Genomic DNA, 93,997 nt, shown 5'->3' on the forward strand with positions numbered 1-93,997 from the left:
CGTCACGGTTGAAGTCGAGCTGATCGTTCCGATCGCGATGGAAGAAAAGCTGCGCTTCGCGATCCGCGAAGGCGGCCGCACCGTCGGCGCCGGTATCGTGGCTTCCATCATCGAGTAATCGATTGACGGGTGGCCGGGGACAGTGTATGTCGCCGGCCACGAACACATGCGGACGGTGATTTGTTATCGTCCGCAGTTTGCGCTGCGTTGAGTCGATCTTTCGGGATCGAGACCTGGCAGGGCTCTCAGAATAGCAGGTGACAGCGACCCCGCACTGGTGTCGCTGTGATTTTTGATAATTCGGGGCCGGCCAGTAATTGGTAATTCACTGTCTCTGCGTATGCGGGACGCGAAAAAGAACAAGGACATGTCGAATGAACGGCCAGAATATCCGCATCCGCCTCAAGGCGTTTGATCACCGGGTTCTCGATGCCTCCACGCGGGAGATCGTTTCGACCGCAAAGCGTACAGGCGCGAGCGTTCGCGGCCCGGTACCGCTTCCTACCCGCATTGAAAAGTTCACGGTTAACCGGTCGCCACACGTCGACAAGAAGAGCCGCGAACAGTTCGAGATGCGTACACACAAGCGTCTTCTCGACATTGTTGATCCGACACCGCAGACCGTTGACGCGCTGATGAAGCTCGACCTGGCTGCCGGCGTAGACGTCGAGATCAAGCTTTAAAAAATGGAATTCCGGCGAGAGCCGAAATAACAAGGAAGGTACGTGGCAAGACCTGCCAACGACTTCTCGAAACGGGAAACCCGATAGTTCGGAAGGACTGGAGCGGAATCCTTAAACAAAGAGGCAAGACGGGATCGCCTGATCTCGTTAGCGACTCTCAAGAGGAATGAACCAATGCGTTCAGGTGTTATTGCACAGAAAGTGGGCATGACCCGGGTCTACAACGACGCCGGCGAGCATGTTCCTGTAACTGTATTGCGGATGGACGGCTGCCAGGTCGTGGCTCAGCGTACGCAGGAGAAGAACGGCTATACGGCTGTTCAGCTCGGCGTCGGTGTTGCCAAGGTCAAGAACACGTCGAAGGCGATGCGCGGTAATTTTGCCGCCGCCAACGTCGAGCCTAAGGCCAAGCTTGCCGAGTTCCGCGTATCCGAAGACAATCTGATGGAAATCGGTGCTCAGATCATGGCTAGCCACTTTGCGGCCGGTCAGTTGGTTGACGTAACCGGTACCACAATCGGTAAGGGCTTTGCCGGCGCGATGAAGCGCCACAACTTCGGCGGTCTTCGCGCGACCCACGGTGTGTCGGTTTCGCACCGTTCGCACGGTTCGACCGGTTCCAACCAGGATCCCGGTAAGGTCTGGAAGGGCAAGCGTATGGCTGGTCACATGGGCCAGACCCGCGTCACCACCCAGAATCTGGAAGTTGTGTCGACCGATGAAGATCGTGGTCTGATCCTGATCAAGGGCGCCGTACCCGGCTCCAAGGGTTCCTGGATCATCGTTCGCGACGCCATCAAGTCGGCCGCGAAGTAAGGGAGCCAAGAACATGGAATTGAACGTCAAGACCCTCGAGGGCAAAGACGCCGGCAAGGTCTCCCTGTCGGACCTGATTTTCGGCCTCGATCCACGCGAAGATATTCTCGCACGTATGGTTCGTTGGCAGCTCGCGCAGAAGCAGCAGGGCAGCCACAAGACCAAGAGCCGTTCGGAAGTAGCCCGCACCGGCGCCAAGATGTACAAGCAGAAGGGTACGGGCCGCGCTCGTCACCATTCGGCTCGCGCTCCGCAGTTCCGCGGTGGTGGACGTGCACATGGTCCGGTTGTTCGCAGCCATGCATTCGACCTTCCCAAGAAGGTTCGCGCGCTTGCTCTGCGTCACGCTCTCTCCGCCAAGTTCAAGTCTGAAGACCTGATCATCGTCGATGACCTGGTTGCTTCGGAAGCCAAGACAAAGGCGCTGATCGGCACGCTTGCTTCGCTCGGCCTCACCAACGCCCTGGTTATCGGCGGTGCTGAGATCGACAACAACTTCAAGCTCGCTGCTCAGAACATCCCGCATATCGATGTTCTGCCAGTTCAGGGCATCAATGTTTACGACATCCTGCGTCGTGGCAAGCTCGTGCTTTCCAAGGCTGCTGTAGAGGCTCTGGAGGAGCGGTTCAAATGACGGATCTTCGCCACTATGACGTGATCGTCTCTCCGTCGATCACTGAAAAGTCGACCCTGGTATCCGAACACAACCAGGTCGTCTTCAACGTTGCCAAGGGCGCCTCCAAGCCAGAAATCAAGGCTGCTGTGGAAGCTCTCTTTGGTGTCAAGGTCACCGCCGTGAACACGCTCGTCCGCAAGGGCAAGGTAAAGCGGTTCCGCGGCTTCATCGGCAAGCAAAAAGACGTCAAGAAGGCTGTCGTGACGCTCGCCGAAGGTCAGTCCATCGACGTGTCGACGGGCATCTGAGGTAGGGATCTAGAAAATGGCATTGAAAAGCTTTAACCCGATCACTCCGAGCCAGCGTCAGCTCGTCATCGTCGACCGCTCAGCCCTCTACAAGGGCAAGCCGGTCAAGTCGCTGACGGAAGGTCTTGGCAAGAGCGGTGGTCGTAACAACACCGGTCGTATCACGGCTCGCTTTATCGGTGGTGGTCACAAGCGCACCTATCGTCTGGTTGACTTCAAGCGTCGCAAGTTCGACGTCGAAGGCACCGTCGTGCGTCTGGAATACGACCCTAACCGTACCGCGTTCATCGCACTGGTAGCATATGCTGACGGCGATCAGGCTTATATCCTGGCTCCGCAGCGCCTGACAGCCGGCGACAAGGTGATCGCATCGCAAAGCGCAGTAGACGTGAAGCCTGGCAACACCATGCCGCTTCAGGCTATTCCGGTTGGTTCGATCATCCACAACGTTGAGATGAAGCCGGGCAAGGGCGGTCAGATCGCTCGTTCGGCAGGCACCTATGTACAGCTGGTCGGCCGTGATGCCGGCATGGCAATCCTCCGCCTGAATTCGGGTGAACAGCGTCTGGTTCCTGGCTCTTGCCTTGCAACCATCGGCGCGGTCTCCAACCCGGACCACGGCAACACTAACGATGGTAAGGCCGGTCGTACCCGCTGGCGTGGCAAGACCCCGCATAACCGCGGTGTCGTCATGAACCCGGTCGACCACCCACACGGTGGTGGTGAAGGCCGCACCTCTGGTGGCCGTCACCCGGTTTCTCCATGGGGTAAGCCGACCAAGGGCAAGCGTACTCGTTCGAACAAGTCGACAGACAAGTTCATCATGCGCTCGCGCCACCTGAAAAAGAAGTAAGAGAGGTTAGTCAGAAATGGCTCGTTCAGTATGGAAAGGCCCGTTTGTCGATGGCTATCTTCTCAAGAAAGCTGAGAAGGTGCGCGAAGGCGGCCGAAATGAAGTTATCAAGATGTGGAGCCGTCGCTCCACGATCCTGCCGCAGTTCGTAGGCCTGACATTCGGCGTCTACAACGGCAGCAAGCACATTCCGGTGTCCGTCAATGAGGACATGGTCGGACACAAGTTCGGTGAATTCGCTCCGACCCGGACCTATTACGGTCACGGTGCGGACAAGAAAGCGAAGAGGAAGTAAAGATGGGCAAGGCAAAAGCCGAACGTCGGCTTAAGGATAACGAGGCGCAGGCCGTTGCGCGCACGCTCCGCGTCAGCCCTCAGAAGCTGAACCTCGTTGCTGCGATGATCCGTGGCAAGAAGGTCGATCGTGCACTCGCTGACCTGGAATTTTCGCGCAAGCGCATTTCCGGCACTGTGAAGAAGACACTGGAATCGGCGATCGCGAACGCCGAGAACAACCATGATCTCGATGTCGACCAGCTGGTCGTCGCCGAGGCATATGTTGGCAAGTCGATCACCATGAAGCGTTTCCATGCCCGTGGCCGTGGCCGCGCATCGCGCATCGAGAAGCCTTTCGCACACCTGACGATCGTTGTCCGCGAAGTTGAAGCCAACGGGGAGGCCGCATAATGGGTCAGAAGATCAATCCAATCGGTTTCCGTCTTGGTATCAATCGTACCTGGGATAGCCGTTGGTTCGCCGACAATGCTGAATACGGTCAGCTGCTTCACGAAGATCTGAAGATCCGCAAGTATCTTCAGAACGAATTGAAGCAGGCCGGTATCGCCAAGGTGGTTATCGAGCGTCCGCACAAGAAGTGCCGCGTCACGATCCACTCGGCTCGTCCGGGTCTGATCATCGGCAAGAAGGGTGCGGACATCGAGAAGCTTCGCAAGAAGATCTCCGAGATGACCAATTCCGAAACGCACCTCAACATTGTTGAAGTGCGCAAGCCGGAAGTCGACGCAACTCTCGTTGCTCAGTCGATCGCTCAGCAGCTTGAGCGTCGTATCGCATTCCGTCGTGCCATGAAGCGCGCCGTTCAGTCTGCGATGCGTCTGGGTGCCGAAGGCATCAGGATCACCTGCGCAGGCCGTCTGGGCGGTGCAGAAATTGCCCGTACAGAATGGTATCGCGAAGGTCGCGTTCCGCTTCACACGCTGCGTGCGGACATCGACTACGGCACAGCCGAAGCCGTAACCGCATACGGCATCTGCGGCATCAAGGTCTGGATCTTCAAGGGCGAAATCCTGGAGCATGATCCGATGGCCTCCGAGCGCCGTGCACTCGAAGGCGATTCGCAGGGTCCAGCAAGCCGTGACCGTGGTGGCGATCGTCGCCGCGAACACGCTTGATTTGCGCTGGCGAAAGATAATCGGAGAATTAGAAAATGTTGCAGCCAAAGCGTACTAAATACCGCAAGCAATTTAAGGGCCGCATCAAGGGTGTCGCCAAGGGCGGTGTTGAACTGGCGTTCGGTGAATTCGGCCTCAAGGCCCAGGAACCGAACCGCGTCAACGCCCGCGAGATCGAAGCTGCCCGTCGTGCCATTACGCGTTACATGAAGCGTGCTGGCCGCGTGTGGATCCGTATCTTCCCAGACACTCCGGTAACGGCTAAGCCAACCGAAGTTCGTATGGGTAAGGGTAAGGGCTCGGTAGATTACTGGGCAGCACGCGTCCATCCCGGTCGTATGATGTTCGAGATCGACGGCGTTTCGGAAGAAATCGCCCGCGAGGCTCTGCGCCTCGGTGCAGCCAAGCTCTCGGTCAAGACGCGCTTCGTACAGCGCATTGCAGAGTAAGGATCAAGCCGATGAAACCCGCAGACGTCCGCGCGATGAGCGCCGATCAGTTGAAAGACGAGCTTGCCAAGCTGAAGAAAGAGCAGTTCAACCTGCGCTTCCAGAAGGCTACCGGCCAGCTTGAAAAGTCCTCGCGTGTCACCGAAGTCCGTAAGGATATCGCTCGCGTGAAAACCATTGCCCGCCAGAAGGCGGCTGAAGCCAAGGCCTAAAGGACCAGAAAAAGATGCCTAAACGCATTCTGCAGGGCACCGTCGTTTCGGACAAGAACGAGAAGACGGTTGTAGTTCGGGTCGAGCGCCGATTCGCTCACCCCCTTCTTCAGAAGACTGTTCGTCGTTCCAAGAAGTACAAGGCACACGACGAGTCGAACCAGTACAAGACCGGCGACACCGTATTCATCGAAGAATGCGCGCCGATCTCGAAGGACAAGCGCTGGACGGTAGTTTCCGCCCAGGCTTGATGTGGAATTTTGCGGCAGGCCCTTGCGCCCGCCGCAGAAATCTGTATGAAGCACACAGTGCAGGAACGCTCGGGCGACGGGCGTTCTTTTGCTTTGAGCGCACGGAAGGTCCCTATCAGGGAAACCACCTTGGCAATTATCCTCCCGCGCGACGATTAGAATTTTCATAAGCCGGAATAGGGGGCCCATGTGCCCAACCGTTTCGGTCACAACTAGAAGGCGACCTGACATGATTCAGATGCAGACTAACCTCGACGTGGCGGATAATTCCGGCGCACGTCGTGTCATGTGCATCAAGGTGCTGGGCGGTTCCAAGCGTAAGTATGCTTCCATCGGCGACATCATTGTCGTTTCGGTTAAGGAAGCCATTCCGCGGGGCCGCGTGAAGAAGGGCGACGTAATGAAGGCGGTTGTCGTGCGTACCGCTAAGGACATTCGTCGCGCCGACGGCAGCGTCATTCGTTTCGACAACAATGCAGCCGTTTTGATCGACAACAAAAAAGAGCCGATCGGCACACGTATCTTCGGACCGGTTCCGCGCGAGCTTCGCGCCAAGAGCCACATGAAGATTATCTCGCTGGCTCCGGAAGTTCTGTAAGGGAGCGATTGAGATGCAAAAAATTCGTAAAGGCGACAAGGTCGTCGTTCTCACTGGCAAGGACAAAGGCCGCTCTGGCGAAGTCCTCCGCGTGATTCCCAAGGAAGAGCGTGCCGTCGTAGCTGGCATCAACGTCGTCAAGCGCCATCAGCGCCAGACGCAGACCCAGGAAGTCGGCATTATCAACAAAGAGGCCTCTGTGCATCTTTCCAACCTTGCTGTCGCCGATAAGGATGGCAAGCCAACCCGCGTTGGTTTCAAGGTTGTCGAAGGCAAGAAAGTGCGCGTGGCCAAGCGTTCGGGAGAAGTGATCGATGGCTGAGGCAAAGTACGAGCCACGGCTCAAGACAGAATACGTGTCCCGGATCCGCAAGGCGCTTCAGGAGCAGTTCTCCTACGCTAACGAAATGCAGATCCCGAAGCTGGACAAGATCGTGATCAACATGGGTGTTGGTGAAGCAACGGCTGACTCGAAGAAGCCAGCAGTTGCAGCAGCTGACCTGGCGGCTATTGCCGGTCAGAAGGCAATTGTCACCCATGCTCGCAACTCGATTGCTGGCTTCAAGGTTCGTGAAGGCATGCCGATTGGTGCGAAGGTTACCCTTCGTGGCGCGCGCATGTATGAATTCATGGACCGCCTGGTCAATATCGCGCTCCCGCGCGTTCGCGACTTCCGGGGATTGAACCCGAAGAGCTTTGACGGCCGTGGCAACTTCGCCATGGGCATCAAGGAACACATTGTGTTCCCTGAGATCAACTACGACAAGGTTGATCAGATGTGGGGCATGGATATCATCGTTTGCACGACGGCACCAACGGACGACGAAGCACGGGCTCTTCTGAAAGAGTTCAACTTCCCGTTCCGCACGTAACCGTAACGACGAGCGTAGAAGAGGATCTTAATATGGCGAAAGTCAGCGCAGTTGAAAAGAACAAGCGCCGCCGCAAGACCGTCGCGAATGATGCCGCAAAGCGTGCGGCCCTGAAGGCGACTATCATGAACCAGTCTCTTTCGATCGAAGAGCGTTTCAAGGCAACCTTGAAGTTGGCGGAACTGCCGCGCGATGGCTCCAAGACCCGTATTCGCAACCGTTGCGAAGTGACAGGTCGTCCGCGCGCGTTCTATCGCAAGCTCAGGATGTCGCGTATCGCGCTTCGCGAGCTGGGCAATACCGGCAAGGTGCCGGGCATTGTTAAGTCGAGCTGGTAAGGAGACGGGCAAATGACGATGACAGATCCGTTGGGCGATATGCTCACCCGTATCCGTAATGGCGCCGCACGCCGCAAGTCTTCGGTATCGACGCCAGCTTCCAAGCTGCGCGCTCGCGTTCTCGATGTACTGCTGTCGGAAGGCTACATTCGCGGTTACTCCGAAGTTCAGTTCGACAATGGCAAGGCCGAGTTCGAAATTGAACTGAAGTACTATGAAGGCGCATCGGTGATCCGTGAGATCGGCCGTGTGTCTAAGCCGGGCCGCCGAGTTTATGTCTCGGTTAAGTCCATTCCGCAGGTCGCGAACGGCCTCGGCATTACGATCCTTTCGACTCCGAAGGGTGTGATGGCCGATCACCAGGCTCGCGAACAGAACGTTGGTGGCGAGGTTCTTTGCTCGGTCTTCTAAGGCTGAAGCATAGGCACTCCATAGCGAACAGACAGGATTGAACTATGTCTCGTATCGGTAAAAAGCCCGTTCAGGTTCCGGCAGGCGTGACGGCTTCCGTCGATGGCCAGAAGGTCACTGCCAAGGGTCCTAAGGGTGAACTCTTCTTCGTCGCGAATGACGAAGTCTCCGTGAAGCTGGAAGACAATGCTATTGTCGTTCAGCCGATCAACCAGTCCAAGGACGCCCGCTCCAAGTGGGGCATGTCCCGCACCATGATCGAAAACATCTTCACAGGCGTGAAAGATGGCTACGAGCGCAAGCTCGAGATCAACGGTGTTGGTTATCGTGCCACGATGCAGGGCCAGAACCTGCAGCTGGCTCTCGGCTTCAGCCATGACGTTGTCTATCAGCCGCCGCAGGGCGTGACCCTTGCTTGCCCCAAGCCGACGGAAATCGTCGTCTCGGGCATCAACAAGCAGGTCGTAGGCCAGGTTGCTGCTGAGATCCGCGAATATCGTGGTCCCGAGCCTTACAAGGGCAAGGGCGTCAAGTATTCCGAAGAGCGGATCATCCGCAAAGAAGGCAAGAAGAAGTAAGGATCGCGCGAAATGGCAAGCAGAAAAGAAGCACTTGTTCGTCGTGCGAACCGCGTACGACGTCAGATCAAGGCGGTGGCCAATGGCCGTCCGCGTCTGTCGGTACATCGCTCTTCGAAGAACATCTACGCTCAGATCATCGACGATGTCGCTGGCAAGACCCTCGCGGCTGCCTCGACTCTCGACGGCGGTCTGAAGAAGGACTTGAAGACCGGCGCCGACGTTGCAGCAGCAGCGGCAGTGGGCAAGCTCGTAGCCGAGCGCGCCTCCAAGGCCGGTGTCACCGAAGTTGTCTTCGATCGTGGCGCATTCATCTATCATGGTCGCATCAAGGCTCTCGCCGAAGCGGCTCGTGAAGGTGGTCTGACCTTCTGACGAAATTACCGCCCGGGCCAACCGGGCGGTATTCCAGCTTAGGCTGGTATCCTTATTCGCAGGCCCAGAGGGCAGGGCGAATTTTTTTGTGATCTGCCGATTGCACCCGTAAAAGAAAAAGGAAAAGGACAATGGCACAGGAAAAGCGTGGTTCGCGCGACGATCGCCAGAACCGTGATGAGCGCGATAGCGAGTTTGTCGACAAGCTGGTCGCCATCAACCGCGTCGCTAAAGTTGTTAAGGGCGGCCGTCGCTTCGGCTTCGCAGCCCTCGTCGTCGTCGGCGACCAGAAGGGCCGTGTAGGCTTTGGTCACGGCAAGGCACGTGAAGTGCCTGAAGCTATCCGCAAGGCAACCGAAGCTGCAAAGCGTGGCTTGATCTTCGTGCCTCTGCGCGACGGTCGTACGCTGCATCATGATGTTCACGGTCGCCACGGCGCCGGCAAGGTTCTGCTGCGTTCCGCCAAGGCTGGTACCGGTATCATTGCAGGTGGCCCGATGCGTGCCGTCTTCGAAACGCTTGGCATGAGCGACGTTGTTGCAAAGTCGACCGGTTCGTCGAACCCCTACAACATGATCCGCGCTACTTTCGACGCCCTGAAGCATCAGGTGCACCCGAAGGACGTTGCGGCTCAGCGCGGCCTGAAATATGCCACGCTGCAGGCTCGCCGGACCGCCGCTGGCGTGTCCTCCGAAGAGTAAGGAGAGCTTGAGTCATGGCTAAGAAGCCCGTAGAAAACAAGACGATCACGGTCGAACAGATCGGTTCGCCCATTCGCCGTCCGGCCGTACAGCGTGCAACGCTCGTAGGCCTGGGCCTCAACAAGATGCATCGTGTCCGTACCCTGGAAGACACTCCGTCCGTTCGCGGCATGATCCGGTCTGTCCAGCATCTCGTACGCGTCGTCGACGAGAAGTAAGACGAGGATATGCAAATGAAACTGAATGAGATCAAGGACAACGAAGGCGCTACCAAGGATCGTATCCGCGTAGGTCGCGGTATCGGTTCGGGTAAGGGCAAGACCGGTGGTCGCGGCGTGAAGGGTCAGAAGGCCCGTTCAGGCGTCGCCATCAACGGCTTCGAAGGCGGTCAGATGCCAATCTACCGTCGTCTGCCTAAGCGCGGCTTCAAGAACATCTTCTCGACTGATTACACAACCGTTTCGCTCGGTCGTATTCAGGCCGCGATCGATGCCAAGAAGCTCGATGGCAAGAAGACGATCGATTCGGCTGCTCTGAAGGCAGCTGGCGTCATCCGTCGCGAAAAGGATGGCGTTCGCGTCCTCTCTGACGGCGAACTGACGGCTAAGGTCACGATCGAAGTTGCTGGTGCATCCAAGGCTGCGGTCGAAAAGATCGAAAAGGCCGGCAGCACAATCAAGCTGCTTGTGGTTGCTGCTGAGGCGTCCGAGTAAACTTTGTCAAGATTTCGCCCGGGGTGCTTCACACCGGGCGATTTTTCTCCCATATGTGAGCCTCACATTCCAACAGACGGAATGACGCGTTTCGTCTTCCGGGAGATTCTGGAAAACAAGGGTGAGGCAACATGCCGCTTTATTGCGGCTTTCCCGCGCCCGGTTTTTCGAAGAAAATTTGAATACGATGTCCGGCCTGCCGAATACAGGCGCTACCGGAATTGGTTACGCGGAGAATTGCATGGCGTCTGCAGCGGAACAACTGGCCTCGAACCTGAACTTCTCGACCTTCGCGAAAGCGACAGATCTGAAGAAGCGTTTGTGGTTCACCCTGGCTGCCCTTCTTGTCTACCGGCTTGGTACTCACATTCCGCTTCCGGGTCTCAACCCTGAAGCCTATGCTGCCGCGTTCCGCGGCCAGTCCGGCGGTATCCTCGGTCTCTTCAACATGTTTGCGGGCGGCGCTGTAGCGCGCATGGCGATCTTCGCGCTCGGCATCATGCCTTATATTTCGGCCTCGATTATCGTCCAGCTGATGACCTCCGTGGTTCCATCGCTGGAAAACCTCAAGAAAGAGGGCGAGCAGGGCCGCAAGATCATCAACCAGTATACACGGTATGGCACCGTGCTGCTCGGCACCCTGCAGGCCTATGGCATTGCAGTCGGCCTCGAAAGCGGCAACGGCATTGTCAACGATCCAGGCTGGTTCTTCCGCATCTCGACGGTTGTGACGCTCGTCGGCGGCACCATGTTCCTGATGTGGCTCGGTGAGCAGATCACCTCGCGCGGCATCGGTAACGGTATCTCGCTGATCATCTTCTCCGGTATCGCCGCCGGTCTGCCAACCGCACTGGCCGGTACGCTGGAACTCGGTCGCACGGGTGCCTTGTCGACGCCACTGATTCTGACCGTCCTCATCGTTGCCATTGGTGTTATTGCGCTGATCGTCTTCGTCGAGCGTGCTCAGCGACGGCTGTTGATCCAGTATCCGAAGCGACAAGTGGGCAACCGCATGTTCCAGGGCGATACGTCGCACCTGCCGCTGAAGCTGAACACCTCGGGCGTTATCCCTGCGATTTTCGCATCCTCGCTTCTGCTGTTGCCGGCAACGGCTGCGGGCTTCACAGGCAGCACCACACTGCCATCCTGGGCGACAACCATCATTGCAGCGCTTGGCCACGGCCAGCCGCTCTACATGGTGCTCTATGGCGCGTTGATTGCCTTCTTTGCCTTCTTCTACACGGCGATCGTCTTCAATCCGAAGGACACTGCTGACAATTTGAAGAAGCATGGCGGCTTCATTCCGGGCATCCGTCCGGGCGAACGCACCGCTGAATATATCGACTACGTGCTGACGCGCATCACCCTTGTTGGTGCCATCTATCTCGTATTCGTCTGCATTCTGCCTGAAATTCTCGTGGCGCGTACGGGAGTGCCATTAGCCCTTGGTGGTACTTCTCTTTTGATTGTTGTCAGCGTAACCCTTGATACGGTTGCACAGATCCAGGGTCACCTCATTGCTCAACAGTATGAGGGGCTGATCAAGAAGTCGAAATTGCGTGGAGGAAAGAGGGGACGATGAGACTGATTCTTTTGGGGCCGCCGGGCGCGGGTAAGGGAACCCAGGCCCAGCGGATTGTCGAGAAGCACGGTATTCCGCAGCTCTCGACAGGGGATATGTTGCGCGCTGCTGTGGCCGCCGAGACCGATGTTGGCAAGCGGGCCAAGGCTGTCATGGATGCCGGCAAGCTCGTCTCTGATGACATTGTCATCGCCATCGTTTCCGAGCGTATTGACCAACCCGATTGCGCCAATGGTTTCATTCTGGATGGTTTCCCGCGCACGCTGGTACAGGCCGATGCGACGGAAAAGATGCTCTCCGACAAGGGCCTCGATCTGTCTGTCGTCATCGAGCTTCGTGTGGACGACAAGGAACTGATTCGCCGTGTGTCGGGTCGTTATTCCTGCGCCAAGTGTGGCAGTGTCTACCACGACTCAGACCACAAACCGTCGAAAGAGGGTGTGTGCGACAAGTGCGGCTCGACGGAATTCAAGCGTCGTCCCGATGACAATGCCGAAACCATGGCGCACCGTCTGGAGGTTTACTACAAGGAAACCTCTCCGCTGATTGGCTATTACTGGGCCAAGGGTAAGTTGAAGACGGTTGACGGTATGGCTGAAATGGATGCGGTAACAACGTCCGTCGAGGCAATCTTAGCGAAGGTTTGAGCCCGGTCGGGCTCAAAAGATTCTTTCCGGGACCGGTTGCCTTTGGCTGCTGATTCCGCTAAATAGCGCGCCAACTCGCGACATTTGAGCGATCGGCGCGTTCTTCCCACCAGGGGAGACCGGGTTCGATCGTTTTGACCTGTTGAGAACCCGATTTGTAATTGCGGCCCGTCGGGCCGTGTAACGAGACACCACTTGCCGGATGGCAACTGGAACGTAAGGAGAATAGGCGTGGCACGTATCGCTGGCGTCAACATCCCGACTGCGAAGCGCGTTGTTATCGCGCTGACCTATATTCACGGGATCGGATCGAAATTCGCGCAGGAAATCATGGAGAAGACTGGTCTCCCTGCTGACAAGCGCGTTCATCAGCTGACGGACTCTGAAGTCCTGGCAATCCGCGAAACCATCGACCGCGATTACCGCGTCGAGGGTGATCTTCGTCGCGAAACCGCGATGAACATCAAGCGTCTGATGGACCTGGGCTGCTACCGCGGTCTGCGTCACCGTCGCGGCCTTCCGGTTCGCGGCCAGCGCACGCACACCAATGCCCGCACCCGCAAGGGTCCGGCAAAGGCGATTGCTGGTAAGAAGAAGTAATTTCCGGACATTCCGGGGTGAGGGCTGGCGCAGCAGTGCCGGCCTTCTTGAGTTTGGCAAAGGGCTGTGTTTTAGGTCTTTTCCAGGTGTAGCCGCTGGAACTACGGCGGTGCTAAGATCAATGAAAGGGAAGTTATGGCCAAGGAAGCCACACGCGTACGCCGTCGCGAACGCAAAAATATCTCGTCGGGCGTTGCTCACGTAAACTCGACATTCAACAACACGATGATCACCATCACCGACGCACAGGGCAATGCTATTGCCTGGTCGTCTGCCGGTGCCAAGGGTTTCAAGGGCTCGCGTAAGTCGACGCCTTTTGCCGCTCAGATCGCTGCTGAAGACTGCGCCAAGAAGGCTCAGGAACATGGCATGAAGTCGCTTGAAGTGGAAGTTTGCGGTCCGGGTTCTGGCCGTGAATCTGCACTTCGCGCTCTGCAGGCTGCCGGTTTCATGATCACTTCGATCCGCGACGTTACGCCGATCCCGCACAATGGTTGCCGTCCGCGCAAGAAGCGCCGCGTCTGATCATCACCCATCCTGCCGGTGAGGGCGCGCGTCGCCCTTCCGGTGCTTTTCATGCTCGGTCACCACGAGTGGATGGTGGTGACGAACGGAAGGTTAAAACATGATTCAGAAGAATTGGCAGGAACTGATCAAGCCGAACAAGGTCGAGTTCAGCTCGTCCAGCCGCACGAAGGCCACATTGGTCGCCGAGCCGCTGGAACGGGGATTCGGTCTGACGCTTGGTAATGCGCTTCGTCGCGTTCTCTTGTCGTCGCTGCGCGGTGCTGCTGTAACGGCTGTTCAGATCGACGGTGTTCTGCACGAGTTCTCGTCCATCCCGGGTGTCCGGGAAGACGTGACCGATATCGTGCTCAACATCAAGGAAATCGCCATCAAGATGGATGGTGACGATGCAAAGCGCATGGTCGTGCGTAAGCAGGGTCCAGGTGTTGTCACCGCTGGAGATATCCAGACGGTTGGCGATATTGAAATCCTGAACCCCGATCACGTGATCTGCACGCTCGATGAGGGCGCCGAGATCCGTATGGAGTTCACCGTCAACAACGGTAAGGGCTACGTGCCTGCAGACCGTAACCGTGCAGAAGATGCTCCAATCGGTCTTATTCCGGTCGACAGCCTCTACTCGCCGGTCAAGAAGGTGTCCTACAAGGTCGAAAACACCCGTGAGGGCCAGGTTCTCGACTATGACAAGCTGCTGATGACCATCGAAACCGATGGCTCCATCACCGGTGAGGACGCGGTCGCATTTGCTGCCCGCATCCTGCAGGACCAGCTCGGTGTATTCGTCAACTTCGACGAGCCGCAGAAGGAAGTCGAAGAAGAGTCCGTTACCGAACTCGCCTTCAACCCGGCTCTGCTCAAGAAGGTCGACGAACTCGAACTTTCGGTTCGCTCTGCAAACTGCCTGAAGAACGATAACATCGTCTACATCGGTGATCTGATCCAGAAAACCGAGGCAGAAATGCTGCGCACACCGAACTTCGGTCGCAAGTCGCTCAACGAGATCAAGGAAGTTCTGGCATCTATGGGCCTGCATCTCGGCATGGAAGTGCCGGCATGGCCGCCAGAAAACATCGAAGATCTGGCCAAGCGTTACGAAGACCAGTACTAAGCGTCAAAAAAGGCAGGTTTACCTCTGCCTTTTCCAGTCAAACTGCAGGCTGATGCCTGTATGTGTCAGGAAACGGCAGGGCCGCTCGAAGTGCGAAGCGGCAGACCTGCACTAAAGGAGAATAGCAATGCGCCACCAGAATTCCGGCCGCAAGCTGAACCGTACCGCCAGCCACCGTAAGGCGATGTTCGCCAACATGGCCGCTTCGCTCATCACCCATGAGCAGATCGTCACGACGCTTCCAAAGGCGAAGGAAATTCGCCCGATCGTCGAGAAGCTGGTGACCCTCGGTAAGCGCGGCGACCTTCACGCTCGCCGTCAGGCCGTTTCGCAGATCAAGGATCAGGACGCAGTCCGTAAGCTCTTTGATGCGATCGCGACCCGTTATGCAAACCGCAATGGCGGCTACCTTCGCATCATGAAGGCCGGCTTCCGTCAGGGCGACAATGCACCGCTCGCAGTCATCGAATTCGTTGAACGCGACGTCGATGCCAAGGGCGCAGCCGACAAGGCTCGCGTTGCTGCAGAAGCTGACGCTGAAGCAGAAGCTGCATAATCCACTTTTCGTTTCCCTCGGGAGCGAAATGAGAAAGGCCGGACGAGCGATCGTCCGGCCTTTTCTGTGTGTGTTGCAATCGACCCCGAGAGTGCCTGTGCGCGGAGATATCGGAGCGTCCGGCAAGGAGCGGGGGCGCTCACTTCGGGATGTGGATGGTTGCCCTGATATGCTTCAACGAAGCGACGATGGTGAAGGTCATGATCACCAGGAGCGTCCAAGAACTCCATTTGCCCAGGTGTACGGTCGACCAGGCGCCGAGTTGGTTTGGATAGTGCCAGATGGCGAAGAAAGTCGATATGTTTTCGGCGAGCCAGATGAAGAAGCCGATCAGCACGAAGGACAAGAGCATCGGCATCTGCCGGTCCCGGTCGAAGGGGCGGAAGATCACGGTGGTGCGCGCGTAAAGCCCGATGGCCAGCGCTGCCACATACCAGCGATAGTCGCCGATATAGTGATGGGTGAAGAAATTCAGGTAGATCGCAAGCGCCACACCCGTCGCCATCCAGTAGGAAGGGTGATGGCGGATGCGGACATCCAGCAATCGCCAGGCCTGAATGATGTAGCTGCCGACAGCGGCATACATGAAGCCGGAAAACAAAGGCACGCCGAGGAGTTTTGTATAGGCGAAGTCCGGATAGGACCACGACTGGATGCTGCCGGATGTCTTGAATACTTCCAGAGCGAAGCCGACGAGGTGGAACAGGCAGATCGCCTTCAACTCGTCCATTGTCTCGAGCTTGGTCCAGACCATCCAGATCTGGATCGACAAGGCTATAATCAGCAGCACGTCATAGCGTGGAATGCCGAACACCCCCTGGCGCGGGACGATGAAGATGGACACAAAGAACAGGCCGGCAAACAGGCAGGCGCGTGCCTCCTTGATCCCGAAAAACAGGAACTCGACAACGAACCGTTGGAGACCGCGCAGCGCCGGAGCAGGGGGATTGTCGATCAACCGCCGATCGAAGCTCTGCAACAGGTTGTCGCGCCCCTCAGTCACCGTCGTCATCGTCTCTCCACTTCCGCGCGGTTGTCTTTTCACGAGAGCTAACTACTAAGGCGTCATGGACAAAATCAAGGCAACACTTCCGGGAAACCTTCCGCTTCGCATCCGTCGCTTCGCGATTTCGCTGACAATCATCGCATGCGGGCTGGTGTTGCGCTTGACCGGATATGAGATCGGCCTGCCGTATTTCTTCGTGAAGTATGGCGGTTCACTGCTCTGGGGAATGATGGTGTTCTGGCTTCTGGCAATGCTGTTGCCAAGCCGGTCGATCCGGCGTGTCGCGGCGCTGGCGCTCGTCGTTGCCGCGCTGACAGAATTCAGTCGCCTCTATCACACGCCGTGGCTCGATTCTTTCCGATTGACGTTTGCCGGCGCCCTGCTGCTTGGACGGATCTTTTCGTGGGGCAACATACTGGCTTACAGCCTTGGCATCATCATCGCAGCCGTCGTCGAAACTCGGCTGCTGGCATCGCGTCTGGGGACCAGGCCTTAATGGGCAACGGCCATCCGCCGGGCACGTCGCCATTCCACGATCTTTGTCCTGAAGAGACGATAGGCCAGCAACACGATCACGATGCCGATATAGGTGGCGGGCTCCAGCGTCACGGATTTCAGCGACAGGGCGTAGTGTAATGCCGCACCGGCTGCGATGGGATAGATCAGCTTGTGCAGCTTCGCCCAGCGGGTACCCAGTCTGCGGATCGACCAGCGGTTGGAGGTGATCGCCAGCGGAATAAGCAGGATCAGGCAGGCCATACCGATGATGATATAGGGCCGCTTGGTCATGTCGCCCAGGATGGACGAGAAGATCAAACCGCGATCAAGCGTCAGGTAGACGGTGAAATGGGCCAGGACATACCAGAAGGCCAAAAGGCCCAATGCACGCCTGTATGGCAACAGGTTGATCTTGAACAGGTCCCGAACAGGCGTGACCACCAGCGTCAGACAGATGAACCGCAACGCCCAAAGCCCAAGCGAATGCTCGAAGGTGCGCACGGGATCGGCGCCGAGCTGCGCCGTGACGCCCAGGTAGAACGTCCATAACCCCGGCAGCAGGCCGAACGCATAGAGCGCCCAGATTGCCGCCGAACGCTGTCTGGTGGAAAGGGAAAAGCCCATCTCAGAAGTTCTTTCTGAGGTCCATGCCGGCATAAAGGCTTGCAACCTCGTCACCATAGCCGTTGAACATCAGTGTATTCATGCGGGCGCCGCCAAACAGACCCTGCGCCTCGCCGATGCGCCGTTCGGTCGCCTGGCTCCAGCGGGGATGGTCGACCTCGGGGTTCACATTGGCATAGAATCCGTATTCGTTGGGTGCCAACTGGTTCCACGAGTTTGGTGGCTGCTTGTCGGTGAGGGTGATCTTGACGATCGACTTGATGCCCTTGAAACCATATTTCCACGGCACCACCAGGCGGATCGGCGCGCCGGACTGGTTGGGCAGCGTCTCGCCGTAAAGGCCGGTCGCCAAAATGGCCAGCGGATGGCGGGCCTCATCGAGGCGCAGTCCCTCGACATAGGGCCAGTTCATGGGCTGGAAGAGTCCGCGTTGGCCCGGCATCTGTTCCGGCCGGACGACGGTCTCGAAGGCCACATATTTGGCGCTGCCGAGCGGTTCGACCTTGTCCAGCAGCGCTGAAATCGGAAAGCCGATCCACGGGATCACCATCGACCAGGCTTCCACGCAGCGCATGCGGTAGATGCGTTCTTCCTGCGGAATGGCGGAGATCAGATCGTCGATACCGAAAATGGTCGGTTTGTTGACCAGCCCACCCACTTCCAGCCGCCAGGGCTGTGGCTTGAAGTCGCCGGAATTCTGCGACGGATCGGACTTGCCGGTCCCGAATTCATAAAAGTTGTTGTAGGAGAGCGCGTCTTCCTTGAGGGTGATCTTCTCGTTCACCTTGTAATCTGTCTCTTTCGCCGCAAGCGCCGCGGCAAGCGCGCTCGGTGCAGCGGCCAGAGCCATGCCGCCTGCAGCAGCTGCCATGAAGCTGCGCCGGTTGATATAGGCGGAATGCGACGTGATCTCGGATGATGGAATTCTCGGCGGACGATAGCTGGGCATGGAAGCCTCCGATCAATAGCGGTGTAGTTCCGTTCTCATAGTAGTTACGTAAGTCAAACCCATATGGTTTCACACTGTCTCGTAAAAAAATGCCGGGAACGTTTTCGTGAGCATCAGGTGGCGGCGCAAGGCGTGCTCATCCGCACCAGCTGCGGCGCGATCCCTCCCATGGTCGTGCAAGCCCCTTGGCGATCAACGCCTTGCCAATAGACTGGCCGTTACGCGTCACAGTGCGCAGCTTGCGACCATAACGGTCACGGTCAGACGAGCCCCAGCCTGCAAGCTCGAAGCTGCCGGCATTCAAAAGGTTTTGTAGTTCCTTCTTGGCCTGAAGGCCGAGGGCCTTTTCACGCGCACAGCGCGGCGGCGACAGTTCGGGTGTGTCGATATCGGCAATGCGGATCTTTTCGCCATTCATCCAGAAGGTGTCGCCATCCACCACGCAATTGATGCGCTTGGCACTATCGCATAGGCTGAAGGATGCCCGGTGCATGTCAGGAGCGGTGTCCTCCTTGGTGAGGGCGGAAGGTTGAACGAAGAGAGCCGTCCGATCAAACAGATCGGCAGCATAGGTGCCGATCGCGACGGCAATAATCGCGATCAGGATCGGCAGCGTGTTCGCATGAAGCCTGTTGCCAACGATTGCAAAAGGCCGAGAGCCTTTGCCGCTGCGCCTGCATCCCGCCATCGCCGTCTCCCGCCTTCCATCACGCGCGAGAAACTAGGGCAGGGGCCTTAACGCAAGCTTACGAGTGAGGCCGTGCCGGTCGGGCAACCGTACCGTTTTGCAGCCACCTGACGGTGACAGTTGCAGGTGATTGCTTTAAATACGGGGTTAATGCGGGAGTTTCGCAGGCCGTTTAGCTTCATTCGAGGTGATGCGCCGCCTCCGCCAATGAGAACACGAATATCGAGGTAACACCTATGCCAGCTTATCGTTCGAGAACCACGACCCACGGCCGTAACATGGCCGGCGCCCGCGGCCTCTGGCGCGCGACGGGCATGAAGGATGGCGATTTTGGCAAGCCTATCATTGCCGTGGTCAACTCTTTCACGCAGTTCGTTCCAGGCCATGTGCATCTGAAGGATCTGGGCCAGCTCGTCGCCCGCGAAATCGAAGCTGCCGGCGGCGTTGCTAAGGAATTCAACACGATTGCGGTCGATGACGGCATCGCCATGGGTCATGACGGCATGCTCTACTCGCTGCCGTCGCGCGAAATCATCGCCGACTCGGTCGAATACATGGTCAACGCCCACTGCGCCGATGCCATGGTCTGCATTTCAAACTGCGACAAGATCACGCCCGGCATGCTGAACGCTGCCATGCGTCTGAACATTCCGGCCGTATTTGTCTCGGGTGGCCCGATGGAAGCCGGCAAGGCTACGCTTCAGGGGCGCACCGTCGCCCTCGACCTCGTGGATGCAATGGTGGCGGCCGCCGACGACAAGATGTCGGATGAGGATGTCGCGACCATCGAGCGTTCGGCATGCCCCACCTGCGGCTCGTGCTCGGGCATGTTCACCGCCAACTCGATGAACTGTTTGACGGAAGCGCTCGGCCTGTCGTTGCCCGGCAACGGCTCGACATTGGCGACCCATTCGGACCGCAAGCGCCTCTTCGTCGAGGCCGGCCATCTGATCGTTGATATTGCCCGTCGTTACTATGAGCAGGATGACGAAAGCGTTCTGCCGCGCTCCGTGGCCTCCAAGCAGGCCTTCGAAAATGCCATGTCGCTCGACATCGCCATGGGCGGATCGACAAACACAGTGCTGCACATTCTGGCAGCGGCCCATGAGGGCGGCGTCGACTTCACCATGGAAGACATCGACAAGCTGTCGCGTCGGGTTCCGTGCCTTTCCAAGGTCGCGCCTGCCAAGCAGGATGTGCACATGGAAGACGTTCACCGCGCCGGCGGTATCATGCGTATCCTGGGCGAACTCGAACGTGGTGGCCTGATCCACCGCGATTGCCCGACTGTCCATGCCGCCACACTCGGCGATGCGATCGACCGTTGGGACATCACGCGTACCAATTCCGAAACGGTCCGCGAATTCTTCAAGGCCGCACCCGGCGGTGTTCCGACCCAGGTCGCGTTCTCGCAGTCTTCGCGCTGGGACGAACTCGATACCGATACCGACAAGGGCGTTATCCGCTCGGTAGAGAAGCCCTTCTCCAAGGATGGTGGGCTGGCCGTGCTCTACGGCAACATCGCGCTGGATGGCTGTATCGTGAAGACGGCGGGCGTCGATGAATCGATCCTGAAATTCACCGGTTCTGCCGTCGTTTATGAAAGCCAGGACGCAGCCGTAAAGGGTATCCTGTCCAATGAGGTCGCCGCCGGCGATGTCGTCGTCATTCGCTACGAAGGGCCAAAGGGTGGTCCGGGCATGCAGGAAATGCTCTATCCGACCAGCTATCTGAAGTCGAAGGGTCTCGGCAAAGCCTGCGCCCTGATCACCGATGGTCGCTTTTCCGGCGGCACTTCGGGTCTGTCCATCGGCCATGCCTCTCCGGAAGCAGCCCAGGGCGGCGCAATCGGTCTGGTCAAGAACGGTGACACGATCGAGATCGACATTCCCAACCGCACGATCCATCTGGCCATCGATGACGCCGAAATGGCTGCACGCCGCCATGAACAGGATGCGCTCGGCTGGAAGCCGTCTGCACCCCGCAAGCGCAATGTCACGACGGCGCTCAAGGCCTATGCCGCCTTTGCATCGTCCGCCGACAAGGGCGCTGTGCGCATCCTTCCGGAATAAACGGTTTGGCCCATAGCCAAGTCACAAAGGACCCCGCCGACCATGATCGGCCGGCGGGGTCTTTTTCGTTCAATCACCCGTGTGGAGGGTGCCGACTGCACTCAGTCTCGCCAACTCGGGTCGTCGCGGTCGAGCGTCGTTTTCAGGTGGTCGAAGTGCTTCTGCGCCATGCCGCGATAGGGTGTCCACCCGTCCGCTGTCGCTTGAGCGATCTCGTCGGATAACACGGCGAGTGGCTTTCCGGTTGAAAGCGCAAGGACCATGGTTTGCGCGGCCTTTTCGAAGAAGTAGAGATCCTCAAAGGCATCAGCCACGGTGTCGCTGGCAATCGATACGCCATGATTGCCCATCACAAGAGCTGACTTGCCCTTGATCATCTCGGCAAGGCGAATGCCTTCCTCTTCCGCGTCGGCAATTCCGCCAAACGAGAGGTCGTAACCGATCCGCCCGAAGAACCGCGCGGTATTGTTGTCGAGCGGCAAAAGAGTAGGGTCTTTAAGGCAGGAGAGCGCCACAGCATAAGGCGAGTGGCAGTGCAGGATCACCCGCGCTTCCGGCAGCATCCGGTGCATGGTGCCGTGGATGGCCCAGGCCGAGGCGTCCGGCGCGTTGGGACCCGACATCACGTCCGGATCGTCTGCATCAAGCAGCAAGAGATCGGACGCGCAGATGGTTGAAAAGTGCTGCCAGCGCGGATTGAGCAGAAACTGACGACCATTCGCAGAGACGGCAGCACTGAAGTGGTTCCCCACCGACTCGCTCCAGCCAAACCGGTGACAGAGCCGGAAAGCAGCTGCCAGATCCTGACGCAAGGCGAGGCTTGCCTCGGCTTCCAACTGTTCGTGTCTCAAAGCGGTGACAGTCATGCCTTGAACCGCCCCTGGCTGGTGAGCGCCCGATAGGTCGACCGCATTTCCGAACGATCGGTATAGGTCCCACGCAAGAAGCGCTCGCCGCTGGTGGCCGAATAGGCGAGACGGCCATGCACGATACGGTGATTGTCGAATACCATGCATTCGCCGGCCTTCATCAGGAAGCGCATCATGTATTTGTCATCCTGCAGCATTTTGCCGAAGCGGCAGAATGCCGGGTAATAGTCGTCAAGCACGTGCTGAGGCAGGTCGAAAATATCGAGCATGTGCTGGCTGATGGTCAGGCCCGATACTTCGCCATGCTGGTCGAGTTCGATCACCCGTTGGCGCGAGCGCATGTCGTAGTTGTCATGTTCGCAGAAGAACGGCACATCGATTTCGGACAGAAGACGGAAGCCTTCAGGGTCGAGCTTGCGAAAATCATTGGCGACTGCGACGCCGTCTGAATAGATGCTCAAGCCGCCATCCACGCTATTGGCCGTGCAATGCAGGAACTGAATGCCCGGTGCAAATTCTTCAGCCGGTGTGTCCGTATGCAGTTCCAGTGCCTTGGCTGTGTAGGCGGTATTGGTCGGATTGATATGCGTGTAGACCTCGAAATAATCGCCAAAGAAGGTGGGGCGAACATGCCCCATCAGCTCGACGGTTTCGGTCAAGCCTTCCTTGCTGTTTGGCATATCTGTGACGATCGTCAGTCCATCCACAATCATCGCCTTGATCCACTCTGCCACCTTGGCGGGATCCTCTTTCAGCTCGGCTTGAGAGAAACGCGGGATAGACGCGTAATTGTCGCTGAACCAGGCACGGCGTGGCAGGTCGGCTGGGTCAGCCCGGCGTTTGCCATCGGCATATTGTGTCAGCATCGACATTGGGTAGTGCGAGGTGTGATCTTCATGTTCCCATGAGACCACCAGCCTGTCACCGTCGACAAATGCGAGTTGCGGGCGTGGCGCCTCGCTAAGATGGAAGATATCGAACTGGCGTTCACGGGTCGTACTGTCGAAAGATGTCGGGCAATTGTCCCGCAGCCAATAATAATTAAAATAGCAGTTCCGGCCATTGGGCAGATCAACATGCAGGCCTTTTTCGCCGATCGTGACAGTGTCGGTCGCGACGTGGATATTCATGGAAATTCCTTGAGTTGTGCGGGAGTGTCTTGGGGTGCTGTCTGCAACAATCGTCGAATTTCCGTATTTGGAAAATATGGATTATGCTTATTTTAGTATAAGTTGGAGATTAACTTGGACCGTCTGCCGCGACTGCGACTGCTCACCACCTTTGAAGCCGTTGCCCGGTTGGGTTCCATGAGCCAGGCGGCCGGTCGCCTGAATGTCAGTCAGCCGGCCGTCACTCAGGCGCTGAAGGCGCTGGAAGATCATGTCGGTACGCCGCTGATGGATCGCAACACGCGGCCGGCGCGCCTGACGGAAGCCGGGCTGCTTCTGGCACGTGCCACGCGTGAGGGGCTGGACATGATCACCGCCGCGATCGAGGAGATCCGGGCTCACTCCGGCCTCGAAGCCCAGCGGCTGACAGTTGCCTGCACGCTCGGCATGGCGACCTACTGGCTGATGCCGAGGCTCAACGACTTCTATACGCATCATCCGGAACTGCTGGTCAATGTGCAGGCGCCGCCGACCGATATGCTCAGAATGTCACCCGACATCGATCTTGTGCTTCGCTACGGCACCGGAAACTGGGACGACGGCGACACAATCAAGATGTTCGACGAACAGATGTGTCCGGTTGGTCGCCCGGCGCTGGTCGAGCGGCTGATGAATAGAGGGGAGAGCCTGGACAATGCCCCACTGATCCACGTGCGCAAGGTCGAAAGCCGGCAATGGGAGGGATGGAGCGATTATCTGTCCAGACGCGGCCTCGGAAAACCGCGTGCTACAGGCCAGGTGTTCGACAACTATGTGCAGGCAGTACAGGCGGCGCTCGATGGGCGTGGCCTGATGCTGGGCTGGCGCTCCATCACCGATGGGCATGTGGCCGATGGATCGCTGGTGTCATGGCCGAATGCCGCGCTGAGCGTCGGCACGGCCTATTATGCGACAGTGTCCCGCACCGCTGCATCAAAGCCGTCCGTTGGGGCATTCGTGACATGGCTCGCAGACCAGTCGACTGCCCAGCCTCGCTAGCCCATTGAAGCTGTGGTACGAATTGTCCGGTGTCAGACTGGATCGCGCACGGTCAGTCGGAGATAGCCGGGTTGTATTGACTGTCGTCACTACACTAGAGTTTGACATTAGCAACATCTAAAGCCTATCAATAGTTGCGGGACCGGGCGTAGGCGTGGCTGCGGAGACATGAGATTCTCGATGTCCCGTTTCTCCAGGCCGAAACGACACCTGCTTTGGGAGAAGGTGGGGAGACGCCGGTGGGGGTTGTAACAGGATCGCACGCGCCAAGCTTTTTCCGATCCCTGCGCGCCAAACTGGTCGCTGTCACATGTCTGCTGGCCCTGACAATAAGTGCAGCAATCGGCTCCATCAGCTATATCCGCATGCAGTCCGTTGTCCTGTCCAACGCCGCCGACGGCCTTGCTGGTGAGGCGCGTCTGGTTGCGGCGAAATTTGCCGAATCCTACAGCGTCATGCGCCGGGACGTAACGCTCCTTGCCATTTCTCCCGAGGTTGAAGGCCTGGTACGTGGGCTGGTCGCCGGCGGTATCGACCCTCAAACCGGCACAACCGCCGCTCAGTGGCGCGACGCTCTCGAAGGCGAGATGATTTCGTTTCTCAAACAACGTCCCGCCTATACGCAGATGCGCTTCATCGGCGTGGCAGATGGAGGGCGGGAACTTGTGCGGGTTAATCGAACGGCGACCGGCTTTGAACGCGTTCCGGCCAGTGGTTATCAGCGCAAGGGAGAGGAACCCTATGTGAAGGCAAGCGTCGCCAGCGGAGGGGTCTATTTTTCCGAGGTGACCTATAACAGGGAATATGGAAAGGTTGTTCTACCTCTTCAGCCTACACTCCGCATCGTCATGCCAGTGCGAGACGCCGCCGGCCAGATCTTCGGACTGGTGGTTTCCAATGCCGACTATGAGCAGTTGCTGACCCTGACTTTTGCCGCCGTGCCCTCAGCGCACGAGGCGACAGTCATCAATTCTGCCGGTGACTATATGAGAAGGCAGCCGGGCAAAAAGCCTGACGCACTGCAGTTTCATGAGAATTATACGCAGCCGCCACCTGCCATACTCGGTCAGTTCCATCCGGAAGAAAATAGTGAGCAGGTCTACCGGACAGACAGCGACCTCTACTATTTTGTCAGATTGGGCATTGCGCCGGCGCAGACTGCGGCCAGCATCGGTGTCGCCCTACGTGTGCCCCTATCGCAGCTGCTGGCGCCTGCCTACGCGTTCCTGCGCGACACGATCCTTGTGTCACTGCTGGTTGTCGCCGTCTCTCTGATCATCGCCTATGTGATCGGGCTGGCAATCACCCGTCGCCTCAGGACGCTCACGGAGACAATCAAGGGCGCGGAGGGCGACGACGATAGGCTGGTTCTCCCGGAAGATGGTGTAGACGAGGTGGCAGAGCTCTCACGCGCGTTCAACGGGCTGCTGTCCGAGCGTGAACATCTGATCGGGAAACTTTTGATCTCCAATGCCGAACTTGAGGAATTTGCCTTTGCTGCTGCGCATGATCTGAAAGCCCCGCTGCGCGTGATCGACAATGCCTCGAAATGGCTTGAAGAGGAAATGAGCGATAGACTGACTGAGGACAACATCGAAGATATGCATCTCCTGCGCAGCCGTGTGACGCGCATGGAGGACTATCTCGACAAACTGCTGGAATTCGCCCGCATCGGTCGTCGCGAAAACGAATTGTTCCGGCAAAAGGTCACCGGGTCGCAGCTGCTGCACGAGGTTCTGGAACTGCTGACTGTTCCAGGTGGTTTCCAGATCACGGCCAGCACGGCATTCAATGAACTGACAGTCTACCTCATGCCGCTGCATCAGGTTTTCGTCAATCTCATCGGCAATTCCATCAAGCACCATGATCGGGCGGAGGGTAACATCGAAATCGATGTGGAAGACCAGGGCGATCACTATCTGTTTTCCGTGACCGATGATGGTCCGGGCATTCCCTCGAAATACCGGGAGACCATCTTCAAGATGTTCCAGACATTGAAACCGCGCGATCAGATTGAGGGCAGCGGAATGGGGCTCGCCATGGTCAAGAAGTATGTGGAACTCTATGGCGGTCAGGTCATGATCGACGATGGCCTTCTGGGGCGCGGAGCGATATTTCGGTTCCGTTGGCCGAAGAACCAGTTCCGGAGATAGTGACCAGGACCATCTCTCGTGGACTGCACCAGCTAGAGTGGGCGGGGCAGGCTGTCATAGGCACTCTGTAACTGCTTCAGCCGCTTTGAATAGGCGGCGCGTATGCACTCCACATCCGCTGCACAGGTTTCACGAGATTTTAGCCAGGCCACCTGTTCATCTTGCAGCGTCCCGCGATTGCCCATGGCAAACAGTCCCGACAGAAGCTCGAACGTCGTCACCATTTTCACATCGGCATCGTTGAGGTCGCGATTGTCGCAGATGGCTTTTTCATCGGGTGCCAGGTCTGTTCGCTCGCAATCGAAACTGGCGGCGCTCGCGGTCGCCATACCGGCGATGAGCGCCACGATGGCAATGCCCGATAATTTGACGATAAGCGACATCCTTGCCTCCAGGTTGAATTTCTCATTCTTTGAAACGTCGCGGGCCTCAAACCCGTTCCGACAACAGTGGAATTGCGGTCGAGGTCCACAAATGTGGCGTTCAGGACGACCGGAACCGGACATCGCAGATATTACAATTACGTAACTCTTGTCTTGATTATGGCGCTTACCCACATTTTGCCGCGTTCCGCCTATTTTGCTTCGGGGCATTAGCTTCTAGAAGTGCAGCAGAATTGAAAGGTAATACGATGCTTGGTCTCAAGGCTGCGGTTGCAGCGGTCTCCCTATGTCTCGTCCTTCCACTGGCGCCCGCCATGGCCCAAGACGCAAAGCAGGTGCCGACCTCGAACGCAGAGATGCAGCTGTCGTTTTCGCCTCTGGTCAAGGCGACCCATGGCGCGGTGGTCAATGTCTATGCCGAGCGCTTGGTGCAGCGGCGTGCCTCGCCCTTTGCCGGAGATCCCTTTTTCGAGCAGTTTTTCGGTCAGCGTTTCCCCAATCGCACCGAAAAACAGTCCTCGCTGGGATCAGGCGTGATCGTGGAGTCCAACGGGACAATCGTGACCAACAACCACGTCGTTGACGGTGCCGATGACATCAAGGTCGCCTTGTCCGATGGGCGCGAATATCCATGCGAAGTGGTGCTCAAGGACGACCGGCTGGATCTCGCCGTGTTGAAGATCAAGTCCGACGATCAAAACTTCCCGGTTTTGAAGATTGGCGATTCCGACTCGGCGGAAGTGGGCGATCTGGTACTGGCCATCGGCAACCCCTTCGGTGTCGGCCAGACGGTGACCAGCGGCATTGTCTCCGGCCTTGCGCGCAATCAGGTCACTGACGGCGATTTCGGCTTCTTCATTCAGACCGATGCGTCCATCAATCCTGGTAATTCCGGCGGAGCCCTCATGAACATGAAGGGTGAACTGATCGGTATCAACACAGCAATCTTTTCACGCGGTGGCGGGTCGAATGGCATCGGTTTTGCCATTCCCGCCAATCTGGTCAAGGTCTTCTTGGCCGCGGCCGATAGCGGGGCTGCAGGCTTCGAACGTCCTTATGTCGGCGCATCCTTTGAACCCGTAACATCGGATGTGGCAGAGGCGCTCGGTCTCAAACATGTGCTCGGCGCTTTGGTGGTAAAGACGGTGCCGGGTGGTCCGGCTGAGAAAGCCGGTCTTAAGCCGGGGCAGGTGATCGTCGCCGTCAATGGCGTCACCGTTGAGCATCCCGATGCGCTCGGCTATCGCCTGACGACTGCCGGCGTTGGCCAGACCGTGAAGCTCGATGTCATCGATAACGGCAAGGACAGAACCGTGGAGATGGCCTTGAATGGCGCACCTGAGACCGTGAAGCCGGATGAACGCGTCATCGCTGGCCGAAGCCCATTCACCGGTGCGCACGTCGCCAACCTGTCACCCAAGCTTGCCTATTCCATGCATCTGCCGACAGAAGATACCGGTGTGGTCGTCACCGACCTGGACGATGGAACGCCAGCCCAACGTCTCGGCTTTGCAAAGGGCGATATCATCGTCGCGGTGAATGGTGGTAACGTCGGCTCGACCGCCGATCTGCAGGCCATCGTTGAAAGCGAGCCCGGTTTCTGGCGTGTCGAAATCGAGCGCGACGGAAAACGGATAAGGCAGATTTTTCGATGAGTGATCTTTTCGCGTCGCAGATTCCGGACGATGTCGCGGCCCGCAGGCCGCTCGCTGACCGGCTGCGGCCGAAATCCCTGGCCGAAGTTGCAGGCCAGGACCATCTGACCGGCGAGGATGGTGTGCTATCGCGCATGATCTCGTCGGGCTCTCTCGGCTCCATGATTTTCTGGGGGCCACCCGGCACCGGCAAGACCACGGTCGCGAGACTTTTGTCCGGCGAGGCGGGCCTCACCTTCGAGCAGATATCGGCGATTTTCTCCGGTGTTGCAGACCTCAAAAAGGTCTTTGAAGGCGCCAAGGCGCGCCGTATGGGTGGCCGCCAGACACTTCTGTTCGTCGACGAGATACACCGCTTCAACCGCGCCCAGCAGGACAGCTTTCTGCCGGTGATGGAAGACGGCACCGTGATCCTTGTCGGGGCAACGACCGAGAATCCCTCCTTCGAACTGAATGCCGCTCTTTTGTCGCGTGCCCGCGTTCTCACCTTCAAGGCCCATGACGAGGAGAGCATCGGCACGCTTTTGACCCGTGCCGAGGAGATGGAGGGCAAGCCGCTGCCGCTGGATGAACCGGCGCGTTTCGCCCTGATCCGCATGGCCGACGGCGATGGCCGCGCATCACTGACGCTGGCCGAAGAAGTCTGGCGCGCAGCACGCGAAGGCGAGACCTTCGATACCGAGGGCCTGACCCGCATCGTCCAGCGCCGCGCCCCGGTCTATGACAAGGGCCAGGATGGGCACTACAATCTGATCTCGGCCCTGCATAAGGCGGTGCGCGGCTCCGATCCCGATGCCGCACTCTACTATCTCTGCCGCATGTTCGACGCGGGCGAAGATCCGCTATATCTCGGTCGCCGGCTTGTGCGCATGGCAGTGGAGGATATTGGCCTGGCCGACCCGCAGGCACTTGTTATCGCCAATTCGGCCAAGGATGCTTATGATTATCTGGGCTCTCCGGAGGGCGAATTGGCGCTGGCACAGGCTTGCGTCTATCTGGCGACCGCGCCTAAATCCAATGGCGTCTACGTTGCCTACAAGGCCGCGATGCGTGCGGCCAAGGAGCATGGCTCGCTTCTGCCTCCCAAACATATCCTCAACGCGCCAACCAAGCTGATGAAGGGCGAGGGCTATGGCGACGGTTACCGCTATGACCACGATCAGCCCGATGGTTTTTCCGGTCAGGACTATTTTCCGGAAAAGATGGGCCGTCAGACCTTCTACGATCCGCCCGAGCGTGGCTTCGAGCGCGAGATCAGGAAGCGTCTGGATTGGTGGGCAAAGCTGCGCCGCGAGCGCGGTGGCTGAACTTGAAAATACACGTCATTGGCGGAAAGCCGGCTTGCCGGGTATCGGCCTCTCCTGACCATCAAAACGGAGAGGTTGGACCATATTCACGCTTGCCACTGCAATTCTTGAGGGTATGCCGCAGCCCCACGGCTGATGGCTAAGAACCTAAAAAAGTCAGCTAAAGACGCGCAACAGAACCCTGAAAACCTGCGTTTAGGAAGCCCGGCGCTGGGGTGTGGGGACCGTCACCATTTTGACAGCTGATTCGGCAAGCCCGTGATGGCCTTCCATGTCGACCACCAGATGCCAGTGCGCAGTGTCCGGGATCGTCAGCTTGACAGGGGATTTTTTTGCCACGCCGCCCAGATACTTATAGTCCAGCCCTTCCTTGAAACGCTGGAAATTGGGGGCTGTCATCAGCCGCACGTTATTCACCGCAGACAGCGTGACCTCGATGATAGCACCGGCACGCTGATCCTTAAGGTCGTAATGCGTAAAGCGGAAGGACGGCTTGGCCATTCTTCTCCTCGTTAAATACCATCATGCAAACGTATGAAGATTAGCGTTTGCGAGTTAAAGAATGGTTTGAAGCATTGCCGTATTTGCAGCACAAGTCTCCAAAGCTGCAAAGTGGTACGCACTCCAATCGCCTGCGCAATCTCACTATGTGGCTTGAATGATAGCGCAGTCAGGATCGAATTTTAAGAGCGGAATAGAAGGGGGCTCGCGCAAGACGATGCGGCAGCCTTCGGAGCGACCCTTCGAAACCTGGAGAATTGACTTTGGATGCAACTGCAAGAAGTGCGACCGTCACCCCGGCATCGCATCTTTCAGGTCGTCCCCATCCGGCATATCGACACTGCGGTACCGAGCCTCGATCAGTCCATAACCGCCAAATGCAGCAAGGCCGAGCGCGACGATGAAATAGAGAATGGCGCCGAACGGCAGTTGTCTGACCCATGCCAATGCATCGCTCATGCTGCCGGCCTGATCCGGATCGACCGTAAAGGCAGCGTAGCAGAAGAAAACGCCCACGATGGCGAAGACAAGCCCGCGTGAAGCAAGACCGTAGATGCAAATCAGCGAAAGCGGGGAGGCGTCTCCACCAGGCAACTGGATGTATTTTCTAAACTTCCGGGACAGACCCTTATAGGCCGTCACACAGCCGCCGATAACAAAGCCTATACCTACGAGGCCTGCGATCCAGGCACCGAACGGCTTTGACATCAACCATTGTGCGAGACCGGTCTTCCCATCTGAACCGGACTGCGAACTGCCAAGCAGATCCAGCGCGTGGCCGGCTGCGTAGAAGGCGAGCCCGACATAGGTAACCGCGCTGCCAAACAGGGCTGCACGGATGATGTAGCCTTTCAGATCGTCGGCGTGATTGTCGGCATTGCCGATCGACTGCGCCAGCCGCCAGACCACAAAACCAAGCAGCCCGAGCGCGATCAAACCGAGCCAAACACGACCGAACGGTTGTCCCGTGAGCGTTTCAAGCGCTGACTTTGTGCCTGTCTCCCGACCGCCGCCAAAGGTGGAAAACAGGGCCAGACCGGCCACCAGAATGAAGACTACGCCACGTGCGCCATAACCGGCCCTCGCGAGCCAGTGATATTGGGGTTGAATTGTCATGGGGCAGACCTCCTGTTTAGGCTACCAACTCCCATGCACGCTCAGCGGTTCCCAAAGCCATGGCGCAACTGTCCCTGCAGGGCAGACGGCGTGCATTTCCCTCGGCATGCTAAAGGGGTTCGCGGGCGAAACCCTTGGCAAGGATTGGACCTGTGGGGCGACCGGTTGGCGAGCCGCCGGCCTGTTCCAGCGTCAGTTCGTAGAGCTGGTTATCCCGTGGAGCGGGAAGGGCCGGTGCTTGCAACACAGCGGACTGCGTACCGTTGATCAGGCCAAGCGAAACAGGTCCCATATCCTTGGAGGGCAGGGTCCAGACCTGGATGGTCTTGTCCTCAGGCACGTTGAAGTCGCCGAGCAGGCGCACGCTGGCATTCGCATTGCCGAAATCCTCAACGACCGCCTGCACCTGACCCGTCTCATTGAGCAGCACGGCAATCACCACCGGTTCCACGATGCGGTTGAGGCTCCACACAAGGCCTGCAGCCATGACCAATGTGGCGGCAATGGCTGAGAGTGCTGCGGTCCGCCAACCACCGCTGCTGCGGTTGTCGTTTGCCACTTTGCTGGTGCCCGAAATGGGGTTGGTACCTTGCGGCGGCAAGGCGTTTTCGATCTTCTGCCAGAGCGTTTCGTCCAGTTCCGCCGGTTGAATGGCGGTGTCGAGCGGCAAAAACCGCTCCCGGCTTGCGGCAATTGCCGCTTCCAGCTCGCTATCTCGTTCCATTTCGGCCTCGATTTCTGCAGCCTGGCTCGCCTCCAGCAGCCCCAGAACATATTCGTCAGCAAGGATTGCGATCTCGTCTCGTCTGATCGTCATGCCATGCACTCCCGAAGCGATGAGAGGCCACGGCGGATCCAGGATTTGGCGGTGCCAAGCGGAATGCGAAGGCGACCGGCGATCTCGCCGTGGGTATAGCCGCCGACATAGGCCATCAGGATTCCATTGCGCTTGATTTCCTCCAGCGCGCCGAGACAGTCGCGCAGACGGCTATCGCGATCGAGCCTGTGCCAGGCTGCCAGCACTTCAGCCGCTTGATCGCTCTCCTGCAGAACCTCCACTTCAGCCACTGTGTGCTCTCGGCTGCCGTCACGCAGCATATTGAGCGCGCGGTTGCGCACGATGGCATAGATCCAGCCGCGTGCAGAGCCGCGCTCGGGCGCATATTGATGGGCATGGGTCCAGATGCGGATGAACGCCTCTTGCACGACCTCCTCGGCAAGGTCGCGCCTGCGCAGGATGCGTTCTGCCACCGCAACCAGCCGTCTGGCCTCCAGGTCGAAGATATGCCTAAGGGCTGTCCGATTGCCATTTGCGCAACCCGCAAGGGCTGTCGCCAGTTCATCCGTTGCCGTCTTCATCACATTCACTCAAGCGCTCCCGCGTGGGACGGGCGTTACTGCCCTCGTTATCTATACGCGCGAAAGAGGGTGTTTGGATGCACGAGAAAATATTTTTTGCCCCGCTGCATCCAGACGCAGGGTGTCGCGTGTCTTACCTTGTGGAAGCCGCAAAACGGCATGCACCGCGAGGCTTCCAATCGGTCCACTCATTGGGAGATTTTAGATATGAACACCATTCGCTTTGCACTCATCGCCTCGACCGCCCTTGGCCTCACTGCAACCGTTGCCTCAGCCGCACCGGCTCTTGGCCTCGTTGGCGACAAGACACTGGTCATGTTCGACACAGACACGCCCGATATGGGCAAAAGCATGGACGTATCCGGCGTTGACAAGCTCTTGGGCATCGACGTTCGTCCAGCCGACAAGACCGTCATCGGCGTGACCGGCGATCACCGCATCGTCACCATCGATCCGAAGACCGGCGCGGCAACAGAGATTGCCAAGATGGACAAGATGCTGCCGATGGCAGACACCCCGGTGATCGTCGATTTCAACCCGATGGCCGACCGTCTGCGTTTCATGACCGGTACCACCAATCACCGTGTCCATCCCGATACCGGTGCGGTCACTGTCGATGGGTCGCTGGCCTTCGAGGAAGGCGATATGCACAAGGGCGAAGCCCCGAACATCGTCGCTGCCGCCTATATCAACTCTGTCGGCAAGCCGGAAAAGACAGCCATGTATGATGTTGACGCGACGATCGGCGCGCTCATTCAGCAGACCAAGCCAAATGATGGCACGCTGAAGGCGATCGGCAAGTTCGGCATCAAGGATATGCCGGCAAGCTACGCGTTCGACATCTACTCCACGGCGGATGGTGCGAATACCGCATATCTGGTGGCCAACAACATGCTCTACACGGTGAGCCTGGAGACCGGCAAGGCGAGTGAAGTCGGCAAGATCGGCGGCACGGATGGAGAGGTCCGCGACATTACCGTTCTGCCAGCGATGTAAGATTGTCGTCTATCGATCCATCACATTTCGAAGGGCCGGTTCATACCGGCCCTTTCTGTTTGCGCCAATATTGCTGCCTCCGGAACACTTCGCCGGCCGAGCGGGTTATTGTAGGGAACCAAAAAATATCAATCAGACAGAAGGAGACAGATCATGGCGATCAAGAAATTTGGATCGGCTGAGTGGAATGGCGGCCTGAAGGACGGCAAGGGCAAGGTATCGCTGGAAAGCGGCGCCATGGACGCCCACCCTTATGGCTTCAACACCCGCTTCGAAGGCGTGAAGGGCACCAATCCGGAAGAACTGATTGGCGCAGCCCATGCCGCCTGCTTCACCATGGCCCTGTCCAAGGCGCTTGGCGACGAAGGCTATACTGCGGAAAATCTGGAGACGAAGGCCATCGTCTCTCTCGACAAGGCCGGTGACGGTTTCGAGATTTCCGGCATCGAACTGCAGCTCAAGGGCAAGGCATCCGGTGCCGACGAAGCCAAGTTCAAGGAAATCGCAGAACAGGCAAAGGCTGGTTGCCCAGTGTCCAAGGCACTGAAGGCTGTGCCGATCAGCTTGACGGTCAATTACGGCTGACGCCGCCTGAACGACCTCAAAATGGAACATTGGTCTGACGCCGCTCGTGCTTTCCGCATGGGCGGCGTCTCCGTTTGTCGATCTGGTATCTGACCACCAGCTGGGGTGAGGGAAGTCCTGCGAAAAATTAGCAGAAAATTAAGCATGATCTGAGCAATCGCAGGCCCGATTGGGCCTGGGATGGTTCGGTTAAGAAACTCTTTACGAAATGATGAAAATGAATCGGAATTGCATGGTGGTGTGGGATCGCTGGGGGGCGAAAGGTCCGGCGAGGGGGCTGCACCACCGAGGATATGCAAGTGACGAACCCCGCCCGCGCTTTAAGCGCGTGGCTTTGTATGGAGTTGACTATGACCATGAAGCCTTTCGCAATGGCGCTTGCCGCCACCTTGTCCGCCACGTCCGCAATGGCCGCCGATCTGACGCCTTATCAGGAGCCGCCGGCCTATAACGAGCCAGCAGCCACATCGACCGGCTTCACCGGCGCCTATGTCGGTATCCATGCCGGCGTTGCTGGCGACACACTCAATCCATTCTCCGGTGACAACGGCCTCGCAGCCGGCGTTCACGGCGGTTACAACACCGAACTGGGCGGCGCCATCGTCGGTGGCGAAGTCGAGCTGTCCCATATGGGCGATGCCGAAGTCGACGTGTCGGGCGGCCAGTTGCGCGAACGCCAGCGTCTGGCCCTGAAGGCCAAGGCGGGTGTCGCCCTCGACGAGACCCTGCTCTACGGCACAGCCGGTCTGGCCATGACCAACCTGCGCGACGGTCGCGGCGTTGAGGGGCCTGACGGCTGGAAGCCGGGCCTGTTGCTTGGCGTCGGCGTCGAGCAGAACCTCACCGACCAGATCTCCGCCTCGGTCGAATACAACTATGTCTCGACCGGCGACGTTCGCTCCTTCAACGGCGTCACCACCACGGAAAATGACATCTCCGACCACACGGTGAAGGCTGGCCTGAACTACAAGTTCTAAGGCGGAACACAGGCGAATTGCCAAAGGGCGCCGTCATCCGGCGCCCTTTTTTTTTGTCCTTGGTTTGCAGCCGCCTTGCTCGCCCCTTGCGGCAGAGGAAGCAATGTCAGCATCCTTGGCACAAGCGACGCACACCGTTGAGCCGTACCAAATAATTGTATTTTCTGGTGGTGATGCTAGCCTCGGCCTAGTCCGAGGGAATACGATGCGACACCATCCTCCGCCCGTTCATCGTCGATACGCGCGTCATATGCGTGGTGATCCTACGGATGCAGAAGCCGTGCTGTGGCAGGCACTGTCCGCTCGCAAGCTCGAGGGCTTCAAGTTTCGCCGCCAGGTCCCTCTCAAGGGCTTCATTCTCGACTTTGTTTGTTTCGAGGCGCGTCTGATCGTTGAGGTCGACGGTTGGCAGCATGCCGACAACCACCGCGACCGGCTCCGTGATACGGCTTTCCATGAGGATGGATTTCGCGTGCAGCGTTTCTGGAACGATGAGGTGATCGAAAATTCTGTTCTTGTCTGCGCCGCAATTCGTGCAGAACTGAGAAACACCGGAGCGTGAAGACACGTGCCATCCGCTCTTCTCCCCTTGTGGGAGAGGAAGCAATTTCAGCACCTTAGCGCAATCTAAGTGCTAGAAATTGCAGGTGAGGGGGTCTCTTTTGTTGCACGCACCTGCCCACCCCCTCACCAACAAAATCTGCGACTTAGCTGACGCTAAGACCGCGATTTTGTAACCTCTCCCACAAGGGGAGAGGGAAAGCTGCCTTGGAGGCAACTGATTTCGAGGTTTTTTCATTCCTAGCCATATTTATGCGTTGTTGCTGTTTTGTTCTTATTTGTATATCAGCCCGGAGTTTCCTCCGGGCTGAAAATCGTTTCTGCTAACTATTAGCTGCACCCACTCGTCGAACCGCAGGTGTCGCACTTCTCGCAGGTGCCGTTGCGCACCATTGTGAAGTTCTGGCACTCCGAGCACATGTTGCCGGTATAGCCCTGGGCGATGGAGCGCAGGCGGCGGTCGGCTTCGACCTTCTTGGCATCGGCCTTGGCGGCTGCGGCGTCGGCCTGGGCCTTGTCGGAAAACAGGGCCGTCGTTTCCTGGGCGCTTTCGTCAGCCAGGTTCTCGTCGGCGATCTCCTCGGCCAGTTCAGCGGCGCGTTCCTCATAATCGCGCTTGAAGGCGACGATTTCAGAGGTGGACACGGCGGCTGCTACTTCCAGCTTGCGAACGGCACTGCCGGAGAAGGCCGTCACGCTGCTGGTGGACGATCCCTTGGCGGGTGTGCCCGAGGTCGAGCCCTTGGGCTCGGAGGCATTCGCATTGCCGGCGCCGCCAACCAGCGTCGGCTTGTAGCCGCGGGTCCAGCCGGTCGACAAAAGATTGGTCTTGCCTTCCTGGATACCCTTGCCGAGTGCCGTGTTGGAGAAGTCCGATGTATCGACATGGGCCAGATCGTGGCGACCGAGATAGGACACGGCCAGTTCGCGGAACACGTAGTCGAGGATCGACGTGGCATTCTTGATCGCGTCATTGCCGATGACCATGCCAGCCGGCTCGAACTTGGTGAAGGTGAAGGCCTCCACATATTCTTCCAGTGGCACGCCGTACTGCAGACCGAGCGAGATGGCGATGGCGAAGTTGTTCATCATGGCCCGGAAGGCAGCGCCTTCCTTGTGCATGTCGATGAAGATCTCGCCGATGCGGCCATCGCCGAATTCGCCGGTGCGCAGATAGACCTTGTGGCCACCGATGGCTGCCTTCTGGGTGTAACCCTGACGGCGGTTCGGCAACTTTTCGCGCTCGCGCACGACCCGCTCCACCACACGCTCGACGATCTTTTCGGTGATCGTCACAGCCTGGGCAGCAGCCGGTGCCGCCATCAGCTCTTCCATGGCGTCTTCGTCGTCCTCGTCCTCGATCAGTGAGGCGTTGAGCGGCTGGCTGAGCTTGGAACCGTCGCGGTAGAGGGCGTTGGCCTTGAGCGCCAGCTTCCACGACAGCATGTAGGCTTCGCCGCAATCCTCGACAGTCGCGTCATTCGGCATGTTGATCGTCTTGGAGATCGCACCGGAGATGAAGGGCTGGGCAGCCGCCATCATGCGGATATGGCTTTCCACCGACAGGTAACGCTTGCCGATCTTGCCGCAAGGATTGGCGCAATCGAAGACAGGCAGGTGCTCGTCCTTGAGGAACGGCGCGCCTTCCAGCGTCATCGCACCGCAGACGTGAACATTGGCAGCTTCGATCTCCTTCTTGGAGAAGCCGATATGCTCCAGCAGGTTGAAGCTCATGTCGGAGAGCTGTTCGTCGGAGACCTTGAGGGTTTCCTTGAGGAAGTCGGCACCGAGCGTCCACTGGTTGAAGATGAACTTGATGTCGAAGGCAGCCTTGGTGGCCGCGTTCAGCGCTTCGATCTTCTCGTCGGTGAAGCCCTTGGCCTTCAGCGAGCCGGGGTTGATGCCGGGTGCCTGGTTCAGGTTGCCGTGACCGACCGCATAGGCCTCGATCTCGGCGATCTGGCTTTCCGAATAGCCAAGCGTGCGCATGGCTTCGGGAACCGCACGGTTGATGATCTTGAAGTAGCCGCCGCCGGCAAGCTTCTTGAACTTTACCAGTGCGAAGTCAGGCTCGATGCCGGTGGTGTCGCAGTCCATGACCAGACCGATCGTACCGGTTGGCGCGATCACGGTGGTCTGGGCATTGCGGTAGCCGTGCTTCTCGCCCAGTTCCAGCGCCTTGTCCCAGGCAGCCTTGGCATGGACGACCAGATCCTGATCCGGGTTTTCCGAATGGATGAGGGCAACCGGGTCGACAGCAAGGGCCTCATAGCCGCTGGTCTCGCCGTAAGCGGCACGACGATGGTTGCGCATGACGCGCAGCATGCTTTCGCGATTCGGCTCGAAATTCGGGAACGGGCCAAGCTCGGAGGCCATTTCCGCCGAGGTGGCATAGGCAACACCGGTCATGATGGCCGTCAGCGAACCGGCAATCGCACGGCCCTCGCTGGAGTCGTAAGGGATACCGGTCGACATCAGCAGACCGCCGATATTGGCGTAGCCGAGGCCGAGTGTGCGGTATTCATAGGAGAGTTCCGCAATCCGCTTGGATGGGAACTGCGCCATCATCACCGAGATTTCGAGAACCATGGTCCACAGGCGAACGGCATGTTCATATTCGCCGATATTGATGCGCTTGGTGTTCTTGTCCTTGAACTGCAGAAGGTTCAGCGAGGCAAGGTTGCAGGCGGTGTCGTCGAGGAACATGTATTCCGAGCACGGGTTCGAGCCGCGGATCGGGCCGCCGGCTGGCGACGTGTGCCAGTCGTTCATGGTCGTGTTGAAGTGGATGCCCGGATCGGCCGAGGCCCAGGCGGCATAGGAAACCTTGTCCCACAGGTCGCGGGCCTTCAGCGTCTTCATCACGCGACCGTCCTTGCGGGCAGTCAGGTTCCAGTCGCCATCGTTCTCGACGGCACGCAGGAAATCGTCCTTGAGCGAAACGGAATTATTGGAGTTCTGGCCGGAGACCGTCAGATAGGCTTCCGAATCCCAGTCGGTGTCATAGGTCTTGAATTCGAGATCCGTATAGCCCTGCTGGGCAAACTGGATGACGCGCTTGACATAGTTTTCCGGAACCTGGTCCTTCTTCGCGGCCTTGATTTCGCGCTTCAGGGCAGGGTTCTGGTTCGGGTCGAAGCACTTGTTGCCTTCAGCTTCGCAGTTCACGCAGGCCTTCATGATGGCCTTCATGTGCTTGGCAACGATCTTGGAACCGGTGACGAGCGCTGCAACCTTCTGCTCTTCGTTCACCTTCCAGTCGATATAGGCTTCGATATCCGGATGGTCGATATCGACCACGACCATCTTGGCCGCACGACGGGTGGTGCCGCCGGACTTGATCGCACCCGCTGCACGGTCGCCGATCTTCAGGAAGCTCATCAGACCGGAGGACTTGCCGCCGCCCGACAGCTTTTCGCCTTCGCCGCGCAGCGACGAGAAGTTGGAGCCGGTGCCGGAGCCATACTTGAACAGGCGGGCTTCGCGGACCCAAAGGTCCATGATGCCACCCTCGTTGACGAGATCGTCTTCGACGGACTGGATGAAGCAGGCATGCGGCTGCGGATGTTCGTAAGAGGATTTGGACTTGGTCAGCTTGCCGGTGAAGGGATCCACATAGAAGTGGCCCTGGCCCGGGCCGTCAATGCCATAGGCCCAATGAAGGCCGGTGTTGAACCACTGCGGCGAATTCGGTGCAACGCGCTGGGTCGCCAGCATATAGGCAAGCTCGTCGCGGAAGGCGAGCGCATCGTCTTCGGACGTGAAATAGCCGCCCTTCCAGCCCCAATAGGTCCAGGTGCCGGCCAGACGATCGAAAACCTGAGCCGCGCTGGTTTCAGGACCGTACTGCTCTTCCTTGGGCAGAGCCTTCATCGCTTCCAGATCGGCAACGGAACGCCACAGGAAGGAAGGAACGTCGTTTTCCTCAACCTTCTTCAGACGGGCAGGGATACCGGCCTTGCGGAAATATTTCTGCGCCAGAACGTCGGTCGCCACCTGGCTGAACTGGGCTGGAACATCGATATCCGCCGCCCGGAAAACCACCGAACCGTCCGGGTTCTTGATCTCGCTCACCGCCTTGCGGAATTCGACTTCCGCATAGCGCGATTGGCCTGGCTTTGTGAAACGACGTTCTATGCGCATTTGGCTCTAGTCCTTGAAAAGTTCAGCGCCCGTTAAAAGAGCGCAAAGTGTCCGCGATGACGGCGCAGTTTAATGCGCAGCCAGTGTTCCGTCCGCCAGAAATCAGGTGATTCACCTCAGCGATGAGGGACCTGTATCTTGTGGTTAGAGTGGCTGCAAACGCTAAATATAGTATTAACAGGTTATTGCCGCCAGTCTTGAATGTGTGTCGGAGGCTAAAAAAACGCACGCAGAACGGGGCCGAAAAATAGTCCGTCATGAACCGTATTCCGTGAAATTCTACCCAGCGATTTTGCCTTGAAAAGATCGGGTCTCGTTACTTTCCCGTCCCGTCGCCGCCGCAACGTCCCCATTAAGTTTAAATGACCTGATTCCGTCAAGGGGTGGTCTGTGACGAATTTATTAATACCAGATATTGTGGTGCCATCTGTGGAAAACGGGGATGAAATGCAAAAAGGTCAAAGCCCCTGTTTTTGCGCCCTTTATCGGTATCGCCGCGCTTAAATCCGCCGCGCCATGCGACTTGTGCATCGCAAGAAATAGGGGGAGCTGTTGCCTTTGCGTGACTACCCCGAATTGCGAATGTGGATAACCGAATGTGCCATTCTGGTGCGACTCAGCGACTCGGTGGAGCCGACCTTGTGCTGCCGCATCCGGTTGCAGTTACCTCCAGTTTAAGTAGCCAATGATCATTCAAGCGCGCATGACGACAACCGTCATGAAAATGCAATCTTACGTTAGGTAATCGGTAAGCACTCTGCATATACAACAGCATTCGTCGAAGATCCGGATTGACGGGAGGCATAACGGGTCGGTCGGCTTGCCACGCTAGGGGATATGCCAATGAGCCTGAAGAACCTGCCGATCTTGCAAAAGATCAATCTCGTCGTCGCCCTGATGGGTTTAGCCGCACTTGCAATCACGATCGCCGGGGCGCAAGGCCTTCTGTCGCTGGGGTCCTCCTTGAAGGATACCGGTCAGCGTGAAGAAGTCGCCCGCGAAGCGATGGACCTCAGAATCGATATCATCGCGATCAGCCGCATGACCTATCAGCTGGCACTTGCGCCGGAAGAGGCCGCAGACTTTGCCGCGCAGACCGAACGTCGCGCCGAGGAAATGCTGGGCCGCCTGCCCAAGATCGCCTCCACAGCCGACCAGACGGAAGTCAAACAGCTTGAGGATATCCGCGCCTCGCTCAACAGCTATTTCGACCAGATCCGCGCCATGGTCGCGGTTGCGTCTGCGCCAACACCCGATCCGGCCGCCATCCAGGCGGCTCTCGCCGAGGCTCTGGAAGGACAGAAGGCCGTGACCTCCGCGGTGAAGGTCTACAGCACCTATTCCGGCGAAAGCCTGTCGAAGTCGCGGGCCAATGCACTCGACCAATCCGGATTTACAATTATCGTTCTGTCCGTCACCGCCGCTCTCTTCATCGGCGCAGGCGTTCTGGCTGGCCTGTTTGTCGGCGGTCGCGGCATTTCCCGCCCTGTACGCGAACTGACGGCTGTCATGAGCCGTCTCGCCAAGGGCGATCTTGACGCGACAATCGGCGGTTCCGAGCGCAAGGACGAGATTGGCGAAATGGCACGGGCTCTGGAGATCTTCCAGGCCAACCGTCGTCAGATGCGCCAGATGGAGGCAAATGAAGCCGCCCTTCACGCGCAGCAGTCCGATCTGCAGTCGAGCATCAGTGGCATTGTGGCCGCTGCCGCTGCCGGCGATTTCAGCCAGCGCATCACCAAGACCTACGATGACCGCGACCTGCAGAACTTTGCAGAGAGCGTGAACACACTGGTTGAAAGCGTGGATCTGGGCGTGGCCGAAGTCCGCCGCGTGATCGCTGCCCTGTCCAAGGCCGATCTCAGCCAGGAAATGCGTGGCGAATTCCAGGGCGCATTCGCGGAGCTCAAGGTCAACGTCAATGCCACCATGGCAACGCTGCGCCAGACCATGCAGAACATCCGCGGTGTGGCCTCGACCATTACCGAAAACTCCGGTGAATTGAGCTCGGCCGCCGATCAGCTTGCCCGTCGTACCGAACAGCAGGCAGCGTCTCTCGAAGAAACTGCCGCAGCTCTCGAGGAAATCACGACGACGGTTCGCAGCTCCACCGAGCGCGCCAACGAGGCGACCAAGATGGTTGCAACGACCAAGGACAGCGCCGGAAAGTCCGGCGAAATCGTCAGAAGCGCGATCGACGCCATGGGGCGTATCGAACAGTCGTCCTCCAAGATCAGCCAGATCATTTCCGTGATCGACGAAATCGCCTTCCAGACCAACCTTCTGGCACTGAATGCCGGCGTTGAAGCGGCACGCGCCGGTGAAGCCGGACGTGGCTTTGCCGTCGTCGCCCAGGAAGTCCGCGAACTGGCCCAGCGCTCTGCCAATGCCGCCAAGGAGATCAAGGGCTTGATCAACGCCTCGGCGGACGAAGTGAAGGGTGGCGTGTCTCTGGTGCTTTCGACCGGCGAAGCCCTCACCGAGATCGAGGGCCTCGTCAACAAGGTCAACGATCACGTCACCAGCATTGCGCGTGCAGCGCAGGAACAGTCTGTGGCCTTGGGTGAGATCAACACCTCGGTCAACCAGATGGACCAGATGACCCAGCAGAACGCCGCAATGGTGGAAGAGACCACGGCTGCCAGCCAGGTTCTTGCCAATGAGGCACGTGGTCTTCAGGGGCAGCTCAGCCAGTTCAAACTGGATGACCGCAGCCCGTCTGCCATGTCCCGAAAGATCGCTGCCTGATCCAGCGGCAGCGCTCGTGCAAGCTTGATTGCGAGCATCGAAAAACCTGCAATGAAGCCCGTCAGACTGTTTGTCTGGCGGGTTTTTCAGGTTTTCGGAATTTCACGAAATTGCGAATAATCGATCGTGGCTGGGTTCGCTTCTGCTCCGCAACTGTTATAGATGATGCAAACTGCGCGCATCAGGCGCTGGGTGTCATGAGCGAAGGACTTTGGTGAGTGAGCATTGTTGAGGTTGACGGCGGCAATCGTGAGAGCCGCCGACTGGAAGCACTTGCCGGTTATGACGTCCTCGACACCCCCCGTGAGAAGGACTTCGACGACATTGCCGCACTTGCGTCCGGCATTTGCGGAACCCCGATTGCCGTGGTCAATCTGGTGGGGGCCAACAGGCAGTTCTTCAAGGCGGAAGTCGGTCTGGGTGTGCGTGAGACGCCGTTCGAGAGTTCCTTTTGTGCCAAAGCCATTCTGGAAGACGAATTCCTGATGGTTCCTGATGCGACCGTCGATCGTCGTTTCAACTGTAATCCACTTGTAACGGGCGATCCCCACCTGCGCTTCTACGCGGGCGCCATTCTCAAAACATCAGACGACCTGCCGATCGGCACGGTCTGTGTTCTCGATTACGAGCCACGCGAATTGAACGAGGTTCAGCAGCAGACTTTGCGGGTGCTGGCGCGTCAGGTGATGGTGCAACTGGAGCTCCGCAAGGCATTAAAGGAAAAGGCGCATGAGGCGGAAGCGCAGCGCCGCCTGAGTGAGATGCGCCTGGCGAGGGCTAAATCGAGCGAAACCATCAGTGAGCAATTGCGGTTGGAAGAGGAGCGCTCGAGAAGCGCGCAGGCGGCCGGGCGTGTCGGGACCTTCGAACTCGATATCCAGACGAATATGTTGCACGTCTCGGACGAGTTCTGCCGGATTTTTGGTGTTCCGATAGAAAAGAGCTACCACGCTGCCGCAATTGAGGCCGTGGTCGTCGAAGATGACCGCAAATTGCGCTCAGACGCAGCAAGAAGGCGTGATGGAACGGCTGATCTCGACGTGGATTATCGCATAAAACGGGCCAGTGACGGAAAACTTCGATGGGTGTCCCGCCGCGCGCGCTTCGTCCATAACGAGAAGGGTGAGATCACCCGCATGGTCGGGGCGGTGTTCGACACAACCGACGCCAAGTTGAATGTTGAAAAGACAGCAGCCTTGCTTCGCCTTGGCGATCAGCTTCGAGATGCCGATACCGTGGCAGAGGTTGTGCGCGCCTCGGCGGATATTCTGGCCAAGGGACTTGAGACCGCCCGCGCAGGATATTGCGCTGTCGACCAGTCATCTGGCGCATTCGTGGTGGAATTTGATTGCACGAAGCCGGACGCCATTTCCATTGTCGGACGAAATCTCGCCGAGGACTTCCCGGTCACGATTGACCGGCTGGTGGCCGGCAATACGTTGACGGTCTCCAATGTGCCCGCCATGGCCTGGCTGGGCGGCGACGTAGACCACTATCGGGAGATCGGTGCGCGATCCTTGATGAAGGTACCGATCCTCAAGGGCAAGCTGCTCGTCGGTGTGCTTTTCGTTCATGACGACAGGCCGCGGACGTGGACGAAGAATGAACAGGATTTTGCCTGGGGCGTTGCCGACCGCACTTATGCGGCCCTTGCCAAGATACAGGCCGAGGAAGAACAGAAGATTCTCAATCAGGAACTGAGCCACCGGCTGAAGAATACGCTGGCAATGGTTCAGGCAATCGCGGGTCAGACCTTGCGCGATGTCACCGAGAGGGATGCCGTTGCGGCCTTCTCCGGTCGTTTGCAGGCCCTAAGCACGGCGCACGATGTCCTCCTCCAGCAAAGTTGGTCGACAGCGAAGATCCGAGACGTGATTGAAAAGGTCATGGCGCTTCACGCAGATGCCTCGCGGTTGCAGATCGAGGGTCCGGACCTCTCGCTTGGTCCGAAGGCCGGGTTGTCGATGTCTCTTTTGCTGCATGAACTTGCAACGAATGCGCTCAAATACGGCGCTCTTTCGAATGAGGCAGGCAAGGTATCCATGCGATGGTCTGTCGAACAGGAGGACGATGTGCCTGTCTTTTGCCTGTCCTGGCAGGAATCAGGCGGACCGCCCGTGTCTGAGCCGGAAAAAAAGGGTTTTGGATCGCGTCTCATAAGAATGGGTTTGGCGGGAACGGGGCACGCAGACAAACGTTACGACTCGACGGGACTGGTTGCCTTGTTCAAGGCACCGATGACATTGATCCAGGAAACCGGCACTTAAAGCGCGCAGGCTAGCGGGCAGAAAGCACTCGGCTCATGACCCTTATCAAGGGAAGCGCCAACATCAACGTCCTTGTCGTCGAAGATGAGCCGCTGATCCGCATGTCGGCTGTCGATCTGGTGGAAAGTGCTGGCTTTTCTGCACTCGAAGCTGCCGATGCCGATGAAGCGGTCAGAATTATCGAAAGTTCGGACATAGACATCGTTTTCACCGATATCGACATGCCAGGCTCAATGGATGGGTTGGAACTGGCCAAATGGCTGAACGAGAACTGGCCATCTATCCATATAATCATCGCATCCGGACGTCACGTTCTCTGTGCTGAAGAGTTGCCAGACCGAGGCTGCTTCTTTTCCAAGCCCTATGACGAAGAAAAGATATCAGAGGCCCTGAAGGGCATGGTGTCAGACTGAATACGTTTCCGGTGAAATTTGGCTGAGATGCCTCACGGGACATGCGCGCAAGCGGTTTCAGGCGCCGTGTGGCGTGCCTTGGCTGCGATCATGTCGAAACGAGAAAGTTGTGGCCGCACCGTAAAGCACGGCCACAATGCACTCAAAGAGCGTCGAGATTGATCCCGACGGTGACGGCACCAATTGGGGTTCCGGCTTCGTCGCTGATTGTGACAGATGCCTGGGACTGAAGCGTCTGGCTCGACTCGTCCTTTTCGATTTCGTCCACGAAAATCACATCCTTGCCGGCACCGAAGGATTTTTGGAATTTCGCCTCGTCGCCCTGCCAGTAATCCGAGGTGATATCGCTTTGTCCGACATTGAGGCCCTTGTCGTCCATCACGAAGACTTCGGCGATGGCGCCGTCTGATTCTGCCTGCTTTGCACGCAGAAACTCGGACACGGGATTTGCGAGAACCTTGTCGATCAGGCTAGTGTCGCCGCCGTCAACGCCAGCGCGCCAGGTTTTGTCCAAAGCGTCGATATCGCCTTCGCCCAGACCCGCATGCTCGGCATTTTGTGCCTTGATCGCATCAATGATGACAGGGTCATTCAGCCACGGTACGATATTCGCCTGAACATATTCGGTCACTGGTGCCACATGGGCGTCGTCTGCATGGGCAAGCCCGATTGCGGAGACCAGGCTTGTCGCTGCCAATAGCAGCACTGCAAAACTCTTCTTCATGACACTTCCTCTCTTAATCCCTGGTGGTTGATGATAGTATGGCTTTTGTGAGTGGCGCACTGATCAGAATTCCTCCCAAGTATTCTGGGCGAGTGCGGTGTTGCCGCGGGCAACCGGCGCTGCGTGCGCCGCCGCGCGGCCTGCTGGTGGCTTGGCTGAGACTGCTGCTTGGGGCGTGGTCGAGGCGGCGTTGGAAAGGCCCGTGCCCTTGACGTTGAAGCGTCCCGATGCGGATTGCAGTTGCTTGCTTTGCGACAGAAGATCGTGGCAGGCGGCATTGGTTTCTTCCACCATGGCCGCATTCTGCTGAGTGGCCTGATCCATCTGGTTGATGGCGGTATTGATTTCCTTCAGGCCCGAAGACTGTTCCTGATAGGACGCGACAATCTGCAGGATGCTCTCATTGATCTTGCTGACCTGGTCACCAATGGTCAGCAAGGCATCGCCAGCGGAATTGACCAGATTGACGCCGGTTGACACTTCGGCGCCGGACGCACTGATCAATGTCTTGATTTCCTTGGCTGCATTGGCGGAGCGCTGCGCCAGTTCGCGCACTTCCTGCGCAACCACGGCAAATCCCTTGCCGGCTTCTCCTGCGCGTGCGGCTTCCACGCCGGCGTTGAGCGCCAGAAGGTTGGTCTGAAAGGCAATCTCGTCGATCACGGAAATGATGGTGCCGATTTTCGCAGACGACTGCTGGATGCGGTCCATCGCCCCGATGGCTTCGCGGACGATTTGTGCGGAGCTTTCTGCGCCCTGCTTTGTCTCACCGACGAGCTGGCTGGCATTCTGGGCATTGGAGGAGGAGTTGGCGACGGTGCCGGTGACCTCGTTGATCGCTGCGGCCGTCTGTTCGAGGGCCGCTGCCTGCTGCTCGGTCCGCTTTGCCAGCTGGTCGGCCGAACTGGCCAGTTCGCCGGAACCGCTTTGCACCGAGATGGAGACCTGCTTGATTTCGGTGATCGCCTCGGCCACGGCATCGACCATGGCGTTGAAGTCGCCGCTCAGCTTGGCAAACTCAGGCGGAAGGCCCTTGATATAGGCGGTGAAATCACCCTTGGCCAAACGCTCCAGCGAGGAGGCGAGGGCAGCCATCACCTCACTTTGGACCTTGGCCGCCGATTGCGCCTGTTCGCCGCTGCGCTGACGCTCCTCGTCCAGTGCCAGACGCTGCTCTTCGCTACGCTTGCTCTGTTCCTGCTTGCTGATCGCCTCATTGCGGAACACTTCCAGGGCGCGCGCCAGGAAGCCGATCTCGTCGCCGTTCTGCTGATAGACGACAGGTGTTTCGAAATCGCCCTGGTGGAGGGCACTGATGCGATTGCTCAACGTCTTAAGCGGATGCCCGACGAAATGGCGCATGGCCATGAGGAAAGCGAGGATCGATGCCGTGATCACGGCCAGCTGCGCACCCAGTGTGATCAACGCCTTGTGCTTGGCGCTTGCCAGCTGTGCTTTCGCCGACCATGTGGTGATGAGAAAGCCACTCTGCGCCCCGTTCTTGCTGACGGGCAGGGGCGATACGATATCCACATATCCATCCGACAGATTTGCCTCGCTGACCTTGGCCTCTGCAGGCTCTGTTCCGGCGAGCGACTTAAGACTGTCCAGTGGCGGCAGGTCACTCAGTCCTTCCCGTGTCCAGCTGTCGACCATCTCGCCTTTTGCGTTGAAGGCGTAGAATTGTTCCAGGTTCAGCTTCGGATCGTCGCGGTGCAGTGCATAGGCTTCGCGAATGGCATCGACCTTGCCCCATTTGACACCGCCGGCGGCGATGGAACCGAACTGATCCGCATTCTGAAGCCAGCCTTTCTCAGCCAGTTCGACCATGAATTTGCTTTCGCTCGACCATGTGTAGAAGGCCAGGCCAACAATGCCGATCAGGTTTATCGCAACGATGATCGTCGCAAGCTTCATGGTCAGTGGGAGGTTTCGGACATAGTTCATCATGACGGCGTGTGACCTCTGCGTATCCGGATGCTATGCGCGTCGCGGAGAGGAAGTCTCATTCCCGCACAGGATTTACAGGCGTCATGCCCGTTCATCTCACGACTCGCGATGATAATATAAGCAATATCGAACACAATGAATTAATAAATATGAAAATACGCATACATCTTATGATGCAAGATCAACCGCGGTGAGGCATTGGGCAGGCGAATTACGCTACGCACCGGATCTGAAAACAAAAAAGGCGCCTCAATGAAGCGCCTTTTGAAACACATTATGTGAGCTGAGATTAGCCCTTCGCACCCTTGGCGATCGGCTCCTGGTAGGTGAAGCCCATATCCCAGGGGAAGTAGATCCACGTGTCCTGAGAAACTTCGGTGACGAAGGTATCGATCAGGGGCACGCCCTTGGGCTTTGCGTAGACGCAGGCAAAATGCGCCTTGGGCAGCATGGCACGAACCTCTGCGGCGGTCTTGCCGGTATCCGTCAGGTCGTCCACGACCAGAACGCCAGCACCTTCGTCTGTCAGAAGATCGGCGGTGATGCCCTTAAGCACGGTCATCTCGCCCTGATTGAGATAGTCATGATAGGAGGCAATACACACGGTTTCGATGAGCCGGATGTTGAGCTCCCGCGAGATGATCGCCGCCGGAACCAGTCCGCCGCGGGTGATGCAGACGATCCCGCGAAATTCTTGGCCGGTGCCGGCAAGGCGCCATGCGAGCGCGCGTGCGTCCCGGTGGAACTGATCCCAGGAAACGGGGAAGGCTTTTTCAGGTAGGGACATCGACGAACTCCGCTCGGCTGCTATTGGATCGTGACCGGATCATCCGGCCCTGCTTGGGACAGCCAGCCGTTCGTCTGCAGAAATGTGCAGATTGATCGTCAGAAAAAGCCACGAAGAGAACGTGTATCTCGTCCCACGATCCGGGCAGATGTCCTTTGCTTTCGCTAATAGCGGCAATCGCCGCCCTTGGGCAAGAGCGGCGACCGATGGAATTCAGCGCGACAGAAGCGTCATGGCGGTCATGGAGTCGAGCAGCGTCCGTGTTACGCCGCCAAACAGCATCTCCCACCAGCGCTGATGCGTATAGGCCCCCATGATCAGCAGATCGATCCCGCTATCGGCCAGACGGTTCTGTATGGCGACGGATGCTTTCATATCGTCGCCTTCCTCCGTCTCCACCGTCACATTGACACCATGTCGCGCAAGCGTGGTTGCAATCGCCGCACCCGGTACGAAGCGCTCTGTACCGCCCTTGTCGCCAGGGCTCACGCAATAGACTTCCACGCTGTCTGCAGCCTTGAGAAAGGGCAGGGCATCATAGGTGGCACGCGTGGCTTCGCGCGAGCCGTTCCAGGCCACCATCACCTTGCGGATCGGCTTTGGCTGTTTCAGCACGTAAGGGATGAGAAGCATGGGCCGACCGCTTTCGAACAGAAAGTTCTCGAGATCTGCGCGGTTATCCGTCGGACTGCCGTTCTCGCCCTGTGCAGCGACCACCAGATCGGCCGTCCGCGCGCTTTGGATCAGGGAACTGGAGCTTAAACCTGCAGAGGCGACAAAACTGCGCCATTCATAAGCCGTTCCATTGCGTTTCGCGCGCTCGGAGAAGATCTTTTCGATCGTCTGCGTCTCTTCCTGGGCCATTTCCTGCAGCGCCTGGACGGTTGAGGGATCCGGGATCTCCATCGGTGCCACAAGCGGGATGGCGGCAATCGCTTCTGAGTGAAGCCCGACCACATGCGCGCCGAACTGTTCGGCCAGTGCGATCGAGAACTCGGTCACCTGCGCGGCATTTTTCGGATTGTCCAATACAGATAGAATTGTCTTGTAACCCATCTTGCTCTCCCTTTGCGACCATTGCGCCACATGCGATGTTAGACAACCGATTGCGGCGTGTCGCCTTGACCTCTGTCAATTGAAAGGTGTGGCGGAATGTTCCGAATTTCAGGCCACTTGACCGCCGATTTCCTGGGCCTTTTGCTCCTTGTCCATCGCAATGGAGGTAATCATGTCTTCAACGTCTGCCTTGGCCGCATCGATGGCAATCATCTCGCGTCCGCGGATCACCAGTTCGGTGGAGAATTTGACCCCGTCGAACTGGGGATAGGAGCCGATACTGGTTGCCGGATGATTTTTCTGCACGGCCGCCAGAGGCGTGCCGATATCGCCTTCGCCAAACGGGCAGGGCACAGTCACGGACAGAAGTTTCGCACCACCTTCCAATGTCGGGATGACATTGTCGAGCATGGCTTCGAAAACCGATGGTACGCCAGCCATCACATGGACATTGCCGATGATGAAACCCGGTGCCGTGGAAACCGGATTGGCGATATGACGTGACCCTTCGGGCATCCGTGCCATACGTTTGCGGGCCTCGGAAAACTCCATGCCGCGACGGGCATACATTTCCGCCAGCAACGTCATCGCGTCTGGGTCATGAATACAGGCAACGCCAAAGGCCGCCGAGACCGCATCCGCCGTGATATCGTCATGGGTCGGGCCAATGCCGCCGGATGTGAAGACGTAGGTATAACGGGCGCGCAGCGCATTCAGCGCCTCGACGATTGCATCCTGCTCGTCGCTGACGATCCGCACTTCCTTGAGGTCGATGCCAGCCAGCACCAGCATCTCTGCCAGCCGCCCGATATTCTTATCCTTGGTTCGGCCTGAAAGCAGTTCGTCGCCAATGGCGAGCATTCCCGCGGTGAAGGTGTTGGCCATACTCATGCAGAACAATTCCTCAGCTTGATCGTTCCCCTATTTATGCACCGCATCGCGCCAATGCAAACCGCCTGCGGAGCATCGTGACCGGGAGGGCGAGAACTGTTGGCGGATCGACGAATGCGCATAGAAAGCGACCTTGATGAACAGTCCGTCACCTTTTGCAGCCCTTACACCGGCACGCGAAAATGCTAGATCGAATGCACTCATACCGTTGTCGATGACAACATCAACAAGGAGACCATTATGACCAAGGTACTGGTACTTTACTATTCGTCTTACGGACACGTCGAAATCATGGCGAACGCAGTTGCCGAAGGCGCGAAGTCAGCTGGAGCCGAAGTCACGGTCAAGCGCGTTCCCGAACTGGTTCCCCCGGAAGTGGCCAAGTCCTCCGGCTTCAAGATGGATCAGCCCGCCCCGATTGCAGAGCCGCTGGAACTTGATCAGTATGACGCCATCATTGTGGGCGCCGGCACACGCTACGGCACCATGGCCTCCCAGATGCGTAACTTCTGGGATCAGACAGGGGCGCATTGGGCTCAGGGCAAGCTCGTCGGCAAGGTCGGCTCGGTATTCACATCCACCGCAACCCAGCACGGCGGTCAGGAATCCACGATCCTCGGCTTCATCCCCACGCTGATGCATCATGGCATGGTCGTTGTCGGTCTTCCCTATGCCTTCCAGGGCCAGATGGGCGTTGAGCAGGTCAAGGGCGGCTCCCCCTATGGTGCTTCCACGATCACGGACGGTGACGGTTCCCGCATGCCGAGCGACATCGAACTGGAAGGCGCACGTTACCAGGGTGCCCATGTGGCCAAGATTGCCGCAAAGCTGGCCTGATCGGGCCGGATCTTTGATTGTATGACGAGGCGCGGGGCCTGCTCCGCGCCTCTTTTCATGGTCGCGGCACAAGATGTCTCAAAATAGAATGAAATTCTTCAGTCTCAGTTTAGGAGGCATGCTTATTATGTCGGCAACAGTGATGTCCTGGTAAGGCAGGTGAAATGATGGATGAAGAGCGCCGCGCAGAAAACAGATTTCGTGTCCTGAAGGGCGGACATGTCGTGCTTCCCGGAAAGTACTCCACCTTTGACTGTGTTGTTCGCAACCTCGCCGGCAGAGGCGCGAAACTGGTGATGCCGTCAACGCTGGGTGTGCCAAACCAATTCGAGCTGCAATTGGACAGCGGTGATGCCCATCCCTGCAAGGTGCGCTGGCGCTCGGAGACAGAGCTTGGCGTTCTGTTCGAGGACTCGCCCGCCTGAGAGCGCAGGGCGTCGCTCCTGCTGAAAGCCGACTGCCTCAAAACAAGTCCACCATGAACTGAAAACGACCTTGACGCGTCGCGTCAACTATCCGAAACAGGGGCAGAGCGGACGTGGCGAAACTGGTAGACGCAAGGGACTTAAAATCCCTCGGAGCAATCCTTACGGGTTCGATTCCCGTCGTCCGCACCAGCAAGATTTCAGTCAATCTTTGAAGCCAGGCGCTGATGCATGAATCAGCTATTCCCTTACTGCGTAGCAATCGTAAACGGCAGTTCCACCGGTGCCGAATGGCCGCCATAGACGTCGTTGACGATATATCTGAGCACGTAGTCCCCTGCCGCAGCACCTGAGACGTCAAGCGTGAGATGGGTGAAGATCTCTTGATTGCGCACGTGACCGGTGAAGGTGAAATTTCCAAAGCCTTTTTGCTCGGCAAGCGTATCGCCCTTCGAGTCGGCCAGTTGCAGGTCAACGGTGAAATTGGCCTGCTGTTTTTCCTTGCCAACCTCGTTCCAGGTCAGGCCGATCAATTCGAGATAGGTGACGATCGGTTCCCCACGCTTGAAGATTGCGCTCGAACGCGCAGAATAGGCACCGTAGGCCGGAGGCTTTTCCGAGACGAATGTCGCAAGGCTCACAGTGAAGGGAAGCGATTCGGAGAAATCGCCGAAGGCCTCGCGCATGATGTCGAAGGCAGCCTTGCTGTCGCCGGACGCTGATTTCTCCTCGGCCTTGGCTGCGGCATCTGCGAGTGGGCCTGCCTGCAGGGGCTCAGCCGGCGACAGTCCGGCGATCAGGCCGGCAAGAGCCATGGCTGCACCTCGAGAAAATGCGCGCAGGCTGTGCTTTGCCGTTTGTCTCATCTTGTCTCCCCCCAGAATGCGCCGTTTTGCTAAAGAATGAAACAATAGCAGCGACAGTCAAGTCTTCCAGAACATCGGCATCAGCAGAACGAGCACGGAAAGGACTTCGAGGCGGCCCATCAACATCAGCAGAGACAGCAGATAAAGTGCCGCATCGCCCATGGTCGAAAAATTGCCGGCAGGGCCGACAACCGGACCGATGCCGGGGCCGACATTGGCAAGGGCCGTGATCACGGAAGAGGTCGATGATTCCAGATCGTAGCCGAGTGCGCCCATGGCAAGACTGCCGACGGCCCACAGCATCATGAAGGCCGCAAAGAACAGGAACACGGTGCGCTGCGTCTCCGGATCCACCGTCAGCTTTCCGTAGCGAACGGAATAGACGGCATTGGGATAAAGCAGTTTCTTCATGCCGGTATTGATGATGTTGGCGATGATGACGAAGCGATAGGCTTTGATGCCGCCGGCAGTGGAACCCGAGCAGCCCCCCATGAAGGTGGCAAAAAAGGCCGCCAGGATGACGAACGGACCCCAGAGTGTATAGTCTTGGCTGGCGTAACCGGTGGTCGACAGGATCGACGAGAAGGTGAAGAAGGAGTGGGTCAGCGCCGTTCCGAAATTGATGTCATTTGCCAGATGGTGATAAAGCGCAGTCACCAGCGAGAATGCGATCAGATAGCCGATGAAGACCACGATCTGCGGGTCGCGCAACGCATCCAGCCTGCCGCGCACGATAAACACGATCAGGATCGAAAACGGCAGGCTGCAGATCGTCATGAAGATCGTCGAGATCCACAAAAGCGTCGAATTGCGGAAATAGCCGAACGAGGCGTCATGGGTGGAGAAGCCGCCGGTGGCAACGGTGGTGAAGGCGTGGTTGATGGCGTCGAAATGGCTCATGCCGGCGACGTCGTACAAAATGGCGCACAAAAGCGTAATGCCAAGATAGATGGCGATGAAGGCGCGGGTGAAGCTTGCAAGGCGCGCAAACGGCTTGTCGCTGGTATCGGAGGATTCCATCTTGAAGAAGGACATGCCGCCGACGCGCAGGAAGGGCAGCACGAACAGGCCGAGCGCCACGATCCCGATACCGCCCAGCCACTGCAACAGCGACCGCCACATCAACAGGCCGGGAGGCAGGTGATCGAGACCGGTCAGCACAGTCGATCCGGTCGTGGTGATAGCGGATATGGATTCAAACAGCGCCTGGGCGAATGTCAGCTCATTGCCGGCAAACAAAAGCGGAATGGCACCGACCAGGGAGAACGTCGCCCACAGCACATTGACCAGCAGGAAGCCAAGCCGTTTGGAGAAAACGGGTGGCGCACCGCGCGTTGCCATGGCGGTCATCAGCGACAGGCCGCCGACCATGAAGGCGGACAAGGCAAAGATCTGCCAGTCCGAATTGCCATAATAAAGGTCGACCATGGCGGGAATCATCATCGCCGTCGACAGATAAAGACCGCAAAGCGAGGCGATGTAGATGACGGAGCGAAACTGGCTGGCGTTCAAGGAAGATGCATCCCGATTGCGATTCATACGGAAATGTCTTGGTCTCCGCCTGATGCTTATGCCATAGCGGGGCCCGCGATAAAACTCAATGGACCCGCACGATATGAAAACGGACGTGGAAAAAGCATCGGTAGCAATGCGGGAGCTCTTCGCTGCGACCCCGCTTCAGCTGAACGAGCACCTGAGCGCGAAATACGGTGCGCAGATCTATCTCAAGCGCGAGGATCTGACGCCGGTACGCTCCTACAAGATTCGCGGCGCCTTCAACTTTTTCCGCAAGGTCATTGCCTCAGGCGGCTCCGGCAAGACCTTCGTCTGCGCATCTGCCGGCAATCATGCGCAGGGCTTTGCCTTTGTCTGCAAGCATTTCAGCGTGCCGGGTGTGGTTTTCATGCCGGTCACCACGCCGCAGCAGAAGATCGACAAGACACGTATGTTCGGCGGCGAGTTCATCACCATTCGCCTGATCGGTGATATCTTCGACCAGTGCTATGCCGCTGCTCGCGATTATGTCGAAGCCAATGACGGCTACATGGTCCCACCTTTCGATCATGCCGATATCATCGAGGGACAGGCAACCGTTGCCGCAGAGATTGCAGAGCAATTGCCGGAAGGCGTCGTGCCGGATCTGGTGGTGCTGCCGGTCGGAGGCGGCGGCCTGTCGGCAGGCGTAACCGGCTATTTCCGTGATGTGCTTGACGAGAGGGCATTCGTCTTCGCCGAACCGTGCGGTGCCCCCAGTCTCAAGACCAGCATTGCAACGGGCGAGATCGTGACGCTGCCCAAGGTCGATAATTTCGTCGATGGCGCAGCGGTTGCGCGGATCGGCGACTTGAATTTCGCCGCCTTGAAGCATTTTGCCGCAGACCAGGTTCTGTTGCTGCCGGAAAACGCGATCTGCCAGACGATGATCGAGATGCTCAATGTCGAGGGCGTCGTGCTGGAGCCGGCGGGTGCACTGTCAATCGCAACCCTTGATCAGCTCGATCCGCAAGCGCTCAGGGACAAGACGGTTGTCTGCGTCGTCTCAGGCGGCAATTTCGACTTCGAGCGTCTTCCTGACGTCAAGGAGCGGGCCATGCGCTATGCAGGCCTGAAGAAATACTTCATCCTGCGGCTGCCGCAGCGGCCGGGTGCCCTTCGCGATTTCCTCAATCTTCTGGGCCCGGATGATGATATCGCACGCTTCGAATACCTGAAAAAGTCTGCGCGCAATTTCGGCTCGATCCTGATCGGTATCGAAACACGGGACCGGTCAAGCTTTCCCGAGCTTCTTGCGCGCTTTGAGGCGGCAGGCCTCGGCTTTGAGGATATCACGGAGAACGAGATTCTCGCCAATCTGATCATCTGAGCGGCATGCGAGATTATGCCGTTCACCATGCCGACATTGCGGTAGCCAGGACTTCTTCCGGCAAACAGGATATGCTAGTAAATCAACATGACTTCGATTTTTTCACGTATCATCTCCGCCTTCTTCGGCGGTTCTTCCGAAAAACCGCAGGCGGCTGCGGCCGCAGAACCTGAGGTTTATAACGGCCTGACGATCTATGCGGAGCCGATCCGCGAAGGCAATCAGTTTCGTCTCGGCGGTCGCATCGTCAAGCAGGTGGGCGACGATATGCTCGAGCGTAAATTCATTCGCGCCGATGTCTTCTCATCGATGGACGATGCGCTCGATTGCTCTTTCCGCAAGGCGCGGCAGATCGTCGATCAGAACGGCGCATCGCTGTTCTCCGACGGTGAAAAGTCTCGCTTGGTGTAAGCCTGATCGCTCTGTCGTCGATCAAAACTTGCCCTTCGGACCTGTGCAGGTGCGAACAACCTGTTGCACTTGCTAAATGAGCTTTGAAATAATCACTCAATTTTAAATGATTGTCGCTTTGATACCGCTATTGTTCGATTGGATATTGCGGTGTCGTTGTCAAACTTCTGTTTTTCGAGCCGATACGTTCGGTTGTTTTTCAGTGTCGCTACATGCCTGAGCCCATCGATGGCGCTGGCAAGCGACACGTCTCTTGCTGAAATTGCCGCCAATCTGGACCTTGTCTGGCTGATCGTCGCTGCCGGATTGGTCATGATGATGCAGGTCGGTTTCCTGTTGCTCGAAGCGGGGATGGTGCGCTCCAAGAATTCGATCAACGTCGCTCAGAAGAACCTGCTGGATTTCGTCTTTGGCGTCGTCGCCTTTGCTGCGATAGGCTTCATGATTGCCTTTGGAACGTCCGATGGTGCGCTGCCATTCGGCATCAGCGAGAATTACTTCTTTTTGCGTCATTTAACCCCATGGGAAAGTGGCTTCTTCGTCTTTCAGGTGATGTTCTGTGGAACCGCGGCGACAATCGTGTCCGGCGCTGTTGCCGAGCGCATGAAACTCTCGGCCTATGTTCTCGGCTCACTGGTGTTGAGCGGCCTCATTTATCCCTTTTTCGTCCATTGGGCCTGGGGCAATGCGCTGGCTCCGAGCGAAGGGGCCTTTCTGGCAAATCTCGGCTTTGTCGATTTTGCCGGCTCCACCGTTGTGCATTCCACCGGCGGATGGGTGTCGCTTGCGGCATGCCTTGTGCTTGGACCGAGGCTCGGGCGATTCGATGAAAATGGACGGCCAGTTCGTATCGCCGGCCACAGCCCGGTCCTTTCGACCACCGGCGCTCTGTTGCTCTTCATCGGCTGGATCGGTTTCAACGGGGGATCGACGGTTCAGGCCTCGCCGGACATCGCGCCGATTGTTCTAAATACGGTCCTGGCAGGGGGGATAGGCGCCTGCGTGGGGTATACCATCGGCTACTACCGGGATGGTCTGATTTTTCCGGAGAAATCGATGTCTGGCATGCTCGGAGGACTGGTGGCAATAACGGCCGGGTGTCACGTCGTAGAACCGGGCGGAGCTCTTATTCTGGGTTCGGTGGGGGCAACGGTCGCTATATTCGGCAATGAAATCCTGGAACGCTGGATGAAGCTGGACGATGCCGTGGGCGCGATCGGTGTCCACGCATTTGCAGGCGTCGTCGGCACACTCGGATTGGCGTTGATCGCGCCGGCAGACCGTTTGCCGACCGGAGGCAGGCTTGAACAGCTCTATATTCAGTCCATCGGCGTCGGCATCAATTTCTATTGGTCGTTCCTGCTCGGCTTGGCCTTCTTCTGGATCATGGCCAGAACAACCAGGGTGCGCGTGTCCGCCCCCGACGAAGAGATGGGACTGAACGTTGCCGAACATGGCAGCCGGCTGGGCGTCGGCCACGTGGAAGACGCATTGAATGACCTGGTCCGCGGCACCGCCGATCTGAAGCACCGGCTCCCCCAGGTGGCCGGCGATGAAGCGGAAAAGCTGACCGGTCTCTTCAACCGCCTCATGGATAAGGTTGAGGAAGAAGAGCGGGCCCGCGATGAGTTGCAGACTGTCAGGCGCAATACCGAAGAGAACGAGCGTGTGGCTACACTTGCCAATGCGACGTTTGAGGCGATCGTCATGCATAATGGCAGCGAAATCGTTGACGGAAATGAACATTTCTCGGAATTGGTCGGCTTGCCTCTGGCCGAACTCAAGGGCCGCCGCATATCGGAGTTTCTCCTCGATCAGGATCACGCTTCCTTGATCGAGGAAGTCGATGCCAACGGCCAGTTCAATCGGGAGATCAATATCGTCCGTGCCGATGGAGACGTCATCCCGGTCAAGGCGCGTGGGCGGGCCATTACGTACCGGGGTCAGTCCATGCATATCGGTTGCCTGGTCGATTTGCGCGAACATAAGGAAGCTGAACGGCGCATCCGCTTTCTGGCCCTGCATGATACACTGACGGCGCTGCCAAACCGGGCTCTGTTCACGGAACGCCTGAACCAGAGTGTTTTGCGCTCATCACAAGGTGCAAGCTGTGCGGTCGTGTTGATCGATCTTGATCACTTCAAGGACGTCAATGACCTCTATGGCCATCCAGCCGGCGACGAAGTGATAAGAGAGGCAGCTCGTCGCCTTTCCCACCTCATCGGACCGCAAGACTTTGCCGCCCGTCTGGGTGGAGACGAATTTGCCATCATCCTCTCGAATGCCGCTTTCGGTGCCCAACTCGAGGACTTCGGTCGCCGTCTCGTCGAGGCCTTCCGCGAGCCCTATGACCTCGGCAACTCCGAAAGTGCCAAATGCGGTGTCAGCGTCGGCGCAGCGCTTTGCCCCGAGCACGCCAGCACTGCAGAAGAGTTGATCGGTCGCGCGGACATGGCACTCTACCATGCCAAGAACTCGGGTCGTAACACCTGGCGGATCTACAAACAGGGCATGAATGCCTTGCTTGAAAAGCGACGTGCCCTGGAAGTCGATATCGAGGCCGGGCTGACCAAGCAACAGTTCGAACTTCTGCTGCAGCCCCGCATCTGTGCAGCGACAGGGGAAATCTCGTCCCATGAGGCACTTTTGCGCTGGCGCCATCCGGAGCGTGGTTATGTGAGCCCGATCGATTTTGTCCCGGTCGCCGAAGTATCCGGAAAGATTGTACCATTGGGCGAATGGGTGATTGCACAAGCATGCCGGATCTTGAAAGAGGATCTGCCATTTGGCCGGCTGTCGATCAACGTCAGCCCGATCCAGGTGCGCCATCCCGATTTCCTGACGCAATTATTCAGTATCGTCGAGAGCACTGGCGTCGATCCTGGCCGCATCGAACTCGAGATCACAGAGAGCGTCTTGATGGATGACGATGTTCGTGCGCTGCAGTTATTGACCAAGGTGAAGGAAGCCGGCTTCACGATTGCGCTGGATGATTTCGGGACCGGCTATTCTTCGCTAAGCTATCTCAACCGATATCCGTTCGACGCTATCAAGATCGACCGCAGCTTTGTCGCCAATCTCGGAGTTGAGGACAACGCAAGCGCGATCGTGAAATCGATCATCGATCTTGGCGCAGGCCTTGGAATGAAGGTTGTGGCAGAGGGGGTCGAAACCATCGAACAGGCGATGTTCCTGGCGCGCTCCGGGTGTGACGAACTACAAGGGTTTTTGCTGGGGAGACCTGAGGCGATTGCGGTCACTCGGATTGCAGACGACATCGCTGCGCAATTGCGGTCAGTACCCCGTCCAGCTTCAAGAAGGGGCCGCTCGCCGATCGAAGCCCCCATGTGACGGGACCCCTTGCTGAACAGTCGGATCGAAAACGCCGAAAGCTGGATAAAGCCAGGTTCGCGACAGCAAAGACAGGTTCCGGTCGCCGCGACATGATCGGGCGACCGGCTCGGCAATCAGGCTGCTTCAGCGAGCTGCTTTGCGCGGCTTTCAGCTTCAGCAATTGCCTTTTCAGCAGCTTCCGGACCGTATGCGACACCTTCGACGCGGATCGTTTCGACATCGGTGATGCCGAGGAAGCCAAGCACTGCGCGCAGGTAAGGTTCTGCGAAGTCAACGGCAGCGGCCGGACCGGAGGAGTAAACGCCGCCGGAGGCAACAACGATATAGGCCTTTTTGCCCTTCACCAGGCCTTCAGGGCCATTCGCGGTGTACTGGAATGTGCGCCCAGCGCGGGCAGCATGGTCGATCCACGACTTCAGGGTCGAGGTGATGCCGAAGTTGACGAAACCGGTGGACAGGACAATTGTGTCGGCAGCCAGCAATTCGTCGACGATGACGTCCGATGCTGCAATGGCCTTGGCCTGCGCTTCGCTGCGCTCATCGGGTGCCAGGCGGATGGCGGTCGAGAAGTCGCTGCCGATATGGGGCAGGGGATTGCCATGAAGGTCTCGCTCGACGATTTTGGCGCCTGGCGTTTTCTTGGCAATGTTTTCGATAAGCTGCTGAGCAACGCGGTTCGAAAGCGATGATTCGCCGTTCGTGCTGCCGCTAACGTGGAGGATGGAAGTCATGGGACACCTATCATCTTGAGTTTCTGTGCCGCACCGGGAGGAGAGCGGCGATAGCGGTTAAATAATGCAGTCTGCTCATCAATAAAACTGTGATAATATGGATGAATTCAATCGATGAAATGGATGGGTCGTGCTTCCGAATCCTACTCTTGACCAGTTGCAGGTGTTTCTCGCTGTCGCCGACACAGGCAGTTTTTCGGCGGCTGCACGACAGCTCAATCGCGCCCAGTCTGTGGTGAGCTACACGATTGCAAACCTCGAAGCGCAGCTGCAGCTTGTTCTGTTCGACCGCCAGAACCGCGCGCCAATCCTCACGGATTCCGGCAGGGCAATCTTGGAAGACGCGCGCCGTATGATGGCCGATCTGGACGGGCTTCGGGCGCGCAGCAAGGCGTTGACCGAAGGCCTGGAAGGCGAACTGAAGCTGGCCGTCAGTGTCATGGTGCCCGACTCGCTGCTGATCGCCGTCCTGGCGCGGTTCCAGAAACAGTTTCCGACCATTCTGCTCAGGCTTACCGTCGGCGCTCCATTCCTCGTCAACAGCATGGTGGAACAGGGCGGTGCCGACATCGGCATCGGCGGCTCATCCTGGGAGGCCCGTCCCGGCATAGAAACCCGCCGCGTTGGATTGTCCTTCATGTCGCCGGTCGCCGCGCCTGATCATCCACTGGCGAAACTCGATCGCACGATCTATGAAACCGACCTTCGCGACGAGGTGCAGATTGTCGTAGCCGACACGACGAAGCCGGCAGAAGGAAAGAGCTACAATGTTCTCTCCCAGCGCACGTGGCGCGTCAGTGACATGGGCACCAAACGGCAATTGATGCTGGCAGGCCTGGGCTGGGGCGGTATGCCATTCAGCCTTGTCCATCAGGATCTCATGGAAGGCCGCCTCGTTCGCCTGGACGTGGAGCCCTACGATGCCGCAGATTATCCAGTTGTGGCGGAGTGGCAGACCGCAAAGCCTCCCGGACCTGCCGGCCGCTGGATCGTCAGCGAAATAGCCGGGTCGTTGGGCAAATGCCCCGGCAGCATCGATGAGGCACTCGCCAGTGTCGACCAATCGGGGCGTGTCGGTGATCCCAGATCGTCACAGGATCGACCCCTGAGCCTCCTTCCGAGTGCTCAAGCCGGTGAATGAGATTGGTTCTCTGTTCCGGGAAAATACAAAATGCTGTCAATTTATCCCTGATTTTCGAGCTCGGCTATGATACGCGCGACTACTGAAAACTATAGGGCATCGGCGAAGTGAATATGATGGACAAGCACCGTTTGAAATATCTCGGACGATACGCCTGGGTGGAACTCAAGCGAGCCCTACGCCTGCCGGTGAAACGCGACAAGAAACATTTCTGTGCGCGCATCATCAACGGTGTTCGGTCGGGACGCATCCATCCGGATACTGTATTTACGGCTCATACCCGAAGGGATGGGCTAGGATCACAGATCCTCTCTCGTTTGACGATTCAGGCGACCGCAGACGATATCGGTGTCAAATACGCTCATACGCCATTCGGTGAGATCGCTCACGGTGAGGGAGACCCAGAAACTTGGGTTGCGCGCTGCGCTGCAGCTTTCGATCTCGGCGCCGGCGTGCCTCAACGCGACGATGTTGATCTACCGCTGATCGATTTCCGCAAGTACGTCTTTCGAACCGATCTATGGTCTCGACCGCATCTGATCGAGTTTACGCATATGTATGAACACTGTGACCGCTTTCCGGACTTGTTGCGGAATGTTGTTCCTAACAATTCCGTAAAAAAGGAATTTGTCGGACAATTCCTGACTGTCGCAGTGCATATTCGCCGTGGCGACGTCTCTCCAAACATGACCAGTGAACGTTATGTGAGTGCTGACCGGATCTACGCTAACGTCATCGCAATAGAGGACGCGCTCAAAGCGAACGGTTTTGGATGCCACATAAACATTTATAGCAATGGTTCTGCTGCAGAGTTTGAGGCATTTGCCAAACACGGTATGCACTTGCATTTGGACCTGGGTGCACTTGAGACCTTCGAAGCTATGAAGAAGGCAGATGTACTCATGACAGCGAACAGCAGCTTTAGCTATGATGCGGCACTTTATTCCAATGGACTCGTAATTTATCACAAAACTAAGAGGCCGCCGCTATCAGACTGGGTGAAGATTGAGAACAACGGTGGATTTTGTGCAGCTGAATTCCAGCGCGCATTGTCCGCCCACCTGCCTGTTCAGATTTAGATTCAGTTTAGTTGGCGCTTCTACGTGATTTCAGCGGGCGTAGACTGAGGAACTCAATTACAGCTTTTTGCATACGAAACAAAAGACTGCCGCGCGCAGCTGCCAGGCATCTATCATAGCTCGATAAGCCGCTGATCAGCCACAAGAGGCGTATGCGTTGCGCGCGTCGTGCGTGAATCGGGAAGAGATAGATCCAACTGTTCAAAATTCTGTAGAGGGGTTTATAGTAGTCGTCTTCCGCAGGAATTATTGCGAAGTCACTGCGCTTGACCAGCATCGACAGGATCGATTGGTCGTGTCGATGCGATCGAAAGTCGGGGGATTGTTTCGTTGGATCCAGCGCGTCCGTGAGAAGTGAATACTTGTCCTCACGGCAAAGCTCGATCCAGCGATCCACGAAACCACGAACGTCTGCACCGTTTCGCAATACCAGGATCGTACCTTGTATCTGCGCTGTTGCGGCTTCCTCTGCCGTCGCTTGGAGACGATGCAAAAGCTCGCGCTTGGAATAGCACACCTCAATGAACGGCAGCGAGAAAAACAGCCCGCCTGATGTCGATGCCATTTCAAAATAGTCGAGCATACGCCGACCGCCCTGTTGCGACAGTTCGCAGCCGCCATCCGCATAGACGAGCAGTGTTCCGTCATCCAAATTGGAGAGCAGTTGCTTGATCAGCAAAGGTTTCCAAAGCCAGTATCCAAAACCACGCGGGTTTTCGCTGATGAACCGTGAGTCTTCGTCTGACCATTCGGTCGGCATCAGCTCGACACCGTCCGGAATGCTGTGGTCGGTCTTTAAATTGATATCTGTCTGTAAGTAGACCATGTCGAACCAACCGGAACGAGCCGCTTCATCTGCAAGGCGAAGTGCCGACGTGCGATATCGGGGACGGTGTGCGCCAAAAGTGGAAAAGACAGCCTTTTCCTTCTTTTCAGGCGCGTCAAAAGGCAGGTGAACGTGATCGGGAAATTCGCGTCTGCGGTAATCCACCTTGCTCATTTTTCTCTCGTTCATGACTGCATGGGTCTCGGTCAATGGCGTTAGGAGATATCCAAGATGGATTAGCGGGTAGGGACGACCTGACGCAATCAACAAATGCCGTTGAAAGATATGACGCTGAAGACCTGCAAGGCTGGGCATCTGAAGATTGCAGGCCAGCCCTTCGCGCTTTTCAAAGGATGATGCGGAATTGTGCGAAACCATCGACGCCATCGCCGGCATCCTCGATGGTCGCACCTTTGACAGCCTTCAGATAATCACGGGCCTTCGGGCCGGTTTCGAAAACGGCGGTCGTTCCGTCCATGGGGGCAAAGGACCAGTTGGCATCTGCCGACGGGTTGATGGTTCCCTGGTCGACGATGTAGCGCACGATGACGTCGCGATTGGTGTCCGGCCCGACGAAGATAACCTTGTCGCTGGCGATTTCGGGGAATTTTCCGCCGCCTCCGGCACGATAGTTGTTGGTCACAACCACGAATTTCTGGGCGGGATCAATGGCATGTCCGCTGAACTGCAAGTTGACGATGCGGCTCGACTCCGGATTGATGACTTTGCCGTCGGCATCATATTTCGGCGGCTTCGACAGGTCGATCTTGTAGGTCACGCCATCGATCACATCGAAGTTATAGGAGGGAAAGCCCGGATTGATCAGGCTTGCGTCCTTGGTGCCGGGTTCAACCTGATTGAACATGCCCGCGGACATTTCCAGCCAGTTCTTGACCTGTTCACCGCTGATCAGCACGGCCTGCACGGTATTGGGATAAAGATAGAGGTCTGCGACGTTTTTAATCGCGATATCGCCAGCGGCGACGTCTGTATAATAATCCGGACCACCGCGCCCGCCGGCCTTGAACGGGGCAGCTGCTGACAGGATTGCATAGTCTTTGAATTCGGTTTCCTTCAGCATATCGCGGATATACCAGGTCTGTGCATTCGACACGATTTGCACCGAAGGGTCGTCGGCAACCAGCGCGAAATAGGAATAGAGCGGCGCCGATGTCTTGCCGACAGGCGTGCGCACATAGTCAAGCGTCGCCTGGTGCTCAGCAGCGACCGCTGCCACTACCTCCGGCTTGTCTGCGACTTCGGCGATCACCTTGCGATCCTCGGTGCGGTGGTAGATCGGGCGTGCCTCGCAGGTGAAGTCGACGATTTTCCAGCTGCCGCCATCTTTCTCGATCAGCAGGTCGATCAGCCCCATATGCGATCCCCAGAAGCCGGCCATGACGGCTGGCTTCCCGAGCAGTGTGCCACGAACGGCATCAGCCCCCGGTACATCGGCAAAATCCTTCGGGCCTGGGAACACCAGATGCTGGTGGCCGGTGAAGATCGCGTCGATTCCCTCGACGCCCGCCAGATAGAGAGAGGCGTTTTCCATGCGGTCTTCCTGACCATGGCCATCAATACCGGAATGGGACAGCGCAATGACAATATCCGCCCCATCTTCCTTCATGGCCGGGACCCAGGCCTTGGCCGTCTGGATGATGTCCCGCGTTTGTGCCCGACCTTCCAGGTTCTTGGCATCCCAAAGCATGATCTGCGGCGGCACGAAGCCGATGAAACCGATCTTCAGCGGGCTTTCATTCCCGGCACCATCCTTGATCGCCTTTTCCAGGATCACATAGGGTTTGAAGAACAGGTCGTCCTGTTTCGGGTCTGCGGCCAGTTCCCCCTTGGTCAGATTGGCACAGACCAGCGGAAAGTTCGCCCCGTTCAATGTATTGAACATGAAGTCGAGGCCGTAATTGAACTCGTGATTGCCAAGTGTACCGCAATCATATCCCAGCACGTTCATGGCCTTGATCACCGGATGCAGGTCGCCGGCTTTCATTCCCTTTTTGTAGGCCATGTAGTCGCCCATGGGATTGCCCTGCAAAAGGTCCCCATTGTCGATCAGCATCGAGTTGGCGGCCTCGGCGCGGATCGAATCGATAATCGATGCGGTGCGTGCCAGACCCATCGTGTCATTGGGTTTGTCGGCATAGTAGTCATACGGCATCACATTGACGTGGATGTCCGTTGTTTCCATCAGCCGCAGATGGGCTTGATTGGAGGCTGCACGGGCCGAGAAGGGATGAAGCACGATGAGCGCGCTCGATGCAGCAAGGCCGCCAAGCAGCGAACGGCGCGTGATGGGATGTAGATCGGACAGAGGTGTCATGACGTGCTCCTTGGCGAACTCCCGCATAGGGCAGGGAGTTTAAATTCGATCGCTCAGGAGTGCATCGAAAAAATGACAGGCTTGTGATTATCGCTCTTGTTTGAGGCAAGTGCCCTGACGAGGGAGAGTTGCCTTGCGCTGGGATCGAGAAGCAGAGATATTCAGCCCGCGCGCGTCAGTTGCCGTTCGTGGAAATTCTTGAAATAGGTTTCGATCTGCGCGGCAGTGTTGCTGGTCTCCTCGATCTGAATCCCCATCTTGCCGGCGCGATACCATCGGACCGTGGCCTCGATCGTTCCAAATTCACCGGTCTTGATATGCACGGTGCTTCCGGGCCGAGCCTCGATCCATTCATAAAGTTCCAGCGCCATGCCAAGGCGTGATATGTCGATGATGCGCGCACCGAATTCCTTGTTCAAGAATCGAAGCGTCCCGCGGATGTGGCAGCGAATGCGTTCTGAACGCCGTCCAGGAGTGTTTGAATTCGCAATCATTACTTTAATCGCCTCTAATATGGTAAATATGAACTTAAGTACCATAAAAAGTCAGCCCCTTATGGAGTCTTAATGCGATTGCTAAAAGTGCAAAGAACGCGCTTAAATTGTAATTGAAGTCATATTTTTCAAGCCATTGATGGTGCCTCGCGGAAATTTCGAGGACTGTCGCCATCGCGCAATGGGAAAAACGTCGCCCGATCATTCATTGATTGGCATGGTAATTGCTTTGGGCGAAAACAGTCTGTGCACGCGCTGTTGCATTCAAATATTTATCGACTGGCCGTAACGCGAAAGCGCCGCTGGCAAATGCCGACGGCGCTTCAATGCATCTCACGAATTGGTCTGGAACGCGGTTCAGATCTTGCCGACCCTGGGCTTTACCGCACCAGGGTGGGGCGAACCTCCTGATGGAAGTTCCTGAAATAGGCAGACAATTGTGCAAGGGAATTGCTGTTCTGCTTGATCAAAACGCCAATTCGGCTTGCGCGACGCCAGCGAACCGTTCCCTCGATCAGGCCAATGTCGCTGGTCATCACGGTGATCTGGCTGCCCTCTGCCGCGTGTATATGACCGTAGAGCTCGACCGAAAGACCTTCGTCGGATACGTCCACGACCCGCGCGGTTGCTTCCTGGTTGAGATACTTGACCCGGCTATCCATACGGCAACGATAGCGCGGAAGCTTTCGACCGTCGACTTTCAGTAGCTGCCCCATGTTTCCTCCGTGAAAAAGACCTGAATGAGTTGTCTCACTGTGCGCCGGACCTGTTTATTTGAGGTTAAGGTAATGTATTAAATTTTTATGACTTGCATCAGAGGCCGACATTGGGTCTTTCGATCACTTCGCGTAGCGCAAAGCTCGAATTGATTTTCACCACATGGGGCAATGCTGACAGCCAGTCGCGATGGATATGCTCGTAATCCTCGAGATCCTTGGCCGCGATCCGCAATATATAGTCATACTCTCCCGACATCAGGTAGCAGACCAGTACATTGGGCACCCGTTTCACTGCGGCTTCGAATTCGGCGAGCGTCTTGGCGAACTGGCCCGACAGCGAGATATGGACGATCACCATCATCTTGTAGTCCAGCGCCTTGTGGGCGAGGCGGGCGTGATAGCTGCTGATGACGCCGGATTTTTCCAGATTGTCGTGACGCCGAGAACAGGCTGAAGCACTGAGACCGACCTTTGAGGCGAGGTCGGCATTGGAAATGCGGCCATCCTGCTGCAGCGCCTTCAGAATGGCACGATCAATGGCGTCTAGTTCCATGTATGAAATATTCTCCGAATAATTGTGTTGATTTTGCAATTATCTTCGAAAACGGGCCGAACTGCAATTCCAGTTTGCAAGGACATGCGGTGCGTTTTCTGTTGCCATAGCGCTTCCACAATCCAGTGGCGAAAAGCCAGAACCAGAAGAGAGGAACGCTCAATGCGTGTCGGTTGCCCGAAGGAAATCAAAAATCATGAATATCGTGTTGGTTTGACGCCGGGCGCGGTCCGCGAATATGTCGCCCATGGTCACGATGTGCTGGTCGAGACGGGTGCCGGTACCGGCATCGGCGTAGATGACGCAGCCTATATGGCAGCCGGCGCGAAGATCGCCGCCACCGCCAAGGATGTCTTTGAAAAGTCCGACATGATCGTCAAGGTCAAGGAGCCGCAGCCATCGGAATGGGCGCAGCTTCGCGACGGCCAGCTTCTCTATACCTATCTCCATCTCGCACCCGATCCGGAACAGACCAAGGGTCTGATCGGAAGCGGCGTCACGGCAATCGCTTATGAGACAGTCACCGATGACCGCGGTGGACTGCCTTTGCTGGCACCAATGTCCGAAGTCGCCGGTCGTCTGGCCATTCAGGCGGGCGCTACCGCGTTGCAAAAGGCCAATGGCGGTCGCGGCATTCTGCTTGGTGGCGTACCGGGTGTGAACCCTGCCAAGGTCGCCGTGATCGGCGGCGGAGTGGTTGGTCTGAACGCTGCCAAGATGGCTGCAGGCCTCGGTGCCGAAGTCTCCATCATTGACCGGTCCATCACCCGTCTGCGTGAACTGGACGACATCTTCAATGGCCGCGTGCGCACGGTCTTCTCGACAATCGACTCGCTCGAGCAGGAAGTCTTCGCAGCGGATCTCGTCATCGGTGCCGTACTTATTCCCGGAGCTGCCGCTCCAAAACTCGTGACCCGCGAAATGTTGTCGGGCATGAACAAGGGTGCCGTGATCGTCGATGTCGCCATCGATCAGGGCGGTTGTTTCGAGACGTCTCACGCAACGACCCATTCCGATCCGACCTATGAAGTCGACGGGGTGGTGCATTACTGCGTGGCCAACATGCCGGGAGCCGTGCCTGTGACGTCCACCCAAGCGCTCAACAACGCAACTCTGTTCCACGGACTCGCTCTTGCTGACCGGGGTCTGCGCGCCATCGCCGAGGATCGTCACTTGCGCAATGGTCTGAATGTCCACAAGGGTCGCATTACCAACAAGGCCGTTGCCGAAGCGCTCGGCTACGAAATGCATGCGCCTGAAGCGGTGCTGGCTGTCGCCTGAGGTCAGATGAAACCGAGTTTGCGCGCGGACGCTCACGCGGTCGCGGGCAAGGCCAGAGAGGCCGGTCGCCCATCCGACCGGCCTCTTTTTGCTGCGACTTCAGATTTGGAGGCGGAATAAAACAGTTATTATGAAAAACAGTATGTTGTGATAATTTCTTGATTCATTTTGTCATGAACTTCACGTCATGCATGAGGCCTCAACCGATATCGGGGTGCGGTCGCCTCCAGAGACGGCCAATCATCGTCGGCAGGCGGCCGTCGATGAGTGCAAGGCCCACGACAATGGTCGCCATGCCGAAGAAGTGTTTTGGCTCCAGCAATTCGCCCAGAAACAACCAGCCAAGCAGGATCGCGCTGACCGGAATCAGAAAGGTGACGAGCATCAGGTTCGTGGCCCCGGCGGTTGCCAGAATACGGAAGAACAGGATGTAGGCGAGCGCCGTCGAAATAAGCGCAATGGCACCCACTGCAAGCCAGGTCGATACGCTAGGCACGGCAAGCGTCCATGGGCGGTCGACAAAAAGTGCAATTGGCAGCATCAGCACCGTCGAGGCACAGACCTGTCCGCAGGCTGTCACCAGGGGCGAAACACCCATGGCGCGGAAGCGCCTGCCGAAGACGCCGGCAAAGGCGTAGGAGAGCGCTGCTCCCAGAACCGCTAGCTGCGCCAGTACATTCGACCCCAGTCCCGAAAGGGCCGCTGGCCCGATCATGAAAGCAACGCCCGCAAATCCGATGACGGTGCCGGCGAGCCTGCGACCGGTCATCTTTTCGTCCTGAGTGAGAATATGCGCGACCACCACACCAAAAAACGGCGTGGTGGCGTTGAGAATGGATGCAAGGCCACTGGGAATATGGGTCTGTCCCCAGACGATCAGGCTGAAGGGGATCATATTGTTGAGGATGCCCATGCCGAAAAATGCGGCCCAGATGCGCGGATCAGCTGGCATTGACAATCCGCGTGCGCGGATAACGATCAGCAGTGCAAGCGCCGCAAGCGACACGCGCAACGTGACGAGGGTGAATGGTGGTAACTCCCGGACAGCCACCCCGGTGAAGAAGAACGATCCACCCCAGATCACCGACAGCGTGATCAGCAGCAGCCATTCCCTGGAACCCATGACATTTTGAGCAGGCATCTGATCGACCTCTTTGCGGATCGCCGCCTTAACGGCGGTCGATGCGACATTGATAACAGTTGTTGCGGGCGGAACGGACATGCACGAAGTCGATGTCATCGCGTGACAGCAGTTGGAGTGCGCGTGATGCAATCGTGCCGCTGGCGGTAACGGCACCGGTTCCATAGACAATTCTTTCGTCCTTGTCATAGCCGCGTAGGATAAAATCAGGGCTGGTGGTCAGCACTTCAGGCAGGGCATCGCCACCGGCATAAGGTGTGCATTCCTCTGCATGCAGAAAGACTGGCCCCATTTCCGCATAGGGCTGGATGGTGGAGAAGGGCCGATAGGCAAGTGTCAGATAGGCGTCGCCGGCTGCGATGTGGCGCAGGCAGTGGCGGCATGGCGTTCCGGTGCCGCTCAACGAGATATGCCGCTCTGGCGGCATTCCATTGGCGTCTTCGGCACCGCTTTGATAGGCGCGGGCCGCTTCTGTGGGCATTGCTACAAAAATCAGGTCAGTCATCGTGAAGTCTCCGGTGTCGATGCGCCCATAGGCCCATGCAAAGGAGACCTCTGCCACCCGAAACTTGCCTGTTAGAGTTTGAAGACCGTCAACAGTTCTTCATCGCTGAGCGGTTCCACCAGGGCATCATAGGTATCGACCGGCGAGAAGCCGAAGCGCTGGTAAAGCTGCAGGGCGCGCGGATGGTCCAGCGTGTTGGTGGTCACGGTCACTTTGGCGGGATCGTCCTGCCAGGCGGAGTAAAGCGCCTGTAGCAGGAACCATTTGCCAAGCCCAAGCCCAAGCGCATGCTCCATCATGCCGAAATAGGATAGCTCGGTAATATCCGGGCTCTGCTGGGCGAGTTCGAAGAAGCCGGCCGGGGCACCGTTGACGTAAAGAACGCTGATGTTGACCGTCGGATTATGCACGATGGCCTTCAATTCTTCGTCGCTTTGTCTCAGACGCTCGTGCCAATGCCAGCGTCCGCCTACCTGCTGCTGCAGAAAGCGATAAAAAGGCAGCGGTATGTCCTTGGCGCGGATGATCGCGGTCTGCACATTGACCGGAACCGGCAACGAAGCCTTCGGCGCGGAGGTCATCTCCAGACGGGTTACGCGTGTCGTGATCGGATTGTGGAGCGCGTGCTTGACCGGTTCGGCTTCGCCCGTGACGACCGGGGTCACGGCCTTCGAGCCCCATTCCGACCACGAGCCGTCATAAAGGGCATTATTGCGGTGGCCGAGTGATTCCAGCGCCAGAGTGACAACTGCTGCGGTCACACCCGATCCGCAGCTCGTGACCACCGGCTGCCGCAAGTCGATGCCAGCCTCCTCGAAGATTGTCCTCAGACTGTCGAGGTCCTTCAGGCGACCGTTTTCGGACAGTGCCATGGCCGGCACGCTGCGTGCCCCCGGCATGTGCCCGGAACGCATGCCCGCGCGCGGCTCGGGCTCTTGCCCGGTAAAACGACCCGCAGGCCGTGCATCGGCAATTTGCCGCGAGGCGCTGTCAACGACCTCGGTCATCTCGTCGAATGAAACGACCCGGCGGGCATTGAAGGTCGGCGTGAATAGGGCGGGTTCTGGCTCAGGAAGATCCGTTTCCACGGCGCGGCCTTCCGCCTTCCAGGCGTCGAAACCGCCGTCGAGGATATAGACGTTTCGGGCACCCATCACCCGCAGCATCCACCAGACGCGCGGCGCGGAAAACAGGCCCATGCCGTCATAGACGATGATCGTATCGGTCTCTGAAATGCCGAGCTTGCCAATTTCGGCGGCAAAAAATTCAGGAGCGGGCAGGGTGTGGGGAAGGCCGGTCGTGGTATCGGCAATCACGTCCTGGTCGAAGAATACCGCGCCTGGAACATGGCCGGAGGCGTATTCTTCAGCGCCGTTCCTGTTGTGAGCTGGCAGATACCAGGACGCATCGACGACCTTGACACCCGGTGCGCCGAGCTGCTTTTCGACCCAATCGGCAGAAACAACGAAGCGGCTTTTTTCTCCGGCCATCCGGTTCTCCAGTCCTGGTTCGGGCTCAGGTCTCCGCTTGTCCGAAGCGTATCCGGAAACGTCGGTTTTCCTTACCCTTTTTCTCAATTTTAGCGATGTGAATCGCGCCGACCTCCTGGGTCTCGGAAACATGTGTGCCACCGCAGGGCTGACTGTCAACGGCGGAGTTTTCGCCGATGCAGACCAGACTGACACGTCCAAGCCCGACCGGCGGCCTGACATTTTTGGATTTGACGATGCCGGGATTGGCGGCCAGTTGCTCGTCCGTGATCCATTGCAGGTAGATCGGATGGTTCTCCTCCACAAGCGTCATCAGCCTGGCGGTCACGGCATCCTTGTCGATCGTTTCGCTCATGTCGAAATCGACCCGGCTTTCATTCTCACCAACGGCAGCACCGGTGATGGGGTAGGGCATGACAACCGATAACAGGTGGCAAGCGGTATGCATGCGCATCAGCCGGTAGCGGCGTGCCCAGTCGACATGCAAAACCAGTGTCTCGCCGACGCTTGCTGCCGGCTGGTCATCCAGTGGGTGGTGAAGAATGATACTCTTGTCAGCACCGTGGCGTGTTTCACCAAGCGCGATCTTTGTGCCATCGGCGCGTTCGAGAAAACCTGTATCCCCCGGCTGGCCGCCCGATGCTGCGTAAAAGCACGTCTGGTCGAGTTCGATACCGCCATCGTCGTGCACCGCCGTCACGACACCCTCTGCGGTCGCAAGATAGAAATCATCTCGGTAGAGGGCGCGTGTCGGTGCAGTCATGGTGTCATCAGGCTTCTTCGAAGGGAATGGAAAAATCGGACTTTTCCGTGAGCCAGCCGGGAACGGGCAGGTTTTTTGAGGTGAGGAAGTCCGGGTTGAATAGTTTGGACTGGTAGCGATTACCATAATCGCACAGGATCGTCACGACCGTCTTGCCGGGGCCAAGGTCGCGCGCCAGACGCATGGCGCCAGCGATGTTGATGCCGGACGAACCGCCAAGGCACAGGCCCTCGTTTTCGATCAGGTCGAAGATCACCGGCAGCGCTTCCGCGTCCGGTATCTGATAGGCGTGATCCGGCGTGAAACCTTCGAGATTGGCGGTAATGCGTCCCTGACCAATGCCCTCGGTGATCGAGGAACCGGAAGATTTCAGCTCGCCGTTCTTGTAGAACTCGTAGAGTGCTGCGCCTTCGGGATCGGCAAGTCCGATCTTGACGTCGGGGTTGAGAGCACGCAGCCCTTCTGCGGTACCGGCAAGCGTACCGCCGGAGCCGACCGCGCAGATGAAGCCATCGACCTTGCCGCCGGTCTGCTCGAAGATTTCCTTGGCCGTGGTTTCCACATGGGCCTGACGGTTGACGATATTGTCGAACTGGTTTGCCCAGATCGCGCCATTGGGTTCGGTCTTCGCCAGTTGCGCGGCAAGGCGCCCCGAGAGCTTCACGTAGTTGTTGGGGTTTTTGTAGGGAACGGCTGGCACTTCCACCAGTTCGGCACCCAGAAGCCTGAGCGCATCCTTCTTTTCCTGGCTCTGTGTTTCCGGAATGACGATCACGGTTCGATAGCCAAGCGCACGCGCCACAAGCGTCAGGCCGATGCCGGTATTACCGGCCGTGCCCTCAACGATCACGCCACCGGGCTTCAGCAAACCCTTCTTTTCCGCATCACGGATAATATAGAGCGCCGCGCGATCCTTGACCGACTGGCCCGGATTGAGGAATTCCGCCTTGCCGAGAATGGTGCTGCCGGTCGCCTCGGATGCGGCCTTGAGCTGGATCAGAGGCGTATTGCCGATCGCCTCGATGACCGATGGAAAGAATGCCATGGAACGTCGTCCTGTCTTTGCGAGAAGATTAAGCAGCGACTTTTCGGTTCACAAGGCCACAAACACAAGAAATGGGTTTCTGCGTCAGGCCGACAGGGTGGAATAAATGCCCACGGCACGCGCTAGTCTTTGCTGGTATCGGAATAGGCATCAAGCGCACGCTGCCGGGCGGTCCTGTGATCGACAATGGGGAAGGGGTAGGTCTTGCCCAAGGTGATGCCAGCCTTTTGCAGCACATCCTCAGGTGCCTCGAATGGCTTGTGAATATAGCGTTTTTCCAGTTTCTCGAGTTCCGGCACGAACCGCCGCACATAGACACCCTCACGGTCGAAACGCTCGCCCTGAAGCGTGGGATTGAAAATGCGGAAATAGGGCGAGGCGTCGGCACCGCTGCCGGCCACCCATTGCCAGTTGGCCGGATTGGACGCGGGATCGGCATCCACCAGCGTATCGCGGAACCACTGCTCGCCACGCCGCCAGTCGATCATCAGATCCTTGATCAAAAAAGATGCCGCAATCATGCGAACCCGATTATGCATGGTTCCGTGCCGCCACAATTCCCGCATGCCGGCATCGACAATGGGATACCCCGTTTGACCTCTTGTCCATTTATCGAACAGGTCTGCGTTGTCTTCCCACGGGAAATCGTCAAACCGGTCGTTCCAGTTCTTCGTGGCAAGGGCAGGGAAATGGTAGAGCAGGTGATGGCAGAAATCGCGCCAGGCCAGTTCCTGTCGGAACTTGATGACATTGGCACTGCTGGCCTTGCCGCCATGGGCTGCATGCCAGATACGGGCAGGCGAGATTTCGCCCAGCGCCAAAGATGGTGAGAGGCGGGACGTGACGCTGTGTGCCGGCAGGTCACGCTGGTCCTTGTAGGCCTCGACGTCCTCGTCGAGAAAGTCATCCAGACGTTCCAGCGCCGCGTCGCAACCCGGTGTCCAGATTTCGGAAAAACTGTTGGCCCAGTTCGGTGTCGTGGGCAGCAGCGACCAGTCTGCCAAATTCTCCGACTTGGGCCAGTCGGCAGGTTCTGGAATGGTCTCAGGCGCGGGTATGGGCTCTTTAGGCCCGCCACTCTTCTCCAGCGCGCGCCAGAAGGGGGTATAGACCTTGTACGGGCCGCCGCTTCCGGTTTTCAGTTTCGCCGGCTCATGCAGCAATTGGCCGGGAAAGCTCTCCGCTTCCAGTCCATTGTCACGCAGCGTCGCCTTCAAAGCTGCATCGCTATCGAAGCTGGCGGGATTATAGAGTCTGTTCCAGTAGACACCGCGCGCCCGCGTTTCCGCAATCAACCGTGTGATAACGTCGGACGAGGTGCCGCTTTGGAAAATGAGCCGGCTTCCGCGGGCTTTCAGGGCAGCGTCGAGCGCGGTGAGCGAATGGTGGAGCCACCACTGCTGCGCTGAGCCGAGCGGCGCGCTGGTGGCGCCGGCGTCGCGAATATAAAGAGGAATGACGGCGCGGCCTGTGCCCAAGGCTGCGGACAATGCGGCGTTATCGTCGACGCGCAGGTCCTTGCGGAACCACAGGATGATCGGCCGGCTCTGTTCAGTCATATCTGCGATAATTTCCCGCTCTTGTCGTCAATGGATGAGTTTACGCGGGAAATGTCGCTGCGGATCATTCTTGTTTGCGAGGTCCTGTTTGTCAGGCCGCCATCACTTCTGGCGCACGCTTCATCGCAGGCTTGCGCTTCTTCGGCGGAGATTTGATGCGCAGAGCCAGATTGCTTGCCTGCTTTTCTTCCCGAAATTCCTGACTATAGGCTTTCGCCATTCCCCACGCTGCCACCGCGACGGCGGTCGAAACAGCAAGGACGAACAGTCCGAAGGCCAACATGATCAATTCCATTCCCATCAGCATGATACGCACCCCTTCCTTGAAGGCTACTGATCAGTCTCGGTGGTCAGATGGAATATTTTGCGGAATATCCGATCGATCACCGATATGGATAAGAAATAGTGTCATGGGTCGTTTGGTTCCAGAACATCACCAAACTGTGAGCGCAATTGTCGCAGAGCGTCTTTCCGCCGCGCCAAGCCTTTACGCTCCTGCGACATGCATATGAGCCGGTCGGTGCCCGCGGTTCAGCATTGCCCCCTGCAGCTCGCGTCGAAAACGCCCGGAACATGTCTTCCACTCGCCGCGTTGCCCCTCTTAAGTCGCAGGGGCGCAGTTGACTGTCTCGTTCTTCAAATCCTGGCCGCGCCTCACCTCTGAAATCGACAATCATGATGGAGTAAGCTCATGGAAGAAGATCGTTTCGGTCCTTTGCCACGCGGCCTGAATCATATTGGCCTCACCGTCCCGGATATCGACAAGGCGAGCAGGTTCCTGCGAGACGGGCTGGGCGCCAAGTGGTGTTATGACGGACTGACCGCAAATGACCCGCCGCGAGAAGGCGGTGACGTGGAGCGCCAGCTGGGCCTGCCGGAAGGCGCCAAGGTCGTGCGCCAGAGACTGATGCGGATTGGCAATGGGCCCAATATCGAAATGTTCGAAGTGGTAACCGACAAGGCTGCAGAGCCGCTCGGACTGGCCGATCGCGGTTGGAATCACATCTGCGTCTATTGCGACGATATCGAAAGTGCACTGAGGCGCATCGTTGCAGCCGGTGCCGAGCCGCTCTCGGAGCTTCATGGTAATTCCAGGCACGAGGATACGCCCGGCAATGTCAGCGTTTACGTTCGCCCGCCCTGGGGCGGACTGATCGAATTGCAGTCTATCCCGAACGGCAATTATTACCCTGACGGGAGCGAGGCAGACGCCTGGCTGCCGTCCAGAAAAGACAAGTAGCGGAGAGGTGGAACCCAATGAGCCAAAACGAAAAAGGGTTCGCAGCGTATATCGCGCGAACCCTTCGTCTGAATTTGGCTCCCCGGGCCGGATTCGAACCGGCGACCTGTCGATTAACAGTCGAATGCTCTACCGCTGAGCTACCAGGGAACAACCGCGTGCTGCGGTTGAGCGGCGTAATACAAATGCTGATGCGATTTGCCAAGCGCTTTTTCAAAAAAAAATCCAAAAGCTTGTTTTAAATTCCAAAACGCCCCAATTGCGGGGTCTTGTATCCACAGGTTCCCCCAATGAAAAAGACAAGCCGCTACGGCATAGACAGAGAAAACGGAAAACTGCGGCTCGGCAGCCTGGAAATGCCGTTTCCGCGCTCACGCGCCGGCCGCATTGCCGTGGGCGTTCTGTTTGTGCTGGGCGGTATGCTGGGATTTCTGCCAATTCTCGGCTTCTGGATGATTCCGGTCGGACTTTTGATTCTGTCTCAGGATCTGGCCTTTGTCCGCCGCCGCAGACGCAGGCTCGCTGTCTGGTGGCGCAAGCGCCATCCAGGCGTACAAAGGGCAGGGCGCTGACTTCGACAGTCCCGTTTGTTGCGAAATGACAAGGATGCGACAAAGCGTTAGCAACAAGCTGAAAGATTTTCACAAAATCCCCCTTGCGGTTTCTTCGGAACCGTTCTAAATCCGCGCCACCACACGCTCTTTTGATCTGGACGGCCTCGTGGCGGAGTGGTTACGCAGAGGACTGCAAATCCTTGCACCCCGGTTCGATTCCGGGCGAGGCCTCCAACTTCCCCAAAGACTTGAAATAACTCTTTAATTCGATTGGGCTTTGTCGCCGAGTGCGCGGCGATAGTCCATATGCCTCTTGCATGACTGTCAAATAGCGGGTGGCTTCAACCTGTGCCCGCACATCGGCGCCATGGTGCCCATAATTCGTCGAAGGATCTGCAATCTCTCGCCCGCAAAGAAGCGGTCGCGCAATAATTTGGTGGTCGCGACGAGGCGGTTAACAGCGACATTTCACCGAAGAGCCGGCAAAGCGTGTATTTGCGCGCAACGGGCAAGCAGGATACCGGGTTTCGTCAAAATGGACTGAGAGCCGGTCGAAAGTTCTGCATAGGGGGGCGACCGGCCCGATCACGAGCCGGTCTCCGGTACGTTACATCCAGTAGGGTGCAACGCCGTAATGGTCGTAGATTTGACGGCCGCGGTCGGAGCTCCAGTCGTCATTGTCGTTCTCGTATTTCGGCGCGCCTTCCACCTGCTCCTTGGAGACGTCGGTCCGATAGCCACCCAGATCTTCGTCATAAGTGAGCTTAGCCCATGGCAATGGGTAGTGGTCGTGACCGATACCCAGAAAACCACCGAAGCTCATGACTGCATAAGATACGCGTCCGCTGCGCTTTTCGATGATCAGGCGTTCGATCGAGCCGATCTTGTCGTCACCAGTCCCGTAGACATCGGTGCCTTCGACCTTGTCGCTGGCGATCAGATCGTGGGTTTCCTTGGTGTCAGCATTAGCTGTTTGTTCGTAAGCCATTTCGTTTCCTCCTGTTGAGACCTCTACAACGACGACGGGTGACCAAGGTTCCTCTGGCACCGAGACGAATCCTAAACGAAGCCGGCAGCAATCAGCGATTTGGGAAAGCAGGGCGAGCTGGCGAAAGCGGCTGTGGAGTTGAACCATCCTGCCTTAAACGAACAGATATTCTTCGCTGACAGCCACACCTTTAGTGACAATTGGCCCGACAGATGTTTTAATGACATGTATCTGTAGCTGACGATTTCAATACGCATTCGAGTGTTTGGACGAACCAATTCTATGAGTGAGACAAACATTCCTGCGCGAACGAATTCCCCTGTTAATACCGATGCAAAACTGAGAACCCTGCTTCAAAAGATGCCGGGTTTCGTGGGGATATTGGCCGGACCTGACCATATTGTTGAATATGCCAACGATGCATACACGCAGTTTCTCGGCGGGCGTCAGCTTGTCGGGCTGAAGATCAAGAGTGCTTTTTCCCATTCGACAAATGAAGCCTTCTTTCAGGCACTGGATAAAGTGTACCGGTCGGGAGAGGTGTTTGAAGCCCGTAGTATGGCAGTGGCACTGGAGGGCGACGGCCATCAGCGCTATGTTGATGTGGTGTGTCAGCCAATCACGGATGACCACGGAGCGATTGAAGGTGTATTCGTCACCGGCCATGAGGTCACCGACCATGTGGAAGCCGTCGCCAGAGCCAAGCGCAGTGAAGACGAGTTGCGAACGCTGGCTGACGCCTTGCCCGTTCTCGTATCCTATATCGACATCGATGAACGCTACCAGTTCAACAACAAAATTTATGAGGACTGGTTTCCCAAAACGCGCGAGGAGATCCAGGGGCAAACCATCCGCAGCATCGTGGGGGAGAAAGCCTATAGCGCCGTGCGACCCCAGATCGAACGTGTGCTCGCAGGGGAGCGGTTTCAGTTCGAGCAGCTGATGCCGTACGAGAATGCCGAGCCGCGATATGTGCATGTTGAATATGTCCCGCGCGAAGCGAAGGGCGGCGGCATGCAGGGCTGGTATGCGCTGGTACAGGATATTACCAAGACCAAGCTGCTGGAGCAGCAACGCGAGGATCTGACCCGAGAATTGGCGCACCGCATCCGAAACACGTTGACATTGGTGCAGTCCATTGTGTCCCAATCGATGCGCCATGCGGAAACCTTGGACGCCGCCGGGGCTGCGATTTTTAGCCGGATTTCTGCGCTCGGAAGAGCTCAGGATGTTTTTCTGGAAAAGCACTCGGTCGCAGCGGATCTGGAGACGGTTGTCCGCGCGGCCATTGCGCCTCATTGCAGTACCGATCAACAATTTTCGATCGAGGGTCCAGCCGTTGCGGTCGAACCCTCGCAAACGGTCGCTCTTTCCCTGGCGTTGCACGAACTGGCGACCAATGCCGTGAAATACGGCGCACTGTCGATGGAAAGCGGTACTGTTGCGATCGGGTGGCAGATCGGGCCGAAATCGGAGTTTACCTTCACCTGGTCGGAATCGGGTGGCCCCGCAGTAACGACCCCAACGCGGGTTGGCTTCGGTTCTCGCCTGATCGAGCGGATGGTCGCGCCGGCTTTTTATGGCGAAGCGGAACTGCGATACGAAACGGCAGGCGTTCAATTCGAACTGCATGGACAGCTGCACGCACCTGACGCCGATGTCTGACAGGGCGTAATTATGTATCGCTTACGGCGTGCCAACGTCTCGGACAAGGTTTCTCGATATTGAGGTGGAACGGGACGCAGCCGCTTAGGGACGTAGTCTCCCCGACGAATAATAATATTTAAGGGAACACTTATGAGGCGCGTTCTGTTTAGCCTCTAGCCGCTTCATACCGGAGGGCTGCCCATCAAGATTGGTCCTGCCCATGAAATCGCCCCTGGTTGTCCTTGTCGTTGAAGACGAGCCCCTGTTGAGAATGGACATCGCTTGCGATCTCGAAGACCGCGGCATGGACGTTCTGGAAGCCGCCAACGCAAATGAAGCGATAACGATCCTGCAAGAGAATCGGAAGGTCGGCGCCCTTTTTACCGATGTTGACATGCCTGGTAGCATGGATGGCCTTGGGCTTGCGGCCACCGTCCGGGATCGTTGGCCGCCCATCAAGATCATCGTGACGTCAGGTCATCGTCAGGTGACATCATCCCAGATGCCAAACGGAAGCCGTTTTTTTGGAAAGCCTTACAACTCTGACGAGGTTGCCAATGCGCTTCTCGAAATGAGCGCCTGAGAAGAGCGCAGCCGTCTCGGCCAATTGCAGGATCGCGACGGCGACCTGATGGGTATGCCTTGCGGGCTTAGGGCTAGCCTTTTGGGCCTGATCCGTTCCTTCGGCCTAACTGTTGCAAACCGCTTCCAGCTTAATGCCATGAGGGTCAAGCCAGTAGGTCGCATAGTGATTTCCGTACTCTGGGAAATTTCGGGGTGAGTGCAGGATCTTGCCTCCTTGCAACAAAACCCAGTCGTGCACTTCATGCACCACCGCGCGGCTCTCCACGGCGAATGCCAAGTGCTGCAGGCCGATCGCATGACGTGAATAGGTGCCCGCGTCTTTGGCTTGATAGAAAAAGAGCTGCGTGCCCGGCACCCCGTCTGGCCCATAGTTGAATTCCGGTTCCGTTTTGAACCACTCCTTGAGACCAAGTATCGGCATCAAGGCGTCGTAATAGGCCTTCGCGGCTGTAAGGTCAGGAACGGCAATACCAATATGATCGATGAAACCGGTTCGAGGCATGGAGTTTTCCTACATGGGGGACGAACAATCTGTGTCGGGGCGTGTGGTGTTGCGCCATTAGGACTGCTGAACCCGCCCAAATCGCAGATCGATTGTTTTGACTGGTTTTAATCCGACCTTCGCAGCGTCACAGGCCTTCAACCACGCGGTGATTGCCTTCGGGTAGTTCGTGTCAAGAACGGCTCTCTTCTTCCCTTCTTCGTTCTCCCAAGCTGTGACCAGGTTAGCGCCGACAGAAATCCCAGGCAATGCCGACGGGATTAGGCACGTTCCCGGCTCTGTATACGAAAGCGGCCCTTCGCTGTCCTATAATCAAGGAGCAGGATGGGCCGAACTGCTACCTCGGCGGAAAGAACGATCATATCCTAAGGAATCCCAATGTCCGGATCAGTCGCCATGGCGCTTGGCGCTTTTGCATTCGAGTCTCATGGCTTCGGCTATGATGCATTGACACGGCGGATCAATACGCCGTGGGCCGATCAGGAAGTGGTGCAGGGGCTGAACCGACAGCAATGGACAGGTCCGACCTCGGAAGAGGTGACGATCCGGGGTGTGCTGTTTCCGGTGGAGTTCGGTGGCATGGGCTCGCTGGATGGTATCATTGCCGCTGCCAATGCGGGGCAGGCGTTGATGCTGGTGTCTGGAAGCGGTGCGCAAGGCGTGATCCATGGATCATTCACGGTGCAATCCGTCGATGAGGATCGAAGCCTCCACACGGCGGCCGGCATTCCCATGCGCAATGCCTATGCCATCATGCTGAAGCGTTACGGTCGATCCGCCGGCGTCTTGAGCTCAGTGATCTCCATTTTCCGGTGACCTTATGACCACGACCTATCAGACCCGCGCAGCCGAGACTGTCGATCTCGCCTGCCTGCAAACCTATGGCCGCACGCGTGACGTGACGGAAGCCGTGCTGGCTGCCAATCCGGGCCTTGCCGGCCTTGGGCCGGTACTTCCTTTGGGCACGGTGATCATCATGCCGGATCTGATCGAGGACACGCCGCAGCGCAATCTCGTAAGCCTGTGGGATTAAGATCATGAAACCCTATGTGAAACTCTCCGTGGACGGCAAGCCAGTGGCTGGCGCCTTCTATGAGCGGCTGATCTCCGTCAGTGTGACAGACAAGGATGGCGAAAGCGCCGACACGATCGACATCGATCTGAATGACGGGCCGCCGGACTTTCTGGCCATGCCGCGCAAGGGCGCGGTGATCACTCTTGAGATGGGATATGAGGGCTTCGGCGTTCCCATGGTTGGACGCTATACCGTCGACAAGGTCGCCTGCAAATGCCTGCCTTACACCATGTCGATCTCCGGCAAATCCGCAGATCTTCGCGCGGGCAAGCTGAAGGAACGGCAGGAGCGGCATTTCGATGACCAGACGCTCGGGCAGATCCTGAGCACGATTGCCAGGGAGAGCGGGCTGACGCCGGCGGTTGATCCGGCTCTCGCCTCCGTCCGCTATCCATGGATCGGCCAGCAGGACGAAAGCAATATCCATTTTGCCCGCCGTCTGGCAGAGCGCAACAATGCGCTGTTCTCGATCAAGGGTGGACGACTGGTCTTTGCCCGGAAGGGCAGCGGCATTTCTGCCGGTGGCACCTTCCTTGGCACGGTGATGATCACGCCAGATCGCATCATTAAGGGCTCATGCTCCTTCGAAGCCAATGACCGCACGCGTTACAGCAAGGTCGTTGCTTATTATCAGGACGGAGAGCAGGCAGAGCGCCGCGAGATAGGCGCGGATGCCGATGCAGACGGCGACAGCGTCTACCGCATCCCTGAACCCTTCTCCAGCGTGACCGAGGCAGACGAGGCAGCTCAAGCCAAGGCCAGGGATCTGAAGCGCGGCGAGGGGGCTTCGTCCGTCACTGTGGTCGGAGATCCGGCGATCCGTGCTGGTGCACCACTCTTGTTTGAGAACGTGCGGCCGGGCCTCGATGGCGTGCCTTACGTGATCGACCAGGTGGTGCATTCCTTCAGCAAACAACAGGGCCTGCACTCGCAGATCTCGGCTAAGCTCTATGACGGAAAGTCGGCAAAGGCCGGCGCAACTGATGCTGACAGCGAAACGGGTGAAGGCTCCAGTGTGTCGAGCGAAACCGTTGCACCCAATTCTCCGGCGGGCACGCCGGCGACACCAACGCTCTGGACCACAGGGCGCAGATACGGATCGACCGACGCCAACTGAGGCGCAACTTCAAAAAAAGGAAAATCAGATGTCTTTTGAACAGTGGCTGCAAAGCCGACTGAACGCCCATGGTGCGTCCATTACTGTCGATGGCGACTGGGGCCGAAACTCCATTGATGCCCTGAATACCTTCCGGAGGGGCAGGGGACTGATGCCGACCGGTGTGGCGGATGATGCGACCGTTGCTGCGCTGAAGGCGTCGCCGATCGACAGCTCACCGGGTAGGTCGTCGGCAGCGCCAACGGCTTCCCTGCCGCCTTGGATGGCAGAGATGTATCGCCGCATGGGGCTGCATGAGGTTCGCGACAATGCAGCGCTCACCGCCTTTCTGAAGCTCGGCAAGTTTCTCGGTGATCCGAAGTCACTGCCCTGGTGTGGCGATGCCGTGGAAAGCTGCCTTGCCAAGGTGTTGCCCAACGAGCCGTTGCCATCGAACCCGTTCTGGGCCCAGGCTTGGGCAAATTTCGGGATTGATGCCGAGGTGCCGATCGTCGGGGCGATCGGTGTCATTCGATGGTCGGCGTCCTCCGGCCATGTCGGCATGGTTGCCGGCGTGAGCGGAGACAAGATCAACCTGCTCGGCGGCAATCAGTCGAACGCGATCAATATCTCATCCTTCCCGCGCTCAAAGTTCATAGCCTTCCGCTGGCCAAAAACCTTCGCCGTCAAATCCTATCCTGCATTGAAGGGCGCCGCCGTAGCCGGCTCCCTCGCTGCTACCCGTTGAGGAGGGCACTATGCCTGCAGCCATTATCCGTATTCTGCTGCGCTACGCGGCAGGGCCTCTGATCCTCTATGGCCTGATCTCGCCAGAAGAGGCAACGGACATCATCAATGATCCCGACATTCACAGCTATGTCGGGATCGCCTTCGGTCTCCTGTCACCGCTCATTGCTGAGGGCTGGTATGCGCTTGCCAAACGCTTCGGGTGGCGGACGTGAGCGCTCTTGCCATAAAGACTTTCGTGAGCTGGCTGTGGCGGATGATCGGCTGGCCCGGCGTCGTCGCCGCGACCGTCTACTTCTATTACGAAGGCGTGCCGGTGCTGAACAGACTGCCGATCGTCGATCAGATCCCGATCATGCGTGAGTTTGGTGTCGGTCGCGTCGAGCTGGAGCGTCGAGAAGCGGTCTCCACCGCGACGACAGAATTGCTTGGTGCAGCGGATCTCGCTGCGGCCAAGGCGGTGATCGAGAAAATCCAGCGTGATCGTGAAACAGCGGTCATGCTTCAGCGGCAGGCCTCAGCCGAGGCAGCAGAACTCAAACAAAAGGACCAGGAGGACCGTGATGCGCTCGACGCTGCGACTGCTGCTGACAATGACGGCGATGGCGCTTACTACACTGACGGCGACAGGCGGCGGCTGTGTTCATTCAGAAAACGCTACTGCTGAGATCGCGGATGCAGCCGCGGCCAAAGCGGTTGCCGAAACCGCAACCGAGCTTGCCGATCAGCCGGACATCTGCCGGCAGCATCTCGATCGGCCGTCGCCGGCGCGGGTCAAATCCGGTGGGCCTGCCTGGGCGGATATCGCTGCATGGGAAACGGCAGCAGATGCAGCCGATCGGCGGGTCGACTTCTGCGCCGCCGATCGCGACCGAATGCGCGAGGCCTACAGCCGGACCGCCGGCACCTCACCACGATAGACATCAATGCCGACATGCCGAGGGGGCGCCACGCTGGATGAGAGGGAACACTCAGATGCAATTTCCGAAGCGCGATAGAGACTTCAAATGGAACCTCAATACAGTCCTGCAGCTCGTAACATTAACGATCACACTGGTGGGCGGGGTCACGGTCTGGGTCAATACACGTCGGGATATCGACGAACTGCAGTCCTGGAAGACGGGCCATGAGAGCTATCACAAGGAGTGCCTGGCAGAACTGAAGGCCGGCGATGCGCGCACCGAGGAAAGGTTTCGCGGGATCGAGGCCGATGTTCGCAAGCTGACCTCTCAATCTGAAAACATGGCCTATCGGATGACGGTCGTTGAACAGTCATCCGCCAATGTCGCGCAGTCCATCAAGGAACTGCAGGCGCAGGTGTCTCAGTCATCGGGCGATATCAGGGTGATCAAGGAGATCCTGCAAAGGATTGAGGCTGGACGAGGAATGTGATTGCCCGGCTTTGTCCGCCGGCATTCTCGACCTTCTAGGTGTTGTCTTTATAGGTTTAGTGGTGCAACCGTGAAGCATTTGAATAGATTGGGATGCCGCCATGGGAAGCAGGAATTGGAAATTTGAGATTGTGAGCTATGTCACTAAGCCGTTGAGAAGCCTTAGGTCCAGTGTTCGTAGCTACTTGATGATCAGCATCAAGCGGGAATTCGACCGCCTGAGGGCCGATCTTGCCCGCGAGATCATCGCTCAGACCAAAGATGTGCGGAATGAGATCAGAAAACTGCAAAACGAACTTCGTGACGAAATGCATGGATTGCGTCAAACTGTGAATCTCGTCGCCCGTCAATGCTCAACTAAATCAAAGAGGATACGCTGTCTTTTCTTGGTGCACGCCGTCGAATCATGGGACGCTCAGATCGAAATTTGGCGATCGATGAAATCAGATGATCGATTTGAACCTTTGGTAGCGTCGATAAACCGCAAGTTCCCCGGAGATGGGGGATTCGGAGGCGAAAGCGAGACAAGTGCTGCCTTGGATGAATTGGGAGTACCCCACCTTAGGTTGGGTGCAGAGGTTTCCGCCGTCGCTATTGATATTCTGAGAGGACTTGCTCCTGATATTATATTCCGGCAGTCGCAATGGGAGGCAGATGTGCCCCCCGAATTCTCGACAAAAAATCTTGGCTTCGCTCGCCTTTGCTGCATCCCCTACAGCACGCCGATAATTGCAAAATACTCCAACGGAGAAACTGGCGAGACCACAATCAGCCCAAAAGGCTTTGACCAGTATTTTCACCGGATGGCATGGAGAGTGTTCTGCGAGACAGAGCTGACGCGAAACTACTTTTTGCAGTTCCAACATAGTGATCCGTCAAAATTTATCGTATCCGGCTATCCTAAATTGGATGTGCTCTTGGGATCGAAGAAAGAGTATGTAGGTGACAGAAGTTCCACCGGGCGTTTTAAAGTCATTTGGGCTCCGCATTGGTCAATTCGTGGAGACTGGTTGGGTTTTGGCACTTTTGACAAAATCTGCGCGGACTTCTTGGAATTTGCAAAAATCAACCCCGGTATCGATTTTGCAATGAAACCGCATCCGGCGCTTTTCAAGACCGTCGTTAGTGTGGGCGCGATGTCTTCTGATGAGCTGGGGCAATTTATCTGCAAATGGGAAGAATTGGCCAATTGCAGCATTGAGTCTGGGCCTTATTCGGCGCTATTTGCTCAGTCTGACATGATGGTCACTGATGGCATATCATTTCTCACCGAGTATCCTGTGCTCGAAAAACCATTGGTTTTTATCGACTCTGGACGACACGTACCAATGAACTCCCTGGGTGACCTAGCACTATCGGCATCACACACTGTGTTTGATTTCGATTCGATTGCCAAGGCGATCGAATATTACCGATGTGGTGGAGATTGGAAGTGGAAAGAGGAACGAACTGCCTTGTTGGAGGCGCTTATGCCCAATAGGAACAGGTCAGTTGCAGCGATTGTTGAGAACATCGTGGAGAGCCTCAGGTCTGAGGGGTGGGCATGCTGAAATTGACGAAAATTGTAGTACGCGAAAAAAAAGGCTAGGGTAGATGGGACCAGTTGTGACGAATGCGGAGGCGAATTCCGACAAACTATTGGTGCATCGCCTCATCCGTCCAGATCCCCAAATCAATCGCGAGCAGAACCTATTCTATCATGTTGTGGGTATCGCTGGGTATTCGGAGCTCGAAGACAAATATTTCGTCACATCGGGCGGGGAGTTGAGCTTTGATAGCTATTTCAACAGTTTCCCTCTGAATGCATATGACCTATCCGGGGACTTAGAGCTGGAGCTACGTGTCAGGATCCGCGGCCGTTGCTGTGTTCAAGTGATCCAGGCAGAATATGGTAAAGTCGATAAAAAACTGGCTGAGGTGGCATTGGAAGGTGTCGATGCAGATGCATTTATCCCTATCTCGCCTACGTCGTCGAATGCATTATTGTTCGTTAGAGTGTCGTCCGACGAAACGGTAATTATTGATGATCTGGACTACCTGATCTCTGGGGGGGGACCCAATAGCGTATCATTGAGAGCGGTTATAACGACTTTCAAGCGCAATGATGCTGTGCAGGCGACCTGCTTGAAATTGCAGCAGTATTTCTCGACGAATGTTGATTTAAAGGACGCATTCAGGCTCTTCGTGGTCGACAACGGTGGTGAGACCAAGAGTGTTCCATTTTCTCAGGGGGAAGTGATACAGAACGATAATTATGGTGGGGCAGGTGGTTTCGCTCGTGGCCTGCTAGCCACTGTAGACGAAGGTTGGGCCACTCATGTTCTGTTCATGGATGATGATGCGAGCTTCTTTCCTGAAACACTCAGAAGAACAATGTCAATCCTGCGGTATTCGAAGCATTCGGATTTGGCAGTGAGCGGTGCAATGATCGCACAGGAAAGCAAACAGCGAATGTGGGAGAACGGTGCCCATTTCGATAGGCGTTGCAGGCCCTATGATAGCGGAAGAGATCTGGGGAACTTCGAGAGCGTGCTATCTATCGCTTCAGAGGCTCGGCCCTCGCATAAGGGCAGGTATGGCGCATGGTGGTATTTCTGTTTTCCTGTCGCAGCAGTGAAACACTGGCCGTTTCCCTTCTTCGTCAGGGGAGACGACATCTTTTTTTCCTTATCCAACTCGTTTCGCATAAAGAATTTCGTTGGTATTGCAAGCCATCAGGAATCTTTTTCAGGTAAGCAGTCACCATTCACCATCTATCTAGATCTGAGGAACCACCTCGTTCAGCATCTGTCATTTGGAAAGATGGAGATCGGGCGTTTTAATCTGATTGCAATGGCGTGGAGTTTCTTCTTTAGGTTCAACAACACCTACCATTACGAGAGCGCAAAAGCGATAAACCTCGCTTTGTCTGACTTGCTTAAGGGAGTGCCCTTTTGGAGCGAGCAGGATGATCTAGTGGAACGTCGTGCGTTGTTTTCGAAATTTGTGGTCAACGAAAGAATGCGCCCCCAATTTGCTGTCGAGCTCTCCCAGGTTCATCGACCTGGAGGCAAAGAATCCGTTTCTAGATATCTTGTTCGGAGATTAAGTTTGAACGGGCATCTTTTGCCAAAGTCACTCTTGTATTCAAAAAAAGCGCTTTTTTCACCTTTGAGCAGGCCAACAGAGAGGGGATCGTTCTGTCGAAAAGAAGTGATTGTGGCCGATCTTCGGAAGGGAGAAGGATATACATGTCACCGAGATAGCGCCGCTTACTTCGCAAACTTGGCTGAGTTTTTGGCCCTCGCTGGGAAGGTTGTGCTAAATTACAATTGGCTTCGCAAGGAATATGGTAAAGCATTGCATTCGCTCGCGAGCGAGGCATTTTGGCGATCTAAGACATCCTCTCGTCCGGAATCAAGATCTGTGCGCCAAGCTGACTGCTCTCCGGCCGGAGGTGAGCACGATGGTTGTTAACCTAACCCTTGGGAAAGTGAAGGAGCTGTTTGCCACATGGAAAGGTCCTTCAAAATACCCTTCCTTGTCCAGCGCACGGTCCAAGCGGATCGATCGGTTCAACTTTTCGCCTGAGTTGGCACGGAAGGTCGAGCGCGCTAAACGATGTTTCATTGTCGGGCTTGGTCCAAGTATATCAAAAATAAACAGCAATGCGTTTTTAGATACTGATCTAGTAATTGGAGTTAATAAAGTACTCCGTACTCATTTTTGTCCAGATATTGTTTGCGTATCGGATCCATCCAGGCTTGACCTCACGAATTCGCATAAACTCTCAAAGCTGATCACCGTCAAGCATCTGGAGGTCGAACGACGGGCGGATCTGGCTACGCTTGATCAGGCGAAAATTTACTCCGATATTGAGGTGCATTTCCCACTTACAAAGACATGGGATCACGTTGATTCTTTCGATAAGCGGTTCAAAAAGATCTTTTGGGGTGGGGCTGTCATTACTGACCTGGCTATACCATTGGCTGTATACCTCGGAATCAAAGAAATCCACGTGATTGGAATGGATGATATCCGGCGTAGTTGGCCGATGACACATGCAACAGGGAGAGAAGAAGCGAACGAACCGCCTGACTCCGCATTAGTTTTCCATCTGCATGAACGAGTAGCTAAACTGGCCGCCCTTGCTGGCGCCACGGTAAATAATGCTTCTCTCGGCGGCTTTTTGTTTGCCTTCCCTCGATCAAGCCTGCCGAATCTCATCCCAAACAGTATTTCTCGATCGTTTAACGGGGAATGTGATGGAAAGTACATCGTGGTCGGTAATCGAATTGCGAAGTTGATTCGGCATAGTCTGTCAGACAATGTTTATCACATCCGTGATGGAGCCGGAGATTTTTTGAGTCACGCAAGCGGTAAAGTTGGTTTTCGGTCAGTTGAGCTATCACAGGAAAAGGAGTTTATCCTGGAGCCTTCATTTGTTAATGCAAACTGGATTTCATTGAGGATCAAGTCTCGTGATTATCGCTACGTCACGTCGTACGGGCGGCCATCGGACTATCGTGTGAGGCATATCAACTCAGCCTTCAGCCCATACTTTTCATCGTTTCCAGTTTTTGAGGATGAAGCTGAGGCTAAGCGACGCGCGAAATTGCACGATAGGTTGGTTGGGGCTGATCGGAATCTAGCAGAAATTGCCAATGCAATGGCAGCCGAAGATCAAAGCATGCTCAATCGAAAGTAGCTTATTATCTCCTGCTGGTAAGGCGCTGCCAAAATTCATTCTGTTAGGGAAACTGCATCTGAAGTATTATATGTGAAACATTAAGCATAATTGAAATAGAATTGTTGGTGCGAGGTGGATTGTTCAGGTTATGATTGGGTTTTTTATACGAATATTCAATTATGCGAATAATCACATTAAGAATGTGATGTATAAAATACGAGTTTACATTTTTTCTGCGCGTTACAGAGTGGACTATATAAATCCGATAGTAATTCCAGAATCAGTTGATGCTGAGAGGCGCCCTCCAGAATCCATTGTTCAGAATTTTTCTGGGCGACTTTCGAGGTTTGACTACAAAACTATATTCTATGATGCCTACGTAAATCATGGTGGGCGCGGAGTAAGACTTTGTGGCCCACCGTTGAGGAACCTCAGTGAATATGTTGCTTCTTCTGTTTTCCGAATTGATGGAAATGATATCAGCGACAATATTCGCTTAAAGGATGAAAGCAAGAAGCAAAAGAGCCGAATTGTTGGGCGGAAGGGCAGAGAACTTACTGTAATTAATGAAGATTTTGAAATTAGTGTACCTATTTCACTGTCTGATAGTCGTACCTTCAGGTCAAAAAATGTACTAGTTACGTTGAATAAAGATAACCTATTTAGTTGGATTTTTACTTGGGCTAGTTTTTACGTCAAGGCTCATGGTGTAAATGCGTTGCTTATATACGATACCGGTTCCACGAACTATACAGCTGATGAGTTGTGTCATATGCTTTCGCTAGTCCCTGGAATTGAAGCAGTCGTTGTCGTTCATTGGCCATTCGTCATCGGGCCTTTCATGGAGAGGCCTGGGGTGAAAGCCGAGGCTGACTATATGCAGGTCGCGATGCTAGACCACGCACGTGAGAAGTATCTGAGTGCGGCCAGAAGTGTTATTCACTGTGATGTAGATGAGCTTATTTACTCAAACAGCGGAGTATCTATTTGTGATGCCGTACAAATTGCACCCAACGGAGCCATCCTAGTTCCCGGTATATGGATTTCCTCAGAAACAGTTTCTTCTCGACGACCACTAATACATTGTGACTTTCGACATTTAGATCCAACAATGGACCCGTGCTTGCCGAAATGGGCTTTTAGCCCGGTTCGTTTGTCGGATGGCGCTGACTTGCAGGTTCACAGAATAGGGCGCATTGGGCCGCTTGTGGCCGATGATCGTTTTCGGCTCGCACATTTCCGGGGAATAAGTACAAATTGGAGAGAATACCGGACAAATTATGATTCACCATCTCAATACAGTGCGGTGTGTGAAGACATTTGTCACTTTATTCGACCTTTCCTATAGGGTTTGTTCGATGTTTGGTGCCGTTGTGCCGGTGCGGATGTTTAATTCGTATTTCGGAGTTTATTAAGTATTTTTGGGGGGTGACCTTCTCAGGTGCTCTGATTGCTCTGATCCCCAAAAACTGGACCGTTCATAATTGGAGTTTTCCGCGATAACCTCCCGGCTGGGAGAAGGAGCGGAAGCATGAAGGCATCGAAGTTCTCGGACGCCCAGAAGGCGTTCATTTTGAAGCAGGGCGACGACGGCGTGCCGGTGGCAGAGATTTGCCGGAAGGCGGGGATCAGCCAGGCGACGTATTTCAATTGGCGCAAGAAGTATGCGGGTCTGCTGCCCGACGAGATGCGTCGATTGAAGGCTCTGGAAGATGAGAATTCCAGGCTCAAGAAGATCGTTGCCGATCTGACGCTGGACCGCGAGATGCTGCAGGACGTGATCCGCCGAAAGCTCTGAGGCCTGTCCGGCAGCGCAAGCTGATCGAAGGGATGCTGGTGGACTGGGGCATATCGATCCGACGGGCCTGCAAGGTCCTGAAGTTCGATACATCGACCTACCACTACAAATCCCGCCGCACCGGACAGGCCCCACTCGAGCGGCGCATCAAGGAGATTTGTGAGACACGCGTGCGGTATGGCTACCGCCGCGTCCATGTGCATCTGCGACGAGATGGTTGGAAGATCAACATGAGTGAAGCCGGGAAAACCAACGATCCAGTGAATCGTTTGTCCGGCGGAACGACACGCAGGATTTACAGCGAGTTAGGGCTTCAACTTCGCAACAAGCATCCCAAGCGCCGGGTGAAGGCGAAGCTCAGAGACGATCGTCAGGAGGCTGTCGGGCCGAACGACGTCTGGGCAATGCCCTGCCCTGGCAGGCGTTTGCTGGCAAACGCCGAGAAGGGGACTTCGTTCACGACCAGCTCGCAACCGGCAAGAAGCTGCGCATCCTGACCGTGGTCGACACGCATTCGCGCTACTGCCCGGCCGCCGACGCACGCTTCACCTATCGCGGCGAGGATGTTGTCCAGACCCTCGAAGGCATCTGCCGAAAGACCGGCTATCCGAAGACGATCAGGGTAGACAATGGCAGCGAATTCATCTCTCGGGACCTCGATCTGTGGGCCTATGCCAACAACGTCACCCTGGACTTCTCACGCCCGGGCAAACCGACTGATAACGGCTTCATCGAGGCCTTCAACAGCAAGCTGCGATCGGAGTGCCTGAACGCTCATTGGTTCCTGACCCTTGCGGATTCCCGCGAAAAGTTGGAGACTTGGCGTCGATACTACAACGAGGAACGTCCTCACTCGGTGATCGGTTATAACGTCCCGATCGCCCTGCATAATCCCGGTGGCGCAACCAGCCAGCCATCGTGATCAGAGCCGGAAAACTCTAATTCCCGGCGGTCCAAGGTTTGGTCTCAGAGTAGAAAACCCAAGACTCTCCCGAAAAATGGAGGGAGATTGGGTCTCGGGTCAGAGGGAGTCCAAGGGCACTTCGTGCAGCTATTGGGGCGTAGCATTAGCTGGATAAACTCTTGGCAAACTCAGGGCCTTAGCGGTTTGACCGATGGGGCTGAGAAAGATAGGAGTGTGTCTGAAGGTGAAGGGCATGTGGAGAGGACTTAATGAAGTTAGTTGCAGTTATTCCGGCGCGGTACGGCTCCAGTCGTTTTGAGGGCAAGCCTCTGGCGCTGATCGGCGGTATACCAATGATCGTTTGGGTTTATAACCGCGTTAAAAAATCTGCGCTGATATCTGAGGTTTATGTAGCCACAGACGATGAGCGAATAGCAGAGGTGTGTAAGATCCACGGCTTGGCCCACTTGATGACAGCAAGCAATCACAGAACCAGCACGGAACGGCTGCACGAGGTGTCTCAGAAAGTTGACGCCGATTTATATATTTGTGTGAATGGAGATGAGCCCCTGGTGGACTATAGGCTTATTGAGAAAATTATACCTTCAAGTTTCCCGAACACGGTACCCTTTGTCGCGAATTTGACCTGTAAAATCTGCTCTGCTCCGGAGGTCATCGATCCAACTAACATTAAAGTTGTATTTTCTTCTCAGGGGAATGCGCAGTTTATGTCACGTGCGCCAATTCCGTTTCCCAAAAGCAGCCTCTATTTTGACTATTACAAACATATCGGCGTCCTTATATATAATAAGTTAGCGCTTACTTTTTTTGCCGACACCCAGCCGGGCTTCAATGAACGAATTGAGGACGTGAATGAGCTACGTTTCATCGAAAACGGTGTAAACGTTAAAATGGTCGAGATAGAACCTGTGCAAGGTGTGTCTGTCGATACACCGAAGGATCTCGAGAAGGTGAGGCAAATCGTGGCCGAACTTGACCTCCAACCATAGTTTTATCCAACTGCTGTTGATTTCCACTGAGAGCTGACCCGGCGCAGCCAGATATTTCCATTGAGAATTGACCCATGTTTCAACCGTCCCTCGCATGTTTTCAGCGGGGGCTCTGGAGTGATCGACATGGCGTTACTGAGCGTGATCCGACGCTGGCATTTTCGAGAACATCTATCGATCCGGGAGATTTGCCGCAGGACCGGCTTATCCCGGAATACCATCCGCAAATATCTGCGCGCCGGCGGTGTGGAGCCGAAGTTCAACGTGCCGGAGAGGCCGAGCAAGCTTGATCCGTTCGCAGATCGGCTATCGGCCTGGCTGAAGACGGAGTCGAAGAAGAGCCGCAAGCAGAAGCGGACGATGAAGCAGCTACACGCTGATCTTGTCAGCCTCGGCTACGAGGGGTCCTACAATCGCGTGGCGGCATTTGCGCGGGAATGGCGCGATGATCGTCAGAGGGAATTGCAGACGACGGGCCGCGGGACATTTGTGCCCTTGGCGTTTGAACCAGGCGAAGCCTTCCAGTTCGACTGGTCGGAAGATTGGGCGATCATCGGCAATGAGCGCACCAAGCTGCAGATCGCCCACACGAAGCTGAGCTACTCCCGGGCCTTTATCGTCCTGACCTTGCCCCTCCGCTCTAATCCATTTTGAAGTAAGCTCTGGCCCATTGAGAGGACCAGAGAATGAAGCGCAACCGTTTCACAGACGAACAGATCATCGGCATTCTGAAAGAGCATG

99 protein-coding genes, 3 tRNA genes and 3 pseudogenes are annotated in these 93,997 nt (G+C 56.9%); 70 read left to right on the top strand and 35 right to left on the bottom strand.

The window, feature by feature from the left end; all coding sequences use genetic code 11:
• The 28 genes and pseudogenes from tuf to rplQ all read left to right on the top strand — a co-directional run.
• Window positions 1–118: pseudogene (tuf, locus tag ACQQ2Q_RS21025) on the top strand (elongation factor Tu); the annotation flags it as partial.
• Window positions 119–374: 256 nt separating this feature from the next.
• On the top strand, window positions 375–683 hold the full coding sequence (gene rpsJ / locus ACQQ2Q_RS21030; protein ID WP_006728688.1) for a 30S ribosomal protein S10: 309 nt from the start codon (window positions 375–377) through the stop codon (window positions 681–683).
• A 174-nt stretch (window positions 684–857) separates the two neighbouring features.
• Window positions 858–1,499 (top strand): 50S ribosomal protein L3, encoded by a 642-nt coding sequence (gene rplC, locus ACQQ2Q_RS21035; RefSeq protein WP_428189101.1) that lies wholly within the window; start codon window positions 858–860, stop codon window positions 1,497–1,499.
• Window positions 1,500–1,512: 13 nt separating this feature from the next.
• On the top strand, window positions 1,513–2,133 hold the full coding sequence (gene rplD, locus ACQQ2Q_RS21040) for a 50S ribosomal protein L4 (RefSeq protein WP_428189102.1): 621 nt from the start codon (window positions 1,513–1,515) through the stop codon (window positions 2,131–2,133).
• The gene (locus tag ACQQ2Q_RS21045; protein WP_428189103.1) at window positions 2,130–2,423 is read left to right on the top strand and encodes a 50S ribosomal protein L23; all 294 of its coding nucleotides are present in this window, start codon (window positions 2,130–2,132) and stop codon (window positions 2,421–2,423) included. Before rplD ends, ACQQ2Q_RS21045 begins: the two co-directional genes overlap by 4 nt.
• Before the next feature lie 16 nt (window positions 2,424–2,439).
• The gene (gene rplB, locus ACQQ2Q_RS21050) at window positions 2,440–3,276 is read left to right on the top strand and encodes a 50S ribosomal protein L2 (RefSeq protein ID WP_428189104.1); all 837 of its coding nucleotides are present in this window, start codon (window positions 2,440–2,442) and stop codon (window positions 3,274–3,276) included.
• Window positions 3,277–3,292: 16 nt separating this feature from the next.
• Entirely contained in the window at window positions 3,293–3,571 is a 279-nt protein-coding gene (gene rpsS / locus ACQQ2Q_RS21055; protein WP_099868163.1) for a 30S ribosomal protein S19, read from the top strand.
• Window positions 3,572–3,573: 2 nt separating this feature from the next.
• Complete coding sequence (gene rplV / locus ACQQ2Q_RS21060) at window positions 3,574–3,963, top strand: 50S ribosomal protein L22 (RefSeq protein WP_428189105.1); 390 nt, start codon at window positions 3,574–3,576, stop codon at window positions 3,961–3,963.
• Window positions 3,963–4,688 (top strand): 30S ribosomal protein S3, encoded by a 726-nt coding sequence (rpsC, locus tag ACQQ2Q_RS21065; protein ID WP_428189106.1) that lies wholly within the window; start codon window positions 3,963–3,965, stop codon window positions 4,686–4,688. The genes rplV and rpsC overlap by 1 nt, the downstream gene beginning before the upstream one ends.
• A 35-nt stretch (window positions 4,689–4,723) precedes the next feature.
• Entirely contained in the window at window positions 4,724–5,137 is a 414-nt protein-coding gene (gene rplP, locus ACQQ2Q_RS21070) for a 50S ribosomal protein L16 (RefSeq protein ID WP_428189107.1), read from the top strand.
• Between the two features lie 11 nt (window positions 5,138–5,148).
• Window positions 5,149–5,349 (top strand): 50S ribosomal protein L29, encoded by a 201-nt coding sequence (rpmC, locus tag ACQQ2Q_RS21075; RefSeq protein ID WP_428189108.1) that lies wholly within the window; start codon window positions 5,149–5,151, stop codon window positions 5,347–5,349.
• Window positions 5,350–5,363: 14 nt separating this feature from the next.
• Entirely contained in the window at window positions 5,364–5,600 is a 237-nt protein-coding gene (rpsQ, locus tag ACQQ2Q_RS21080; protein ID WP_428189109.1) for a 30S ribosomal protein S17, read from the top strand.
• Between the two features lie 229 nt (window positions 5,601–5,829).
• The gene (gene rplN, locus ACQQ2Q_RS21085) at window positions 5,830–6,198 is read left to right on the top strand and encodes a 50S ribosomal protein L14 (RefSeq protein WP_428189110.1); all 369 of its coding nucleotides are present in this window, start codon (window positions 5,830–5,832) and stop codon (window positions 6,196–6,198) included.
• A 13-nt stretch (window positions 6,199–6,211) separates the two neighbouring features.
• On the top strand, window positions 6,212–6,520 hold the full coding sequence (gene rplX / locus ACQQ2Q_RS21090) for a 50S ribosomal protein L24 (RefSeq protein ID WP_428189111.1): 309 nt from the start codon (window positions 6,212–6,214) through the stop codon (window positions 6,518–6,520).
• Window positions 6,513–7,070 (top strand): 50S ribosomal protein L5, encoded by a 558-nt coding sequence (gene rplE / locus ACQQ2Q_RS21095; protein ID WP_428189112.1) that lies wholly within the window; start codon window positions 6,513–6,515, stop codon window positions 7,068–7,070. The genes rplX and rplE overlap by 8 nt, the downstream gene beginning before the upstream one ends.
• A gap of 32 nt (window positions 7,071–7,102) precedes the next feature.
• The gene (gene rpsN / locus ACQQ2Q_RS21100; RefSeq protein ID WP_428189113.1) at window positions 7,103–7,408 is read left to right on the top strand and encodes a 30S ribosomal protein S14; all 306 of its coding nucleotides are present in this window, start codon (window positions 7,103–7,105) and stop codon (window positions 7,406–7,408) included.
• A 12-nt stretch (window positions 7,409–7,420) separates the two neighbouring features.
• Window positions 7,421–7,819 (top strand): 30S ribosomal protein S8, encoded by a 399-nt coding sequence (gene rpsH, locus ACQQ2Q_RS21105; protein ID WP_428189114.1) that lies wholly within the window; start codon window positions 7,421–7,423, stop codon window positions 7,817–7,819.
• Between the two features lie 44 nt (window positions 7,820–7,863).
• Window positions 7,864–8,397: a 50S ribosomal protein L6 gene (gene rplF, locus ACQQ2Q_RS21110; protein WP_428189115.1), complete on the top strand. Its 534-nt coding sequence runs from the start codon at window positions 7,864–7,866 to the stop codon at window positions 8,395–8,397.
• Window positions 8,398–8,409: 12 nt separating this feature from the next.
• Window positions 8,410–8,772 (top strand): 50S ribosomal protein L18, encoded by a 363-nt coding sequence (rplR, locus tag ACQQ2Q_RS21115; RefSeq protein ID WP_428189116.1) that lies wholly within the window; start codon window positions 8,410–8,412, stop codon window positions 8,770–8,772.
• 131 nt (window positions 8,773–8,903) lie between these two features.
• Window positions 8,904–9,473, top strand: coding sequence for a 30S ribosomal protein S5 (rpsE, locus tag ACQQ2Q_RS21120; protein WP_428189117.1), 570 nt, complete (start codon window positions 8,904–8,906; stop codon window positions 9,471–9,473).
• Between the two features lie 14 nt (window positions 9,474–9,487).
• A complete protein-coding gene (rpmD, locus tag ACQQ2Q_RS21125; protein WP_428189118.1) occupies window positions 9,488–9,691 on the top strand; it encodes a 50S ribosomal protein L30 in 204 nt (67 codons plus the stop codon).
• Window positions 9,692–9,706: 15 nt separating this feature from the next.
• Complete coding sequence (rplO, locus tag ACQQ2Q_RS21130; RefSeq protein WP_428189119.1) at window positions 9,707–10,186, top strand: 50S ribosomal protein L15; 480 nt, start codon at window positions 9,707–9,709, stop codon at window positions 10,184–10,186.
• A gap of 241 nt (window positions 10,187–10,427) precedes the next feature.
• The gene (gene secY / locus ACQQ2Q_RS21135) at window positions 10,428–11,768 is read left to right on the top strand and encodes a preprotein translocase subunit SecY (RefSeq protein WP_428189120.1); all 1,341 of its coding nucleotides are present in this window, start codon (window positions 10,428–10,430) and stop codon (window positions 11,766–11,768) included.
• Entirely contained in the window at window positions 11,765–12,415 is a 651-nt protein-coding gene (locus ACQQ2Q_RS21140) for an adenylate kinase (protein ID WP_428189121.1), read from the top strand. The genes secY and ACQQ2Q_RS21140 overlap by 4 nt, the downstream gene beginning before the upstream one ends.
• Before the next feature lie 231 nt (window positions 12,416–12,646).
• On the top strand, window positions 12,647–13,015 hold the full coding sequence (gene rpsM, locus ACQQ2Q_RS21145) for a 30S ribosomal protein S13 (protein ID WP_428189122.1): 369 nt from the start codon (window positions 12,647–12,649) through the stop codon (window positions 13,013–13,015).
• Window positions 13,016–13,150: 135 nt separating this feature from the next.
• Window positions 13,151–13,540, top strand: coding sequence for a 30S ribosomal protein S11 (gene rpsK / locus ACQQ2Q_RS21150; protein ID WP_015915761.1), 390 nt, complete (start codon window positions 13,151–13,153; stop codon window positions 13,538–13,540).
• A 100-nt stretch (window positions 13,541–13,640) separates the two neighbouring features.
• On the top strand, window positions 13,641–14,651 hold the full coding sequence (locus ACQQ2Q_RS21155) for a DNA-directed RNA polymerase subunit alpha (protein WP_428189123.1): 1,011 nt from the start codon (window positions 13,641–13,643) through the stop codon (window positions 14,649–14,651).
• A 127-nt stretch (window positions 14,652–14,778) separates the two neighbouring features.
• Complete coding sequence (gene rplQ / locus ACQQ2Q_RS21160) at window positions 14,779–15,207, top strand: 50S ribosomal protein L17 (protein WP_428189124.1); 429 nt, start codon at window positions 14,779–14,781, stop codon at window positions 15,205–15,207.
• A 139-nt stretch (window positions 15,208–15,346) separates the two neighbouring features.
• On the opposite strand, the gene ACQQ2Q_RS21165 is transcribed toward rplQ, so the two are convergent.
• Window positions 15,347–16,219: a DUF817 domain-containing protein gene (locus tag ACQQ2Q_RS21165; protein WP_428189125.1), complete on the bottom strand. Its 873-nt coding sequence runs from the start codon at window positions 16,217–16,219 to the stop codon at window positions 15,347–15,349.
• 55 nt (window positions 16,220–16,274) lie between these two features.
• Between ACQQ2Q_RS21165 and ACQQ2Q_RS21170 the strand changes: the two genes are divergently transcribed.
• On the top strand, window positions 16,275–16,709 hold the full coding sequence (locus tag ACQQ2Q_RS21170) for a DUF2809 domain-containing protein (RefSeq protein WP_428189126.1): 435 nt from the start codon (window positions 16,275–16,277) through the stop codon (window positions 16,707–16,709).
• Here the strand turns inward: ACQQ2Q_RS21170 and msrQ are convergent.
• The 3 genes from msrQ to ACQQ2Q_RS21185 form a co-directional block, all read right to left on the bottom strand.
• Complete coding sequence (msrQ, locus tag ACQQ2Q_RS21175; RefSeq protein WP_428189127.1) at window positions 16,706–17,335, bottom strand: protein-methionine-sulfoxide reductase heme-binding subunit MsrQ; 630 nt, start codon at window positions 17,333–17,335, stop codon at window positions 16,706–16,708. The two genes, ACQQ2Q_RS21170 and msrQ, sit on opposite strands and share 4 nt — an antisense overlap.
• Before the next feature lies 1 nt (window position 17,336).
• On the bottom strand, window positions 17,337–18,284 hold the full coding sequence (msrP, locus tag ACQQ2Q_RS21180; RefSeq protein WP_428189128.1) for a protein-methionine-sulfoxide reductase catalytic subunit MsrP: 948 nt from the start codon (window positions 18,282–18,284) through the stop codon (window positions 17,337–17,339).
• A gap of 136 nt (window positions 18,285–18,420) precedes the next feature.
• Complete coding sequence (locus ACQQ2Q_RS21185; protein WP_428189129.1) at window positions 18,421–18,972, bottom strand: thermonuclease family protein; 552 nt, start codon at window positions 18,970–18,972, stop codon at window positions 18,421–18,423.
• 236 nt (window positions 18,973–19,208) lie between these two features.
• Between ACQQ2Q_RS21185 and ilvD the strand changes: the two genes are divergently transcribed.
• Window positions 19,209–21,044, top strand: coding sequence for a dihydroxy-acid dehydratase (ilvD, locus tag ACQQ2Q_RS21190; RefSeq protein ID WP_428189130.1), 1,836 nt, complete (start codon window positions 19,209–19,211; stop codon window positions 21,042–21,044).
• Window positions 21,045–21,145: 101 nt separating this feature from the next.
• On the opposite strand, the gene ACQQ2Q_RS21195 is transcribed toward ilvD, so the two are convergent.
• Together ACQQ2Q_RS21195 and ACQQ2Q_RS21200 are read right to left on the bottom strand one after the other, a co-directional pair.
• A complete protein-coding gene (locus tag ACQQ2Q_RS21195; RefSeq protein WP_428189131.1) occupies window positions 21,146–21,910 on the bottom strand; it encodes a class II aldolase/adducin family protein in 765 nt (254 codons plus the stop codon).
• Window positions 21,907–23,043, bottom strand: a complete 1,137-nt coding sequence (locus tag ACQQ2Q_RS21200) for a TauD/TfdA family dioxygenase (protein ID WP_428189132.1) — start codon at window positions 23,041–23,043, stop codon at window positions 21,907–21,909. The genes ACQQ2Q_RS21195 and ACQQ2Q_RS21200 overlap by 4 nt, the downstream gene beginning before the upstream one ends.
• A 114-nt stretch (window positions 23,044–23,157) precedes the next feature.
• On the opposite strand from ACQQ2Q_RS21200, the gene ACQQ2Q_RS21205 reads away from it, so the two are divergent.
• Both ACQQ2Q_RS21205 and ACQQ2Q_RS21210 read left to right on the top strand, forming a co-directional pair.
• Entirely contained in the window at window positions 23,158–24,060 is a 903-nt protein-coding gene (locus ACQQ2Q_RS21205; protein ID WP_428189133.1) for a LysR substrate-binding domain-containing protein, read from the top strand.
• A 239-nt stretch (window positions 24,061–24,299) separates the two neighbouring features.
• Window positions 24,300–26,213: an ATP-binding protein gene (locus tag ACQQ2Q_RS21210; protein ID WP_428189134.1), complete on the top strand. Its 1,914-nt coding sequence runs from the start codon at window positions 24,300–24,302 to the stop codon at window positions 26,211–26,213.
• A 32-nt stretch (window positions 26,214–26,245) separates the two neighbouring features.
• On the opposite strand, the gene ACQQ2Q_RS21215 is transcribed toward ACQQ2Q_RS21210, so the two are convergent.
• Window positions 26,246–26,596, bottom strand: coding sequence for a lysozyme inhibitor LprI family protein (locus ACQQ2Q_RS21215; protein ID WP_428189135.1), 351 nt, complete (start codon window positions 26,594–26,596; stop codon window positions 26,246–26,248).
• A 248-nt stretch (window positions 26,597–26,844) separates the two neighbouring features.
• Here ACQQ2Q_RS21215 and ACQQ2Q_RS21220 point away from each other — a divergent pair, with 248 nt between their 5' ends.
• Both ACQQ2Q_RS21220 and ACQQ2Q_RS21225 read left to right on the top strand, forming a co-directional pair.
• Window positions 26,845–28,251, top strand: coding sequence for a DegQ family serine endoprotease (locus tag ACQQ2Q_RS21220; protein WP_428189136.1), 1,407 nt, complete (start codon window positions 26,845–26,847; stop codon window positions 28,249–28,251).
• Window positions 28,248–29,558: a replication-associated recombination protein A gene (locus ACQQ2Q_RS21225; RefSeq protein WP_428189137.1), complete on the top strand. Its 1,311-nt coding sequence runs from the start codon at window positions 28,248–28,250 to the stop codon at window positions 29,556–29,558. The genes ACQQ2Q_RS21220 and ACQQ2Q_RS21225 overlap by 4 nt, the downstream gene beginning before the upstream one ends.
• Window positions 29,559–29,753: 195 nt before the next feature.
• Here the strand turns inward: ACQQ2Q_RS21225 and ACQQ2Q_RS21230 are convergent, their stop codons facing one another.
• From ACQQ2Q_RS21230 to ACQQ2Q_RS21245, 4 genes are all read right to left on the bottom strand, one after another.
• Window positions 29,754–30,059: a DUF1883 domain-containing protein gene (locus tag ACQQ2Q_RS21230; RefSeq protein ID WP_428189138.1), complete on the bottom strand. Its 306-nt coding sequence runs from the start codon at window positions 30,057–30,059 to the stop codon at window positions 29,754–29,756.
• 291 nt (window positions 30,060–30,350) lie between these two features.
• Complete coding sequence (locus tag ACQQ2Q_RS21235) at window positions 30,351–31,175, bottom strand: DUF1206 domain-containing protein (protein ID WP_428189139.1); 825 nt, start codon at window positions 31,173–31,175, stop codon at window positions 30,351–30,353.
• Window positions 31,176–31,284: 109 nt separating this feature from the next.
• Complete coding sequence (locus tag ACQQ2Q_RS21240) at window positions 31,285–31,992, bottom strand: anti-sigma factor (RefSeq protein WP_428189140.1); 708 nt, start codon at window positions 31,990–31,992, stop codon at window positions 31,285–31,287.
• On the bottom strand, window positions 31,989–32,534 hold the full coding sequence (locus ACQQ2Q_RS21245; RefSeq protein ID WP_428189195.1) for a sigma-70 family RNA polymerase sigma factor: 546 nt from the start codon (window positions 32,532–32,534) through the stop codon (window positions 31,989–31,991). The genes ACQQ2Q_RS21240 and ACQQ2Q_RS21245 overlap by 4 nt, the downstream gene beginning before the upstream one ends.
• A gap of 207 nt (window positions 32,535–32,741) precedes the next feature.
• Between ACQQ2Q_RS21245 and ACQQ2Q_RS21250 the strand changes: the two genes are divergently transcribed.
• From ACQQ2Q_RS21250 to ACQQ2Q_RS21265, 4 genes are all read left to right on the top strand, one after another.
• The gene (locus tag ACQQ2Q_RS21250) at window positions 32,742–33,530 is read left to right on the top strand and encodes a DUF4394 domain-containing protein (protein ID WP_428189141.1); all 789 of its coding nucleotides are present in this window, start codon (window positions 32,742–32,744) and stop codon (window positions 33,528–33,530) included.
• Between the two features lie 153 nt (window positions 33,531–33,683).
• The gene (locus ACQQ2Q_RS21255) at window positions 33,684–34,115 is read left to right on the top strand and encodes an OsmC family protein (RefSeq protein WP_428189142.1); all 432 of its coding nucleotides are present in this window, start codon (window positions 33,684–33,686) and stop codon (window positions 34,113–34,115) included.
• A gap of 350 nt (window positions 34,116–34,465) precedes the next feature.
• Window positions 34,466–35,092, top strand: a complete 627-nt coding sequence (locus tag ACQQ2Q_RS21260) for an outer membrane protein (protein WP_428189143.1) — start codon at window positions 34,466–34,468, stop codon at window positions 35,090–35,092.
• A gap of 205 nt (window positions 35,093–35,297) precedes the next feature.
• Window positions 35,298–35,654, top strand: a complete 357-nt coding sequence (locus ACQQ2Q_RS21265; protein ID WP_428189144.1) for an endonuclease domain-containing protein — start codon at window positions 35,298–35,300, stop codon at window positions 35,652–35,654.
• Window positions 35,655–35,983: 329 nt separating this feature from the next.
• Here the strand turns inward: ACQQ2Q_RS21265 and ACQQ2Q_RS21270 are convergent, their stop codons facing one another.
• Window positions 35,984–39,796 (bottom strand): vitamin B12-dependent ribonucleotide reductase, encoded by a 3,813-nt coding sequence (locus ACQQ2Q_RS21270; RefSeq protein WP_428189145.1) that lies wholly within the window; start codon window positions 39,794–39,796, stop codon window positions 35,984–35,986.
• Between the two features lie 843 nt (window positions 39,797–40,639).
• Here ACQQ2Q_RS21270 and ACQQ2Q_RS21275 point away from each other — a divergent pair.
• From ACQQ2Q_RS21275 to ACQQ2Q_RS21285, 3 genes are all read left to right on the top strand, one after another.
• Complete coding sequence (locus ACQQ2Q_RS21275) at window positions 40,640–42,544, top strand: methyl-accepting chemotaxis protein (protein WP_428189146.1); 1,905 nt, start codon at window positions 40,640–40,642, stop codon at window positions 42,542–42,544.
• A 218-nt stretch (window positions 42,545–42,762) separates the two neighbouring features.
• Window positions 42,763–44,811, top strand: a complete 2,049-nt coding sequence (locus tag ACQQ2Q_RS21280; protein WP_428189147.1) for an HWE histidine kinase domain-containing protein — start codon at window positions 42,763–42,765, stop codon at window positions 44,809–44,811.
• A 35-nt stretch (window positions 44,812–44,846) separates the two neighbouring features.
• Window positions 44,847–45,224, top strand: a complete 378-nt coding sequence (locus ACQQ2Q_RS21285; RefSeq protein WP_428189148.1) for a response regulator — start codon at window positions 44,847–44,849, stop codon at window positions 45,222–45,224.
• Window positions 45,225–45,366: 142 nt separating this feature from the next.
• Here ACQQ2Q_RS21285 and ACQQ2Q_RS21290 read toward each other — a convergent pair whose 3' ends face one another.
• The 5 genes from ACQQ2Q_RS21290 to ACQQ2Q_RS21310 form a co-directional block, all read right to left on the bottom strand.
• On the bottom strand, window positions 45,367–45,948 hold the full coding sequence (locus ACQQ2Q_RS21290; protein ID WP_428189149.1) for a hypothetical protein: 582 nt from the start codon (window positions 45,946–45,948) through the stop codon (window positions 45,367–45,369).
• Window positions 45,949–46,011: 63 nt separating this feature from the next.
• A complete protein-coding gene (locus tag ACQQ2Q_RS21295) occupies window positions 46,012–47,898 on the bottom strand; it encodes a methyl-accepting chemotaxis protein (RefSeq protein WP_428189150.1) in 1,887 nt (628 codons plus the stop codon).
• Window positions 47,899–48,187: 289 nt separating this feature from the next.
• On the bottom strand, window positions 48,188–48,685 hold the full coding sequence (gene gpt / locus ACQQ2Q_RS21300) for a xanthine phosphoribosyltransferase (protein ID WP_428189151.1): 498 nt from the start codon (window positions 48,683–48,685) through the stop codon (window positions 48,188–48,190).
• A gap of 213 nt (window positions 48,686–48,898) precedes the next feature.
• Entirely contained in the window at window positions 48,899–49,741 is an 843-nt protein-coding gene (locus ACQQ2Q_RS21305; RefSeq protein WP_428189152.1) for a universal stress protein, read from the bottom strand.
• A gap of 108 nt (window positions 49,742–49,849) precedes the next feature.
• Window positions 49,850–50,632 carry a competence/damage-inducible protein A gene (locus ACQQ2Q_RS21310; protein ID WP_428189153.1) on the bottom strand — a complete coding sequence of 261 codons (783 nt, stop codon included), beginning with the start codon at window positions 50,630–50,632 and terminating at the stop codon, window positions 49,850–49,852.
• A gap of 240 nt (window positions 50,633–50,872) precedes the next feature.
• On the opposite strand from ACQQ2Q_RS21310, the gene wrbA reads away from it, so the two are divergent.
• The 3 genes from wrbA (at window position 50,873) to ACQQ2Q_RS21325 (ending at window position 52,086) form a co-directional block, all read left to right on the top strand.
• Window positions 50,873–51,469: an NAD(P)H:quinone oxidoreductase gene (gene wrbA / locus ACQQ2Q_RS21315; RefSeq protein ID WP_428189154.1), complete on the top strand. Its 597-nt coding sequence runs from the start codon at window positions 50,873–50,875 to the stop codon at window positions 51,467–51,469.
• Between the two features lie 164 nt (window positions 51,470–51,633).
• On the top strand, window positions 51,634–51,894 hold the full coding sequence (locus ACQQ2Q_RS21320; protein WP_428189155.1) for a PilZ domain-containing protein: 261 nt from the start codon (window positions 51,634–51,636) through the stop codon (window positions 51,892–51,894).
• A 107-nt stretch (window positions 51,895–52,001) separates the two neighbouring features.
• A tRNA-Leu gene (locus ACQQ2Q_RS21325) sits at window positions 52,002–52,086 on the top strand.
• A gap of 56 nt (window positions 52,087–52,142) precedes the next feature.
• Here the strand turns inward: ACQQ2Q_RS21325 and ACQQ2Q_RS21330 are convergent.
• Together ACQQ2Q_RS21330 and ACQQ2Q_RS21335 are read right to left on the bottom strand one after the other, a co-directional pair.
• Window positions 52,143–52,760 (bottom strand): hypothetical protein, encoded by a 618-nt coding sequence (locus ACQQ2Q_RS21330; RefSeq protein WP_428189156.1) that lies wholly within the window; start codon window positions 52,758–52,760, stop codon window positions 52,143–52,145.
• Window positions 52,761–52,817: 57 nt separating this feature from the next.
• Window positions 52,818–54,272 carry a TrkH family potassium uptake protein gene (locus ACQQ2Q_RS21335; RefSeq protein ID WP_428189196.1) on the bottom strand — a complete coding sequence of 485 codons (1,455 nt, stop codon included), beginning with the start codon at window positions 54,270–54,272 and terminating at the stop codon, window positions 52,818–52,820.
• Between the two features lie 103 nt (window positions 54,273–54,375).
• On the opposite strand from ACQQ2Q_RS21335, the gene ilvA reads away from it, so the two are divergent.
• From ilvA to amt, 3 genes are all read left to right on the top strand, one after another.
• On the top strand, window positions 54,376–55,623 hold the full coding sequence (gene ilvA, locus ACQQ2Q_RS21340) for a threonine ammonia-lyase (RefSeq protein ID WP_428189157.1): 1,248 nt from the start codon (window positions 54,376–54,378) through the stop codon (window positions 55,621–55,623).
• 87 nt (window positions 55,624–55,710) lie between these two features.
• Complete coding sequence (locus ACQQ2Q_RS21345; RefSeq protein WP_428189158.1) at window positions 55,711–56,034, top strand: HlyU family transcriptional regulator; 324 nt, start codon at window positions 55,711–55,713, stop codon at window positions 56,032–56,034.
• 228 nt (window positions 56,035–56,262) lie between these two features.
• Complete coding sequence (gene amt, locus ACQQ2Q_RS21350) at window positions 56,263–59,385, top strand: ammonium transporter (protein WP_428189159.1); 3,123 nt, start codon at window positions 56,263–56,265, stop codon at window positions 59,383–59,385.
• 116 nt (window positions 59,386–59,501) lie between these two features.
• Here the strand turns inward: amt and ACQQ2Q_RS21355 are convergent, their stop codons facing one another.
• Window positions 59,502–60,119 carry an FMN-dependent NADH-azoreductase gene (locus ACQQ2Q_RS21355; protein WP_428189160.1) on the bottom strand — a complete coding sequence of 206 codons (618 nt, stop codon included), beginning with the start codon at window positions 60,117–60,119 and terminating at the stop codon, window positions 59,502–59,504.
• A gap of 130 nt (window positions 60,120–60,249) precedes the next feature.
• On the opposite strand from ACQQ2Q_RS21355, the gene ACQQ2Q_RS21360 reads away from it, so the two are divergent.
• Together ACQQ2Q_RS21360 and ACQQ2Q_RS21365 are read left to right on the top strand one after the other, a co-directional pair.
• On the top strand, window positions 60,250–61,260 hold the full coding sequence (locus tag ACQQ2Q_RS21360; RefSeq protein ID WP_428189161.1) for a LysR family transcriptional regulator: 1,011 nt from the start codon (window positions 60,250–60,252) through the stop codon (window positions 61,258–61,260).
• Window positions 61,261–61,373: 113 nt separating this feature from the next.
• Window positions 61,374–62,339 carry a hypothetical protein gene (locus ACQQ2Q_RS21365; RefSeq protein ID WP_428189162.1) on the top strand — a complete coding sequence of 322 codons (966 nt, stop codon included), beginning with the start codon at window positions 61,374–61,376 and terminating at the stop codon, window positions 62,337–62,339.
• Window positions 62,340–62,346: 7 nt separating this feature from the next.
• Here ACQQ2Q_RS21365 and ACQQ2Q_RS21370 read toward each other — a convergent pair whose 3' ends face one another.
• The 5 genes from ACQQ2Q_RS21370 to ACQQ2Q_RS21390 form a co-directional block, all read right to left on the bottom strand.
• Entirely contained in the window at window positions 62,347–63,552 is a 1,206-nt protein-coding gene (locus ACQQ2Q_RS21370) for a hypothetical protein (protein WP_428189163.1), read from the bottom strand.
• On the bottom strand, window positions 63,512–65,500 hold the full coding sequence (locus tag ACQQ2Q_RS21375) for a bifunctional 2',3'-cyclic-nucleotide 2'-phosphodiesterase/3'-nucleotidase (protein WP_428189164.1): 1,989 nt from the start codon (window positions 65,498–65,500) through the stop codon (window positions 63,512–63,514). The genes ACQQ2Q_RS21370 and ACQQ2Q_RS21375 overlap by 41 nt, the downstream gene beginning before the upstream one ends.
• 161 nt (window positions 65,501–65,661) lie before the next feature.
• On the bottom strand, window positions 65,662–66,039 hold the full coding sequence (locus tag ACQQ2Q_RS21380; RefSeq protein WP_428189165.1) for a PilZ domain-containing protein: 378 nt from the start codon (window positions 66,037–66,039) through the stop codon (window positions 65,662–65,664).
• 335 nt (window positions 66,040–66,374) lie between these two features.
• Window positions 66,375–66,710 carry a PilZ domain-containing protein gene (locus ACQQ2Q_RS21385; protein ID WP_428189166.1) on the bottom strand — a complete coding sequence of 112 codons (336 nt, stop codon included), beginning with the start codon at window positions 66,708–66,710 and terminating at the stop codon, window positions 66,375–66,377.
• A 97-nt stretch (window positions 66,711–66,807) separates the two neighbouring features.
• The gene (locus tag ACQQ2Q_RS21390; RefSeq protein WP_428189167.1) at window positions 66,808–67,266 is read right to left on the bottom strand and encodes an Lrp/AsnC family transcriptional regulator; all 459 of its coding nucleotides are present in this window, start codon (window positions 67,264–67,266) and stop codon (window positions 66,808–66,810) included.
• Between the two features lie 162 nt (window positions 67,267–67,428).
• Here ACQQ2Q_RS21390 and ald point away from each other — a divergent pair, with 162 nt between their 5' ends.
• Entirely contained in the window at window positions 67,429–68,547 is a 1,119-nt protein-coding gene (gene ald, locus ACQQ2Q_RS21395) for an alanine dehydrogenase (protein ID WP_428189168.1), read from the top strand.
• Between the two features lie 199 nt (window positions 68,548–68,746).
• Here ald and ACQQ2Q_RS21400 read toward each other — a convergent pair whose 3' ends face one another.
• The 7 genes from ACQQ2Q_RS21400 to ACQQ2Q_RS21430 form a co-directional block, all read right to left on the bottom strand.
• The gene (locus ACQQ2Q_RS21400) at window positions 68,747–69,688 is read right to left on the bottom strand and encodes a DMT family transporter (RefSeq protein WP_428189169.1); all 942 of its coding nucleotides are present in this window, start codon (window positions 69,686–69,688) and stop codon (window positions 68,747–68,749) included.
• Window positions 69,689–69,716: 28 nt separating this feature from the next.
• Complete coding sequence (locus ACQQ2Q_RS21405; RefSeq protein ID WP_428189170.1) at window positions 69,717–70,193, bottom strand: DUF1203 domain-containing protein; 477 nt, start codon at window positions 70,191–70,193, stop codon at window positions 69,717–69,719.
• Between the two features lie 71 nt (window positions 70,194–70,264).
• Window positions 70,265–71,683, bottom strand: a complete 1,419-nt coding sequence (sseA, locus tag ACQQ2Q_RS21410; protein ID WP_428189171.1) for a 3-mercaptopyruvate sulfurtransferase — start codon at window positions 71,681–71,683, stop codon at window positions 70,265–70,267.
• Window positions 71,684–71,708: 25 nt separating this feature from the next.
• Window positions 71,709–72,446, bottom strand: coding sequence for an alanyl-tRNA editing protein (locus ACQQ2Q_RS21415; RefSeq protein WP_428189172.1), 738 nt, complete (start codon window positions 72,444–72,446; stop codon window positions 71,709–71,711).
• A 7-nt stretch (window positions 72,447–72,453) separates the two neighbouring features.
• On the bottom strand, window positions 72,454–73,491 hold the full coding sequence (locus ACQQ2Q_RS21420) for a cysteine synthase A (RefSeq protein WP_428189173.1): 1,038 nt from the start codon (window positions 73,489–73,491) through the stop codon (window positions 72,454–72,456).
• Between the two features lie 122 nt (window positions 73,492–73,613).
• A complete protein-coding gene (locus ACQQ2Q_RS21425; RefSeq protein ID WP_428189174.1) occupies window positions 73,614–75,050 on the bottom strand; it encodes a cryptochrome/photolyase family protein in 1,437 nt (478 codons plus the stop codon).
• 91 nt (window positions 75,051–75,141) lie between these two features.
• Window positions 75,142–75,357 carry a hypothetical protein gene (locus ACQQ2Q_RS21430; RefSeq protein ID WP_428189175.1) on the bottom strand — a complete coding sequence of 72 codons (216 nt, stop codon included), beginning with the start codon at window positions 75,355–75,357 and terminating at the stop codon, window positions 75,142–75,144.
• Window positions 75,358–75,741: 384 nt separating this feature from the next.
• Between ACQQ2Q_RS21430 and ACQQ2Q_RS21435 the strand changes: the two genes are divergently transcribed.
• Window positions 75,742–76,290 (top strand): VOC family protein, encoded by a 549-nt coding sequence (locus tag ACQQ2Q_RS21435; RefSeq protein ID WP_428189176.1) that lies wholly within the window; start codon window positions 75,742–75,744, stop codon window positions 76,288–76,290.
• A gap of 75 nt (window positions 76,291–76,365) precedes the next feature.
• On the opposite strand, the gene ACQQ2Q_RS21440 is transcribed toward ACQQ2Q_RS21435, so the two are convergent.
• A tRNA-Asn gene (locus ACQQ2Q_RS21440) sits at window positions 76,366–76,440 on the bottom strand.
• Between the two features lie 140 nt (window positions 76,441–76,580).
• On the opposite strand from ACQQ2Q_RS21440, the gene ACQQ2Q_RS21445 reads away from it, so the two are divergent.
• Both ACQQ2Q_RS21445 and ACQQ2Q_RS21450 read left to right on the top strand, forming a co-directional pair.
• The gene (locus ACQQ2Q_RS21445; protein ID WP_428189177.1) at window positions 76,581–76,862 is read left to right on the top strand and encodes a hypothetical protein; all 282 of its coding nucleotides are present in this window, start codon (window positions 76,581–76,583) and stop codon (window positions 76,860–76,862) included.
• Window positions 76,863–77,004: 142 nt separating this feature from the next.
• Window positions 77,005–77,078 (top strand) — tRNA-Cys (locus ACQQ2Q_RS21450).
• A 373-nt stretch (window positions 77,079–77,451) separates the two neighbouring features.
• Here the strand turns inward: ACQQ2Q_RS21450 and ACQQ2Q_RS21455 are convergent.
• Entirely contained in the window at window positions 77,452–77,832 is a 381-nt protein-coding gene (locus tag ACQQ2Q_RS21455; RefSeq protein ID WP_428189178.1) for a PRC-barrel domain-containing protein, read from the bottom strand.
• Between the two features lie 282 nt (window positions 77,833–78,114).
• Here ACQQ2Q_RS21455 and ACQQ2Q_RS21460 point away from each other — a divergent pair, with 282 nt between their 5' ends.
• Together ACQQ2Q_RS21460 and ACQQ2Q_RS21465 are read left to right on the top strand one after the other, a co-directional pair.
• Window positions 78,115–79,497, top strand: a complete 1,383-nt coding sequence (locus ACQQ2Q_RS21460) for a sensor histidine kinase (protein WP_428189179.1) — start codon at window positions 78,115–78,117, stop codon at window positions 79,495–79,497.
• A 202-nt stretch (window positions 79,498–79,699) separates the two neighbouring features.
• Window positions 79,700–80,062 (top strand): response regulator, encoded by a 363-nt coding sequence (locus ACQQ2Q_RS21465; RefSeq protein WP_428189180.1) that lies wholly within the window; start codon window positions 79,700–79,702, stop codon window positions 80,060–80,062.
• A gap of 105 nt (window positions 80,063–80,167) precedes the next feature.
• Here ACQQ2Q_RS21465 and ACQQ2Q_RS21470 read toward each other — a convergent pair whose 3' ends face one another.
• Entirely contained in the window at window positions 80,168–80,566 is a 399-nt protein-coding gene (locus tag ACQQ2Q_RS21470) for a VOC family protein (RefSeq protein ID WP_428189181.1), read from the bottom strand.
• 378 nt (window positions 80,567–80,944) lie between these two features.
• On the opposite strand from ACQQ2Q_RS21470, the gene ACQQ2Q_RS21475 reads away from it, so the two are divergent.
• From ACQQ2Q_RS21475 to ACQQ2Q_RS21545, 15 genes and pseudogenes are all read left to right on the top strand, one after another.
• Entirely contained in the window at window positions 80,945–81,382 is a 438-nt protein-coding gene (locus tag ACQQ2Q_RS21475; protein ID WP_428189182.1) for a phage tail protein, read from the top strand.
• 4 nt (window positions 81,383–81,386) lie between these two features.
• Window positions 81,387–81,599 (top strand): tail protein X, encoded by a 213-nt coding sequence (locus ACQQ2Q_RS21480; protein ID WP_428189183.1) that lies wholly within the window; start codon window positions 81,387–81,389, stop codon window positions 81,597–81,599.
• Window positions 81,600–81,603: 4 nt separating this feature from the next.
• The gene (locus ACQQ2Q_RS21485) at window positions 81,604–82,758 is read left to right on the top strand and encodes a phage late control D family protein (RefSeq protein ID WP_428189184.1); all 1,155 of its coding nucleotides are present in this window, start codon (window positions 81,604–81,606) and stop codon (window positions 82,756–82,758) included.
• A 28-nt stretch (window positions 82,759–82,786) separates the two neighbouring features.
• On the top strand, window positions 82,787–83,485 hold the full coding sequence (locus tag ACQQ2Q_RS21490) for a peptidoglycan-binding protein (protein ID WP_428189185.1): 699 nt from the start codon (window positions 82,787–82,789) through the stop codon (window positions 83,483–83,485).
• A 10-nt stretch (window positions 83,486–83,495) separates the two neighbouring features.
• The gene (locus ACQQ2Q_RS21495) at window positions 83,496–83,699 is read left to right on the top strand and encodes a hypothetical protein (protein WP_428189186.1); all 204 of its coding nucleotides are present in this window, start codon (window positions 83,496–83,498) and stop codon (window positions 83,697–83,699) included.
• Complete coding sequence (locus ACQQ2Q_RS21500) at window positions 83,696–84,151, top strand: hypothetical protein (protein WP_428189187.1); 456 nt, start codon at window positions 83,696–83,698, stop codon at window positions 84,149–84,151. The genes ACQQ2Q_RS21495 and ACQQ2Q_RS21500 overlap by 4 nt, the downstream gene beginning before the upstream one ends.
• The gene (locus tag ACQQ2Q_RS21505) at window positions 84,087–84,404 is read left to right on the top strand and encodes a hypothetical protein (protein WP_428189188.1); all 318 of its coding nucleotides are present in this window, start codon (window positions 84,087–84,089) and stop codon (window positions 84,402–84,404) included. The genes ACQQ2Q_RS21500 and ACQQ2Q_RS21505 overlap by 65 nt, the downstream gene beginning before the upstream one ends.
• A gap of 55 nt (window positions 84,405–84,459) precedes the next feature.
• Window positions 84,460–84,876 carry a hypothetical protein gene (locus ACQQ2Q_RS21510; RefSeq protein WP_428189189.1) on the top strand — a complete coding sequence of 139 codons (417 nt, stop codon included), beginning with the start codon at window positions 84,460–84,462 and terminating at the stop codon, window positions 84,874–84,876.
• A gap of 187 nt (window positions 84,877–85,063) precedes the next feature.
• Window positions 85,064–86,425: a hypothetical protein gene (locus ACQQ2Q_RS21515; RefSeq protein WP_428189190.1), complete on the top strand. Its 1,362-nt coding sequence runs from the start codon at window positions 85,064–85,066 to the stop codon at window positions 86,423–86,425.
• Window positions 86,426–86,468: 43 nt separating this feature from the next.
• The gene (locus tag ACQQ2Q_RS21520) at window positions 86,469–88,331 is read left to right on the top strand and encodes a hypothetical protein (protein WP_428189191.1); all 1,863 of its coding nucleotides are present in this window, start codon (window positions 86,469–86,471) and stop codon (window positions 88,329–88,331) included.
• Window positions 88,321–89,562, top strand: coding sequence for a 6-hydroxymethylpterin diphosphokinase MptE-like protein (locus tag ACQQ2Q_RS21525; protein WP_428189192.1), 1,242 nt, complete (start codon window positions 88,321–88,323; stop codon window positions 89,560–89,562). Before ACQQ2Q_RS21520 ends, ACQQ2Q_RS21525 begins: the two co-directional genes overlap by 11 nt.
• 130 nt (window positions 89,563–89,692) lie before the next feature.
• Complete coding sequence (locus ACQQ2Q_RS21530) at window positions 89,693–90,892, top strand: hypothetical protein (protein ID WP_428189193.1); 1,200 nt, start codon at window positions 89,693–89,695, stop codon at window positions 90,890–90,892.
• Between the two features lie 183 nt (window positions 90,893–91,075).
• Window positions 91,076–92,264, top strand: a pseudogene (locus ACQQ2Q_RS21535) (IS3 family transposase).
• A gap of 251 nt (window positions 92,265–92,515) precedes the next feature.
• A complete protein-coding gene (locus ACQQ2Q_RS21540; protein ID WP_428189194.1) occupies window positions 92,516–93,256 on the top strand; it encodes a 3-deoxy-manno-octulosonate cytidylyltransferase in 741 nt (246 codons plus the stop codon).
• A 126-nt stretch (window positions 93,257–93,382) separates the two neighbouring features.
• Window positions 93,383–93,901 (top strand): annotated as a pseudogene (locus ACQQ2Q_RS21545) (IS21 family transposase); the annotation flags it as partial.
• Between the last annotated feature and the right edge of the window lie 96 nt (window positions 93,902–93,997).

Source organism: Agrobacterium sp. ES01 (assembly GCF_050320885.1).
In the GTDB taxonomy this organism is placed as follows: Bacteria; Pseudomonadota; Alphaproteobacteria; order Rhizobiales; family Rhizobiaceae; genus Allorhizobium.

What these genes read in the sequence shown, in the direction of transcription:
- rpsJ (WP_006728688.1), top strand. Translation starts at nt 375, where the DNA reads ATGAACGGCCAGAATATCCGCATCCGCCTCAAGGCGTTTGATCACCGG.
- rplC (WP_428189101.1), top strand. Translation starts at nt 858, where the DNA reads ATGCGTTCAGGTGTTATTGCACAGAAAGTGGGCATGACCCGGGTCTAC.
- rplD (WP_428189102.1), top strand. Translation starts at nt 1,513, where the DNA reads ATGGAATTGAACGTCAAGACCCTCGAGGGCAAAGACGCCGGCAAGGTC.
- ACQQ2Q_RS21045 (WP_428189103.1), top strand. Translation starts at nt 2,130, where the DNA reads ATGACGGATCTTCGCCACTATGACGTGATCGTCTCTCCGTCGATCACT.
- rplB (WP_428189104.1), top strand. Translation starts at nt 2,440, where the DNA reads ATGGCATTGAAAAGCTTTAACCCGATCACTCCGAGCCAGCGTCAGCTC.
- rpsS (WP_099868163.1), top strand. Translation starts at nt 3,293, where the DNA reads ATGGCTCGTTCAGTATGGAAAGGCCCGTTTGTCGATGGCTATCTTCTC.
- rplV (WP_428189105.1), top strand. Translation starts at nt 3,574, where the DNA reads ATGGGCAAGGCAAAAGCCGAACGTCGGCTTAAGGATAACGAGGCGCAG.
- rpsC (WP_428189106.1), top strand. Translation starts at nt 3,963, where the DNA reads ATGGGTCAGAAGATCAATCCAATCGGTTTCCGTCTTGGTATCAATCGT.
- rplP (WP_428189107.1), top strand. Translation starts at nt 4,724, where the DNA reads ATGTTGCAGCCAAAGCGTACTAAATACCGCAAGCAATTTAAGGGCCGC.
- rpmC (WP_428189108.1), top strand. Translation starts at nt 5,149, where the DNA reads ATGAAACCCGCAGACGTCCGCGCGATGAGCGCCGATCAGTTGAAAGAC.
- rpsQ (WP_428189109.1), top strand. Translation starts at nt 5,364, where the DNA reads ATGCCTAAACGCATTCTGCAGGGCACCGTCGTTTCGGACAAGAACGAG.
- rplN (WP_428189110.1), top strand. Translation starts at nt 5,830, where the DNA reads ATGATTCAGATGCAGACTAACCTCGACGTGGCGGATAATTCCGGCGCA.
- rplX (WP_428189111.1), top strand. Translation starts at nt 6,212, where the DNA reads ATGCAAAAAATTCGTAAAGGCGACAAGGTCGTCGTTCTCACTGGCAAG.
- rplE (WP_428189112.1), top strand. Translation starts at nt 6,513, where the DNA reads ATGGCTGAGGCAAAGTACGAGCCACGGCTCAAGACAGAATACGTGTCC.
- rpsN (WP_428189113.1), top strand. Translation starts at nt 7,103, where the DNA reads ATGGCGAAAGTCAGCGCAGTTGAAAAGAACAAGCGCCGCCGCAAGACC.
- rpsH (WP_428189114.1), top strand. Translation starts at nt 7,421, where the DNA reads ATGACGATGACAGATCCGTTGGGCGATATGCTCACCCGTATCCGTAAT.
- rplF (WP_428189115.1), top strand. Translation starts at nt 7,864, where the DNA reads ATGTCTCGTATCGGTAAAAAGCCCGTTCAGGTTCCGGCAGGCGTGACG.
- rplR (WP_428189116.1), top strand. Translation starts at nt 8,410, where the DNA reads ATGGCAAGCAGAAAAGAAGCACTTGTTCGTCGTGCGAACCGCGTACGA.
- rpsE (WP_428189117.1), top strand. Translation starts at nt 8,904, where the DNA reads ATGGCACAGGAAAAGCGTGGTTCGCGCGACGATCGCCAGAACCGTGAT.
- rpmD (WP_428189118.1), top strand. Translation starts at nt 9,488, where the DNA reads ATGGCTAAGAAGCCCGTAGAAAACAAGACGATCACGGTCGAACAGATC.
- rplO (WP_428189119.1), top strand. Translation starts at nt 9,707, where the DNA reads ATGAAACTGAATGAGATCAAGGACAACGAAGGCGCTACCAAGGATCGT.
- secY (WP_428189120.1), top strand. Translation starts at nt 10,428, where the DNA reads ATGGCGTCTGCAGCGGAACAACTGGCCTCGAACCTGAACTTCTCGACC.
- ACQQ2Q_RS21140 (WP_428189121.1), top strand. Translation starts at nt 11,765, where the DNA reads ATGAGACTGATTCTTTTGGGGCCGCCGGGCGCGGGTAAGGGAACCCAG.
- rpsK (WP_015915761.1), top strand. Translation starts at nt 13,151, where the DNA reads ATGGCCAAGGAAGCCACACGCGTACGCCGTCGCGAACGCAAAAATATC.
- ACQQ2Q_RS21155 (WP_428189123.1), top strand. Translation starts at nt 13,641, where the DNA reads ATGATTCAGAAGAATTGGCAGGAACTGATCAAGCCGAACAAGGTCGAG.
- rplQ (WP_428189124.1), top strand. Translation starts at nt 14,779, where the DNA reads ATGCGCCACCAGAATTCCGGCCGCAAGCTGAACCGTACCGCCAGCCAC.
- ACQQ2Q_RS21165 (WP_428189125.1), bottom strand. Translation starts at nt 16,219, where the DNA reads ATGACGACGGTGACTGAGGGGCGCGACAACCTGTTGCAGAGCTTCGAT.
- ACQQ2Q_RS21170 (WP_428189126.1), top strand. Translation starts at nt 16,275, where the DNA reads ATGGACAAAATCAAGGCAACACTTCCGGGAAACCTTCCGCTTCGCATC.
- msrQ (WP_428189127.1), bottom strand. Translation starts at nt 17,335, where the DNA reads ATGGGCTTTTCCCTTTCCACCAGACAGCGTTCGGCGGCAATCTGGGCG.
- msrP (WP_428189128.1), bottom strand. Translation starts at nt 18,284, where the DNA reads ATGCCCAGCTATCGTCCGCCGAGAATTCCATCATCCGAGATCACGTCG.
- ACQQ2Q_RS21185 (WP_428189129.1), bottom strand. Translation starts at nt 18,972, where the DNA reads ATGGCGGGATGCAGGCGCAGCGGCAAAGGCTCTCGGCCTTTTGCAATC.
- ilvD (WP_428189130.1), top strand. Translation starts at nt 19,209, where the DNA reads ATGCCAGCTTATCGTTCGAGAACCACGACCCACGGCCGTAACATGGCC.
- ACQQ2Q_RS21195 (WP_428189131.1), bottom strand. Translation starts at nt 21,910, where the DNA reads ATGACTGTCACCGCTTTGAGACACGAACAGTTGGAAGCCGAGGCAAGC.
- ACQQ2Q_RS21200 (WP_428189132.1), bottom strand. Translation starts at nt 23,043, where the DNA reads ATGAATATCCACGTCGCGACCGACACTGTCACGATCGGCGAAAAAGGC.
- ACQQ2Q_RS21215 (WP_428189135.1), bottom strand. Translation starts at nt 26,596, where the DNA reads ATGTCGCTTATCGTCAAATTATCGGGCATTGCCATCGTGGCGCTCATC.
- ACQQ2Q_RS21220 (WP_428189136.1), top strand. Translation starts at nt 26,845, where the DNA reads ATGCTTGGTCTCAAGGCTGCGGTTGCAGCGGTCTCCCTATGTCTCGTC.
- ACQQ2Q_RS21225 (WP_428189137.1), top strand. Translation starts at nt 28,248, where the DNA reads ATGAGTGATCTTTTCGCGTCGCAGATTCCGGACGATGTCGCGGCCCGC.
- ACQQ2Q_RS21230 (WP_428189138.1), bottom strand. Translation starts at nt 30,059, where the DNA reads ATGGCCAAGCCGTCCTTCCGCTTTACGCATTACGACCTTAAGGATCAG.
- ACQQ2Q_RS21235 (WP_428189139.1), bottom strand. Translation starts at nt 31,175, where the DNA reads ATGACAATTCAACCCCAATATCACTGGCTCGCGAGGGCCGGTTATGGC.
- ACQQ2Q_RS21240 (WP_428189140.1), bottom strand. Translation starts at nt 31,992, where the DNA reads ATGACGATCAGACGAGACGAGATCGCAATCCTTGCTGACGAATATGTT.
- ACQQ2Q_RS21245 (WP_428189195.1), bottom strand. Translation starts at nt 32,534, where the DNA reads ATGAAGACGGCAACGGATGAACTGGCGACAGCCCTTGCGGGTTGCGCA.
- ACQQ2Q_RS21250 (WP_428189141.1), top strand. Translation starts at nt 32,742, where the DNA reads ATGAACACCATTCGCTTTGCACTCATCGCCTCGACCGCCCTTGGCCTC.
- ACQQ2Q_RS21255 (WP_428189142.1), top strand. Translation starts at nt 33,684, where the DNA reads ATGGCGATCAAGAAATTTGGATCGGCTGAGTGGAATGGCGGCCTGAAG.
- ACQQ2Q_RS21260 (WP_428189143.1), top strand. Translation starts at nt 34,466, where the DNA reads ATGACCATGAAGCCTTTCGCAATGGCGCTTGCCGCCACCTTGTCCGCC.
- ACQQ2Q_RS21265 (WP_428189144.1), top strand. Translation starts at nt 35,298, where the DNA reads ATGCGACACCATCCTCCGCCCGTTCATCGTCGATACGCGCGTCATATG.
- ACQQ2Q_RS21270 (WP_428189145.1), bottom strand. Translation starts at nt 39,796, where the DNA reads ATGCGCATAGAACGTCGTTTCACAAAGCCAGGCCAATCGCGCTATGCG.
- ACQQ2Q_RS21275 (WP_428189146.1), top strand. Translation starts at nt 40,640, where the DNA reads ATGAGCCTGAAGAACCTGCCGATCTTGCAAAAGATCAATCTCGTCGTC.
- ACQQ2Q_RS21285 (WP_428189148.1), top strand. Translation starts at nt 44,847, where the DNA reads ATGACCCTTATCAAGGGAAGCGCCAACATCAACGTCCTTGTCGTCGAA.
- ACQQ2Q_RS21290 (WP_428189149.1), bottom strand. Translation starts at nt 45,948, where the DNA reads ATGAAGAAGAGTTTTGCAGTGCTGCTATTGGCAGCGACAAGCCTGGTC.
- ACQQ2Q_RS21295 (WP_428189150.1), bottom strand. Translation starts at nt 47,898, where the DNA reads ATGATGAACTATGTCCGAAACCTCCCACTGACCATGAAGCTTGCGACG.
- gpt (WP_428189151.1), bottom strand. Translation starts at nt 48,685, where the DNA reads ATGTCCCTACCTGAAAAAGCCTTCCCCGTTTCCTGGGATCAGTTCCAC.
- ACQQ2Q_RS21305 (WP_428189152.1), bottom strand. Translation starts at nt 49,741, where the DNA reads ATGGGTTACAAGACAATTCTATCTGTATTGGACAATCCGAAAAATGCC.
- ACQQ2Q_RS21310 (WP_428189153.1), bottom strand. Translation starts at nt 50,632, where the DNA reads ATGAGTATGGCCAACACCTTCACCGCGGGAATGCTCGCCATTGGCGAC.
- wrbA (WP_428189154.1), top strand. Translation starts at nt 50,873, where the DNA reads ATGACCAAGGTACTGGTACTTTACTATTCGTCTTACGGACACGTCGAA.
- ACQQ2Q_RS21320 (WP_428189155.1), top strand. Translation starts at nt 51,634, where the DNA reads ATGATGGATGAAGAGCGCCGCGCAGAAAACAGATTTCGTGTCCTGAAG.
- ACQQ2Q_RS21330 (WP_428189156.1), bottom strand. Translation starts at nt 52,760, where the DNA reads ATGAGACAAACGGCAAAGCACAGCCTGCGCGCATTTTCTCGAGGTGCA.
- ilvA (WP_428189157.1), top strand. Translation starts at nt 54,376, where the DNA reads ATGAAAACGGACGTGGAAAAAGCATCGGTAGCAATGCGGGAGCTCTTC.
- ACQQ2Q_RS21345 (WP_428189158.1), top strand. Translation starts at nt 55,711, where the DNA reads ATGACTTCGATTTTTTCACGTATCATCTCCGCCTTCTTCGGCGGTTCT.
- amt (WP_428189159.1), top strand. Translation starts at nt 56,263, where the DNA reads ATGGCGCTGGCAAGCGACACGTCTCTTGCTGAAATTGCCGCCAATCTG.
- ACQQ2Q_RS21355 (WP_428189160.1), bottom strand. Translation starts at nt 60,119, where the DNA reads ATGACTTCCATCCTCCACGTTAGCGGCAGCACGAACGGCGAATCATCG.
- ACQQ2Q_RS21365 (WP_428189162.1), top strand. Translation starts at nt 61,374, where the DNA reads ATGATGGACAAGCACCGTTTGAAATATCTCGGACGATACGCCTGGGTG.
- ACQQ2Q_RS21370 (WP_428189163.1), bottom strand. Translation starts at nt 63,552, where the DNA reads ATGGCGTCGATGGTTTCGCACAATTCCGCATCATCCTTTGAAAAGCGC.
- ACQQ2Q_RS21375 (WP_428189164.1), bottom strand. Translation starts at nt 65,500, where the DNA reads ATGACACCTCTGTCCGATCTACATCCCATCACGCGCCGTTCGCTGCTT.
- ACQQ2Q_RS21380 (WP_428189165.1), bottom strand. Translation starts at nt 66,039, where the DNA reads ATGGTACTTAAGTTCATATTTACCATATTAGAGGCGATTAAAGTAATG.
- ACQQ2Q_RS21385 (WP_428189166.1), bottom strand. Translation starts at nt 66,710, where the DNA reads ATGGGGCAGCTACTGAAAGTCGACGGTCGAAAGCTTCCGCGCTATCGT.
- ACQQ2Q_RS21390 (WP_428189167.1), bottom strand. Translation starts at nt 67,266, where the DNA reads ATGGAACTAGACGCCATTGATCGTGCCATTCTGAAGGCGCTGCAGCAG.
- ald (WP_428189168.1), top strand. Translation starts at nt 67,429, where the DNA reads ATGCGTGTCGGTTGCCCGAAGGAAATCAAAAATCATGAATATCGTGTT.
- ACQQ2Q_RS21400 (WP_428189169.1), bottom strand. Translation starts at nt 69,688, where the DNA reads ATGCCTGCTCAAAATGTCATGGGTTCCAGGGAATGGCTGCTGCTGATC.
- ACQQ2Q_RS21405 (WP_428189170.1), bottom strand. Translation starts at nt 70,193, where the DNA reads ATGACTGACCTGATTTTTGTAGCAATGCCCACAGAAGCGGCCCGCGCC.
- sseA (WP_428189171.1), bottom strand. Translation starts at nt 71,683, where the DNA reads ATGGCCGGAGAAAAAAGCCGCTTCGTTGTTTCTGCCGATTGGGTCGAA.
- ACQQ2Q_RS21415 (WP_428189172.1), bottom strand. Translation starts at nt 72,446, where the DNA reads ATGACTGCACCGACACGCGCCCTCTACCGAGATGATTTCTATCTTGCG.
- ACQQ2Q_RS21420 (WP_428189173.1), bottom strand. Translation starts at nt 73,491, where the DNA reads ATGGCATTCTTTCCATCGGTCATCGAGGCGATCGGCAATACGCCTCTG.
- ACQQ2Q_RS21425 (WP_428189174.1), bottom strand. Translation starts at nt 75,050, where the DNA reads ATGACTGAACAGAGCCGGCCGATCATCCTGTGGTTCCGCAAGGACCTG.
- ACQQ2Q_RS21430 (WP_428189175.1), bottom strand. Translation starts at nt 75,357, where the DNA reads ATGCTGATGGGAATGGAATTGATCATGTTGGCCTTCGGACTGTTCGTC.
- ACQQ2Q_RS21435 (WP_428189176.1), top strand. Translation starts at nt 75,742, where the DNA reads ATGGAAGAAGATCGTTTCGGTCCTTTGCCACGCGGCCTGAATCATATT.
- ACQQ2Q_RS21445 (WP_428189177.1), top strand. Translation starts at nt 76,581, where the DNA reads ATGAAAAAGACAAGCCGCTACGGCATAGACAGAGAAAACGGAAAACTG.
- ACQQ2Q_RS21455 (WP_428189178.1), bottom strand. Translation starts at nt 77,832, where the DNA reads ATGGCTTACGAACAAACAGCTAATGCTGACACCAAGGAAACCCACGAT.
- ACQQ2Q_RS21460 (WP_428189179.1), top strand. Translation starts at nt 78,115, where the DNA reads ATGAGTGAGACAAACATTCCTGCGCGAACGAATTCCCCTGTTAATACC.
- ACQQ2Q_RS21465 (WP_428189180.1), top strand. Translation starts at nt 79,700, where the DNA reads ATGAAATCGCCCCTGGTTGTCCTTGTCGTTGAAGACGAGCCCCTGTTG.
- ACQQ2Q_RS21470 (WP_428189181.1), bottom strand. Translation starts at nt 80,566, where the DNA reads ATGCCTCGAACCGGTTTCATCGATCATATTGGTATTGCCGTTCCTGAC.
- ACQQ2Q_RS21475 (WP_428189182.1), top strand. Translation starts at nt 80,945, where the DNA reads ATGTCCGGATCAGTCGCCATGGCGCTTGGCGCTTTTGCATTCGAGTCT.
- ACQQ2Q_RS21480 (WP_428189183.1), top strand. Translation starts at nt 81,387, where the DNA reads ATGACCACGACCTATCAGACCCGCGCAGCCGAGACTGTCGATCTCGCC.
- ACQQ2Q_RS21485 (WP_428189184.1), top strand. Translation starts at nt 81,604, where the DNA reads ATGAAACCCTATGTGAAACTCTCCGTGGACGGCAAGCCAGTGGCTGGC.
- ACQQ2Q_RS21490 (WP_428189185.1), top strand. Translation starts at nt 82,787, where the DNA reads ATGTCTTTTGAACAGTGGCTGCAAAGCCGACTGAACGCCCATGGTGCG.
- ACQQ2Q_RS21495 (WP_428189186.1), top strand. Translation starts at nt 83,496, where the DNA reads ATGCCTGCAGCCATTATCCGTATTCTGCTGCGCTACGCGGCAGGGCCT.
- ACQQ2Q_RS21505 (WP_428189188.1), top strand. Translation starts at nt 84,087, where the DNA reads ATGGCGCTTACTACACTGACGGCGACAGGCGGCGGCTGTGTTCATTCA.
- ACQQ2Q_RS21510 (WP_428189189.1), top strand. Translation starts at nt 84,460, where the DNA reads ATGCAATTTCCGAAGCGCGATAGAGACTTCAAATGGAACCTCAATACA.
- ACQQ2Q_RS21515 (WP_428189190.1), top strand. Translation starts at nt 85,064, where the DNA reads ATGATCAGCATCAAGCGGGAATTCGACCGCCTGAGGGCCGATCTTGCC.
- ACQQ2Q_RS21520 (WP_428189191.1), top strand. Translation starts at nt 86,469, where the DNA reads ATGGGACCAGTTGTGACGAATGCGGAGGCGAATTCCGACAAACTATTG.
- ACQQ2Q_RS21525 (WP_428189192.1), top strand. Translation starts at nt 88,321, where the DNA reads ATGGTTGTTAACCTAACCCTTGGGAAAGTGAAGGAGCTGTTTGCCACA.
- ACQQ2Q_RS21530 (WP_428189193.1), top strand. Translation starts at nt 89,693, where the DNA reads ATGATTGGGTTTTTTATACGAATATTCAATTATGCGAATAATCACATT.
- ACQQ2Q_RS21540 (WP_428189194.1), top strand. Translation starts at nt 92,516, where the DNA reads ATGAAGTTAGTTGCAGTTATTCCGGCGCGGTACGGCTCCAGTCGTTTT.